Annotated in this window: 111 protein-coding genes and 2 tRNA genes (2 of these 113 only partly in view); 42 read left to right on the top strand and 71 right to left on the bottom strand. The window is 69.4% G+C overall.

The genetic code is table 11. The features are described from left to right. The 3 genes in view from LH076_RS05645 to LH076_RS05635 are tightly spaced (at most 39 nt apart) and all read right to left on the bottom strand, a layout consistent with a single transcriptional unit that may run on beyond the window. Positions 1-1862, bottom strand: partial view of a catalase gene (locus tag LH076_RS05645; RefSeq protein WP_227783017.1) — the 5' portion only. The gene continues 277 nt to the left of window position 1, outside the view; only the first 1862 of its 2139 coding nucleotides appear in the window; it begins with the start codon at positions 1860-1862; its stop codon lies off the left edge, out of view. A 39-nt stretch (positions 1863-1901) separates the two neighbouring features. Beyond that, positions 1902-3050 carry a hypothetical protein gene (locus LH076_RS05640; protein ID WP_227783016.1) on the bottom strand — a complete coding sequence of 383 codons (1149 nt, stop codon included), beginning with the start codon at positions 3048-3050 and terminating at the stop codon, positions 1902-1904. Positions 3051-3059: 9 nt separating this feature from the next. Then, positions 3060-3908, bottom strand: a complete 849-nt coding sequence (locus tag LH076_RS05635; RefSeq protein WP_227783015.1) for a glycosyltransferase family 2 protein — start codon at positions 3906-3908, stop codon at positions 3060-3062. Positions 3909-3982: 74 nt separating this feature from the next. On the opposite strand from LH076_RS05635, the gene LH076_RS05630 reads away from it, so the two are divergent. Then, positions 3983-5164 (top strand): alcohol dehydrogenase catalytic domain-containing protein, encoded by a 1182-nt coding sequence (locus LH076_RS05630; protein WP_227783014.1) that lies wholly within the window; start codon positions 3983-3985, stop codon positions 5162-5164. Positions 5165-5194: 30 nt separating this feature from the next. Here the strand turns inward: LH076_RS05630 and LH076_RS05625 are convergent, their stop codons facing one another. Together LH076_RS05625 and LH076_RS05620 are read right to left on the bottom strand one after the other, a co-directional pair. Continuing rightward, positions 5195-6043, bottom strand: a complete 849-nt coding sequence (locus LH076_RS05625; RefSeq protein WP_227783013.1) for an SDR family oxidoreductase — start codon at positions 6041-6043, stop codon at positions 5195-5197. Between the two features lie 28 nt (positions 6044-6071). Continuing rightward, positions 6072-6671, bottom strand: coding sequence for a TetR/AcrR family transcriptional regulator (locus LH076_RS05620; RefSeq protein WP_227783583.1), 600 nt, complete (start codon positions 6669-6671; stop codon positions 6072-6074). A gap of 151 nt (positions 6672-6822) precedes the next feature. Between LH076_RS05620 and LH076_RS05615 the strand changes: the two genes are divergently transcribed. From LH076_RS05615 to LH076_RS05600, 4 genes are read left to right on the top strand one after another with little or no spacing between them, the layout of a single operon-like run. Then, on the top strand, positions 6823-9666 hold the full coding sequence (locus LH076_RS05615) for an amino acid permease (RefSeq protein WP_227783012.1): 2844 nt from the start codon (positions 6823-6825) through the stop codon (positions 9664-9666). Further along, positions 9666-10661 (top strand): NAD-dependent epimerase/dehydratase family protein, encoded by a 996-nt coding sequence (locus tag LH076_RS05610; RefSeq protein WP_227783011.1) that lies wholly within the window; start codon positions 9666-9668, stop codon positions 10659-10661. Before LH076_RS05615 ends, LH076_RS05610 begins: the two co-directional genes overlap by 1 nt. Continuing rightward, positions 10658-13954, top strand: a complete 3297-nt coding sequence (locus tag LH076_RS05605) for a penicillin acylase family protein (RefSeq protein ID WP_227783010.1) — start codon at positions 10658-10660, stop codon at positions 13952-13954. Before LH076_RS05610 ends, LH076_RS05605 begins: the two co-directional genes overlap by 4 nt. Next, positions 13951-14763 (top strand): oxygenase MpaB family protein, encoded by an 813-nt coding sequence (locus LH076_RS05600; RefSeq protein ID WP_227783009.1) that lies wholly within the window; start codon positions 13951-13953, stop codon positions 14761-14763. Before LH076_RS05605 ends, LH076_RS05600 begins: the two co-directional genes overlap by 4 nt. A 15-nt stretch (positions 14764-14778) precedes the next feature. On the opposite strand, the gene LH076_RS05595 is transcribed toward LH076_RS05600, so the two are convergent. Continuing rightward, positions 14779-16179, bottom strand: a complete 1401-nt coding sequence (locus tag LH076_RS05595) for an amidase (protein WP_227783008.1) — start codon at positions 16177-16179, stop codon at positions 14779-14781. 48 nt (positions 16180-16227) lie between these two features. On the opposite strand from LH076_RS05595, the gene LH076_RS05590 reads away from it, so the two are divergent. Both LH076_RS05590 and LH076_RS05585 read left to right on the top strand, forming a co-directional pair. Continuing rightward, the gene (locus tag LH076_RS05590; protein ID WP_227783007.1) at positions 16228-17973 is read left to right on the top strand and encodes a putative bifunctional diguanylate cyclase/phosphodiesterase; all 1746 of its coding nucleotides are present in this window, start codon (positions 16228-16230) and stop codon (positions 17971-17973) included. Positions 17974-18021: 48 nt separating this feature from the next. Next, a complete protein-coding gene (locus LH076_RS05585) occupies positions 18022-18492 on the top strand; it encodes a PPOX class F420-dependent oxidoreductase (RefSeq protein ID WP_227783006.1) in 471 nt (156 codons plus the stop codon). Positions 18493-18499: 7 nt separating this feature from the next. Here LH076_RS05585 and LH076_RS05580 read toward each other — a convergent pair whose 3' ends face one another. The 12 genes from LH076_RS05580 to LH076_RS05525 all read right to left on the bottom strand — a co-directional run bounded on the left by LH076_RS05580 (position 18500) and on the right by LH076_RS05525 (position 26681). Continuing rightward, a complete protein-coding gene (locus LH076_RS05580) occupies positions 18500-19150 on the bottom strand; it encodes a GntR family transcriptional regulator (protein WP_227783005.1) in 651 nt (216 codons plus the stop codon). Continuing rightward, entirely contained in the window at positions 19147-19632 is a 486-nt protein-coding gene (locus LH076_RS05575; protein WP_227783582.1) for a 2OG-Fe(II) oxygenase family protein, read from the bottom strand. The genes LH076_RS05580 and LH076_RS05575 overlap by 4 nt, the downstream gene beginning before the upstream one ends. Further along, positions 19596-19668, bottom strand: a tRNA-Ala gene (locus tag LH076_RS05570). Before LH076_RS05570 ends, LH076_RS05575 begins: the two co-directional genes overlap by 37 nt. Before the next feature lie 67 nt (positions 19669-19735). Continuing rightward, positions 19736-20341 (bottom strand): histidine phosphatase family protein, encoded by a 606-nt coding sequence (locus tag LH076_RS05565; RefSeq protein WP_227783004.1) that lies wholly within the window; start codon positions 20339-20341, stop codon positions 19736-19738. Beyond that, complete coding sequence (rsfS, locus tag LH076_RS05560) at positions 20338-20697, bottom strand: ribosome silencing factor (RefSeq protein WP_227783003.1); 360 nt, start codon at positions 20695-20697, stop codon at positions 20338-20340. Before rsfS ends, LH076_RS05565 begins: the two co-directional genes overlap by 4 nt. Positions 20698-20771: 74 nt before the next feature. Beyond that, positions 20772-21383: a nicotinate-nucleotide adenylyltransferase gene (gene nadD, locus LH076_RS05555; RefSeq protein ID WP_227783002.1), complete on the bottom strand. Its 612-nt coding sequence runs from the start codon at positions 21381-21383 to the stop codon at positions 20772-20774. A gap of 8 nt (positions 21384-21391) precedes the next feature. Then, on the bottom strand, positions 21392-21541 hold the full coding sequence (locus tag LH076_RS05550) for a hypothetical protein (RefSeq protein WP_227783001.1): 150 nt from the start codon (positions 21539-21541) through the stop codon (positions 21392-21394). A 28-nt stretch (positions 21542-21569) separates the two neighbouring features. After that, positions 21570-22835, bottom strand: a complete 1266-nt coding sequence (locus LH076_RS05545) for a glutamate-5-semialdehyde dehydrogenase (RefSeq protein WP_227783000.1) — start codon at positions 22833-22835, stop codon at positions 21570-21572. A gap of 9 nt (positions 22836-22844) precedes the next feature. Next, complete coding sequence (locus tag LH076_RS05540; RefSeq protein WP_227782999.1) at positions 22845-24350, bottom strand: phospholipase D-like domain-containing protein; 1506 nt, start codon at positions 24348-24350, stop codon at positions 22845-22847. 182 nt (positions 24351-24532) lie between these two features. Beyond that, positions 24533-25510, bottom strand: coding sequence for an electron transfer flavoprotein subunit alpha/FixB family protein (locus tag LH076_RS05535; RefSeq protein ID WP_227782998.1), 978 nt, complete (start codon positions 25508-25510; stop codon positions 24533-24535). Between the two features lie 22 nt (positions 25511-25532). Further along, positions 25533-26333, bottom strand: coding sequence for an electron transfer flavoprotein subunit beta/FixA family protein (locus LH076_RS05530; RefSeq protein ID WP_227782997.1), 801 nt, complete (start codon positions 26331-26333; stop codon positions 25533-25535). A 21-nt stretch (positions 26334-26354) separates the two neighbouring features. Further along, positions 26355-26681 (bottom strand): hypothetical protein, encoded by a 327-nt coding sequence (locus LH076_RS05525; protein ID WP_227782996.1) that lies wholly within the window; start codon positions 26679-26681, stop codon positions 26355-26357. A 31-nt stretch (positions 26682-26712) separates the two neighbouring features. Between LH076_RS05525 and glgX the strand changes: the two genes are divergently transcribed. From glgX to LH076_RS05505, 4 genes are read left to right on the top strand one after another with little or no spacing between them, the layout of a single operon-like run. Continuing rightward, positions 26713-28869 (top strand): glycogen debranching protein GlgX, encoded by a 2157-nt coding sequence (gene glgX, locus LH076_RS05520; protein WP_227782995.1) that lies wholly within the window; start codon positions 26713-26715, stop codon positions 28867-28869. Positions 28870-28896: 27 nt separating this feature from the next. Further along, on the top strand, positions 28897-30771 hold the full coding sequence (locus tag LH076_RS05515) for a maltotransferase domain-containing protein (RefSeq protein WP_227782994.1): 1875 nt from the start codon (positions 28897-28899) through the stop codon (positions 30769-30771). After that, the gene (gene glgB / locus LH076_RS05510; RefSeq protein WP_227782993.1) at positions 30768-32582 is read left to right on the top strand and encodes a 1,4-alpha-glucan branching protein GlgB; all 1815 of its coding nucleotides are present in this window, start codon (positions 30768-30770) and stop codon (positions 32580-32582) included. Before LH076_RS05515 ends, glgB begins: the two co-directional genes overlap by 4 nt. Next, positions 32579-33091 (top strand): NUDIX domain-containing protein, encoded by a 513-nt coding sequence (locus LH076_RS05505; RefSeq protein WP_227782992.1) that lies wholly within the window; start codon positions 32579-32581, stop codon positions 33089-33091. The genes glgB and LH076_RS05505 overlap by 4 nt, the downstream gene beginning before the upstream one ends. Positions 33092-33109: 18 nt before the next feature. Here LH076_RS05505 and LH076_RS05500 read toward each other — a convergent pair whose 3' ends face one another. Genes LH076_RS05500 through LH076_RS05490 form a run of 3 tightly spaced genes read right to left on the bottom strand, consistent with a single transcriptional unit; the run spans position 33110 to position 36184 of the window. After that, on the bottom strand, positions 33110-34027 hold the full coding sequence (locus LH076_RS05500) for a co-chaperone YbbN (protein ID WP_227782991.1): 918 nt from the start codon (positions 34025-34027) through the stop codon (positions 33110-33112). A 9-nt stretch (positions 34028-34036) separates the two neighbouring features. Beyond that, entirely contained in the window at positions 34037-34978 is a 942-nt protein-coding gene (gene meaB, locus LH076_RS05495) for a methylmalonyl Co-A mutase-associated GTPase MeaB (RefSeq protein WP_227782990.1), read from the bottom strand. A gap of 12 nt (positions 34979-34990) precedes the next feature. Continuing rightward, positions 34991-36184, bottom strand: coding sequence for an acetyl-CoA C-acetyltransferase (locus LH076_RS05490; RefSeq protein ID WP_227782989.1), 1194 nt, complete (start codon positions 36182-36184; stop codon positions 34991-34993). A 48-nt stretch (positions 36185-36232) separates the two neighbouring features. Here LH076_RS05490 and mce point away from each other — a divergent pair, with 48 nt between their 5' ends. The 4 genes from mce to LH076_RS05470 all read left to right on the top strand — a co-directional run bounded on the left by mce (position 36233) and on the right by LH076_RS05470 (position 40516). Continuing rightward, entirely contained in the window at positions 36233-36694 is a 462-nt protein-coding gene (gene mce, locus LH076_RS05485; protein WP_227782988.1) for a methylmalonyl-CoA epimerase, read from the top strand. A 108-nt stretch (positions 36695-36802) separates the two neighbouring features. After that, on the top strand, positions 36803-38143 hold the full coding sequence (gene ccrA / locus LH076_RS05480; RefSeq protein ID WP_227782987.1) for a crotonyl-CoA carboxylase/reductase: 1341 nt from the start codon (positions 36803-36805) through the stop codon (positions 38141-38143). A 97-nt stretch (positions 38144-38240) separates the two neighbouring features. Then, on the top strand, positions 38241-39392 hold the full coding sequence (locus LH076_RS05475; protein ID WP_227782986.1) for a hypothetical protein: 1152 nt from the start codon (positions 38241-38243) through the stop codon (positions 39390-39392). Then, the gene (locus LH076_RS05470) at positions 39389-40516 is read left to right on the top strand and encodes an AI-2E family transporter (RefSeq protein ID WP_227782985.1); all 1128 of its coding nucleotides are present in this window, start codon (positions 39389-39391) and stop codon (positions 40514-40516) included. The genes LH076_RS05475 and LH076_RS05470 overlap by 4 nt, the downstream gene beginning before the upstream one ends. 4 nt (positions 40517-40520) lie before the next feature. Here LH076_RS05470 and LH076_RS05465 read toward each other — a convergent pair whose 3' ends face one another. Next, positions 40521-41492: an EamA family transporter gene (locus tag LH076_RS05465; protein WP_227782984.1), complete on the bottom strand. Its 972-nt coding sequence runs from the start codon at positions 41490-41492 to the stop codon at positions 40521-40523. 39 nt (positions 41493-41531) lie between these two features. On the opposite strand from LH076_RS05465, the gene LH076_RS05460 reads away from it, so the two are divergent. Further along, complete coding sequence (locus LH076_RS05460) at positions 41532-42062, top strand: CGNR zinc finger domain-containing protein (RefSeq protein WP_227782983.1); 531 nt, start codon at positions 41532-41534, stop codon at positions 42060-42062. On the opposite strand, the gene LH076_RS05455 is transcribed toward LH076_RS05460, so the two are convergent. The 3 genes from LH076_RS05455 to LH076_RS05445 are packed head-to-tail and all read right to left on the bottom strand — an operon-like array spanning position 42041 to position 45532. Continuing rightward, positions 42041-42853, bottom strand: coding sequence for an alpha/beta fold hydrolase (locus LH076_RS05455; RefSeq protein ID WP_227782982.1), 813 nt, complete (start codon positions 42851-42853; stop codon positions 42041-42043). The two genes, LH076_RS05460 and LH076_RS05455, sit on opposite strands and share 22 nt — an antisense overlap. A gap of 4 nt (positions 42854-42857) precedes the next feature. After that, positions 42858-44315 carry an MFS transporter gene (locus tag LH076_RS05450; RefSeq protein WP_227782981.1) on the bottom strand — a complete coding sequence of 486 codons (1458 nt, stop codon included), beginning with the start codon at positions 44313-44315 and terminating at the stop codon, positions 42858-42860. Between the two features lie 47 nt (positions 44316-44362). Beyond that, the gene (locus tag LH076_RS05445) at positions 44363-45532 is read right to left on the bottom strand and encodes a 3-hydroxyacyl-CoA dehydrogenase family protein (RefSeq protein ID WP_227782980.1); all 1170 of its coding nucleotides are present in this window, start codon (positions 45530-45532) and stop codon (positions 44363-44365) included. A 96-nt stretch (positions 45533-45628) separates the two neighbouring features. On the opposite strand from LH076_RS05445, the gene nucS reads away from it, so the two are divergent. Continuing rightward, complete coding sequence (gene nucS / locus LH076_RS05440) at positions 45629-46327, top strand: endonuclease NucS (RefSeq protein WP_227782979.1); 699 nt, start codon at positions 45629-45631, stop codon at positions 46325-46327. Beyond that, entirely contained in the window at positions 46327-46644 is a 318-nt protein-coding gene (locus LH076_RS05435; RefSeq protein WP_227782978.1) for a DUF952 domain-containing protein, read from the top strand. The genes nucS and LH076_RS05435 overlap by 1 nt, the downstream gene beginning before the upstream one ends. A gap of 15 nt (positions 46645-46659) precedes the next feature. Here LH076_RS05435 and LH076_RS05430 read toward each other — a convergent pair whose 3' ends face one another. The 5 genes from LH076_RS05430 to LH076_RS05410 form a co-directional block, all read right to left on the bottom strand. Continuing rightward, on the bottom strand, positions 46660-47886 hold the full coding sequence (locus LH076_RS05430) for an MFS transporter (RefSeq protein WP_227783581.1): 1227 nt from the start codon (positions 47884-47886) through the stop codon (positions 46660-46662). Between the two features lie 93 nt (positions 47887-47979). Continuing rightward, a complete protein-coding gene (locus LH076_RS05425; protein WP_227782977.1) occupies positions 47980-48504 on the bottom strand; it encodes a ferritin in 525 nt (174 codons plus the stop codon). A gap of 10 nt (positions 48505-48514) precedes the next feature. Then, on the bottom strand, positions 48515-48700 hold the full coding sequence (locus tag LH076_RS05420) for a hypothetical protein (protein WP_227782976.1): 186 nt from the start codon (positions 48698-48700) through the stop codon (positions 48515-48517). A gap of 29 nt (positions 48701-48729) precedes the next feature. Continuing rightward, a complete protein-coding gene (locus LH076_RS05415; RefSeq protein ID WP_227782975.1) occupies positions 48730-50727 on the bottom strand; it encodes a protein meaA in 1998 nt (665 codons plus the stop codon). Between the two features lie 40 nt (positions 50728-50767). Beyond that, positions 50768-52081 carry an FUSC family protein gene (locus tag LH076_RS05410; protein ID WP_227782974.1) on the bottom strand — a complete coding sequence of 438 codons (1314 nt, stop codon included), beginning with the start codon at positions 52079-52081 and terminating at the stop codon, positions 50768-50770. Positions 52082-52193: 112 nt separating this feature from the next. On the opposite strand from LH076_RS05410, the gene LH076_RS05405 reads away from it, so the two are divergent. From LH076_RS05405 to LH076_RS05390, 4 genes are all read left to right on the top strand, one after another. Next, the gene (locus tag LH076_RS05405; protein ID WP_227782973.1) at positions 52194-52724 is read left to right on the top strand and encodes a PadR family transcriptional regulator; all 531 of its coding nucleotides are present in this window, start codon (positions 52194-52196) and stop codon (positions 52722-52724) included. Then, positions 52721-53413, top strand: coding sequence for an ABC transporter ATP-binding protein (locus LH076_RS05400; protein ID WP_227782972.1), 693 nt, complete (start codon positions 52721-52723; stop codon positions 53411-53413). The genes LH076_RS05405 and LH076_RS05400 overlap by 4 nt, the downstream gene beginning before the upstream one ends. Further along, positions 53410-55896, top strand: a complete 2487-nt coding sequence (locus LH076_RS05395; protein ID WP_227782971.1) for an ABC transporter permease — start codon at positions 53410-53412, stop codon at positions 55894-55896. The genes LH076_RS05400 and LH076_RS05395 overlap by 4 nt, the downstream gene beginning before the upstream one ends. Positions 55897-56163: 267 nt before the next feature. Then, positions 56164-56736: a cob(I)yrinic acid a,c-diamide adenosyltransferase gene (locus tag LH076_RS05390; protein ID WP_227782970.1), complete on the top strand. Its 573-nt coding sequence runs from the start codon at positions 56164-56166 to the stop codon at positions 56734-56736. Positions 56737-56921: 185 nt separating this feature from the next. Here the strand turns inward: LH076_RS05390 and LH076_RS05385 are convergent, their stop codons facing one another. The 18 genes from LH076_RS05385 to LH076_RS05300 all read right to left on the bottom strand — a co-directional run bounded on the left by LH076_RS05385 (position 56922) and on the right by LH076_RS05300 (position 71909). After that, a complete protein-coding gene (locus LH076_RS05385; RefSeq protein ID WP_227782969.1) occupies positions 56922-58091 on the bottom strand; it encodes an MFS transporter in 1170 nt (389 codons plus the stop codon). Continuing rightward, entirely contained in the window at positions 58088-58537 is a 450-nt protein-coding gene (locus LH076_RS05380) for a DUF2550 domain-containing protein (protein WP_227782968.1), read from the bottom strand. Before LH076_RS05380 ends, LH076_RS05385 begins: the two co-directional genes overlap by 4 nt. Before the next feature lie 19 nt (positions 58538-58556). Then, the gene (locus LH076_RS05375; protein ID WP_227782967.1) at positions 58557-58817 is read right to left on the bottom strand and encodes a F0F1 ATP synthase subunit epsilon; all 261 of its coding nucleotides are present in this window, start codon (positions 58815-58817) and stop codon (positions 58557-58559) included. 2 nt (positions 58818-58819) lie between these two features. Beyond that, complete coding sequence (gene atpD, locus LH076_RS05370) at positions 58820-60274, bottom strand: F0F1 ATP synthase subunit beta (RefSeq protein ID WP_227782966.1); 1455 nt, start codon at positions 60272-60274, stop codon at positions 58820-58822. Positions 60275-60298: 24 nt separating this feature from the next. Next, positions 60299-61228, bottom strand: coding sequence for a F0F1 ATP synthase subunit gamma (locus tag LH076_RS05365; RefSeq protein WP_227782965.1), 930 nt, complete (start codon positions 61226-61228; stop codon positions 60299-60301). Between the two features lie 3 nt (positions 61229-61231). Next, on the bottom strand, positions 61232-62872 hold the full coding sequence (gene atpA, locus LH076_RS05360; protein WP_227782964.1) for a F0F1 ATP synthase subunit alpha: 1641 nt from the start codon (positions 62870-62872) through the stop codon (positions 61232-61234). Between the two features lie 65 nt (positions 62873-62937). Further along, positions 62938-63744 carry a F0F1 ATP synthase subunit delta gene (locus LH076_RS05355; protein ID WP_227782963.1) on the bottom strand — a complete coding sequence of 269 codons (807 nt, stop codon included), beginning with the start codon at positions 63742-63744 and terminating at the stop codon, positions 62938-62940. Beyond that, entirely contained in the window at positions 63744-64289 is a 546-nt protein-coding gene (locus LH076_RS05350; RefSeq protein ID WP_227782962.1) for a F0F1 ATP synthase subunit B, read from the bottom strand. The genes LH076_RS05355 and LH076_RS05350 overlap by 1 nt, the downstream gene beginning before the upstream one ends. Positions 64290-64314: 25 nt before the next feature. Next, on the bottom strand, positions 64315-64524 hold the full coding sequence (locus LH076_RS05345) for an ATP synthase F0 subunit C (protein ID WP_227782961.1): 210 nt from the start codon (positions 64522-64524) through the stop codon (positions 64315-64317). 28 nt (positions 64525-64552) lie between these two features. Continuing rightward, positions 64553-65341, bottom strand: a complete 789-nt coding sequence (gene atpB / locus LH076_RS05340) for a F0F1 ATP synthase subunit A (RefSeq protein ID WP_227782960.1) — start codon at positions 65339-65341, stop codon at positions 64553-64555. A 58-nt stretch (positions 65342-65399) separates the two neighbouring features. After that, on the bottom strand, positions 65400-65816 hold the full coding sequence (locus LH076_RS05335; RefSeq protein ID WP_227782959.1) for a hypothetical protein: 417 nt from the start codon (positions 65814-65816) through the stop codon (positions 65400-65402). 88 nt (positions 65817-65904) lie between these two features. After that, complete coding sequence (locus tag LH076_RS05330) at positions 65905-67041, bottom strand: glycosyltransferase family 4 protein (protein ID WP_227782958.1); 1137 nt, start codon at positions 67039-67041, stop codon at positions 65905-65907. Then, positions 67038-67724 (bottom strand): L-threonylcarbamoyladenylate synthase, encoded by a 687-nt coding sequence (locus LH076_RS05325; protein WP_227782957.1) that lies wholly within the window; start codon positions 67722-67724, stop codon positions 67038-67040. Before LH076_RS05325 ends, LH076_RS05330 begins: the two co-directional genes overlap by 4 nt. Continuing rightward, entirely contained in the window at positions 67721-68593 is an 873-nt protein-coding gene (gene prmC / locus LH076_RS05320) for a peptide chain release factor N(5)-glutamine methyltransferase (RefSeq protein WP_227782956.1), read from the bottom strand. The genes LH076_RS05325 and prmC overlap by 4 nt, the downstream gene beginning before the upstream one ends. Beyond that, on the bottom strand, positions 68590-69663 hold the full coding sequence (gene prfA / locus LH076_RS05315) for a peptide chain release factor 1 (RefSeq protein WP_227783580.1): 1074 nt from the start codon (positions 69661-69663) through the stop codon (positions 68590-68592). Before prfA ends, prmC begins: the two co-directional genes overlap by 4 nt. Positions 69664-69672: 9 nt before the next feature. Then, a complete protein-coding gene (gene rpmE / locus LH076_RS05310; protein ID WP_227782955.1) occupies positions 69673-69879 on the bottom strand; it encodes a 50S ribosomal protein L31 in 207 nt (68 codons plus the stop codon). A gap of 120 nt (positions 69880-69999) precedes the next feature. After that, on the bottom strand, positions 70000-71400 hold the full coding sequence (locus LH076_RS05305; protein ID WP_415753141.1) for a GntP family permease: 1401 nt from the start codon (positions 71398-71400) through the stop codon (positions 70000-70002). Continuing rightward, positions 71397-71909, bottom strand: coding sequence for a gluconokinase (locus LH076_RS05300; RefSeq protein WP_227782954.1), 513 nt, complete (start codon positions 71907-71909; stop codon positions 71397-71399). Before LH076_RS05300 ends, LH076_RS05305 begins: the two co-directional genes overlap by 4 nt. A 104-nt stretch (positions 71910-72013) precedes the next feature. On the opposite strand from LH076_RS05300, the gene LH076_RS05295 reads away from it, so the two are divergent. After that, positions 72014-72727 (top strand): FadR/GntR family transcriptional regulator, encoded by a 714-nt coding sequence (locus tag LH076_RS05295; protein WP_227782953.1) that lies wholly within the window; start codon positions 72014-72016, stop codon positions 72725-72727. Here the strand turns inward: LH076_RS05295 and rho are convergent. The 7 genes from rho to argS all read right to left on the bottom strand — a co-directional run bounded on the left by rho (position 72724) and on the right by argS (position 82276). Next, the gene (gene rho, locus LH076_RS05290; protein WP_415753320.1) at positions 72724-74427 is read right to left on the bottom strand and encodes a transcription termination factor Rho; all 1704 of its coding nucleotides are present in this window, start codon (positions 74425-74427) and stop codon (positions 72724-72726) included. The genes LH076_RS05295 and rho overlap by 4 nt on opposite strands. A 202-nt stretch (positions 74428-74629) precedes the next feature. Further along, the gene (gene thrB, locus LH076_RS05285; RefSeq protein WP_227782952.1) at positions 74630-75535 is read right to left on the bottom strand and encodes a homoserine kinase; all 906 of its coding nucleotides are present in this window, start codon (positions 75533-75535) and stop codon (positions 74630-74632) included. After that, positions 75528-76595, bottom strand: a complete 1068-nt coding sequence (thrC, locus tag LH076_RS05280) for a threonine synthase (protein WP_227782951.1) — start codon at positions 76593-76595, stop codon at positions 75528-75530. The genes thrB and thrC overlap by 8 nt, the downstream gene beginning before the upstream one ends. Beyond that, positions 76592-77887: a homoserine dehydrogenase gene (locus LH076_RS05275; RefSeq protein ID WP_227782950.1), complete on the bottom strand. Its 1296-nt coding sequence runs from the start codon at positions 77885-77887 to the stop codon at positions 76592-76594. Before LH076_RS05275 ends, thrC begins: the two co-directional genes overlap by 4 nt. A gap of 2 nt (positions 77888-77889) precedes the next feature. Then, complete coding sequence (locus LH076_RS05270) at positions 77890-79224, bottom strand: MFS transporter (RefSeq protein WP_227782949.1); 1335 nt, start codon at positions 79222-79224, stop codon at positions 77890-77892. After that, a complete protein-coding gene (gene lysA, locus LH076_RS05265; protein ID WP_227782948.1) occupies positions 79221-80609 on the bottom strand; it encodes a diaminopimelate decarboxylase in 1389 nt (462 codons plus the stop codon). Before lysA ends, LH076_RS05270 begins: the two co-directional genes overlap by 4 nt. After that, positions 80606-82276: an arginine--tRNA ligase gene (gene argS / locus LH076_RS05260; protein ID WP_227782947.1), complete on the bottom strand. Its 1671-nt coding sequence runs from the start codon at positions 82274-82276 to the stop codon at positions 80606-80608. Before argS ends, lysA begins: the two co-directional genes overlap by 4 nt. Before the next feature lie 113 nt (positions 82277-82389). Between argS and LH076_RS05255 the strand changes: the two genes are divergently transcribed. The 12 genes from LH076_RS05255 to LH076_RS05200 all read left to right on the top strand — a co-directional run bounded on the left by LH076_RS05255 (position 82390) and on the right by LH076_RS05200 (position 92097). Next, a tRNA-Arg gene (locus LH076_RS05255) sits at positions 82390-82462 on the top strand. Between the two features lie 31 nt (positions 82463-82493). Beyond that, the gene (locus tag LH076_RS05250; protein ID WP_227782946.1) at positions 82494-83087 is read left to right on the top strand and encodes an acetoacetate decarboxylase family protein; all 594 of its coding nucleotides are present in this window, start codon (positions 82494-82496) and stop codon (positions 83085-83087) included. Positions 83088-83114: 27 nt separating this feature from the next. Next, complete coding sequence (locus LH076_RS05245; protein ID WP_227782945.1) at positions 83115-83519, top strand: YjbQ family protein; 405 nt, start codon at positions 83115-83117, stop codon at positions 83517-83519. A gap of 9 nt (positions 83520-83528) precedes the next feature. Next, positions 83529-84866: an HNH endonuclease signature motif containing protein gene (locus tag LH076_RS05240; protein WP_227782944.1), complete on the top strand. Its 1338-nt coding sequence runs from the start codon at positions 83529-83531 to the stop codon at positions 84864-84866. Continuing rightward, positions 84854-85381, top strand: a complete 528-nt coding sequence (locus tag LH076_RS05235) for a DUF1990 family protein (RefSeq protein ID WP_227782943.1) — start codon at positions 84854-84856, stop codon at positions 85379-85381. Before LH076_RS05240 ends, LH076_RS05235 begins: the two co-directional genes overlap by 13 nt. Positions 85382-85411: 30 nt before the next feature. Continuing rightward, positions 85412-87007: a bifunctional NAD(P)/FAD-dependent oxidoreductase/class I SAM-dependent methyltransferase gene (locus tag LH076_RS05230; protein WP_227782942.1), complete on the top strand. Its 1596-nt coding sequence runs from the start codon at positions 85412-85414 to the stop codon at positions 87005-87007. An 18-nt stretch (positions 87008-87025) separates the two neighbouring features. After that, complete coding sequence (locus tag LH076_RS05225; protein WP_227782941.1) at positions 87026-87199, top strand: hypothetical protein; 174 nt, start codon at positions 87026-87028, stop codon at positions 87197-87199. Beyond that, the gene (locus LH076_RS05220) at positions 87196-87696 is read left to right on the top strand and encodes a mycothiol transferase (RefSeq protein ID WP_227782940.1); all 501 of its coding nucleotides are present in this window, start codon (positions 87196-87198) and stop codon (positions 87694-87696) included. The genes LH076_RS05225 and LH076_RS05220 overlap by 4 nt, the downstream gene beginning before the upstream one ends. A 26-nt stretch (positions 87697-87722) precedes the next feature. Beyond that, the gene (locus LH076_RS05215) at positions 87723-89096 is read left to right on the top strand and encodes a cystathionine beta-synthase (protein WP_227782939.1); all 1374 of its coding nucleotides are present in this window, start codon (positions 87723-87725) and stop codon (positions 89094-89096) included. After that, entirely contained in the window at positions 89093-90190 is a 1098-nt protein-coding gene (locus LH076_RS05210) for a cystathionine gamma-synthase (protein ID WP_227782938.1), read from the top strand. The genes LH076_RS05215 and LH076_RS05210 overlap by 4 nt, the downstream gene beginning before the upstream one ends. A gap of 57 nt (positions 90191-90247) precedes the next feature. After that, a complete protein-coding gene (locus LH076_RS05205) occupies positions 90248-91294 on the top strand; it encodes a diacylglycerol kinase (protein WP_227782937.1) in 1047 nt (348 codons plus the stop codon). Next, the gene (locus LH076_RS05200) at positions 91291-92097 is read left to right on the top strand and encodes an SDR family oxidoreductase (protein WP_227782936.1); all 807 of its coding nucleotides are present in this window, start codon (positions 91291-91293) and stop codon (positions 92095-92097) included. Before LH076_RS05205 ends, LH076_RS05200 begins: the two co-directional genes overlap by 4 nt. Before the next feature lie 20 nt (positions 92098-92117). Here LH076_RS05200 and LH076_RS05195 read toward each other — a convergent pair whose 3' ends face one another. The 6 genes from LH076_RS05195 to LH076_RS05170 all read right to left on the bottom strand — a co-directional run bounded on the left by LH076_RS05195 (position 92118) and on the right by LH076_RS05170 (position 99467). After that, positions 92118-93821 (bottom strand): ABC transporter family substrate-binding protein, encoded by a 1704-nt coding sequence (locus tag LH076_RS05195; protein WP_227782935.1) that lies wholly within the window; start codon positions 93819-93821, stop codon positions 92118-92120. 16 nt (positions 93822-93837) lie between these two features. Continuing rightward, on the bottom strand, positions 93838-95907 hold the full coding sequence (locus LH076_RS05190; protein ID WP_227782934.1) for an ABC transporter ATP-binding protein: 2070 nt from the start codon (positions 95905-95907) through the stop codon (positions 93838-93840). Continuing rightward, complete coding sequence (locus LH076_RS05185; RefSeq protein WP_227782933.1) at positions 95900-96817, bottom strand: ABC transporter permease; 918 nt, start codon at positions 96815-96817, stop codon at positions 95900-95902. The genes LH076_RS05190 and LH076_RS05185 overlap by 8 nt, the downstream gene beginning before the upstream one ends. Further along, positions 96817-97797 carry an ABC transporter permease gene (locus LH076_RS05180; protein ID WP_227782932.1) on the bottom strand — a complete coding sequence of 327 codons (981 nt, stop codon included), beginning with the start codon at positions 97795-97797 and terminating at the stop codon, positions 96817-96819. Before LH076_RS05180 ends, LH076_RS05185 begins: the two co-directional genes overlap by 1 nt. An 84-nt stretch (positions 97798-97881) precedes the next feature. After that, positions 97882-98832: an LCP family protein gene (locus LH076_RS05175; RefSeq protein WP_227782931.1), complete on the bottom strand. Its 951-nt coding sequence runs from the start codon at positions 98830-98832 to the stop codon at positions 97882-97884. Between the two features lie 5 nt (positions 98833-98837). Then, positions 98838-99467 carry a hypothetical protein gene (locus tag LH076_RS05170; protein ID WP_227782930.1) on the bottom strand — a complete coding sequence of 210 codons (630 nt, stop codon included), beginning with the start codon at positions 99465-99467 and terminating at the stop codon, positions 98838-98840. Between the two features lie 100 nt (positions 99468-99567). Here LH076_RS05170 and LH076_RS05165 point away from each other — a divergent pair, with 100 nt between their 5' ends. Further along, the gene (locus LH076_RS05165; RefSeq protein ID WP_227782929.1) at positions 99568-103308 is read left to right on the top strand and encodes a multifunctional oxoglutarate decarboxylase/oxoglutarate dehydrogenase thiamine pyrophosphate-binding subunit/dihydrolipoyllysine-residue succinyltransferase subunit; all 3741 of its coding nucleotides are present in this window, start codon (positions 99568-99570) and stop codon (positions 103306-103308) included. Between the two features lie 52 nt (positions 103309-103360). Here the strand turns inward: LH076_RS05165 and LH076_RS05160 are convergent, their stop codons facing one another. Both LH076_RS05160 and LH076_RS05155 read right to left on the bottom strand, forming a co-directional pair. Continuing rightward, positions 103361-103987 carry a class F sortase gene (locus LH076_RS05160; RefSeq protein ID WP_227782928.1) on the bottom strand — a complete coding sequence of 209 codons (627 nt, stop codon included), beginning with the start codon at positions 103985-103987 and terminating at the stop codon, positions 103361-103363. Next, positions 103980-105074, bottom strand: a complete 1095-nt coding sequence (locus LH076_RS05155) for a hypothetical protein (protein WP_227782927.1) — start codon at positions 105072-105074, stop codon at positions 103980-103982. Before LH076_RS05155 ends, LH076_RS05160 begins: the two co-directional genes overlap by 8 nt. 99 nt (positions 105075-105173) lie before the next feature. Between LH076_RS05155 and LH076_RS05150 the strand changes: the two genes are divergently transcribed. Beyond that, entirely contained in the window at positions 105174-105350 is a 177-nt protein-coding gene (locus tag LH076_RS05150; RefSeq protein WP_227782926.1) for a DUF6104 family protein, read from the top strand. Between the two features lie 90 nt (positions 105351-105440). Here LH076_RS05150 and LH076_RS05145 read toward each other — a convergent pair whose 3' ends face one another. Genes LH076_RS05145 through LH076_RS05135 form a run of 3 tightly spaced genes read right to left on the bottom strand, consistent with a single transcriptional unit; the run spans position 105441 to position 107879 of the window. Beyond that, the gene (locus tag LH076_RS05145) at positions 105441-106409 is read right to left on the bottom strand and encodes a zinc-binding dehydrogenase (RefSeq protein WP_227783577.1); all 969 of its coding nucleotides are present in this window, start codon (positions 106407-106409) and stop codon (positions 105441-105443) included. Positions 106410-106420: 11 nt separating this feature from the next. After that, positions 106421-107599: an NADP-dependent malic enzyme gene (locus tag LH076_RS05140; protein WP_227782925.1), complete on the bottom strand. Its 1179-nt coding sequence runs from the start codon at positions 107597-107599 to the stop codon at positions 106421-106423. Beyond that, positions 107592-107879, bottom strand: coding sequence for a S24 family peptidase (locus tag LH076_RS05135; RefSeq protein WP_415753318.1), 288 nt, complete (start codon positions 107877-107879; stop codon positions 107592-107594). Before LH076_RS05135 ends, LH076_RS05140 begins: the two co-directional genes overlap by 8 nt. A 36-nt stretch (positions 107880-107915) precedes the next feature. On the opposite strand from LH076_RS05135, the gene sodN reads away from it, so the two are divergent. From sodN to LH076_RS05120, 3 genes are read left to right on the top strand one after another with little or no spacing between them, the layout of a single operon-like run. Then, positions 107916-108323, top strand: a complete 408-nt coding sequence (gene sodN / locus LH076_RS05130; RefSeq protein ID WP_227782923.1) for a superoxide dismutase, Ni — start codon at positions 107916-107918, stop codon at positions 108321-108323. Positions 108324-108337: 14 nt separating this feature from the next. Beyond that, the gene (locus LH076_RS05125; protein ID WP_227782922.1) at positions 108338-108724 is read left to right on the top strand and encodes an anti-sigma factor; all 387 of its coding nucleotides are present in this window, start codon (positions 108338-108340) and stop codon (positions 108722-108724) included. Next, positions 108721-109497, top strand: a complete 777-nt coding sequence (locus LH076_RS05120) for an RNA polymerase sigma factor SigF (protein ID WP_227782921.1) — start codon at positions 108721-108723, stop codon at positions 109495-109497. The genes LH076_RS05125 and LH076_RS05120 overlap by 4 nt, the downstream gene beginning before the upstream one ends. Here the strand turns inward: LH076_RS05120 and LH076_RS05115 are convergent. Then, positions 109471-109842 (bottom strand): hypothetical protein, encoded by a 372-nt coding sequence (locus LH076_RS05115; protein WP_227782920.1) that lies wholly within the window; start codon positions 109840-109842, stop codon positions 109471-109473. The two genes, LH076_RS05120 and LH076_RS05115, sit on opposite strands and share 27 nt — an antisense overlap. A gap of 218 nt (positions 109843-110060) precedes the next feature. Between LH076_RS05115 and LH076_RS05110 the strand changes: the two genes are divergently transcribed. After that, positions 110061-110312: a WhiB family transcriptional regulator gene (locus LH076_RS05110; protein ID WP_227782919.1), complete on the top strand. Its 252-nt coding sequence runs from the start codon at positions 110061-110063 to the stop codon at positions 110310-110312. 3 nt (positions 110313-110315) lie between these two features. On the opposite strand, the gene LH076_RS05105 is transcribed toward LH076_RS05110, so the two are convergent. Then, entirely contained in the window at positions 110316-111791 is a 1476-nt protein-coding gene (locus tag LH076_RS05105) for a sensor histidine kinase (RefSeq protein ID WP_227782918.1), read from the bottom strand. A gap of 45 nt (positions 111792-111836) precedes the next feature. On the opposite strand from LH076_RS05105, the gene LH076_RS05100 reads away from it, so the two are divergent. Then, on the top strand, positions 111837-112625 hold the full coding sequence (locus LH076_RS05100) for a DUF2785 domain-containing protein (protein ID WP_227782917.1): 789 nt from the start codon (positions 111837-111839) through the stop codon (positions 112623-112625). Positions 112626-112755: 130 nt separating this feature from the next. Here the strand turns inward: LH076_RS05100 and LH076_RS17000 are convergent, their stop codons facing one another. The 3 genes in view from LH076_RS17000 to LH076_RS05090 are tightly spaced (at most 32 nt apart) and all read right to left on the bottom strand, a layout consistent with a single transcriptional unit that may run on beyond the window. Then, complete coding sequence (locus LH076_RS17000) at positions 112756-112830, bottom strand: 50S ribosomal protein bL37 (RefSeq protein WP_370249596.1); 75 nt, start codon at positions 112828-112830, stop codon at positions 112756-112758. A gap of 32 nt (positions 112831-112862) precedes the next feature. Next, positions 112863-113117, bottom strand: coding sequence for a mycothiol system anti-sigma-R factor (rsrA, locus tag LH076_RS05095; protein ID WP_227782916.1), 255 nt, complete (start codon positions 113115-113117; stop codon positions 112863-112865). After that, on the bottom strand, positions 113114-113138 hold the 3' end of the coding sequence (locus LH076_RS05090) for a sigma-70 family RNA polymerase sigma factor (protein WP_227783576.1). It continues 563 nt past the right edge of the window; 25 of the gene's 588 nt are visible here — the last part of the coding sequence; its start codon lies beyond the right edge, outside the window; the stop codon is at positions 113114-113116. Before LH076_RS05090 ends, rsrA begins: the two co-directional genes overlap by 4 nt.

Genomic DNA, 113138 nt, shown 5'->3' with positions numbered 1-113138 from the left:
GCGAGCGACCGCTGGAGCGGCGTCCCGTCAGGCAGCATCCCGCCGGTCGGTCCGATGAGGAGCGGCACCATGCCGGCGGCGTCGATCGCGGTCCGGAGTTCGTCCAGGCCGGTCGTGTCCGCGTCGACCAGGATGCCGATCATGCGACCGTCCGCGGGCCACTCCTCGCCGATCTGTGCCAGCGCGGGGCTCGCCTCCACGTCACCGACCTCGAGCGTCGGGGCGGGTGCGGGCAGCCCGAGCTGGGCGGCCACCCCGGCACACAGCGTCGTGTCGATCTCGGCGAGGCACTGGAGCTGCCTCTCCTTGATTGCCTGCTCGTAGACCTTGCCGAGCTCGAACGCGTAGGCGTCGATGATGTGCTGCTGCTCGGGCGGTGTGAGGCTCCGGAAGAAGAGTCGCGGCTGGGTGAAGTGGTCGTCGAACGAGGCCGCCTGTGCCCTCGTCTTCGGCGCCGAGGGAAGCACGACCGGCAGGTCCGTGAAGGCTCCCTCCGGGTCACCGGCGAGGAAGGGGCAGCCGCCGTCGAGCGAGTTGGGCCGGTACGGCGCCACACCCTCCTGCACGGCGTGTTGGTGGAAGCCGTCGCGGAGCATGTCGTTGACCGGGGCGTGCGGACGGTTGATCGGGATCTGGTTGAAGTTGGGCCCACCCAACCGCGACAGCTGCGTGTCGAGGTAGGAGAAGAGCCGGGTCTGCAGGAGCGGGTCGTCGGTGACGTCGATCCCGGACACGAGGTTGCCGACGTGGAAGGCGACCTGCTCGGTCTCGGCGAAGTAGTTGGTCGGGTTCGCGGTCAGGCGCATCCGGCCGATCGGCTGGAGCGGTGCCCGCTCCTCGGGAACGATCTTGGTGGGATCGAGGAGGTCGATCCCCTCGAAGGTCTGCTCCGGGGTGTCGGGGAAGACCTGCACCGAGAACTCCCACTCCGGGAAGGCACCGGACTCGATCGAATCGGCCAGATCGCGACGGTGGAAGTCGGGGTCGAAGCCACCCAGCAGCTGCGCCTCCTCCCACAGCAGCGAATGCGTGCCGAGCTTGGGCCGCCAGTGGAACTTCGCGAGGCTCGTCTCCCCCTCGGCGTTGACCAGCCGGAAGGTGTGCACACCGAAGCCCTGCATGTGGCGGTAGGAGCGCGGGATGCCACGGTCGGACATGTTCCAGATGGTGTGGTGCTGTGCCTCGGTGTGGAGCGAGACGAAGTCCCAGAACGTGTCGTGCGCCGACTGCGCCTGCGGGATCTCGCGGTCGGGGTGCGGCTTGCCGGCGTGGATCACGTCGGGGAACTTGATGCCGTCCTGGATGAAGAAGACCGGGATGTTGTTGCCGACGAGGTCGAAGTTGCCCTCGGCGGTGTAGAACTTCGTGGCGAAGCCGCGGGTGTCACGGGCGGTGTCCATCGAGCCGCGCGAGCCGAGCACCGTGGAGAAGCGGACGAAGACCGGCGTCTCGACGCCCTTGGCCAGGAAGGCCGCCGACGTCACGCTGTCGGCCGTGCCGTAGGCCTCGAAGACGCCGTGCGCGGCGTAACCGCGGGCGTGTACGACGCGCTCGGGGATGCGCTCGTGGTCGAAGTGGGTGATCTTCTCGCGCAGGTGGTGGTCCTGCAGCAGGGTCGGACCGCGGTCGCCGGCCTTGAGTGAATGGTCGGTCTCGCGCAGTCGCGCTCCCACCGACGTGGTCAGATAGGCGCCCTGCTGGGCGCGCGCCCTCTCGGCGTCGAGATCGGTGCCGGTCGCGGTGCGCACCTGGGGCGCCTGCTGGTCCGGCTTGGGCGGGTTCGGGTCGTGCGGCTCCGTCGGCTCCTCGAGCGTCGGGGGAACGGCCGCAGGAGCACCGGGGATGGTCAGGTCATCGGGCATGGAAGGCTCCTCATCGAGTACGACGGCGTCGTGCTGTCCTCAGCGGCCGTACCCGTGGTCCTTTACCTGATGCACTCGGATACGAAAACCGTCGACAGGAATTGCCGGCGCGCGGTGCGCATCGACCCGGGGAGGGCTGAGCACGTCGTGGTCCAGCGTCAGCAGGAGGTCCAGCGCCACCGCCATCACTGCCCTCGTGATCGGCTCGCCTGGGCACCGATGGCCCTGCCAGACGTCGCCTCCGCCCTGGGGAATCCCGCTGCCGACCAGGTTGAGCAGCACCCGGGTGCCGCGCCGCATCGGGCAGCCGCCGTACGTCGTCTCCTCACTCGTCCGCGCCACGACGGCCGGGAAGAAGGGGTGGAGTCGGCGTACCTCCTCGATGAAGCGCATCCGCTCGTCGGTGTCCGCCGCGGCCAGGCGCTCCGCGACGCCCGGACGCTCCGCAAGCGTCTGGCCGAGCTTGGCGATGAAGACCGAGACGGCGACCGTGGGTCGCAGGATGTTGAGCAGCTCGACCGCGGCCGTGTGCACCGGCAGGAGCACGCCCGCCTCGTCGCGGTGCCGTGCGACCCTCTCGGCCAGCGTCGGTCGCAGCGGCGTCGGTCGACGACGCAGGTCGCGGATCACCCGCGTGGCCCACCGGTCACATCGGACCCGGTTCAGGAGGGCGCGCACGTGGCGGGGCCCGGGGCCGGCGGCATCGTCGAAGAGCGAGACGACGGACGGCGTCCGGCGCTCGGCCTCCCCCGGCCCCAGGGGGACGCCCGCCCAGCGGCAGACCGCCCTGAAGAGCGGCGGCTGCACCGCCCGGTAGAGCGACACCTCCCGGCCGGCCCACGAGGCAGCGGCCGCATGCAGCTCCGCGGCGACCTCGGCTGCCAGCCGGGTCACCTCCTGCTCGTCGTGCAGCGGGGCGAAGAGCTGCTTGCGATGGTGGTGCGCCCGACCGTCAAGCGACTGGACGCCGCCGCGGCCGAAGAGGGTCAGCTGTACCGGCAGCGGCGCCGCGCCGGCCCGGTGGAGCTGGGGGCCGTAGAACCAGTCGGCCGCCTCGGGACCGCTCAGACAGACCGCCGGCTGCCCCAGCAGCCCGGTCCGCGCCACATCGCCGCCGCCGGAGCGCCGCAGCTCGGTCAGGATGAAGCCGTAGGGGTCGCGCAGGAGTCGAAGGGTGTGGTCACGCATGGCCGCTCCTCACGCCGCCGCGTCGAGCTCGCGGCGGGCGCGCTCGAGCGCGACCGGCAGCCGTCGCCGCTGGCCCAGCGCAGCGGGGAGCCGCGGCACCGCGTCCAGGACACCCCGGCGGGCCGCCGGGGTCTCGGTCATCGCGTGCCCGATCGTCGCCGCCACCACGGACCACGGGCGACGCATCACCGCGGTGAGCACACGGTTGCGCGACTCGAGTGCGAGGCGGTGCGCCGACGGTGGGCGCACCGTCGAGGGGTGGTGGTGGCAGACCACGTCGTCGACGTACGCCATCCGCCAGCCGGCGGCGGCCAGGTCGAGCGCGACCCGCTCCTCCTCGCCGGGGAAGTGCACGACCGGATCGAAGCCGCCGACGGCGAGGAAGGCCTCCCGCCGGACGATCGAACCGCACGCGATGAAGCCCAGGATGGCCGGCCAGGTGGTGTCATCGACGTTCCCCAGCTGGGCGTGAGCCATCTGCTCGCAGACCGGGTCGGTGCGCTCGTCGGGCCCGACCAGGATCCGTGCCTGGATGAGGGCCAGGTCCGGATGGGCGTCGAAGAGCTCGGCGGCACGCTCGAGCGCCCCGTCGTCCCACCACGAGTCGTCGTCGGAGAAGGCGACGTACGGCGTGGTCGCCGCGGACACCCCGACGTTGCGGGCGACGGCCCCCTGGTTCTCGGACAGCGCGATGACGTCGTACGTCGGGAACCGCTCCTGCACCAACGCCACCGTCTCGTCGTCGGAGCCGTTGTCCACCACGATCACCGGCTCCTGCTGGAGCGGCAGCGACCACGCGAGGTCGGCTGCGCGGTTGCGGGTGGCGACGACGGTGGTGACGCGCGCGCTGGGGCTCATGGCCGGTGGTTACCCGTGTGACCCACCTCCACACGGGTAACCACACCGCACACCATCAACCGGAGGAGACAGCAATGCGCGCCGTGACCTGGCAGGGCAATCGGAAGATGACCGTCGAGGACGTCCCCGACCCCGTCATCAAGGAGCCGGATGACCTGATCATCCGGGTGACGAGCACCGGCCTCTGCGGCTCCGACCTGCACCTCTTCGACCCGCTCGGGCCGTTCATGACGCCCGGCGACGTCGTCGGCCACGAGCCGATGGGCATCGTCGAGGAGGTCGGCCCGGAGGTCGCCGGGCTCAAGCCGGGCGACCGCGTCGTCGTCCCGTTCAACGTCAGCTGCGGGCACTGCTGGATGTGCAGCCGCGGGCTGCAGAGCCAGTGCGAGACGACGCAGAACCGCGAGCATGGCACCGGCGCGAGCCTGCTGGGCTACAGCAAGCTCTACGGTCAGGTCCCGGGCGGTCAGGCCGAGTACCTGCATGTGCCGTTCGGCAACTACGGCCCGATCCTCGTGCCGGAGGGCCCGCCCGACGACCGCTTCCTCTTCCTCTCCGACGTCCTCCCGACCGCCTGGCAGGCGGTGGAGTACGCCGGCGTCGGCCCCGACGACACGCTGCTGGTCATCGGCGCCGGGCCCATCGGCGACATGACCGCCCGCATCGCCCTGCACCGCGGCGTGCGGGTCATCGTGGCCGACCTCCTGCCCGAGCGGCTCGCCCGGGTCGAGGCACGCGGCGCGACGACGATCAACGTCAGCGACGGCGGCGATCTCACGGAGCAGGTCCGCTCGCTGACCGACGGGCGCGGAGCCGACGCGGTCGTCGACGCGGTCGGCATGGAGGCGCACGGCTCCCCCATCGCCGAGACCGCACAGAAGGCGGCGGGGCTGCTGCCGGACGCGATCGCACGTCCGTTCATGCTCAAGGCCGGCGTCGACCGGCTCGCGGCGCTGACGGGCGCCTTCGACGCGGTGCGTCGTGGCGGCACGGTCTCGATCTCCGGCGTCTACGGCGGCGCCAAGGACCCGTTCCCGATGATGCAGCTCTTCGACAAGCAGGTGCAGATCCGGATGGGCCAGGCCAACGTCCGCCACTGGAGCCCGGAGATCCTCGGCCTGCTGATGCAGGACGAGGACGTCCTCGGCGTGGAGTCGTTCGCGACGCACCACCTCTCACTCGAGGACGCCCCGAAGGCCTACAGCGACTTCCGCGAGAAGGCCGACGGCATGGTCAAGGTCGTCTTCACGCCCTGACGTTCCCGGATATGCGGGCGGGGCGGCCGATCAGAGGATCGGCCGCCCGCCCGTCACCGGGATCCGTGAGCCCGAGATGTAGCTGCCCTCGTCCGAGGCCAGCAGGACATAGACGGGTGCCAGCTCCGCCGGCTGCCCGGCCCGCCCGAGTGGGGTGTCGCCGCCGAACTGCGCGACCTTCTCCTCCGGCATCGTCGACGGGATCAGCGGCGTCCAGATCGGCCCCGGCGCGACGCTGTTGACCCGGATGCCGCGCTCCCCCAGCATCTGCGCCAAGCTCGCGGCGAAGTTGGCGATCGCCCCCTTCGTCATGGCGTACGGCGCCAGCTCGGCCTTGGGTGAGTCGGAGTTGATCGACGTCGTGGCGATGATCGACGCTCCGCTCTTCAGGTGCGGCAGCGCCCGCTTCACGAGGTGGAACATCGCCGAGATGTTCGTGGCAACGGTGAAGTCCCACTCCTCGTCCGGCACGTCCTCCAGCGACTCGTGCGTCATCTGGAAGGCCGCGTTCGACACCAGGACGTCGAGCCTGCCGAACTCCTCGAAGGCCTTGTCGATCACGTCGCGGCACTGCTGCGGCTGGGACAGGTCGCCCGGCACGAGGACCGCGCGCCGGCCCGCCTTCTCGACGTACGACGCCGTGTCCTGCGCATCCTCGTGCTCGTCCAGGTAGGAGATCACGACGTCGGCACCCTCACGGGCGAAGGCGATCGCGACGGCACGGCCGATGCCCGAGTCGCCGCCCGTGATGACCGCGACCTTCCCCTCGAGCCGGCCGTGCCCGACATAGCTCTCCTCGCCGCAGTCGGGACGCGGCTCCATCGCTGCGCTGCTGCCCGGCGGCTCCTGCTGCTGTGGTGGTTGCTGTTGCTCGCTCATGCCGTCGGCGTACCCCGACGCACGCGGCTCATGTGCGTGCGCGGTCCAGCAGGAAGCTCAACAGCTCGAAGATCTCGTGGGGCCGCGTGCCCTCGGGGTCGGCGAGCCAGGCCAGTGCCGCGCCGTCGATCGTGACGGCGATGAGGCGGGCCAGCGCCTCGAGCCCGCCCGGCAGCTCGCCGCCGTACGCCTCGAACCAGGGTTGCGCGGTGGCGGTGGCGACTCCGCGATAGGACGCGTACTGCTTGGCCGCGAGCTTCTCCATGCCCTGCGTCCGCAGGGCCACGATGGTGAGCTCGTAGAGGGAGAGCTGGCGACCGGGCTCGTCGTTGACGATGAACTCCCACGCAGCGCGGAAGGCATCGCGCAGGTCGAGGTCGCCCGTCCCACGGAAGAACGGCGTCTCGTGACTCGCCGCCTCGAGGTCGGCGACGGCCTTCTCGACCACCGCAGCGAGCAGGTCGTCCTTGCCGCCGAACCAGTAGTGGACCATCCCGAGCGGCAGCCCGGCCTCCGCAGCGATCTTGCGAGTCGTCGCGGCGCCGACACCGTCGCGGGCGATCACCCGCCCCGCGGCGGCGACGAGCGCGTCCCGCCGACCGTCCTCGTCGCGCCGACGGATCTGCATCTCTGCCACGTCCACATCCTGTCAGAGTGTCCAGTTCACTTGCCTTGGTCGCTTGACCAGTACGCATGACCAGACTAACGTCCCGCATCAACGCAGCGCATCAACGGCGATGTCCGCCCCCGGTTCCACGGTTGTTCATGGAGGTAGTGAGATGTCCACCACCGAGCACGGTCCCACCGACAAGCGCATGTTGACCACGAGCAGGGTGGTGTTCCTCGTCATCGCCGCGGCCGCTCCCATGGCGGCGCTGATCGGCACCGTCCCCCTCGCCCTCATCCGTGGCGACGGCATCGCGATGCCGTCGGCCTACGTGCTGACCGGCCTCACGCTGCTCTGCTTCTCGGCGGCCTACGCCGCGATGACGAAGCGCGTCACCAACGAAGGCGCCCTCTACCTACTCGTGGCACGAGGACTGGGCAAGCCGCTCGGCGCAGCGGCCGCGTACATGGCGACAGTCGGGTACGCCGCCACCGCGATCGGTCTTCCTGCGTCGTTCGGCTACTTCACGCACCTGGTCCTCGCGGACTCCGGCGTCAACGCGCCCTGGTGGCTGTGCACCGCCTTCGCCATCGCCTTCGTGGCCTTCCTCGGCTATCGGAACGTCGACCTCTCAGCCAAGATCCTCGGTTACCTGATGGTCCTGGAGTTCGCCGTCCTGATCGCACTCGACCTGCTCATCGTCGGGAAGCAGGGCGGAGCCGCGTTCCCCTTGCAGGCCTTCACCCCACACGAGATCTTCGGCGGCTCACTCGGCATCGCCGCGATCTTCACCTTCACCAGCTTCGTCGGCTTCGAGTCGGCCGCGATGTACGGCGAGGAGACCAAGAACCCCGAGCGCAGCATCCCCAAGGCCGTCTTCACGTCGGTCAGCATCATCGCCGGCTTCTACGTCCTCACCTCGCTGATCCTGATCGGCGGAGCCGGCGGGACCGACGCCCCCGCGATGGCCCGCACCGAGGTGGGCAACTTCGTCTTCACCCTCGCCCAGCAGTACGGCGGCACCGCGCTCTACGACGCCACGGCGGTCCTGCTGTGCACCAGCCTCCTGGCGTCGTACCTCGCACTGCACAACGCCGGCGCCCGCTACGTCTTCGCCCTCGGCCGCGAAGGCTTCATGCCGCGGGCACTGGGGACCTACCACCCGCGCCACCTCTCGCCACATCTCGCCAGCATCGCCGTCTCGGTGCTGACGATCGTCGTGATCGGCGGGCTCAGCCTTGCCGGGGCGGACCCCTATCTGGTGATCGGCGCCGGCCTGATCGGCCTCGGCACCCTCGGCGTCGTCTCGATGCAGGCGATCACAGCGCTCGCGACGATCGTCTTCTTCTGGCGTCGCAGCGACCGGCACTGGTTCTCCGGCCTGGTGGCTCCTGTACTCGGCTTCGTCGGCCTTGCCACCGGCATCGTCCTGGCGGTCACCAACTACGCACTGCTGACCGGCTCGGACGACACCGCGGTCAACCTGATCCCCGTGCTGCTGATCGCAGTGGGCGCCGCCGGCATCGCCCTGGCCCTGTGGCTCCGGAAGAACCGGCCGGCGGTCTACGCGTCCTTCGCCGTCAGCCACCTGCGCAAGCGCACCGACGCCGCCGTCGCACTGCCCAAGGTCGAATACACCCGGACGTACGTCATCGTGGGAGGCGGCCCCAGTTCGATGATCATGGCCCGTGCCCTGATCAAGGAGGGCGTCCCGTTCGACTGGTTCGAGCGCCACGGCGACTTCGGCGGCATCTGGGACATGGAGAACCCCGGGACCCCGATGTACGAGTCGGCCCACTTCATCAGCTCGCGCTACACGAGCGGCTTCTACGGCGAGCCGATGCCGTCGACCTTCCCCGACTACCCGACCTGGAAGCAGATCCGCGACTACATCCGGAAGTTCGGCCGCGACTGGGGCCTCTACGACCGGGTCACCTTCAACACCGAGGTGGTCCACGCGGAGGAGCTGCCGGGCGACCGGTGGCGCGTCACGCTCTCGACCGGTGAGGTGCGGGAGTACGACGGTCTCATCGCCGCGCCGGGTGTGACCTGGCACCCGAACGCCCCGAGCTTTCCCGGCATGGAGCGCTACCGCGGCGAGATCCGCCACTCGGTCACGTTCCGCTCCGGCCAGGAGTTCCTCGGCAAGCGCGTGCTCATCGTCGGCGCCGGCAATTCGGGTGTCGACATCGCCAGCGACGCCGCCCGCCACGCCGACGCCGCGTTCTTCTCGGTGCGCCGGGGCTACCGCTACGTGCCGAAGCACATCGGCGGTATCCCGACCGATGCGGTCATCAACGGCTACCTCGAGCCGCCGAAGGGACTGGCGCTCTCGTCCAACGTGAACGAGCTGATCGACTCCCTCGTCGGTGACCTCACCCGGCTGGGCCTGCCGGCGCCGGACCACGATGCCCTGTCGAGCCACCCGATCATGAACACCCAGGTGCTCCACCACCTCGCCCACGGCGACCTCACCGCCAAACCCGACATCAACCACTTCACCGAGACCGGGGTGAGGTTCAAGGACGGCACCGAGGAGGAGCTCGACCTGGTGCTCACCTGCACGGGGTACGAGTACCAGCTGCCCTTCCTCGACAAGGACCTCTTCACCTGGAAGGCCGGCCACCCGCAGCTCTACCTCAACGTCTTCAACCGCCAGCACGACAGCCTGTACGTCCTTGGTTTCATCGAGTTCGCCGACGCCGCCTATCGGCGCTTCGACGAGATGGCTCAGCTGATCGTGATGGATATCCGTGCCCGCGAGACGGGCCTCCACCGTGACGAACTCCTCGCACTCAAGGCGACCGACTTCCCCGACCTGCGGGGAGGGATCGCCTACATCGACAGCCCCCGGCACGCGAACTACGTGGAGTCACACACCTACCAGGCCTACCTGGCCGAGCTCCGCGACCGCTTCGGTTGGCCCGACCCCGACCACTCGTTCTACGACGACCTCCGGCCGGTCTCGACGCCTGCGAGCCGCCGACCCGAAACCACGCTGGAAGGGGTGCACTGATGCGCTGCCTGGTCACCGGAGCCACCGGCTTCGTCGGGAGCAACCTCGTCCGGAGCCTCCTCGACGGCGACCACGAGGTGGTCGCCACCGGGGCCCCTGGCTCGACCACCCGCTTCCTCGACGACCTCCCCCTCGAGGTCCGTCTCGCCGACCTGCTCGACCCGGCACAGCTCCCCGGGCTGGTCAAGGGCGTCGACTGGGTCTTCCACGTCGCCGGCGACACGTCGACCTGGGCGAGGCTCGCGCCGCGGCGCAGACGGGTGAACGTCGACGCCGCGGCACTGCTCGCCGACGCGGCGCTCCGTGCCGACGTACAGCGCTTCGTGCACACCAGCACCGTCGACGTGCACGGGTACAACCGCGACGGCTCCCCCCTGCCCGAGCGCGCCGGCGACACCAGCCTCTTCAACATCGGCTATGACTACGCCGACACCAAGGCTGCGGGAGAGGCCGCGGTGCTCGACCGCGTCGCCTCGGGACTGGACGTGGTCGTGGTCTACCCCGGCTTCATGATCGGGCCGTACGACCACACCCTCCAGCTCGGCCGGATCATCCGCGACCTCCAAGCCGGGAGGACGACGTTCTCCCCTCCCGGCACCGCCTCGTTCTGCGACGTGCGCGCCGTCTCCGCCGGCATGGTCGCGGCAGTCGAGAAGGGCCGCACCGGCGAGGGTTACAACCTGACCGGGCACAACCGCGCCTATCACGACGTCTTCACCCGGATCGCCGAGCTGGTCGGTAGCGAGACGAAGCCGCGGCGCGTCCCGTCGGCCGTCCTGCGGGGGTACGGCACCGTGGCCCAGTTCGCGTCGGGGCTCAGCGGCAAGCCCCCGGAGATGGACCCCGGCATGGCGAAGTACCTCTGCGTCCCGCAGGCCTCGGACTGGTCCAAGGCCCAGCGGGAGCTGGGTTACGACCCCGGCGATGTGGACACCGCCATCCGCGACGCAGCGGCCTGGTACGACGAGCACATGCCGGTCGGAGGCGGCCGATGAGGTGCCTGGCCGCTCTGGCGGCAGGCCTGCTGACGGTGCCGCTCCTCGCCGCGCTGCCCGTCGGAACGGCCCGAGCCGCCGACGCCCCGTACCCGCAGACGTACGCCGACGCCGGCGACTACTGCCTCGGCCAGTGCAGCTCGATCCTGCCGCCCGGCAATGACGGCACCGCGACCGTCGCGGAGATCCTCGCCAACCAGTTGCTCGGCACCCAGCCTGCGCACGCCGACGACGCCCTGCAGAAGTACGCCGGCCTCGCCTCCGCCTACACCGGGCTCACCGACGACCAGCTGTCGGACTACTTCAACGACGCCTCCTTCGTGCTCAGTCCGGACAACATCGAGAGCACCCAGAGGCCGGGTGGTCGCAGCGACGTGACGGTCGTCTACGACAAGAAGACCGGCACGCCCCACATCTACGGCACGACGCGCGAGGGCACCGAGTTCGGCGCCGGCTACGTCGCCGGCCAGGAGCGACTGTGGCTGATGGACGTGCTGCGCCATCTCGGCCGGGGCGAGCTCACCAGCTTCGCGGGCGGCGCGGCCTCCAACCGCAACCTGGAGTCGCAGTTCTACCAGCTCGGCGCCTACACCGAGGCCGACCGCCAGGCCGAGGTCGACAGCCTCGCCCACAGCGGTCCGCGCGGCGCCCTGGCAGTGGCCGACGTGACCAGCTACGTCGCCGGGATCAACCAGTACATCACCGACTCCAAGGCCAGCCTGAGCTTCCCCGGCGAGTACGTCCTCACCGGCAACGCCGACGTCACGGGAAACGGCATCCAGCCGTTCAAACCCACCGACCTGGTCGCGATCTCGGGCATCATCGCGGCCCTCTTCGGCACCGGGGGCGGCAACCAGCTCCAGGCCGCGCTGGTCAAGCTGGCCGCGGAGCAGCAGTTCGGCACCACCACCGGCGACAAGGTCTGGGCGGGCCTCCGCGAAGAGGACGACCCCGAGGCCACCCTCACCGTGCACGGCAGGACCTTCCCGTACGCCGCCAGCCCGGCCGACCCCGTGGGCCCCGCCCTGCCGGACGCCGGCTCGGTCGTAGCCCAGCCCGTCGTCTACGACGCCACGGGCTCCGCGGCCGACACCGCCGAGGACGCCGCGGCGGCACGCTCCGCCCGATCCAGCGCCTCGGCCGCCACGATCCCGGGCCTGTCGAAGCTGACCGGCATGTCCAACGAGGGTGTGCTCCCCGGCGGGCTGCTCGACACCAAGCACAGCATGTCGAATGCCCTCGTCGTGAGCGGGAGGCACACCGACGACGGCCACCCGATCGCGGTCTTCGGCCCGCAGACCGGCTACTTCGCCCCACAACTGCTCCTGCTGGAGGACATCCACGGCCCCGGCATCCAGGCACAGGGCGCCGCCTTCGCCGGGTTGAGCATGTACGTGCTGCTCGGGCGCGGACAGGACTACTCCTGGAGCGCGACCTCGGCGAACCAGAACATCATCGACACGTTCGCGGTGCCGCTGTGCAACACCGACGGCAGCCCTGCGACGCTCGACTCGTCGGCGTACGTCTTCCACGGCGTCTGCACGCCGATGGACGTGCTCTCCTCGACCGAGGCATGGAGTCCGACGATCGCCGACAGCACGCCGGCGGGGTCCTACACACTCAGGGCTTACCGCACGAAGTACGGCATGGTCGGCCATCGCGCCACCATCGGCGGGAAGCCCGTCGCCTACACGACGCTGCGCTCCACCTACCTGCACGACGCCGACACCCTCCTGGGCTTCCAGATGCTCAACGACCCGGATCTCGTGAAGGGGCCGAAGGGCTTCCAGGAGGCGGCGTCCCACATCGGCTACACGTTCAACTGGTTCTACATCGACGATGAGCACACGGCATACTTCAACTCCGGCCTCGACCCACAGCGCGCAACGAACGTCGACCCGAACCTGCCGGTCTGGGGCACCGCCGCCTACGAGTGGCGCAACTGGGCTCCGGCGACGAACACGGCCACCGACATCGGCGTCGCCGCACACCCCCAGGTCATCGACCAGGATTACATGATCTCGTGGAACAACCGGATCGCCGACGGCTACACCCAGAGCTTCTTCGGCATGGGCAGCGTCTACCGCGGCGACCTCCTCGACGACCGCGTGAGAGCGCTGATCGGCAGCGGGCTGAAGATCACGCGCGCCTCGCTGGCGGGCGCGATGGAGGACGCGGCCGTCACGGACCTCAAGGGTGAGGACGTGCTGCCGACGATCCTGCGGGTGATCGACTCCGCTCCCGTCACCGATCCCACCCAGAAGGCGACGGTGAGCGCACTCAAGTCGTGGCTCGCCGCGGGCGCGAAGCGCACCGAGACGACAGCCGGCAGCAAGAAGCTCAGCTTCGCCGACACGATCAAGACGATGGACGCGTGGTGGCCGCTGCTCACCCAGGCCGAGTTCGGCCCGACGATGGGCACGCAGCTGTACGACGCGCTTGCGGACGTCCAGACCGTCGACGAGTCACCGGCTGCCGCGCACTCCGGGGTCAAGCATCAGGGTGCCGCCTATGAGCACGGCTGGTGGTCGTACGTCGACAAGGACCTGCGCACCGTCCTCGGTGACCCGGTCCAGGGCGGCCTGGGCACGACCTTCTGCGGCAACGGCAGCCTGAGCGCCTGTCGGGCCGCGCTGCTGCAGAGCCTCAGCCAGGCCACCGCGGCGACGTACGCCGACACCTACCCCGCCGACACCGTCTGCTCCGCGGGTGACCAGTGGTGTGCCGGGGCGATCCAGCAGAACCCCCTCGGCGGTGTCACCCACGCCCTCACCACCTGGCAGAACCGCCCCACCTTCCAGCAGCTCGTGCAGTTTCCCAGCCACCGGGCGGTCCGCGACCCCGCTGATCCGACCAGTCCCGGCGGCGATGGCGGCACGGGCGGCACAGGCGGCACCGTCACGAATGGCACGCCGCTGACCTTCCGCTCGGTGGAGGCGGTCTGCCGCGCCGGCGCCGCGATCCGGCTCACGGGCCACTGGACCGGCCGGTCCAGTCGCACAGCACACCTGCGCCGCTACTGCTCCGCGCGGGCGACCGCGCGGCGGCGGCCCACGGCGAGCTACGCGTTCGTCGGACAGCAACTGCGCCTCGTGCTCGGGACGGCGAAGAAGGGCGGCACAGCCAAGCTCCTCATCGACGGGAAGGTGGTCAGGACGCTCCCCTTCAAGGGTCGCTCCAAGGCGCCTCGCTGGCGGACTGTCACCGTGTCACTTGCCCCGGGCAGGCACACGATGATCATCCGGCAGACCCGTGGGTCGGCGTACCTCGACCGGGTCATGATTGGACGATGACCACGGACACTCCGCAACCGGTGCCGGCCGGCTCGATCCTCCACCGTTATTACGGCGACTGGAGGGGCCTGCTGGTCGGCTCCGGCACCGGCATCCTGCAGTTGATGCACCCGGCGATCGGTGCGGGCGTCGTCCAGCACTCGAAGTTCTTCGACGAGCCCTATGCGCGGATCCTCCGGTCGCTGCCACCGATCATCGAGTCGAAGATCGGCGGAGAACGTGCACCGGCGGCTGCGGCCCGGGTGCGGGACTTCCACCTCGACATCAAGGGCGTCGACGAGCACGGCAACCGCTACCACGCGCTCGATCCAGAGGTCTGGTTCTGGGCGCACGCGACCTTCGTGATGGCCGACATGACGTGGATGGATCTCTACCACCACCGGCTCACCCGCGACGAGCGTGAGGAGATCTGGGAGGCAGGCAAGACCTGGTACCGGCTCTACGGGATCAGCGAGCGCCCGATGCCGGACACGCTCGACGAGTTCGAGGCCTACTGGGACCACATGTGCCGCGAGGCGCTCGAGGCCACGGAGGCGGCACGCTGGGCGGTCGCTGCATTCGACGATCCCGCCCGTGCACAACCGCCGGGTGTGCCGGACGCGGTGTGGCGGTTCGCCGGAGCCCGCGTCATGGAGGAGCAGCGGCTGATCACCGCAGCGATGCTGCCCGAGGTCGTCCGCGAGAAGCTCGGCCTGGAGTTCACCCGACGCGATCGCGCCCGGTTCGCGCGGCGCGTCGTGCTCCATCGGCTCACCCGGCCGGTCGTGAGCCCGGTGGCGATGCGGCTGCTGAGTCAGGTCTCCCGCTGAGTCGACCGGCGCCCATCAGTCGGTGATCGAGGGCCAGCCCACCTGCTCCTCGAGCGCGAAGGCGATCTCGAGGAGCGTCCGCTCGTCGCCGTACGCCGCCGACAACTGCACCCCGACAGGCAGCCCCGAGGCGCTGAGCCCGAGGGGCAGCGAGATGGCCGGTGCGCCGGCGACGTTGTGCAGCGGCGTGAAGGCGACGTGGTTGCGCAGTCTGTCGATGAGCTGGTCGAAGGGGACGTGCGGGCTGAGCCAGCCGAGCTCGGGCGTCACGTTCGCCACCACCGGTGAGAGCACCAGGTCGACCTGCTCGAACGCGGCCGCGTACCGGGCACCGGCCCTCCGGAGCCGCCACAGCGCGGCCGGCAGGTGGCGCGCGTGGCGCCGCAGGTGCCTGCGCAGCCCGAGTGTGAGGCCGTCGAGTCGCGAGGAGTCGAAGCTGCGGTCGTAGGTGACCTTGCCGAGGCTGCTCACCATCGTCGCGAGCATGCCCCAGTAGAGGACGAAGTCGTCGCCGAGCGTGGCGTCCGCAGGGACCCCGATCGGCTCGACGCTGTGACCCTGCTCCTCGAGCAGGGAGGCGGTGCGCTCGACCGCGGCGCGGGTCTCGGCGTCCACGACGGCGTCGGTGACGGACTCGAGCAGCAGGCCCACGCGCAGGCGGCGGTTCGCCGGCCCCTCGACGAGACCGATCGGCGCCAGCCGCGGATTGCGCCAGTGCCTCTCCATCGCCGCGTGGAAGACGGCGGTGTCGCGCACCGAGCGGGTGAGCACGCCCTCGCTGATGATCCTGATCGGCAGGACGCGCGCCTCCTCGCCGTCGATGTGCCTGCCCCTGCTGGGCTTGAGCCCGATCAGGCCGGCGGCCGCGGCCGGGATTCGGATCGAGCCGCCACCGTCGTTGGCGTGCGCGATCGGCACCGCGCCGGCGGCGGCGAGCGCGGCGGAGCCTCCCGAGGACGCGCCGACCGACCGCGTGGTGTTCCACGGGTTGAGGACCGGGGGCGCGACCCGGAACTCCGTGGTCGCGTTGAACCCGAACTCCGGCAGTCGGCTCTTGCCGAGCACCGTCATCCCGGAGCTCAGGTACTGCGTCGTGTAGCGGCCGTCCTTCTCCGACCGTCCGGAGACGAACGCGTCGGTCCCGTGGTTGGTCGGCATGCCCGCGACGGGGGTGTTGTCCTTGACCACCGTGGGGACACCGGCGAAGGCAGCAGTCGGATCCGGGGAGCGGCGGGGGTCGTCGTACGCCGTGTGCGCGAGTGCATTGAGCCGCGGTGCGACCGCCTGGAGCCGGGCGATCGCCGCCCGCTCGATCTCCTCGGCGCTGAGCTCGCGCCTGCGGACAAGGTCGGCCAGCGCGACCGCGTCGTGGTCGGCGAGAGCATCATCGGTGAACCCATGGATCCGGTCAGCCATGTGCCGACAGTAGAGGGTGTGAGCGGAGCATTCCCGTACCCTTCACGAGTGGCTGCATCTCTCGGAGGCACCTCTGCCGGATCGTATCGGCACGCCCCTGCCGTCGCTCCGCGGAAGATCCTCAGCCGGGCAGCGGGTGTCTTCTACCTGCTCGGCGGCATCGCGTGCCAGCTCCCGCCGGGCGACATCCGGCTCAGCGCGGGCCGGAACCTCACCATCCATGCCATCGGCTATTTCGAGCTCGTCATCGGTCTGGCCCTGCTGCTCACCGGACATCGCTGGCCCCGGTGGACCTACCACCCCCTGGTCGCCGGCGGCTCCATCCTGATCGCCGCGACGATCATGCTCGCCAGGGGATCGGCGACGGCCGAGGACCCGCTGATCACCTTCGCCCTGCCCATGATCGCCGGTACGGCGTTCTTCTCGTGGCGCGGAGCCGTGGTCCATGGGCTGATCGTCGACATCGCCGCATTCGTCGCCATGACCTACATCGACCTCTACGCGAGCCGGATCATCATCGTCCTCGGCGGACTCGCCTGCATCGGCGCCTCGGTCGGATGGCTGGCCCGCGTCGGCGATCGGATCGAGGAGGACCCGCTCACGGGGCTCGGCAACCGGCGGGCGCTGGCACGGCGGTTGGAGTTCGCCGTCGAGAGCGCGGCGCGGGGCAATGACGGTCTGGCGGTCGTGATGCTCGACCTGGACCACTTCAAGGCAGCGAACGACCGCGGTGGCCATGCCGCCGGCGATGAGCTCCTGGTCTCCTGCACGCGGCGCTGGCGAGAGGTCGTGCCCCACGAGCGTCTCCTCTTCCGGTACGGCGGCGACGAGTTCGTCCTGCTCCTGCCCGGCTGCTCCCTCGGCGAGGCCACCGAGCTCGCCGACGAGCTGCGTGCGGGCCTCCCGCAGGAGGCGACCGCGTCGATCGGCGTGGCCATGTGGGAGCGCGGCGACTCCAGCTCGCTCCTGATGGGCCGTGCGGACGTGGCGCTCTACGATGCGAAGGCCAACGGCCGCAACCAGACCGTCGCCTACGGTGATCCCAGCCAGGCCGCGCGTGAGATCGAGATGGCTCTGAAGGCGGGCGAGTTCGTCCTCCACTACCAGCCGATCGTGGCGCTGGAGGACGGGACAGTCCGGGGTGCCGAGGCGCTGGTGCGGTGGCAGCATCCCAAGCGCGGCCTGCTCGGCCCCTCGGAGTTCATCAGCCATGCCGAGCGCACCGGCAGCATCCATGCCCTCGGCGCCTGGACGCTCGACCGCGCAGTCGCCGCGGCCGCGGCCGCCGGGACGACCATGGTCGCGTCGGTCAACGTCTCCATCACCGAGCTGCGCAACCCCGCCTTCTCGAAGCTCGTCAGCGCGACCATCGAGCGACACCACCTCACGCCCCGCCGGCTCATCGTCGAGGTGACCGAGGGCGTCTACGACGAGCACGACCAGCAGGTCATCACCTCGCTCACCGAGATCCGGGCCCTGGGCGTCCGGGTGGCGCTCGACGACTTCGGCTCGGGGTGGTCGTCGCTGCGCTGGTTGACCTCGTTCCCGATCGACGTCATCAAGATCGACGGGTCGTTCGTGCACGGCATCGACAGCGGCGCCACCAGCTTCGAGGTGCTGAACGCGATCATCCGCCTCGGCAAGGCGCTCGGTCTCAGCATCGTCGGTGAGCAGGTCGAGACCGAGCGACAGGCCGCCGTACTCTGTGAGCTCGGCTGCGACCGGGCTCAGGGCTACTACTTCGGCCGGCCCGCGCCCGACCTTCCGGCCTCCGGCCTTCCCAGGCCCGCCTGATTCGACGTGCATCTGGTGCGGCATCTGCGGGTGGCTAGCCTGAAAGGCATGGCCCGAACGATCGCCACCACCACCGCCGTCGAGCTGGCTGAGCTGCTCGACTTCGTCCGCCCCCGCCACCAGATGGTGCTCCTCACCCGCCGCGCCGACGGCGGGCCGCAGGCCTCACCCGTCACCGGCGGCGTCGACGACTCCGGCCGCCTCGTCATCGCCACCTATCCCGAGCGGGCGAAGACCCGCAACGCCCGCCGCGATCCCGAGGTGAGCGTGCTCGTCCTCTCCGACGAGTGGAACGGCGCCTGGGTGCAGGTCGACGGCACCGCCGAGGTCGTCGACGCCACCCACGGGGACGAGGCGCTCGACGCGTTCGTCGAGTACTTCCGCAACATCTCCGGCGAGCACTCCGACTGGGCCGAGTACCGCCGGGCGATGGTCGATCAGGGCAAGTCGCTGCTCCGGATCACACCCACGCGTTGGAGTCCGATCGCCACCGGCGGCTTCCCCGCCCGCCTCGCCTGACCACGACTCACCGATTCCTGGCCTGGCGCCGCATCCGCACCAGGACCGCGGCGACATGGGCCATCGCCGCGGCCTCCGCGGCCTCGGCGTCGCCGATCTCGATCGCGTCGATGATGCGACGGTGCTCGTCGAGCGCGATCGACCGACTGGACTCGTCAGCCCACAGCCCGGAGTTGTGCAGGTGGGCCTTGGCGTCGAGCCGGTGCAGGGCATCACTGAGCGTCGGGTTCGCGGCGAGGTCCCGTACGGCGGTGTGGAACTCCAGGTCCAGGCGGGCATCGGCGAGCGGATCGGCTCCTGCCTCGATCTCCGTCGCCTGCTTCTCGACGAGCCTCCGGAGTTCGGCGGCCTGGGCCGCCGTCGCCCGCTCCGTGGCCTCCCGCGCGGCGAGACCGTCGAGCAGGCGACGTACGGTCATGACCTGGGCGATGACCGTGTCGTCGACCTCGATCACCCGCGCTCCCGCATGCGGGACGCTGACGGCCAGCCCCTCGGCGACGAGCCTCTGCACCGAGTCGCGCACAGGACTCCGACTCACGTCGAGCTCGGCCGCGAGCGCCGGCACGCTCAACGGCGCCCCGGGGGCAAGGGCGCCGGTGAAGATCCGGTCGACGAGCTGTGCGTAGACGGCGTCGCCGAGGAGCTGGGCCTCGGTCATGCTCCCGCAGCCCGCTTCGCTGCGCCCTCGCCGTAGTTGGCGGCGATCCGCTCCAGGAGATAGTCGTACGCCGTGATCGGCTCGTACTTCCCCTGCGGCGTCGTGATGACGACGTCGCGGTTGGCCTGGGCGAAGAACGGGATCGAATAGCGCGCTCCGGTGTACTCCCCGGGCAGCGGCGAGCGCACCCGGTGGAAGTTGGAGAGGAGCTGGTCGTCGCTCCAGCGCATCAGCATGTCCCCAATATTGCAGGTGATGGCGTCGTCACTGGGCGGAACGGGCGTCCACTCCGGAGCCTCGAGGTCACGACCCGGGCAGACCTGGAGCCCGTGCTGACCCTCGCGCTGGAAGAGCAGGGTGAGGCAGTCGAAGTGCCTAAATGAGACCAGGGCACTGTTCTCTCCTCTTTCGAGACTCAGAACAGTGCCCTGACCTGCCAATTCGGTGGAGGTGAGGGGACTCGAACCCCTGACCCCCTGCATGCCATGCAGGTGCGCTACCAGCTGCGCCACACCCCCGTTGGCGTTGTCCCGGAATGATCAGGCCCCGGGCAACGACGGAAAGATTAGCGGAAGCCCCGGCGGATCATGAAATCGGGGCCACCCGGTTGTAGCCGATGAGCCTCCAGCGGCCGGTCGGTTCGTGTCGTTCGAGCTCCACCCATCCACAGTTCGCCATCGGACCGAGGTCGTGGACGGCGTCGATCGGCCAGCCGAGGAGGTGCAGGGTCGCGAGGCGGATGGTGTGTCCGTGGGAGACGAGGAGGCCGGTGGCGCGCTCACCCACGGCCTCCAGCGCGGCGACGATCTCAGCGAGTGCCGGTGCGAGGCGTTCGGTGACCTGGACGTCCGACTCGCCGCCGTACTGGCTGTAGTCCCACGGCCCATGGCCGTGCTCGGCGAAGACGGACGGGCGGTCGCGGCCGGCGAAGGAGCCGACGTGGATCTCGCGGAGGCGCTCGTCGATGACGGCCGTGAGGCCCGTCAACGCCTCAACAGGAGCGGCGGTCTGGCGAGCGCGCCCGAGGTCGGAGGACCAGATCACGTCCGGCGGCAGTGCCGCCATCGACGCGGCCACACGCGCGGCCTGGGAGAGACCCTCCTGGGCCAGCGGGACGTCGGTGTGGCCCTGCCAGCGGCCCTCGGCGTTCCAGGTCGTGACGCCGTGACGCAGCAGGACCAGACGGGTCACAGCTCGCCGAGGTTGATCGACGGGCAATCGCGCCAGAGCCGCTCGAGGGCGTAGAACTGACGCTCCTCCTCGTGCTGCACGTGGATGACGACGTCACCGAAGTCGAGGAGCACCCAGCGGCCATCGCGGTCGCCCTCGCGACGCAGCGGCTTGGCCCCGAATTCGCGGACCTTGTCCTCGATCTCGTCCACGATCGAGCGCACCTGGCGGTCGTTGGGCGCGGAGCAGAGCAGGAAGGCGTCGGTGATCGCGAGCTGCTCGCTCACGTCGAACGCGATGATGTTCTGGGCGAGCTTGTCGGAGGCGGCGCGAGCCGCGACGACGCAGAGGTCGCGGGCGTAGTCGGTGGCCGTCACGAAGCCACCGCCTGTGGAAACGAGGGCAGCGAGGCCCGGAGGGTGGTGTGCGAGGGACGCATCGAGAGGGTCATTCAGTTCTCATTCGTATAGAGGGCGTGCTTGCCGATGTACTGCACGACGCCGTCGGGCACGAGGTACCAGATCGGCTGGCCGCTGCGGTGGCGATCACGGCAGTCGGTGGACGAGATGGCGAGGGCGGGGATCTCGAGGATGGTGACGCGCTCGGCGGGGATCCTCCCCATCACGTGCTCATCGATCGTGTAGCCGGGCCGCGTGCACCCGACGAACTGCGCGAGCTCGAAGAGCTGGTCGGCATTGCGCCACGTGAAGATCTCCGCCAGCGCGTCGATGCCTGTGATGAACGTCAGATCCGCATCCGGCATCATGGTCTTGAGGTCGCGCAGCGTGTCGATCGTGTACGTCGGCCCCTGCCGCTCCAGGTCGACGCGACTCACCGTGAACCGGGGGTTGGCGGCCGTCGCCACGACCGTCATCAGATATCGATGCTCGGCCGGCGAGACCTCCCGGTGCGACTTCTGCCACGGATCACCGGTCGGCACGAAGACGACCTCGTCCAGGTCGAAGACGCCCTGGACCTCGCTCGCCGCGACGAGGTGACCGTTGTGGATGGGATCGAAGGTCCCACCCATCACGCCAACTCTGCGCCGCGACGTCGCTGTCACGAAGTGGCTCAGGAGTGCTCGCGGCCGCCGGCGAACGCCAGCAGGATGAGCATGAGGCTGAGCAGGATCACGATGGCGACACCGCCGACGATCCAGTGGTTGACCTTCTCGGAGTGCTCAGCGGCCTCGGCGGCGTGCAGGACAACGGCGTTCAGCATGGGCTCACCCTACCGCGGGGCATCCCGGTCACCGCACGTGGCCGTCGCCGGTGACGACGTACTTCGTCGAGGTCATCTCCGGGAGACCCATCGGGCCGCGGGCGTGGAGCTTCTGCGTGCTGATCCCGATCTCGGCGCCGAAACCGAACTCGCCCCCGTCGGTGAAGCGGGTCGAGGCGTTGACCATGACCGCGGCGGAGTCCACCGCCGCGGTGAAGCGCCGCGCGGCCGCGAGGTCCTCGGTGACGATCGCCTCGGTGTGCCCGCTGGACCAGCGCCGGATATGCGCGATCGCGGCTTCGAGGTCGGGGACGACCGCGGCGGCGATGTCGAGGGAGAGGTACTCCGACTCCCAGTCCTCGTCGGTCGCAGGCCGCACTCCCTCGAAGGCGGCGAAGGCAGCGTCGCCGTGGATCGTGACGTCGGAGGCCTGCAGCGCCTTGACCACCCGCGGCAGGAACTCGTCGGCGATGTCGGCGTGGATGAGCAGGGACTCGGCGCTGTTGCAGACGCTGGTGCGGTGCGTCTTCGAGTTCAGGACGATGTCGATCGCCTTGTCGAGGTCGGCCGCCCGGTCGACGTACACGTGCACGTTCCCGACGCCCGTCTCGATCACGGGCACCAGCGAGCCCTCGACCACGGTGCGGATCAGCCCCGCCCCACCCCGCGGGATCAGTACGTCGACCAGCCCGCGCGCCTGCATGAGCGCGCCGACCGAGTCGTGGGTGTCCGACGGAAGCAGCTGGATCGCGTCGGCCGGCAGACCGCTCTCCACCGCGGCGTCGCGAAGCACCGCGACGATGGCGGCGTTGGAGGAGGCGGCGCTGCCGGAGCCGCGCAGCAGCACGGCGTTCCCGGACTTGAGACAGATCCCTGCCGCATCGGCGGTGACGTTGGGCCGTGCCTCGTAGATCATGCCCACGACGCCGAACGGCACCCGCACCTGGCGGAGCTCGAGACCGTTGGCCAGCGTCGAGCCACGGACGACCTCGCCCACGGGGTCGGGCAGAGCTGCGACGTCGCGTAGTCCCTGGGCCATGCCGGCGAGGCGCTCGGGAGTCAGCCGCAACCGGTCGATGATGTTCGGCGGCGTGCCGCCCGTCTCGCCCCGCTCCACGTCATCGGCGTTGGCCGCGAGGATCTCGTCGGCGCGTGCCAGCAGCGCGGTGGCCATCGTCTCGAGAGCGACGTCCTTGCTGGCGCGTGGGGCGAGGGCCAGGTCGTAGCTGGCCGTCCGGGCCGCGACTGCGGCGGCCCGGACGCCTGCGACGACATCGGGGGCGAGGGTGCTCATGCACCCAGCCTAGGAGCCCTTCGGGCCACCCGTCGGCTTGATTCCCATCTTGTGGGTGGCACGGCCGTTGAACATTCCGTTGAAGTGATTGACGTAGGCGGTGTAGACGGCCTTGTCGTTGATCTGCAACGTCATCTCCTCGTTGGCCTTGGAGATGTTCGACCAGTTCTCCGAGCCGGTGATGACGAGGTTGGCGTTGGCACCGTTGTAGGTGCCGCTGATCGCCATGAACTTCAGGTGGGAGTAGAAGCGGGGGCCGTAGCCACCGATGCCGTCCTCCTTGGCCGGGTCACGCCAGGCGAACATCCAGTCGCCGCTGCGCACCGGGATACCGGCCTTGACGAGCTGGGGCCACTGCTTGCCCGGCACGCTCATGATCATCTTGACGTCACAGCCCTGCCGCTTCTTGTTGATCAGCATCTTCGTGAGCGCACGACCGCGGCTTCCGAACATGGCGTACATCGCCACCCGGATGACCGTGCGGCCGCCCGACCCGTATCCGCGGTTCGCCCGGCAGGAGACCTTGTTGATCTGCTGAGCCGGCAGGTCGGCCTTGGCGTTGTACCGGTGCAGGCTCGTCGTCGCGTACGTCGAGGGGGTGTCGCCCATCTCAGCCGCCTGTCGCTGGAAGGAGTACGTGTAGGCCGACGGTGTGGTCGTACTCGTGTAGGTGAGCACTCGTCCGCCCGTCTGCTTCTGGGCAGCCATCTGGGCGAACATCTTCACCCACGTGTCGTAGAGGCCCTTGTCGTTGGCCACTGCATAGGAGTCGTTCCACTGGCGATACACACCCTTGGAGGTCAGGTTTCCCGAGTCGGTGATGACGAGGTACTGGGCACCCCCGGAGCGGCTGAAGGCGAAGACCTTGTCGTGCTCGTTGCCACCCTTGCCTGCCTTGCGACAGCGGCCCGCGCACGCAATGAGGAAACTGTTGCGCTTGGCCTTCTTGCCGAGGACCTTCTGCAGCCGCTTGGCGGTGCTGGACATGACGGACTTGTTGACAACGACCTGGACGCTGACGCCGCGCTTGTAGGCCTTCTTCAGAGCCGAGGCGATCTCAGCGCGGTCGAAGGAGTAGACCGCAATCCGGATCTGCCCGCCCCGCGGCGTGTGCACGATGGCCTGGCGGATGCGCCGCACGATGGCGGTCGCCTTCTTCTTGCCCCCGAGCGGGTCGTTGAAGATCGGACCGAGCTGTGGCCGCCAGCCGGGGAGCCACGGGACGCAGTTGGCCGGCAGCTGAGTCGCCGTCGTGGTCGTCGTCGCGGTCCCGTACGCCGTCACCGTCGCCGTCGGGTTGCCCGTCAGGGGATCGGACTCGACCGTGGTGGCCGTTGGCGTCGGCACGGTCTTGGTCGTCGTGACCTTCTTCCCCGAACTGGTGCAGTCGGCAGCAGTCGCTGCGACCGCCTGCGCAAGGGGCGCGGGCCCCGCCGTCTCGATCACGTTGATACCGACTCCACCGAGGGACGCAAGCGCAACCCCCGTGGCCAGAAGGACCTTCCAGCGTCGCACCCGCATTACCCCCAAAGAATCCTGTTCGGCCGAGCCCCGATTGTGGCATCTACGGTCACACACGTCCCATGAACGAGTCAAAGTAAAAGCGCTGTGAATGGCTGTGAATGACCGTGTCCATCTGGTGAACGAGGATGCCCCCGGCCGGGACACGGCCGGGGGCATCCTCGTGGATCACGACGTCAGCCCTTGCGGGTCTTGATCTCCTCGGTCAGGGCGGGGAGGACGTTGTGCAGGTCGCCCACGACGCCGAAGTCGACGAGCTCGAAGATCGGGGCCTCCTCGTCCTTGTTGACCGCCACAATCGTCTTCGAGGTCTGCATGCCGGCGCGGTGCTGGATCGCACCGGAGATGCCGTTGGCCATGTAGAGCTGCGGGGAGACGGTCTTGCCGGTCTGGCCGACCTGGAACGAGTGCGGCTTCCAGCCCGAGTCGACCGCGGCACGCGAGGCACCGACCGCGGCACCCAGCACGTCGGCGAGGTTCTCGACCGGCTCGAAGTTGCCGCCCGTACCGCGACCACCGGACACGATGATCGCGGCCTCGGTGAGCTCGGGACGACCGGTCGCCTGACGCGGCTGCGTCGCGACGATCTGCGCGGTCTTGGCGGCGTCGGAGATGGTGACCTCGAACGGCGTCACGGCACCAGCACCGGCGACCTCCTCGGGGGCGGCCGAGTTCGGCTTGACCGTGATGATCGGCGTGCCCTTGGTGACCTTGCCCTCGAGGGTGAAGTTGCCGGCGAACACGGACTGGGTTGCGACTGCGGTGCCCTCAGCGGCCTGTACGTCGACGGCGTCGAGGATCAGGCCGGAGTCGATCTTGATCGCGAGCCGGGCCGCGATCTCCTTCGTCTCGGCGTTGGAGGGCAGCAGGATCGCGGCAGGAGAGACCGACGCGGCGAGCTGCGCGAGGGCCTCGGCCTTGGGCGCGACGAGATAGCCCTTGATCTGCGCGTCGTCGACGACGTACACCTTCTCGGCGCCGTAGCCCTTGACGACACCGGCGACGGCGTCGGCCTCACCGGGGGCACCGATGAAGACGGCAGACGGCTCACCCAGGCGCTTGGCGAGGGTGAGGAGCTCCAGGGTCGGCTTCTTCACGGAGACGGCTCCGGAGGAGTCCGGCTGGGCGTCGACGAGAACGAGAACTTCAGACATGGCGATATCTCCTACGGCCGACTCAGATGAACTTCTTGGAGGCGAGGAATCCGGCGAGCGCCTTGGCGCCCGAGCCGTCCTCGTCCTTGACGATCTCGCCGGCGGTCCGCGGCGGGCGGGCCGTCACGGTCTCGACGGCGGTGTAGGCCGCACCCAGGCCGACCGAGCCGGCCTCGACACCGAGGTCACCCAGACCCCAGGTCTCCAGCGGCTTCTTCTTCGCGGCCATGATGCCCTTGAAGGACGGGTAACGCGCCTCGCCCGACTGGTCGGTGACCGAGAGGACGAGCGGGAGCTGACCACCGATGACCTCGGTGGCGTTGTCGGTGTCGCGCTTGATCCGGACCTGGTCGCCCTGCGTCTCCACGACGGAGGCGAGCGTGACCTGCGGCAGGCCCAGACGCTCGGCGAGCATCGCCGGGATGACCGACAGGCTGGCGTCGGTCGAGGCCAGGCCGGTGACGACGAGGTCGACCTTCTTCTCGGCGCCCAGCTTCTCGATCGCCTTGGCGAGCACGAGGGAGGTGGCGATCGCGTCCGAGCCGGCGATGGCGTCGTCCACGACGTGCACACCCTTGTCGGCGCCCATCTGGAGAGCCTTGCGGACAGCGGCCTCGGCTTCGGCGGGACCGACGGTCAGCGCGGTGACCTCGATCTCCTCGCCGTCACGCTTCTCCTTGATCTGGAGGGCCTGCTCGACGGCGTACTCGTCGAGCTCGGACAGAAGACCATCGACGCCAACGCGGTCGACAGTGTTGTCCGACTCGAACCGGCGGTCCGCCGTCGCGTCGGGCACGTACTTCACGAGCACCACAATGTTCATGGAGCCGATGTTACTCGCGAGTCACTTACGTGCAACCGCGGGTCGGACGAAACGGTCCGCAAGCCACCCGAGGGCAAGCCACACCAGGGATCCTAGCCCCCAGTTGAAGAGCGCGTTCTTGGTGTGGGCGTTCTCCGACGTCCATGTCTTCAGGCCGTGGGCACGGTCGAAGATGCCGAGGTCGAGGACGTCCGCCACATGCAGGACCGCGGAGATGAAGGGGTTGTCCTCGTTCGCCTGGAGCGCGATGCAGATCGCACCCAGCGCGAGGACGAGCGCGGCGAGGGAGCAGAGGACCCAGAGAACCTGCGCGGCGATCACGCGCGCCTGAGTGGTCGTCATCTGCATGCGGTGACCTTATCGACGGCACAATGTCCGCGTGGAACTCTGGACACGACTCGGCGAGACACGTTCCGTCTGGCGCGGACGCAACTGGCCGCTCGGCGCGACGTGGGAGCCGGAGTCGACCAACTTCGCCGTCTACGCCCCGCGTGCTCGAGCCATGTGGGTCTGCCTCTTCGAGGAGGGGCCGGACGGAACCGACGTCGAGACGCGCTACCAATTGGTCGAGCAGTCCCTCGGCATCTGGCACGGCGCGCTCCCCGATCTCCGGCCCGGTCAGCGCTATGGCTTCCGGGCCGACGGCGAGTGGGCACCCGAGAAGGGCCTGCGTTTCAACATCAACAAGCTCCTCCTCGACCCCTACGGTCTCGCGACCAGCGGCACCATCCAGAACGAGCAGGCCCTCTACGGGTACCGCTGGGATGACCCGGACGAACCCGACCTCGAGGACTCCGCGCCGACCACCGCCCGCAGCGTCGTCGTCGATCCGACCTTCGACTGGGAGGGTGAGACCCCCATCCAGCGCCGCTGGCGCGACACCGTCATCTACGAGATGCACGTGAAGGGCTTCACCAAGCTCCACCCCCAGGTCCCCGAGGAGCTGCGTGGCACGTACGCCGGGCTCGCCTCCCCCGCTGTTGTGGACTACCTCAAGGAGCTGGGCGTCACCGCCGTCGAGCTGCTGCCAGTGCACCAGTTCTTCTCCGAGCCCTCCCTGCTCGACCGCGGCCTCGTCAACTACTGGGGCTACAACACCGTCTCCTACTTCGCCCCCGATGCGTCCTACAGCTCCTCGGGCGATCGCGGGCAGCAGGTCACCGAGTTCAAGTCGATGGTCAAGGAGCTGCACCGCGCAGGCATCGAGGTGATCCTCGACGTCGTCTACAACCACACGGCGGAGGCCGGCCCCAAGGGCCCGACGCTCTCCTTCCGCGGCCTCGACGACTGCGGTTTCTACAAGCGCGTCCCGCCCGGCCCCCAGGGCGAGTACGACGACACCTACTGGGACGTCACCGGCTGCGGCAACACCGTCAACACGTGGGACGACCTCGCGCTCCGTCTCATCCTCGACTCGCTGCGCTACTGGGTCACCGAGATGCACGTCGACGGCTTCCGCTTCGACCTGATGAGCGCGCTCACCCGCACCGGCACCGACATCGACTTCCACTGTGCACTGCTGATCGCGATCGGTCAGGACCCGATCCTGCGCCACGTGAAGCTCATCGCCGAGCCGTGGGACACCAGCCAGGACGGTTACCTCGTCGGCCGGATGCCGCCGCCGTGGGTGGAGTGGAACGACCAGTTCCGCGACACCATCCGCGACTTCTGGCGCGGCCACGCCCACGGCGTGCGGGACGTGGCGACCCGCCTCGCGGGCTCCAGCGACCTCTACGCGGACGACGGGCGGTCGGCGTACAACTCCGTCAACTTCATCACCGCGCACGACGGCTTCACGCTGCGCGACCTCGTCTCCTACGACGGCAAGCACAACGAGGCCAACGGCGAGGACAACACGGACGGCACGGACAACAACCGGTCCTGGAACCACGGCGCCGAAGGCGAGACCGACGATCCCGGGATCGATGCGATGCGCCGCAAGGACGCAGCGAACATGATGCTGATGCTGCTGCTCTCCAACGGCGTCCCCATGATCACCGCCGGCGACGAGCGGGGCCGCACGCAGCAGGGCAACAACAACGCCTACTGCCAGGACAATGCGATCAGCTGGGTGGACTGGACGGTCGAGGCCGCCTGGCTCGACCTCTTCGAGATCACCAAGGCAGCGATCAAGCTGCGCCGTGACCACCCCGCGCTGCGGCAGCGGCACTGGTTCGCGGGCTCGCCCACGATCGTGGGGGGCCCGAAGGACCTCGCCTGGCTGCACCCGGCCGGGCGCGAGATGAACGACAGCGACTGGGCGGACCCGTCGCTGCTCACGGTCGGCACGTTCGTCTCGGGCGGGCCGCTGCGCTCGTCGGACCGGCACGGTCACCAGATCCTCGACGACTCCTTCGTGCTGTGGTTCAACGGCGCCGACACGCCCGTCGAGGTCACACTGCCGGTCCAGCAGTGGGTGCTCTCCGGCGACGTCGCCCTCTCCACCTGCGACACCGTTCGCCTCGGCATGCCGGTGAAGGCCGGTGACACGCTCACCCTCGGCCCGCGCACGCTGGTCGTCATCCGAGGATCGTGATCGGCGCAACTGGGTAGGTTGAGTCGTATGGCGACTCTTGGCCGGATCCCGATCGTGGACGTCCACCCCGTGCTCGAGTACGGCTCGCCGAAGGCGGCGGTCGGTGAGCCGTTCCCGGTGCGCGCGACCGTCTTCCGCGAGGGACACGACCTGTTCGGCGCCGAGGTCGTCCTGATCTCCCCCACCGGAGTGCGACAGCCTCCGGTGCGGATGGTCGAGATCGTGCCCGGCACGGATCGTCATGAGGCGTGGGTCACCGCCGGTGAGCCCGGTGCCTGGAGTTTCGAGATCCAGGCGTGGTCCGACCCGATCGGAACGTGGTTGCACGACGCGCCGATCAAGATCGCCGCCGGGGTCGACGTCGACCTCATGCACCTCGAGGGCGAGCGACTGTTGGAGCGCGTGCGCGCCGAGGGCTTCGTCCCCGACGTCGGTGACACGTTGATGGATTCACTCGCCGTCGCAGCCTGCACCCATCCCCTGAGGGACCTGCTCACCGTGGTCGGCCCGCTCCCGACGTACGTCGACAGGCGCCGGGCACTCACGGGGAGCTGGTACGAGTTCTTCCCGCGGTCCGAGGGCGGCTTCGTCGGTGCCACGAAGCGACTCGACGCGATCGCCGCGATGGGATTCGACGTGGTCTACCTGCCGCCGATCCACCCGATCGGCGAGGTCAACCGGAAGGGGCCGAACAACATGGTCCTGCCCGTCGGCGAACCGGCGCCGGCGGACTGGGTCGGCAGCCCGTGGGCGATCGGCTCCAAGCACGGTGGGCACGACGCGATCGAGCCGTCGCTCGGCACACTCGACGACTTCGACGCGTTCGTCGCGCGTGCCTCCGAGCTGGGCCTGGAGATCGCGCTGGACCTCGCACTGCAGGCCGCGCCGGACCACCCGTGGGTGACGTCCAACCCGGAGTGGTTCACCACGCGTGCCGACGGCACGATCGCGTATGCGGAGAACCCGCCGAAGAAGTACCAGGACATCTACCCGATCAACTTCGACAACGATCCCGACGGCATCCGCGCCGAGGTGCTGCGCATCGTGCGGTTCTGGATGGACCGCGGCGTGCGGATCTTCCGCGTCGACAACCCGCACACCAAGCCGGTCGACTTCTGGCAGTGGCTCCTGGCGCAGGTCCGCGAAACGGACCCCGACGTGATCTTCCTGGCCGAAGCGTTCACGCGCCCGGCGATGATGCGCACGCTGGGAGAGGTGGGATTCCACCAGTCCTACACCTACTTCACGTGGCGCACGGGTCGCGCCGAGATCGAGGACTACCTCACCGAGGTGAGCAGTCGGACCGACCACATGATGCGGCCTGCCTTCTGGACGAACACGCCGGACATCCTCCACGCCTACCTCCAGGAGGGAGGCCATGCGGCGTTCCGGATCCGCGCGGCACTCGCCGCCCTGTCCAGCCCGACCTGGGGCGTCTACAGCGGTTACGAGCTCTGCGAGCACGTGCCGCGTCCCGGTGCCGAGGAGTACATCGACTCCGAGAAGTACCAGCTCGTGAAGCGCGACTGGGCGCGGGCGGAGGCCAAGGGCAGGTCGCTCGCCCCCTGGCTGACCCGCCTCAACGAACTGCGTCGCGCCCATCCCGCGCTGCAGCTGCTGCGCAACCTGCGCATCGTCCCTGTGGAGGGTGACGAGATCGTCGCCTTCACCAAGACGACGCCGGGCGAGGACGGCGAGATCCTCATCGTCGTCGTGGCCCTCAACCCGACAGGCCCGGTCGAGAGCATGGTCCACCTCGACCTCGCCGCCCTCGGCCTGCCCCCGCGCTTCACCGTCCGCGACGAACTCAGCGGCGCGACATGGGAGTGGGGTGCCGACAACTACGTCCGGCTCGACCCGGTGGCGGGCCAGGTCGCCCACGTTCTCGTGGCGACGCGATGAACTCCACCCACACCGACCTCTGGCGCCGGCAGGGCGCCCACGTGCTGCGCGACGCTGCCGGCCACCTCGTCGGCACCCGCTTCACCGTCTGGGCTCCGCATGCGCGCGACGTGCAGGTGAAGGGCGACTTCAACGACTGGGACGGCGGTCGCAACCCACTCACCCGCGGCGACGACGGCGTGTGGACCACCGTCATCGACGGAGTCGCGGCCGGCGCGCGCTACAAGTTCGCGATCCACGGCTCGAACGGACACTGGAGCGATCGGGCGGACCCGCTCGCCCGGCGCGCCGAGGTCGCCCCCGCCTCGGCGTCGATCGTGGAGGAGTCCCACTACACGTGGGACGACGGCCCGTGGTTGGCCCGACGGAGCACCTGGCAGGCGCATGCTCAGCCGTTCTCGACGTACGAGGTCCATCTGGCCTCCTGGCGTCGCGGCCGCTGCTACCGCGACCTCGCCGACGACCTCACCGCGTACGTCGTGGAGATGGGCTTCACCCACGTCGAGCTGATGCCCGTCATGCAGCATCCGTTCGGCGGCTCGTGGGGCTATCACGTCACGGGCTACTACGCGCCGGACTCACGGCTCGGCTCACCCGACGACTTCCGCTATCTCGTGGACAAGCTGCACCAGGCCGGCATCGGCATCATCCTCGACTGGGTGCCCGGCCACTTCGCGACCGATGACTGGGCGTTGGGTCGCTTCGACGGACAGGCGCTCTACGAGCACCCGGATCCCCAGCGCGGATTCCATCCCGAATGGGGCTCGTGGATCTTCGACTTCGGCCGGCCGGAGGTGCGTGACTTCCTCATCTCGAACGCACTCTACTGGGCCGAGGAGTTCCACGTCGACGGGCTCCGCGTCGACGGTGTCGCGTCGATGCTCTACCTCGACTACTCCCGCAATGACGGCGAGTGGAAACCCAACATCCATGGGGGTCATGAGCATCTCGAGGCGGTGCAGTTCCTGCAGGAGCTCAACGAGATCGCCTACGGACGCGTGCCCGGCATCGTCCTGATCGCCGAGGAGTCGACCGCCTGGCCGGGCGTCACGCGGGCGACCGAGCACGGCGGTCTGGGCTTCGGCTTCAAGTGGAACATGGGCTGGATGCACGACACGCTCGAGTACATGCAACGGGAGCCCGTCCACCGGCCCTGGCACCAACACGACCTCGCCCTTCCCCTGACCTACGCGTGGTCCGAGAACTTCGTGCTGCCCCTCAGTCACGACGAGGTCGTGCACGGCAAGGGCTCGTTGTTGACCAAGATGCCCGGCTCACGCGAGCAGCAGTTCGCCGGTCTGCGCGCCTATCTGGCCTTCCAGTGGGCCCATCCCGGCAAGCAGCTCCTCTTCATGGGTTGTGAGATCGGCCAGGTGGCCGAGTGGGCCGAGTCCGGGGAGATCAACTGGTGGCTGCTCGATCCGGCGTCGTCCGGCGACGCCGCCGGGCATTCCGGCGTCCAGGCCCTCGTGCGTGACCTCAACCGGGTCTACCGCGACTGCCCCGCACTGTGGTCGCTCGACAACCAACCCGACGGCTTCCGCTGGATCGACGCCGACGACAGGGACCACTCCACCTTCTGCTTCCTACGCCAGGGCGGCGGCGCGGAGCTGGTCGCCATCCTCAACCTCTCCGACCAGCAGGTGCGGCGCTCCTTCGACCTGCCGGAGGGCAGTTGGCGGGCCGTGCTGAACACCGACGGGTCGGCGTACGGCGGCCACGACCGCGGCCCGAGCCTGCCGGTCACCGCGGCCGACACCTTCGACCTGCCCCCGCTGACGATGCTCTGGCTGCGTAGGGTGAGTGCGTGACCGATCGGCCCGACCCGCGCGACGACGAGGGTGTCCGCTCCTATCTCAACTCGGTGCTGCCGCGGAAGCGTGCCATCGGACAGATGCTCATCCGCGCCGAGGGCGACGAGCCGCGCGTGCTGCTCTGCCAGCTCACCTACAAGCGCGACTGGGACCTTCCCGGTGGCGTCGTCGAGGTCAACGAGTCCCCCGCCCTCGCCGTGATGCGTGAGGTCGAGGAGGAGCTCGCCCTCACGATCCCGACGAGCGAACTGCTGCTCACCGACTGGCTGCCTCCGTGGAGCGGTTGGGACGACGCGGTCTGCCTCGTCTTCGACGGCGGCGTGCACGAGGCGGCGCTGGTCGACCGGGTGGTGCGGCAGGCGCGCGAGATCAAGTCGGTGGCCTTCTGCACGCTCGACGAGATCGACGAGCGGGCCAAGGACTTCACCGCTCGCCGGATCCGCGCGGCCCTCGCCCGGGTCGACGGCGAGGGAGCGGTCTACACCGAGTCCGGCCGCCCCCTCTGACCACGAGATCCGGGGAGGTCAGAAGAGCGCGGAGGCGAGGTTGCGGCGGGCGGTGAGAACCCGCTGGTCGTCGTTGCCCACGGCCTCGAAGAGCGAGATCAGGTGCTCACGTGCCTTGGTGCGCTCATCCCCCGCGGTCCGTGCGACCGTGTCGACGAGCCGGGCGAAGGCCTCCTCGACCCGCCCGTCGAGCAGGTCGAGGTCGGCGGCCATGATCTGGGCGTGGAGATCGTCGGCGTTCTCCGCAGCAGCGCGGGCGGCAGCAGCGTCGACGCCCTGGGTGCGCTGCAGCACCTTCGCCATGGCCAGGCCACGGGCGGCCTCGGTGTCGGCGGGGTTGCCGTCGACGAGCTTCTGGTACTCCGCCACGGCAGAGTCGATGTCGCCGGACACGAGTGCCTCCTCGGCGGCGGCATAACGCGGGTCGGCGCCCTCCTCGCCGTCCTCGGCCGCGGCATGGCGGGGCTGGTGGCGCGCGGTGATGCCCTGCATGGTCAGCTGCTGACCCAACTGCTGGAAGAGCGCCTGCAGCTCCTCGGTGCTGACCACCCCGGGAATCGGCTGCATCGCCGGGCGCCCGTCGAGCAGGACGTACGTCGTCGGCACCTGCTGCACCTGCAGGGCACTCGCGAGCGCCGGCGCCTGATCGGCATCGACGAGCGCCGCGAGGAAACGGCCGTCATAGCCTTCGACGACCGAGGCCACGTCGCGGCCGTAGTCGGCGCTCGCCGGCATCCGCGACGGAGAGGTGAAGACCATCACGACCGGCGCCGTCATCGACGCCTCGACGACAGCCTGGAATCCCGCCTCGTCGGAGACGGGGACGGTGTAGGCGCCGGTGGTCGGCGTACCGCCTGCCGCTCCGCCCGCGGGAGGCGCTGCCGGGGCGGGAGTGGGTCGCTTGAGTCCGGAGAGGTCGAAGGCGCCGTGCGTCATGCGGTCATTCTATTGAGGCCCGATGAGGCGGTCGGCCGCGGTGTAGGGGTCGGACTCCCCCGCCGCCACGGCCCGCGCGAGCGTCTCGAGCTCGCCGGCACCGCCGACGTCACCCCACCGCGCACGCATCATCTCCAGCGCGATCGCCTGGACCTCTTCACGCGCCCGTCGCGCCCGTCGCTCCCCCAGCTCGCCCGTCTCGGCGAGCCACGCGTGATGGCGGTCGATCGCGGCAGCGACCTCGTCGAGGCCGGTCCCGTCCTGGGAGACGGTCTTGAGGATCTCGGGCTGCCACGCGCCTTCGCGCCTCTCGGCGAGGGAGAGCATGCCGCGCAGGTCCCGGCTGACGTTCGAGGCGCCCTCACGGTCGGCCTTGTTGACCACGAAGAGGTCGCCGATCTCGAGGATGCCGGCCTTCGCCGCCTGGATGCCGTCGCCCATGCCGGGGGCCAGGAGGACGAGGGTGGTGTCGGCGAGGGCGGCGATCTCGACCTCGGACTGGCCGACGCCCACGGTCTCGATGATCACGGTGTCGAAGCCCGCGGCGTCGAGGACCCGGACGGCCTGAGGCGTGGTCCACGCCAGCCCGCCCAGATGTCCACGCGAGGCCATCGAGCGGATGAAGACACCGGCATCCGTGGCATGGTCGCCCATCCGGATCCGGTCACCGAGCAGCGCTCCCCCGCTGAACGGCGAGGAGGGATCCACCGCCAGTACGCCGACCCGCTGGTCCCGCTTGCGCAACTCGGTGACCAGCGCGCTGGTGGTCGTCGACTTCCCGACGCCCGGCGACCCGGTGATTCCCACGATGCGGGCATGCCCGGTGTGTGGCGCGAGCTCGGCCATCACGTCGCGGAGCAGCGGTGAATCTCCCTCGACGAGGGAGATAAGGCGAGCGACCGCCCGGGGAGAACCTCCCCGGGCGGCCGCTACGAGTTCGTCAGGCCGCACAGTCGGACTGTGTCACGCCTTCGCAGGCACGCGCAGCACGAGGGCGTCACCCTGGCCGCCACCGCCGCAGAGGGCCGCGACGCCCACGCCGCCACCACGACGAGCGAGCTCGAGCGCGAGGTGGAGCGTGATGCGCGCACCGGAGGCACCGAGCGGGTGGCCGATGGCGATGGCGCCACCGTTGACGTTGACCTTCTCCGCGTCGATGCCGAGCTTGGCGGCCGACTCGAGGCCGACTGCGGCGAACGCCTCGTTGAACTCGACGAGGTCGAGGTCCTCAGCGGCGAGGCCGGCCTTCTCGAGCGCCTTGGCCGTGGCGTTGGCCGGCTGCAGCTGCAGGGAGGAGTCCGGGCCGGCGACCTGGCCGTGCGAGACGATCTCGGCGAGCCAGGTGAGGCCGAGCGACTCCGCCTTCTCCTTGCTCATCACGACGACGAACGCGGCGCCGTCGGAGATCTGGGAGGCCGAACCGGCCGTGATGCTGCCGGTCTTGGAGAAGGCCGGGGGCAGCTTGGCGAGGCTCTCGGCCGTCGTGTCGGCGCGGACGCCCTCGTCGGTGGTCACGACGACGTCGTCGCCGCGGCGCTGCGGGATGGTCACCGGGACGATCTCGTCGTCGAAGACGCCGTTCTTCTGCGCAGCAGCGGCGAGCTGGTGTGAGCGGGCCGCGAACTCGTCCTGCTCCTCACGGGTGAGGGGGATGTCGCGGTCGGCGTTGATCGCCTCGGTGAGGGCGCCCATCGCCTGCGTGGTGGCCTGGTCGTAGAGCGCGTCGTAGGCCATGTGGTCGACCAGCGTGGTGTCGCCGTACTTGAAGCCCTCGCGGGACTTCGGGAGGAGGTGGGGAGCCTGCGTCATCGACTCCATGCCACCGGCGACGACGATCTCCGCCTCGCCGGCACGGATGAGCTGATCGGCCTGCGCGATGGCGTTGATGCCCGAGAGGCAGACCTTGTTGATCGTGATGGACGGCACCGACTGCGGCAGGCCCGCCTTGAGGCCCGCGGTGCGCGCCGGGTTCTGGCCGGCACCGGCCTGGAGTACCTGGCCCGCGATGAGGTAGTCGACCTGGTCGGGTGAGACGCCCGCCTTCTCGAGGGCGCCCTTGATGGCGACGGCGCCGAGGTCGGAGGCGGCGAGCCCCTTGAAGCTTCCGAGCAGACGGCCGATCGGGGTACGCGCCCCAGCAACGATCACAGTGGTCATGACTCCACGTTACCCGTCGGTAACAACGATGGCTAGGGCTGTGCCACGATGGGTTTCATGACGTCCTCACTGGAGATTCCCGCGCACCTGTTCACGGCCATCGACCACGTCGGCATCGCGGTTCCCGACCTCGATGAGGCCATCGCGTTCTACGAGACGACCTTCGGCCTCAAGGAGATCCACCGCGAGGTCAACGAGGAGCAGGGGGTCGCCGAGGCGATGCTCGCCGTCGGCGACACCGACTCCAAGATCCAGCTGCTCGCTCCGCTGAGTGCCGAGTCGACGATCGCGAAGTTCCTCGACAAGAACGGCCAGGGCATCCAGCAGCTCGCCTACCGCGTCGTCGACGTCGACGAGGTCAGCGCGATCCTCCGCGAACGCGGCGTCCGTCTCCTGTACGACGCCCCCCGCCGGGGTACGTCGGACTCCCGGATCAACTTCGTCCACCCCAAGGACGCAGGTGGCGTCCTCGTCGAGCTCGTCGAGCCCGCCAAGGACGCCACCCACTGAGGATCGGCGCAACCGTCGAGGCGGCTCAACCGATCACCCGCGTGGGATCGAAGTGAACTGGACCACAGGGCTAGCAAAGTTTGTTACCCGCCAGTAACGTCCCGTCCCATGCACAAGATCCTTGACGCCATCCAGTCTGGTGAGGCCACCAGTGCGGACTTCGCCAACCTCGAGCTGCCCGAGTCCTACCGTGCCGTGACCGTCCACAAGGACGAGGTCGAGATGTTCGAGGGCGTGCCCTCGAAGGAGAAGGACCCGCGCAAGTCGCTCCACGTGGACGAGGTCGCCCTTCCCGAGCTCGGCCCGGGCGAGGCCTTCGTCGCCGTGATGGCGTCGGCGATCAACTACAACACGGTGTGGACGTCGATCTTCGAGCCGGTCTCGACGTTCGGCTTCCTCGAGCGTTACGGCCGCGAGTCCGACCTCGGCGCGCGGCACAACCTGCCGTACCACATCGTCGGGTCCGACCTCTCCGGCGTGGTGCTCAAGACCGGTCCCGGTGTCACCAAGTGGAAGCCGGGCGACCGCGTCGTCGCGCACTGCCTCTCCGTCGAGCTCGAGGCCCCGGACGGCCACAACGACACGATGCTCGACCCGTCGCAGCGCATCTGGGGCTTCGAGACCAACTTCGGCGGTCTCGCCGATGTCGCGATGGTCAAGGCCAACCAGCTCATGCCGAAGCCCGAGCACCTCACGTGGGAAGAGGCTGCGTCGCCGGGTCTGGTCAACTGCACGGCGTACCGCCAGCTCGTCTCCGCCAACGGCGGCAACATGAAGCAGGGCGACAACGTCCTCATCTGGGGCGCCTCGGGCGGCCTCGGCGGCTTCGCCACGCAGTACGCCCTCAACGGCGGCGCCAACCCGATCTGCGTCGTCTCCAACGAGGAGAAGGCCCAGATCGTGCGCTCCATGGGCGCGGACAAGATCATCAACCGCTCCGAGATGGACTTCAAGTTCTGGAACGAGGAGGGCACCAAGCAGAACCCGAAGGAGTGGCAGCGCCTCGGCAAGGCCATCCGTGAGCTCACGGGCGGCGAGGACATCGACATCGTCTTCGAGCACCCCGGCCGCGAGACCTTCGGCGCCTCGGTCTACGTCACCCGCAAGGGCGGCACGATCACGACCTGTGCCTCGACCTCGGGCTTCATGCACGAGTACGACAACCGCTACCTGTGGATGAACCTCAAGAAGATCATCTCGAGCCACTTCGCGAACTACCGTGAGTCGTGGGAGGCCAACCGCCTCATCGCGCAGGGCAAGATCCACCCGACCCTGTCCCGCACCTACACGCTCGAGGAGACCGGCCAGGCCGCCCTCGACGTGCACCACAACAAGCACCAGGGCAAGGTCGGCGTCCTCTGTCTGGCGCCCGAGGAGGGCCTCGGCGTCACGAACGAGGAGTTCCGCGCGCAGCATCTTGAGGCGATCAACAGGTTCCGAGGCGTCTAGTCGAGGAGCCCGTTGACTCGTCGGGGCATCTGACAAGATGGGGAGGCGCGCGAACCCCCAGGCGCGCGTCTCCCCTATCTGAGTTGAGAGTTGACCCATGAGCGATCAGGGCCTGTCGATCTTCGACGCCGGCAAGTCGGCCGCCCCCACCTCCGGACCGCCGAACGGCCTCGCCGCCGCCAGCGGCACTCTTCCCCTCGCCCGTCGTGGCGGCTATGAGAAGGATCCGGTCGACGCGCTGCTCGCCACGTGGGGAAAGCAGATCGAGGCCCTGAAGGCCGAGGCGGACGCGGCGAAGAAGAAGGCGGCCGAGCTCGAGGAGCGCCTCACCGCCGCCACCGAGCAGCTCACCGAGACCCAGGCGCCGTCGTACGCCGGTCTCGGCGGTCGCGCCAGCGCGATGCTCCGCCTCGCCGAGGAGGAGGCAGCGGAGATCCGGGCCAACGCCGAGCGCGACGCCGCGGAGATCCGGGACCAGGCCCAGCGCGACGCCCGGGCCCTGCGCCTGGCGGCGACGCAGGAGCTCGACGGGATCAAGGCCGAACAGCTCAAGGAGCTCGAGGACCATCGCTCCCGGCTCCTCAGCGACGCCGAGCACGAGCGCAGCCTCGCGCGCGCCCACGCCGACGACCTGCTCGCCGCGGCCAAGCGTGACGCCGACCAGCTCCGGCTGGCTGCCGAGCAGGAGACCACCGAGATGCGGACCCAGGCGCAGCGCGAGGTCGAGCAGGCCCGTGCCGGTGCTGACCGGGAGGTCCAGGAGGCACGCCGCATGCTGGCCGTGGAGAAGGAGCGCCTGGCCCGCGAGGCCACCGACTTCCACGCCTCCAAGCTGGCCGAGACGCGCTCGCTCGTCCAGGACGCCGAGGCGCGAGCCGCAGCGGCCGAGGACCGGGCGCGTGCGGCCAACAACCAGATCGCCCAGTCGCGCCAGCAGGCCCAGTCCGACACCGAGTCACTCCTGGCCAAGGCCAAGCGCGAGGCCGACCAGATCATCAACGCGGCACGCAACCAGGCCGAGTCGATCGAGCTGGCCGGCACCGCCGACGCCGAGCGCGCCCTGGCCGCCGTCAAGGCGGAGGTCGCGCGCATGACCAAGCGCCGCGACGCCATCTCGGCACAGCTCTCCTCGCTCGGTGACATCGTCGCCGGCTTCAGCCGGGATGACACCGAGGAGACCGAGGAGCCGGCGGAGCAGACCCAGGCCACGCCGGCTGCTGAGACGACGCAGACGGACCAGAGCGAGTGACCGACTCCCCGGTCGTCGACGACGGCACCAACGGCACCGAGGATGAGGGCATCCCGCAGCCGGCGGGAGTCGATCTCGGCACGCCCGGCAAGCGGTTCGACCGCAGGGCGCCGTACCTCTTCGGCGTGCTGTTCGGCATCGGTCTCCTGACGGCGGCCGCCATCGGGATGATCATGTGGACCATCTCGGGGGTGCTGGTCCAGATCGTCGTCGCGTTCTTCATCGCGGCCGGGCTGAACCCGTCGGTGGCGTTCTTCGAGCGTCGCGGCTTCAAGCGGGTGTGGGCGGTGACCGTGGTCATCGCCCTGGTGCTCGCGGCCCTCGTGCTCTTCTTCGTCGCCTTCGTCCCGGTCATCACCGACCAGGTCACCCGGATCACGACCAACGCGCCGACCTGGCTCGACTCGCTCCAGAGCAACCGGCACATCCAGAAGCTCGACGACGATTACCACGTCATCGAGAAGATCAAGGAGTACGTCACCAGCGGCGACGTCGCCTCCAACCTCTTCGGTGGAGCGCTCGGGGTCGGCCTGGCCGTCGTCGGCGCACTGCTCAACGCCTTCGTCGTCTTCGTGCTGACGCTCTACTTCCTCGCCGGCCTGGACACCACCACGAACGCGGTCTACAGCCTCGCGCCGGCCTCGCGCCGCGACCGGGTCAGCAAGCTCGGCGACCAGGTGATCCGCGGCATCGGCGGCTACGTCTCAGGTGCCTTCATCGTCGCCCTGTGCGCCGGCCTCTCGTCGGCGATCTTCCTCTTCGTCGTCGGCCTGAGCCAGTACGCCGTCGCGCTGGCCTTCGTCGTCTTCCTGCTCGACGTCATCCCGATGATCGGTGCCACGATCGGGGCGCTCATCGTCTGCGCGATCGGGTTCGCCACGGATCCGAAGATCGGCATCGCCTGCGTGATCTTCTACCTGATCTACCAGCAGCTGGAGAACTACGTGATCTACCCACGGGTGATGTCGCGCTCCGTCGACATCCCGGGCTCACTCACGGTCATTGCAGCCCTCATCGGCGCCTCGCTCCTCGGGGTCGTCGGCGCCCTTCTCGCCATCCCGACCGCCGCAGCTCTGCTCCTGATCACCCGTGAGGTCTTCGTGCGACAGCAGGACCTCAGCTAGCGGCTCAGCTCGGCGGCAGCACGGGATCGTCGGCAGTACCTTCGCCGGCCTTGACCGCGATCACACCGGCGAGGATCAGCAGTCCCCCGACGAGCTGGATCGCGCTGGGCAGCTCGGCGACGAAGAGCCAGGCGAAGAAGACGCCGGAGACGACCTCGAAGAGGGCGATGAAGGCACCGAGCCGCGCCCCCAGCAGGCGGCCTGCGGCCACGCCGGTCAGGTAGGCGAGGCCCGACGTGATCACGCCGAGCGCGAGCACGGGCACCCACCACGGGAACTCGTGGCCGCGCAGGACGACCTGGTCGGTGCTCGCCGCCATCGGCAGGACACCCACGACGGCGAGGACCACCATCGAGAGGGTGCCCAGGACCAGGCCTCCGGCGGCGAGCGTCACCGGTGGAAGCCCACTCGCCTCGTCGGCGTTGACGACGAAGTACGTCGCCGCGCCGATCATCGCGAGCAGGGACCAGGCCACGCCTGAGAGATTGAGCGTGGTCCCACCGGTGAGGTTGAGGACGAGTACCAGCCCCGCGGCGGCCAGGGCCGCCCCCACGAGGGTGATGACGCCGGGACGCTGGCCGTGGCGCAGCCACAGCCAGAGCACGACGGTCGCCGGGGCGGTGTACTCGATGAGGAGCGCTGGGCCGACCTCCATGCGCTCGACAGCCATGAAGTAGCAGAACTGGGCACCCGTGACGGCAAGGATGCCGTAGGCGACGAGCAGGCCGAGGTTGGCGCGGAGCAGGTGCCACCGACCGTCGAGCGCCCTGAGCCCGAAGGGCAGGGCCACGACCGCACCGATCGCCGAGCGCACGAGCGCGGTCGCACCGGGACTCCAGCCGGTCTCGAAGAGCGACGACGCGAAGCCGCCGGACATGCCGAAGGTCAGCGCCGAGATCGCCGCGAGCAGGACACCACTGGCGAGTCGCGAGGCAGGCGCACCGGCGATCGTCTCGTCATGGGCCACAGTGCTCATGACTCATGACACTAGGTGGCGATCCTGTAATCTGTCAACGTGGTATTCGCCCATGACACCGAGTTGACCCTGCAGGCCGTCGTGGAGCTCGTCAACACCGCCGACGATCCCGACGGGCTCACGTCGGTCGACCAGTTGCAGGCCTTCCGCGCGCGGTGGGAGTGGACCGGCCGCTACGACGGCACGAAGGCGGAGCTGGAAGCGGTCCGGGCTCTGCGCGGCCCCCTGCGTGCACTGTTGCTCGCAGGGCGTGATGAGGCGGCCGAGATGGTGAACGCGATCCTGGACGAGGCCGGCGCCGTTCCCCGCCTCGTGCGACACGAGACGCTCGACTGGCACATCCACGCCGAGCCGCCGAATGCTCCGTTCGTGACCCAGCTCGCGGTGGAGACGGCGATGGCGATGGTGGACGTCATCCGCGACAACGAGTCCTCGCGCATCGCGGTCTGCGCGGCCGACGACTGCGACTCGGTCGCCCTCGACCTCTCCCGCAACCGGTCCAAGCGGTTCTGCTCGACCACGTGCGGCAACCGGGCGGCCGTGCAGGCCTACCGCGCGAGGAACGCCTGAAGGATCTGCAGGAAGAGCTCCGGCTTCTCCGAGTGCACCCAGTGGCCGACGCCCTTCATCGTCACCTTGCGCGCCTGGGGGAACCAGCGATGCATCGCCTCGTCGAACTCCGGACGGACGTAGCTGGACTCTCCCCCGGCGATCCACAGCACCGGGCCGGCGTACGGCTGCGCCTCGGCCAGCGCCTTGGCGGGCCAGCTGGCGAGCGCCGCCCCGTCCCGCGCGAGTACGTCGACATTGGCCGCCCAACGCCAGCCACCGCCGTCCGCGGGGTCGACCCGATGCAGGTTCTGCATGAGGAAGGCGCGAATCGTGTCGTTGGGGACCTGCGGCAGCAGCGCCGCCTCGACCTCGGCTCGTGAGCCGAAGGAGGCGAGGTCGACGTCCCGCAGGATGCGCGCGTAGCGCAGCACTCCCCCGGTCGTCTCGTCCTCCTCGACCGGGTAGTCGACGGGTGACATGTCGGCCACGACGAGTCGGGCGACGAGCTGCGGGTGGAGCAGGGCCGTCAGCATCGCGACCTTCCCACCCATCGAGTGCCCGACGAGCGTCACCGGGTCGTCGGCGTCGAGCAGCCCTGCGACCGCCTCAGCCATCTCGACGTAGTCGACGTGGTCGGTCCACGGCGAGCGGCCGTGGTTGGGCAGGTCCACGAGCGTCACCCGGTGCCCGTCAGGCCCAGCGGCAAGGGTGCGCCCGAGCGTGTGCCAATTGCGCCCCTGGCCGAAGAGACCGTGCAGGAAGACGATCCGACTCCCCGTCTCACCGAGGGTCGTGGTGTGGAGCTGCACCTGGTCAGGCTAGCGCCGGCTCCGCGTCGTCGGCCGTCAGGGGCTGCGCGATGCTCTCCAGTGAGCGGCCCTCGGCGCGCACGCCGAGGAACGCCTCCACGACGCCGCCGGCGACCATCAGCGCGGCGCCGATGAAGTAGCCGATCGCGATCGCGGTGATGTCCTTGTCGGCCGAGGCTCGGTCGATCAGCCAGCCGAAGAGCAGCGGGCCGCTGATCCCGCCGACGGCCGTGCCGATCGCGTAGAAGAAGGCGATGCAGAGGGCACGGGTCTCCATCGGGAACACCTCACTCGCCGTCAGGTAGGCCGCGGACGCCCCGGCCGACGCGAAGAAGAAGATCACCGCGCCCATGATCGTCAGCGTCGTGGCGTTGAAGTCGCCGAGGAAGAAGCCGGCGCCGGCGAGCAGCAGGCCCGACAGGACATAGGTCGCAGTGATCATCCGCACGCGCCCCAGTCGGTCGAAGAGTGGACTGAGCAGGAGCGCGCCGAGGAAGTTGCTGACCGCGAAGGCAGCGAGGTACCAGCCGGTCTGGCCGACGCCGAGGAAGGTGGTGAGGGTGTCGCCGTACGTGAAGAAGAAGGCGTTGTAGAGGAACGCCTGCCCGACGAAGAGGGAGAAGCAGAGGATCGTGCGCTTGGGGTAGAGGGTGATGACCGTCTTCGCGATCAGGCCGACACCGATGGACCTGCGTTGGCGCACGGTGATGGTGTCGTCCGGGGTGGAGAGCTGCTCGCCCGTCTCGTCGGCGACCGTCCTCTCGATGTCGGAGACGATCCGCTCGGCCTCGTCCTCGCGGCCGTGGATGAAGAGCCAGCGCGGGCTCTCGGGCACGTGTCGGCGTACGACCAGGATGCCGACGGCGAGCACGGCGCCGAGGGCGAACGCGAGCCGCCAGCCCCACGAGGCGTCGATGACGTGCGGGTCCAGCAGCGGGATCGTGAGCAGCGATCCACCTGCGGCGCCGACCCAGAAGGAGCCGTTGATCGCCACGTCGACACGTCCGCGGTACGGCGCCGGGATGAGCTCATCGATGGCGGAGTTGATCGCGGCGTACTCACCGCCGATGCCCGTGCCGGTGAGGAAACGCGCGCCGAAGTACCACCACGGCGCAGGCGCGAAGGCGGTGAGCACGGTCGCGATCGTGTAGACGCCGAGGGTCGCGAGGAAGAGCTTCTTGCGCCCGAAGCGGTCGGTCAGCTGGCCGAAGAAGAGTGCGCCGAGGCAGGCACCCGCGACGTACGCCGCCCCGGCGAAGCCGACGTCGAAGTTGCTCATGCCGAGCCCGGTGTCGTGCGGCTTGAGGGCGTCCGACATCGAGCCGACGATCGTGACCTCGAGACCGTCGAGGATCCAAACGGTCCCGAGGCCGATGACGATCATCCAGTGCCAGCGGGCCCAGGGAAGCCGGTCCAGGCGAGCAGGGATGTTGGTGGTGATACGGCCCGTCTCGACGCTCATGGTGCGGGAATTACCCGGCTGTGATCAGCGCCATACTCAGCTGCGGGTCAGCTGTAGTCGTGGAAGCCCTTCTTGGTCTTGCGACCCAGCTCGCCGGCGGCGACCTTCTCCTTGAGCGTGGCGGCCGGCTCGAGGCCGGGCTCCTTGAACTCCGCGAGGAGCTCCTCCTGGATCGCCAGCGAGACGTCGTTGCCGACCACGTCGAGGAGCTCGAACGGGCCCATCGGGAAACCGGCGGTCTCCTTGATCGCCGCGTCGATCGTGCCGAGCTCCACGCCGTCCTCGCTCAGCTTGATCGCGTCGTTGAGATAGGGGAAGAGCAGCGCGTTGACGATGAAGCCAGCACGGTCGGAGCAGGAGACGCCGACCTTGCCGACCTTGGCGGTCAGCGCCTTGACCGTTTCGTTGACCTGGGCGCTGGTGGCGTCGGTGGTGACGATCTCGACAAGCTTCATGACCGGCGCCGGGTTGAAGAAGTGCATGCCGATGACATCGGCGGGGCGGCTGGTCGCTGCGCCGAGCTGGGTGATCGGGAGGCTGGAGGTGGTGGTCGCAAGGATCGCGCCCTGCTTGGCGATGCGGTCGAGGTCGCGGAAGAGCTCGAGCTTGATGTCGAGGTCCTCGGCGATGGCCTCGACCACGAGGTCGACGTCGGCGAGGTCCTCGCGACTGGTCGCGCCGGTCAGGCGGCCGAGGACCGCGGCCTTGTCGTCCTCGGTCGACTTCCCCTTGGCGATCGCGCGATCGAGGTTCTTGCCGACGTACGCCGTCACGCCGGCCAGCTTCTCCTCGGAGCGTCCGACGACGACGACGTCGTAGCCGGCCTGGGCGAAGACCTGTGCGATGCCGCTGGCCATCGTCCCGGTGCCGACAACGCCGACCTTGCTGATCTCGTGCTTGAGCTCAGGAGCGGCCTCACCCTCGGCGGAGCCCTGAGTGAAGGAGCCACCCTCGCCGGCGATCTTGACGAGCAGGTCGGCGGGCTGGTGCAGGTGATCGCCCGTCTCGGTGAAGCGCTTGGCGAGCGCGTCCAGCACGACGGCGGGGCCGATCTCGTCGAGGACGGTCAGCGGGCCCTTCGGGTAGCCGCAGCCGAAGCGCATGCCGTGGTCGATGTCCGTGGCGGTCGCGTAGCCGACCTCGAACATGCGCACCGCGTGGTTGAGGTAGGGGTAGACGAGGGTCTCGAAGATCTGCTCAGGAGTCTCAGCGCTCATGAGGCTCGATTCTGGCAGGCGGAACCGCCCTTGGCTACCGGTGAGTAACATTGGAACGAGACAACTTCCGTGCGCTCTGTCATAGGCTTGCGCGCCGTGCGACTTGTGGTGGCGACCTGCCAGGTGGACTACGCCGGGCGGCTGACCGCCCACCTCCCGAAGGCGACCCGGGTGCTCATGCTCAAGGCCGACGGGTCGGTGCTGATCCACTCCGACGGCGGCTCCTACAAGCCGCTCAACTGGATGTCCCCGCCCTGCAGCTTCCGCGAGGGCCTGAGCGAGGACGGTGACATCGAGTGGACCGTCTCGGCCAAGGCGCCCAAGGGCGCGATCCCGGACCAGCTCCGGATCCTGATCCACGAGGTCCACCACGACACCTCCCACGAGCTCGGCGTCGATCCCGGGTTGCAGAAGGATGGTGTCGAGAAGCACCTGCAGGAGCTCCTCGCCGAGCACCCGTCCACTCTGGCCGAGGGCCTGACGCTCGTACGTCGCGAATTCATGACCGCCATCGGCCCGGTCGACCTGATGTGCCGCGACGCGGCCGGTGTCTCCGTCGCGGTCGAGATCAAGCGCCGCGGCGAGATCGACGGCGTCGAACAGCTCACCCGCTACCTCGAGCTGCTCAACCGCGATCCCCTCCTCACCGGTAAGGGCCCGGTCCGAGGCATCTTCGCCGCCCAGGAGATCAAGCCCCAGGCCCGCGTCCTCGCTGAGGACCGCGGCATCGCGTGCGCGCTCGTCGACTACGACGCGCTCCGTGGCCTCGACAACGCCGAGGAGCGCCTCTTCTGATGCAGGTCTTCCACATCGCGACCGTCGCCGACTGGGCCGCTGCCCAGGCGTCGGGCGTCTACACGACGTCGACCATCGGGCGGACCCTCGAGGACGAAGGCTTCCTGCACGCGTCACGAGGGGACCAGTGGGAGGCGGTGCGCGAGCGCTACTACCGCGGTGTCACCACTCCCCTGGTGCTGTTGGTCATCGACACCGATCTGCTCACGTCGCCGTGGCGGGAGGATCCCGTCGGCGACGACACCTACCCGCACATCTATGGCCCGCTCAACACCCAGGCCGTCGTCACCACAGTGCCGCTCCGACCGCTCCCATAGAACGGCTGACTCGGGCTAGGCGACGCGGACGAACTCGCGGCGCCGGGCGCGACTGCGCGCCGCGATCCGCAGGCTGAGCACGACGACGGCGATCACGGCACCCCCGAGCGCCAGTCCGTTCCGCGGGCCGAGGCTGCCGAGCATCCACCCGAAGAGCGGCGGCCCGACCAACGTCCATCCGGCAGCCGCCGTCTGCCAGGCACCGAGCACCCGACCCCGCAGGTGGGCGGGTGGCCCGGTCTGAAGTACGGTGCCGGCGATGGTGTCCTGCATCGCCTCGACGAGCGCGAGCGGGAGGGCGATCGCCACCAGCATCGGGAGGCCCACGGCCATGGCGGCGATGACCTGCAGGAGAGCGCCGACGAGCGCGAGGCTTGCGACCTGGCCGGTACCCGCCTCGCGCAACCGGCCAGCTGCCACGGCACCGGCGACCGCACCGACAGCCAGGACGGTCGAGACCAGGCCGAAGTCCGCTGCGTCGCCGCGGAACGGCCCGGTCACGAGCGTCGCGAAGCTGAGCGTGTAGTTGCGGCCGAGCACGGACGTGAGGCCGCCGATCACCAGCAGGCCGAGCAGGGCCGGCGAGCGCCAGAGCCAGGTGAAGCCCTCCCGCAGACCGGTGCCTCGACTGCGGCTCAGCGAGGTGGGCACGTCGCGGCAGCTGCGCACGAACGGGACGACGGCGACCACGGCGAGGAACGAGAGCCCGTTGAACGCGTACGCCGCGGGAATGCCGAGAACGGCGATCACGACGGCCGCGGCCGACGTACCGATGACGCGACCGGCGGAGACGGAGACCGAGCCGAGCGCGATCGCACTCGGGACATCGCGCTCAGGCACCAGCTCGCAGCCGAGCAGCGCGGTGGCCGGACCGTCGACCGTGGCGATCGCACCGGTGAGGAACGCGAGGCCGAGCAGCACCGGAACCGAGAGGTGGTCGGAGGCTGCCAGGACGGCGGTGACCAGGGCGACCGCCGCCAGCAGGGCGTGACTCGCCGCCACGGTCGCGCGGCGGGGAAGGCGGTCGACCAGGGCACCGCCCACGACGCCGAGGAGCAGGCCCGGCGCCGCCTGGAGCGACAGCGTCAGACCGGTCAGCGAGGGCGAGCCGGTGAGATGGAGGACGAGCAGGCTCTGGGCGACCAGCTGCATCCACGTCCCGATGCCGGAGACGAGGTGGGCGGTCGACCAGAGCGCGAAGTCGCGACGGCGCAGGCAGCGCCAGGGGCTTGAAACGGTGATGACGGGCTCCGGGACAGACGAATGTTCGCCCGGAGGATCGGCGGGCGGCCGCCTAGGTTAAGACACCCGGTGCCGCCAATCCGCATTACCGCCTCAGGCGCCGGCGATCTTCGGCGCGGTGGGGTCGGTGCCCTCATCGCCGGCCTCGCGGGCGACGTACTCCTCGATCTGCTCGACATCGCCCTGGTTGCGGGTGACGACGGCGAGCAGGTCGGACATGGTCGCGACCTCCTCGACCTGCTCCTTGATGAACCAACCCATGAACTGCTCGGAGGCGAAGTCGATCTCCTCGCGCGCGATCCGGTAGAGGTCATTGATCTCGGCGGTGACCCTCTTCTCCGCGTCCAGCGCCAGCGCGACCGGCTCGACGACGTCGTTGAACGTCGAGACGACGGCCGGAAGCGCACCGATCTCGACGGGAGAGTCGGTGTCGATGAGGTACTGCACCATCATCAGCGCATGGTCGCGTTCCTCGGCGGCCTGCGCGTAGAAGAACGCGGCCATCTGCGGCATCGTCAGCGCGTCGTAGTAGACGGCACAGGCGAGGTACTGGTTGTGCGAGAAGAGCTCGTTCGCGATCTGGACGTTGAGCTGCTGGACGAAGCGTTCGGCGACCACGAGGAGGACCCTACGCGACCTTCTTGAGCTGCTTCTTGGTGACCGGCGAGCCGTCCTTGGCGTTGACGAGCTTGCGCCGCTTCACCGTCAGGCCCTTGGGAAGGTCGCCGTCCTTGAGCATGCGCAGCGGGCAGCGCCCGCACTTGCTCTTGGACACGCAGCACTCCGTCTTCGGGAGCTTGGCCTTCTTCCCCATGAGAGGAAGTTAGCACAGCCTTACCTGCCTCAGGCGAGGTTGTTCGCCTGTCGGATCACGTCGACGAAGCCGTCCATGATCTCGGTGAGGCCGAAGTCCTTGGGCGTGTAGACCGCCGCGACGCCGAGCTCCTTGAGCTTGGCCGCGTCGGACTCGGGGATGATCCCGCCGACGATGACGGGGATGTCGTCGATGCCGGCGGCCTTCATCTGATCCAGGACGTCCGGCACCAGCTCCATGTGGGAGCCGGACAGGATCGAGAGGCCGACCAGGTGGACGTCCTCCGCGACGGCAGCGGAGACGATCTGCTCCGGAGTCAGTCGAATCCCTTGGTAGATCACCTCGAAACCGGCATCGCGCGCCCGTACGGCGACCTGCTCCGCCCCGTTCGAGTGGCCGTCGAGTCCGGGCTTGCCGACGAGCACCCGCAGGCGACCGCCCAGCTCCTCGCCGGTCGCCCTGACCCGCTCCCGAACCTTCGTCAGGTCCTCGCCCGCCTCGGCGACGCCGACCGCGCCGGAGACACCGGTCGGAGCGCGGAACTCCCCGAAGACCTCACGCAGGGTGCCGGCCCACTCCCCCGTCGTGGCGCCCGCACGGGCAGCAGCGAGGGTGAAGGGCATGAGGTTCTCGTCCGTCTTGGCGGCCGCGGCCAGCGCCGCGAGGGCCTCGTCGACCTCGGCCTGGTTGCGCTGGTCCTTCCAGGCGTTGAGCGAGTCGATCGCAGCCTGCTCGGCGCGCGGGTCGGCCGTCATGATGGCCTCGTCGAGGTTGGCGGTCAGTGGCGACGGCTCGGTCGTCGTGAACTTGTTGATGCCGACGACGATCTCCTCACCCGACTCGATCCGGGCGCGGCGCTGGGCGTGGGAGGAGACGAGCTCGGACTTCATGTAGCCCGAGTCGACAGCGGCGATCGCGCCACCCATAGCCTGGACGCGGTCGATCTCGGCCTTCGCGCCCTCGATCAGCTCCTGCACCTTCGCCTCGACGACGGTCGAACCGTCGAAGATGTCGCCGTACTCCAGCAGGTCCGACTCGAAGGCGAGCACCTGCTGTAGGCGCAGCGACCACTGCTGGTCCCACGGTCGCGGGAGACCGAGGGCCTCGTTCCACGCGGGCAGTTGGACCGCCCGGGCGCGGGCCTTCTTGGAGAGCGTGACGGCGAGCATCTCGAGCACGATCCGCTGGACGTTGTTCTCCGGCTGCGGCTCGGTCAGGCCGAGGCTGTTCACCTGGACGCCGTAGCGGAAGCGGCGCATCTTCTCGTCCTGGACGCCGTAGCGCTCACGGGTGATCTCGTCCCAGAGCTCGACGAAGGCGCGCATCTTGCACATCTCCTCGACGAAGCGGACACCGGCGTTGACGAAGAAGGAGATCCGGCCGACGGTCTTCTCGAAGTCCGCGTCGGACACCTGGCCCGACGCCTTGACGGCGTCCAGGACGGCGATCGCGGTGCACATCGCGTAGGCGATCTCCTGAACCGGCGTCGCGCCGGCCTCCTGCAGGTGGTAGCTGCAGATGTTGATCGGGTTCCACTTCGGGATGTGGTTGACCGTGTAGGCGATCATGTCGCTGATCAGGCGCAGCGAGTGCTCCGGCGGGAAGACGTAGGTCCCGCGGGAGAGGTACTCCTTGATGATGTCGTTCTGGGTCGTGCCTGCAAGCTTCCCGGCGACCTCTTCGGGGTCGAGGTCGGGGTTCTGCTCCTCCGCAACGACCTGGTACATCGCCAGCAGCCACATGGCGGTGGCGTTGATCGTCATCGAGGTGTTCATCTCGGTGAGCGGGATCTGGTCGAAGAGCTTCCGCATCTCGCCGAGGTGCTGCACCGGCACGCCGACCTTGCCGACCTCGCCCTTCGACAGCGGGCTGTCGGGGTCGTAGCCCGTCTGGGTGGGCAGGTCGAAGGCGACCGAGAGACCGGTCTGACCCTTCGCGAGGTTGGTGCGATACAACGCGTTGGACGCCTCAGCCGTCGAGTGGCCGGCGTACGTACGCATCACCCAGGGACGATCCTTCTCAGCCATAGGGGCCACCTTAACGCGGCTTGTTACCGACCGGTAACCCCTAGGGGTTGTGACGTTCCAGCCGCCGCTGGGAGGCGGCCAGGAGGCGTGCGTGTACGGCGTGGAGCGCGGCGATCTGCTCGACGGGATGCTCCATCCCGTCGGGCAACGGCCGCCCCCGATGGACCCACCTGTGGTGCGAGCGCCAGGTGGGCTCGACGAGGCCGACCTCGGTCAGGGCACGCTCGAAAGTGCGACGAGCCTCGGTGACGTCAGCGTCGGTCGCCTGCGGGTCGTGCAACGTGTCGCGCCAGGCCGCTGCGGCGAGCCGCGCGTCCCCGTGTCGGCGACGCCAGACATCACGGGTGCGGATCGGCAGCACGAACCACGCGGCGGCCACCGCGACCGCGGAGCCGAGCACGATCTCCACGATGCGCTCGCCGAGCAGATCGATGCCGCCCTGGCCGTAATAGCCGTGCAGGAGGGCGGTCATCGCGGTGACGCCGGCGGCCCAGATCGGATAACCGCGCTCGCGGAAGGCCAGCGAGAAGGCCAGCACCACGAAGAGCAGTCCGATCGCCCAGCGCTCCCCCGGCCCGACCACCTCGGTGATCCCTGTCGCGACCACCGTCCCGACGAGAGCCCCGCCGAGACGCTGGACACCCTTGAGCAGGACATCGCCCCGCCCGCGGTTGCCCGCGCCGACGACGTACGCCGACAGGACGGCCCAGACCCAGTGCTCGGGGAACCACCACCGGCCGAGAACGACCGCGACACCGACGGCGACGCCCATCTGGATCGCGAGCTTGGTCGACGGGCGCAACCCCGTCGCCGGACGCGGCGCCGGGCCCGTCACGGGAACGGCGGGCGGAAGCGGCGCGAAGCCCACACGGTCGGCGACCCACTGGACCAGCGTCACCCAAGCGAGCGCGACGGCGGCGATCGCTGCCGGCCAGAGCGTGTGGGCATGGCCGGACATGGGCATGACCGGCGCGACGAGGACGGTGATGAACGGCAGGCTGATGAAGGAGCCGAGCGTGCGGGCGACCGAGCCGAACCGTCGCATCCAGATGGTCAACGCGAGCGCGGCGGTCAGGGCGACACCGGCCCACCACGGATGGTCGAGGAACAGGTGACCGACCTCGGTCGCCACGACAGCGACCACGGCGATCGTGGCCAGCCGGATCGCCCGTCCTCGCGGCGTCGTGCGGGTGCGCGCGTTGACCCGCGCCGAGGTCGCCGCGACCACCGTGCCGAGGATGATCACGTCGCTGCGCAGCCCGGCGGCGTTCGCGATGGCCCACGCCGACAGCCACGAGGCCAGCACGGCGGCCATGGTCACCGTCGCGGTGCGCCAGTCGAAGAGAGTTCTCATCGCTTCCCAGTCTGCCGGGCCACGGGGAGGGCGCCGACGATCGCGGCCGGACCGACGCGCCCGGAGACTAACCTTGGTTGCACCGTACATACTCAGTATGCATACTGAGTATGTGAGCGTGCGTAACGGGCTGCTGGCCCTCCTCTCGGAGCAGCCGATGTACGGCGCCCAGCTCCGCACCGAGTTCGAGTCGCGAACCGGGGACACGTGGCCGCTCAACATCGGGCAGGTCTACTCGACCCTGCAACGCCTCGAGCGCGACGGCCTGGTCAGGCACGGCGTGGACGGCGCGGGTGACCCCAAGACGATCCCCTACTCCCTGACCGACGCGGGACAGGCCGAGGTTGCCCAATGGTGGGACACCGCGCTGCCGACCACGCCCGACCCCCGCGACGAGCTGACCATCAAGCTCGCCCTCGCCGTCACGGTGCCGGGGGTCGACGTCCGGGATCTCGTGCAGCGGCAGCGCGCGGCGGCCATGGCGCACCTGCAGGAGCTGACCCGCGCCAAGCGTGCCGGGAACGACTCGACGCTGGCTGCTGAGCTCGTGCTTGAGCGGCGAATCTTCGACGCCGAGGCGCTGGTGCGCTGGCTCGACCACATCGAGGGCCGACTGGCCATGAACAAGGAGTCTGCCCGATGACCGTGATCCTCTCCCTCCAGCACGTCTCGCGCTCCTATCGGGACGGCGACTCCACCGTGGTGGCCCTCGACGACATCTCGCTCGACGTCGCCGCGGGCGAGCTGGTCGCGATCATGGGCCCCTCGGGCGCCGGCAAGTCGACGCTCCTCCAGATCGCGGGCGGCCTGGAGCCCTTCGACGCCGGCGACGTCCGGATCGAGGGCCGTTCGCTGCGAGGTGCCACGGCGACCGAGCTGGCGCGCACCCGACGGACGTCGGTCGGCTACGTCTTCCAGGAGCTCAACCTCATCCCCACGCTCACCGCGCTGGAGAACGTCACCCTCCCCCTGGAGCTCGACGGGGTCGCCTCCCGTGAGGCGGACAGGATCGGACGCGACGCCCTCGCCGATGTGGGACTCCCCGACTCCGAGCGCCGCTTCCCCGACCAGCTCTCCGGCGGCCAGCGGCAGCGCGTCGCCATCGCCCGCGCGCTCGCCGGTCCGCGGCGGCTGCTGCTGGCCGACGAGCCGACCGGCGCCCTCGACTCGCGGACCGGCGAAGAGGTGCTCAAGGTACTGCGCGAGCGGATCGACGCCGGCGCCGCCGGCGTCCTCGTCACGCACGACTCGCGCCACGCCGCCTGGGCCGACCGGATCGTCTTCCTGCGCGACGGCCGGATCGTCGACAGCACCGAGGGAAGCCGGGTATGAGTCCCGCACTGCGGCTCGGCCGCCGCGAGATCCTCGTCCACCCCTGGCGCTCCCTCCTGGTCCTCCTGCTCATCGGGCTGCCGATCCTGGTCAGTGTCAGCGCCGCGACGCTGTTGGAGACCTCGTCGGTCGACGCGCGAGAGGCGCTGCCGGCCCAGATGGGCATGGCCGCGGTCGAGGCACGGTGGGTCGATGCACCGGACCAGCCCGCGTCCAGCGTGGGCGAAGCCGCGGCGAAGCTCCGGGGAGCCACCGACCAGCCGGTCGTCGAGGTCACCCGCAGCCGCGGATGGTTGGCCTATGACGCCACCGGCCGCGGCGTCAGCATTCTCGGCACCGACTGGAGCTCACCCTTGGCGGCCGGCCTCTCCGACCTGACCGACGGACGCACGCCGACGCGGCGGGGCGAGGTCGGTGTCACCCCGGACCTCGCGCGCCGCGGCCTGGGGATCGGCGCACACGCCACGCTCGGTGACGAGCGGGTCACCGTCGTCGGCATCGTCCATCTCCTGCAGGCGGGCGGGGACGTCACCAGCGACGGCGTGATCCTCCCGCCCAACGCCACAGCGCAGGGGGCGGACACCTCGACGTTCCTCGTGGGCCGCGCCGGGAGGCCGTTCGACCGGTCCGCGTTGGAGAAGGCCGGATTCGAGGTCACCACCCGGGCCCAGGTGCTGAGCGCGGAGTCGTCCAGCATGAGCAGCGAGGACACCCAGCTGATCGCGCTCCTCGTGGTCTGCCTGCTCATCGAGATCACACTGCTGGCCGGGCCCGCCTTCGCCGTCGGCGTACGCCGTCAGCGACGCACCCTCGCCCTCGTCGCCGTCGCCGGCGGCTCCCCACGAGACATCCGCCGGGCCATCCTCTCCCAGGCCGTGATCCTGGGCCTGGGTGCCTCCGTCCTGGGCGCGCTGCTCTCCGTCCCGTTCATGTGGCTGAGCCTGCGCGTCTACGAGGTGGGGTGGGGCACATGGCTCGGCCCGTTCGACATCGGCTGGGTCGCCGTCGTGCCCGCGATCCTCCTCGGAACGCTGTCGGCGGTGATGGCCGTCGCCCTTCCCGCGTGGCACGCCTCGAAGGCAGACGTCGTCACCGCGCTGGCGGGACGCCAGCCGACGCCGAGGGTGTGGCTCGGCTGGCCGCTGGCCGGCCTCCTCGTCCTGGCCCTCGGAACGGTCGGGAGTCTCTGGAACCTCGGGCACGCCGGAGGGGACTTCACGAATGCGTGGTGGGCGATCGTCTCCGTGTGCGGTGCCGTACTCATGACCCCGTGGCTCATCGCGACCATCGCGAAGCTCGCACCGCGCCTGCCGCTCCCCCTCCGGCTCGCGCTCCGGGACGCCGACCGCCACCGGACCCGCAGCGCCCCGGCGATCGCGGCCGTCATGGCCTCGGTGTCGGCTGTGGTCGCGCTCGGCCTCGGCTCCAGCAGCGACGCCAAGCAGACCGACAGGGACTGGCAGTACGCCTACCCGCTGGGGACGGTGACGCTCTCGGCGGAGGCCGACGCGATGCCAGCTATCGTCTCGGCGGTCAAGGAGCGCACGGGGATCACCCTCACGCCTCTCGACACGCTGGCGAACTGGCAGGTCGAACCGCCCGAGGTGGCACCCGACGACTGGTCGTCGTGGTCGGCCCCCACGAGCGTCGCCATCGCCGACTCCGCGACGCTGGCCGGATGGGGGATCACCCTCGACGATGCCGCGCGCACGGCACTGGATTCGGGCAAGGGCCTGGTGGACTCCAGCGCCCACGAGAGCGGTGCTGTCGCTGTCCGGGACTGGTCCACGACCACGGGCGACACCGAGCCCACGCCGGTCGAGGTGCCGGCCGTCGCCACGGACCTCCGACTCCGCGGCCGGCTGCCCGAGGGCGCGGTGCAGCCGACTCTCGCGGGCCTCGTCGTCTCCCCCGCCACGGCCGCCAAGCTTCGCCTGGTGGACACCGACGACGTTGAGCCGTGGATCACGGCCATCGCCGACCGTTCCGCCGACGCGCTCGGGTCTCGGGGGGAGGACGCCGTGCGCGGAGCGGTGGCGACCGTCGACCAGGGCGAATGGAACCTCTCCGTCACGACGCGGCACCGGTCGACGTACTGGCTGGTGCTGCTGCTCCTGACGGTCCTGGGGGCGTTCACCGTTCTCCTGGGCACCTTCTCCGCGACGGGCCTCGCCCTGGACGACGCACGACTGGACATGGCGACGCTCAGCGCGGTCGGTGCGCGGCCACGGACCCGTCGCATCGCGGCGGGCGCCCATGCGGCCGTGATCGCCTTCGTCGGCGCGGTGCTCGGGATCGCGGTCGGCTTCACCCCCGGCATGGCGGCGGCCTACCTGCTCACGTCCGTGGGGTCCGACGGCTGGATCCTCGTCGTGCCTTGGCCACTGCTGGGCGTGCTGCTGGTCGGTCTCCCGCTGCTCGCCGGCGCCACGACGGCCGCCGTCCACCGCACCCGCGTCCAGGCTCCCGGGCGGGCGGCATGAGCAGCGAGGCATGGAACGACCGGCAGCGGGTAAGCAATGGTCCATGGCGCACGATGTCGTTCCCTCCGGTGGTGCTTCCCCTCATCGCCGGGGCGGCCACAGCCCTCGTCCGAAGCACTCGGTTCCAGACCCTGAGGAGGGCCGCATGACACTCGTCGCTCCCACGCCACGCATCCAGCGGCGGCGCCAGCTCCGTGAGCTGATCGTCGTACGACGCCTCCAGCTCGGACGCCTCGTGACCCAGCCGAGTGGCCTAGTCTCTGAGCCATGGTCAACCTCACGCGGATCTACACCCGCACCGGAGATGCCGGCTCCACGCGACTCGGAGACATGAGCGAGACGACCAAGACCGATCTGAGACTTGCCGCGTACGCCGATGTGGACGAGACCAACGCCCACATCGGCGTCGTGCTTGCCGGGGCAGAGCTCGATCCGGCCCTCGCCACGATCCTGACCCGCATCCAGAACGACCTCTTCGACGTCGGCGCTGACTTCGCCACCCCCGTCGTCGAGAACCCTGAGTACCCGCAGCTCCGCGTCGAGCAGTCGTACGTCGACCAGCTGGAGTCCTGGTGCGACGAGTTCAACGACCAGCTGCCGAACCTGCGCAGCTTCATCCTCAACGGCGGCACCCTGGCCTCCGCCCACCTACATGTCGCGCGCACCACCGCCCGGCGTGCCGAGCGCTCCGCGTGGGCCGCGTGGGAGAAGCACTCGGACACGATGAACCTGCTCGCGATCACGTACCTCAACCGCCTCAGCGACCTGCTCTTCATCCTCGCGCGGTTCGAGAACCGGGAGAACGGGGATGTGCTCTGGGTGCCTGGAGGGGAGCGCTGAGAGCGAGCGCAGCGAGCGGGTCAGCGTGAGCCGACCAACAACTCAGAGGGGAGCGCTGAGAGCGAGCGCAGCGAGCGGGTCAGCGTGAGCCGACCAACAACTCAGAGGGGAGCGCTGAGAGCGAGCGCAGCGAGCGGGTCAGCGTGAGCCGACCAACAACTCAGAGGGGAGCGCTGAGCGCTGAGCTAGGAGCGCTCGCGGGCGGCGAAGACTGTCAGGGCCGCCGGCACCATCAGCGCCGCGACCACGAGGAGTGAGCGCAGCGTGCCGGTGTGGTCCCCGATCCAGCCGAGCAGCGGCGGGCCGATCAGGAAAGCGCCGTAGCCGATCGTCGAGACGACGCTGACCCGCTTGGCGGCACCGATCGGATCGTCGGCGGCGGCACTCATCCCGACCGGGAAGCCGAGTGAGGCGCCGAGCCCCCAGATCACGATGCCGACGAACGCGAGGGCGAGGTGGCCGGCGAAGACCGTGATGAGAATCCCGACGGCCGCGAGGCCCGAGCAGCCCCAGAGCACCGGCGCCCGGCCGAAACGGTCGAGGGTCGTCGTACCGAGGAAACGGCTGACCGTCATCGAGACCACGAAGACGGAGAAGGCGGTGACGCCGACCCAGTGCTCCTGGTGATAGCCGTCGATCACGCCGAGGCTGAGCCAGTCGTTGGCCGAGCCCTCGGCCAGCGCGAAGGCCAGCACCATCACGCCGATGAAGAGCGTGCGCGGCTCGGTCCACGGCGACCTGCGCGCACCAGAGGAGTCGACGCTGTCGTGGCTGTGCGCGTCCACCGGGAGGAAGTAGCCGGTGGCGAGGAAGGCGGCCACGAGGGCCGGCAGGCCCACGACGCAGAGGTGCAGCAGCACGGGCACGCCGAGCGCTGCCATGGGAATGCCCACCGCGCTGCCCGCGAGCGACCCGACGCTCCAGACCGCGTGGAAGCGCGGCATGATCGTGCGTCCGAGCCGGCGCTCGACCTCGGCGCCCTCGACGTTCATCGCGACATCCCAGATGCTGACGCCGAGACCCATCACGAAGAGCCCGAGCGCCGCCACGAGCTCGCGACCCGCCACCGTGGCGCCGAAGCCGGCGATCACGAGCCCGCCGACGACGGAGACCGCACCCGCCCGGACGATGCCGGGGGCACTGAACCGCTCGATCATCCGACCGGCCAGCGGCATCGAGACCAGGCAGCCGGTCGACGTGGCGAGCAGCAGCAGGCCGAGCTCGCCGTTGCTCAGGTGCAGCGTCTGACGGATGTCCGGCAGCCGGGAGACGAGCGAGGCGAAGGTGATGCCCGCGAGTGCGAAGGCGGCGAAGACGGCGTTGCGGCTCTGCGGGAGGGTAGGGCTGGAGGTCAACGCGACCAATCCGTGCCCGGGTTGCGCGACTCGATCCAGGCCTGGAAGCCGATCAGGGAGTCCGGCGCCATCGCCAGCTCGACCTGGCCGTCACCCGCGCCCAGGTAGTCGCATACGACGATGACGTGGCCCGGATAGAGCGCGATCTCCTCGTCCCCGTCAGGCTGGCGACTGGAGTTGTAGGCCAGCGAGAGCCGCGACCAGCGCCGCTTCGGCGCCGGCGCGAGGGAGAAGACCCGGAACCACTCCAGCGTCTCGCCGGAGTAGCGGCCGATGCCGAGAAGCCAACCGCGCCCGGGCGACGAGGCCCGGACGCGGTAGGCAAGCTCGAAGGTGCCACCGTCGCGCGCGATGATGCGACGGCGGACCATCAGGCAGAGGAAGTAGGCGACAACGAGGAGGAGCAGGACACCGACGGCGTCAAGCAGCCACTCCCAGAGCGCCATCCCTCCCCTGCCCGGACCCTCAGAGCGTGACGTGCTCGGCGAGGATGGAGACGTGGTCCTGGGCGACGGAGATGAATCCCCCGTCGACCTCGGCGCTCACGACCGCACCCTCGGTCGGGTGGATCTCCACCGCCGACGGAGCCAGCAGCGAGAGCAGCGGCGCGTGACCCGGCAGGACACCGAGGTCGCCGTCCACCGTGCGGGCGGAGACCGTCGAGGCCTCGCCGCTCCAGACCACGCGGTCTGCAGCGACGAGATCGACGGTGATGGTTCCCGCCATGATCAGAGGTTCTTCTGGATGTCGGCCCAGTTGGCCTCGACGTCGTCGAGACCGCCACACATGAAGAACGCCTGCTCGGCGACGTGGTCGTACTCGCCGTCGCAGATCTTGTTGAACGCCTCGATGGTGTCGACCAGCGGAACGGTCGAGCCCTCGATGCCGGTGAACTGCTTGGCGACGTACGTGTTCTGCGAGAGGAAGCGCTGGATGCGACGGGCGCGGTGCACGATCGTCTTGTCCTCTTCGGAGAGCTCGTCCACACCGAGGATCGCGATGATGTCCTGGAGCTCCTTGTTGCGCTGCAGGATCTGCTTCACCCGGATGGCCGCGTCGTAGTGCGCCTGACCGACGTACTGCGGGTCGAGGATGCGCGACGTCGACGTCAGCGGGTCGACGGCCGGGTAGATACCGAGCGAGGCGATCTCACGCGAGAGCTCGGTGGTGGCGTCGAGGTGGGCGAACGTCGCCGCCGGAGCCGGGTCGGTGTAGTCGTCGGCCGGCACGTAGATCGCCTGCATCGAGGTGATCGAGTGACCCCGCGTCGAGGTGATGCGCTCCTGGAGCGCGCCCATCTCGTCGGCGAGGTTGGGCTGGTAACCCACCGCGGACGGCATCCGGCCGAGCAGCGTGGAGACCTCGGAACCGGCCTGCGTGAAGCGGAAGATGTTGTCGATGAAGAGGAGCACGTCCTGCTTCTGCACGTCGCGGAAGTACTCCGCCATGGTGAGAGCAGACAGCGCCACGCGAAGTCGCGTGCCCGGCGGCTCGTCCATCTGGCCGAAGACGAGGGCGACCTTGTCGAAGACGCCGGCCTCCTGCATCTCGACGATGAGGTCGTTGCCCTCACGGGTGCGCTCACCGACACCGGCGAACGTCGAGACGCCCGCGTGGTTCTTCGCGACTCGCGCGATCATCTCCTGGATGAGGACGGTCTTGCCGACACCGGCACCACCGAAGAGGCCGATCTTTCCGCCGGTGACGTACGGCGCCAGCAGGTCGATGACCTTGATGCCGGTCTCGAACATCTGGGTCTTCGGCTCGAGCTGGTCGAAGGCCGGGGCCTTGCGGTGGATGCCCCAGCGCTCGTTGACCTCGACGGTCTCACCGGGCTCGAGGTTGAGCATGTCGCCGGTGGCGTTGAAGACCTTGCCGAGGGTGACGTCGCCGACCGGGACGGTGATCATGTCGCCGGTGTCGGTCACCGCCTGGCCGCGCACGAGGCCATCAGTGGGTTTGAGTGAAATGGCGCGGATGACGCCGTCACCGATGTGCTGGGCGACCTCGAAGGGGAGCACCGAGGTCTCGTCACCGATGGTCACGGTGGCCTCGAGCTTGTTGTTGATCTCCGGCATCGCGTCGACGGGGAACTCCACGTCGACGACCGGACCGATGACGCGGACGATGCGGCCGGTGGCCGCAGCACCCGTGGTGGCCTGCTCTTCAGCGGTTGCAGTCATGTTCTCAATATCCTTGCGTAGGTATCAGTCGTTCGCGGCGTTGGCGTCGGCGAGGGCGTTGACGCCACCGACGATCTCGCTGATTTCCTGGGTGATGCCGGCCTGACGAGCCTGGTTGGCGATCCGGGTGTACTTCTTGATGAGCTCGTTGGCGTTGTCCGTCGCGGACTTCATCGCCTTCTGGCGCGCGGCCAGCTCCGAGGCGGCAGCCTGGAGCAGCGCGAACCAGATCCGGCTCTGGACGTACTGCGGCAGCAGCCCGTCCAGGACGGCCTCGGCGTTGGGCTCGAACTCGTAGAGCGGCAGCACCTCGCCCTCGGCCGGGGGCTCGATGCCCTCCACGACCTCGAGCGGGAGCAGACGCAGTGCGGTCGGCTTCTGGGTCAGCATGGAGACGAACCGCGTGTAGACGAGGTGGACCTCGTCGACGCCCGGAAAGACATCCTCGCCGCCCTCGGCCGCACCGGCCAGGAAGGCGCCGATGAGCGTCTCGCCGATCTCCTTGGCGACCTCGAAGGTCGGCTGGTCGGAGTGACCCGTCCAGCTCCGGACGACCTTGCGGTTGCGGAACCGGTAGTAGGCCTCGGCCTTACGACCCGACACGTAGAGGTCGACCTGCTTGCCCTCGCCACGGAGGCGCTCGATGAGGCTCTCGGCCTCCTTGAGCACGTTCGAGGAGTAGGCGCCGGCCAGGCCACGGTCACTCGTGATCACGAGGACCGCAGCGCGGTCGGCATTCTCGGGCTCGGTGGTCAGCGCGTGGTCGACGTTGGAGTACGTCGCCACGGCGGACACCGCGCGGGTCAGCTCACGGGCGTAGGGAGCGGCCGCGCTGGCCCGCTGCTGCGCCTTGATGATGCGGGACGCAGCAATGAGCTCCATGGCGCGCGTGATCTTCTTCATCGACTCCGTCGATCTGATCCGCGCGCGGTACTCACGCAGCGATACGGCCATGGGTCAGGCCTTCTTCTGCTTGACGATCTGCTCCTGCTCGACCTCGTCGTCCTCGAGAGCCTCCGCCTTCTCCGAGCCGGGCTTGATGGCCTGGCCGTCGCTGGTCTGGAACTGCGGGAGGAAGGCGTCGTACGCGGCAACGAGCTCGGACGCGGTCGAGTCCTCGAACTTCAGCGTCTCGGCGATGCCGGCGAGGACGCCGGACCTGCCCGACTTGAGGTACTCGAGGAACTCCCGCTCGAACTTGAGGACGTCCGCGACCGGGATCGCGTCGAGGCGACCCGAGGTGCCGAGCCACAGCGAGACAGTCATGTCCTCGACCGAGTACGGCGAGTAGGCAGGCTGCTTCATCAGGGCCATGAGGCGCTGACCACGGGCGAGCTGCTGCTTGGACGCGGCGTCGAGGTCGGACGCGAACATCGCGAAGGCCTCCATGGCGCGGTACTGCGCGAGGTCGACCTTCAGCGAGCCGGTGACACCCTTCAGCGCCTTGGTCATCGCGGCACCGCCGACGCGGGAGACGGAGATGCCGACGTCGATCGCCGGGCGCTGGTTGGCCGCGAACAGGTCGGACTGCAGGAAGATCTGGCCGTCCGTGATCGAGATGACGTTGGTCGGGATGAACGCCGAGACGTCGTTGGCCTTCGTCTCGATGATCGGCAGACCCGTCATGGAACCGGCGCCGAGCTCGTCGGAGAGCTTCGCGCAGCGCTCCAGCAGACGCGAGTGCAGGTAGAAGACGTCACCCGGGTAGGCCTCACGGCCCGGCGGACGACGGAGCAGCAGGGACACCGAGCGGTAGGCCTCGGCCTGCTTCGTGAGGTCATCGAAGACGATGAGGACGTGCTTGCCCTCGTACATCCAGTGCTGACCGATGGCCGAGCCGGTGTAGGGGGCGAGGTACTTGAAGCCGGCGGAGTCGGAAGCCGGAGCGGCGACGATCGTCGTGTACTCCAGGGCGCCGGACTCCTCGAGGGCGCCACGCACGGAGGCGATGGTCGAGCCCTTCTGGCCGATGGCGACGTAGATGCAGCGGACCTGCTTCTTCGGGTCGCCGGACTCCCAGTTGGCCTTCTGGTTGATGATCGTGTCGATCGCGACCGTGGTCTTGCCGGTGGCGCGGTCGCCGATGATCAGCTGGCGCTGGCCACGGCCGATCGGGGTCATCGCGTCGATGGCCTTGATGCCGGTGGCGAGGGGCTCGTGGACCGACTTGCGGGCCATGACACCGGGCGCCTGGAGCTCGAGGGCGCGACGGCCGGTGGTGGCGATGTCGCCGAGCCCGTCGATCGCGTTGCCGAGCGGGTCGACGACACGGCCGAGGTAGCCGTCACCGACGGGGACGGAGAGGACCTCACCGGTACGGCGGACCGTCTGGCCCTCCTCGATCTTGTCGAAGTCACCGAGGACGACGACACCGATCTCGCGGGTGTCGAGGTTCAGCGCCAGGCCGAGCGTGCCGTCCTCGAACTCGAGGAGCTCGTTGGCCATGGCCGAGGGCAGGCCGGAGACGCGGGCGATGCCGTCAGCGGTCTGGGCGACCGTGCCGACCTCTTCGGTCGCCGCGGCCTCAGGCTGGTAGTCGGCGACGTACTTCGCCAGCGCGTCCCGGATCTCGTCGGGACGGATGGACAGCTCCGTCATGTCGATGCCTTCTCTCTCGTTACTTTGAGTCTTAGGGGTCAGCCCGCTGTGCACAATGGCCGGCGTCAGCCGGCCAGCGCGCGCTGGGCGTCGTCGAGCTTGCTCGCGATCGAGCCGTCGATGACATCGTCACCGATCTCGACCTTGATGCCGCCGATGACCGTGGGGTCGACCAGCGTGTTGAGGTGGATCTCGCGGCCGTACTGCTTGGCCAGTGCCGCGGCGAGGCGGGTCTCCTGCTCCGGGCTGAGCGGAGCAGCCACACGGACGGTGGCGACTCCCTCGTTGCGGACGGAGGTCGCGACCTTCTGATACTCCTCGAGCGCGGCCGTGACCGTCCGGTAGGTTCCCGCGAGCGCCTGCTTCACCAGGGTGACGGTCGCCGGAAGGGCCGTCGCACCGAGCAGCGAGTCGATGAGCGACTCCTTGTCAGCGGTGCTGCGGGCCGGGTCGGCGAGCGCGTCGCGAAGCTCAGGCGTCGTCTGGATCGCCTGCTCGACGCTGAACAGTTCGTCGACCAGTCGGTCGGCGTCGTCGGCCGAACGGACGACGGCGATCTCGCTGAGGTGCTCGAGCGCGTCGACCAGGTCGTGCCCCTGCGTCCAGCGGCGGGAGACCGCGGAGAGCAGGAGGGTGAGCGCGTCGTCGGCGATCTTTCCGCCGAACACGTCCTTCACCACGGCGTGCTTGGACTCCGCGGCGACCGAGGCGTCGGCGGCGAACCGGCGCAGCGCCGGCTCGGTGCGCAATGTCTGCGACACGTTGAAGAGTCCTGTGGCGACCGAGGCGGCCGTCTCACCCGAACCCGCCGCAGCGGCGAGCTCGTCGGTGAGGGCGGCGAGCGCTTCGGCCGAGGCTCCACGCACGTCCATCAGGCCTCGCTCGACTCGAGCTCGGCGAGGAAGCGCTCGACGATCCGGCTCTGGCGAGCCTCGTCGTCCAGGCTCTCGCCGACGATCTTGCCGGCCAGGCCGGTCGCGAGGGTGCCGACCTCGGCACGCAGGGACGTGACTGCCTGAAGGCGCTCGGCCTCGATCTGCGTCTTGCCGTGCTCGACGATCCGAGTCGCCTCGGCCTGGGCCTGCTCCCGCATCTCAGCGACGATCTCGGCGCCCTGGGCGCGAGCCTCCTCGCGGATCCGGGCCGCCTCCTGGCGGGCGTCAGCAAGCTGCGCCTCCAGCTCGGCGAGCTTGGCGTCGGCCGCGGCCTGCTTGGTCTCGGCGGCGGCGAGGCCGCCCTCGATCGCCTCGGTGCGCTCGGCGTACGCCTTCTCGAAGTTCGGGATGACCAGAACCTTGAGCAGGTACACGACGATCGCGAGGACGATCAGGCCGAGGATGATCTCTGCGAGGTGCGGAACCAGCGGATTCGGCTCATCCGCCGTCTCCGCAGCCGCAAGGACAAGCGTCGTCAACATGGGAATCTCTCAGACTGCCCGAAGATCAGGGCTTGAGAACGAACGCGAGAGCAAGCGAGATGATGAAGAACTGCTCGGCGAGCACGAAGCCGAAGATGGCGATGCTCTGCAGACGGCCCTGGGCCTCCGGCTGACGAGCGACGCCGGCGACGTACGCGGCGAAGATGAGGCCGACGCCGATGGCGGGGCCGATCGCAGCGAGGCCGAGGCCGATCATGTTCAGGGTGCCACCCATGAGGGTTTCCTTTCGGTTGGAGACGAGCTCAGTGCTCGTCAGCGATTGCGCTGCCGATGTACATCGCCGACAGCAGAGTGATGACGTAGGCCTGCAGGAACATGACCAGCATGTCCAGGAAGCTGACCCCGATGCCGATGACATAGGAGAGGACACCGGCGGTCACGCCGAGGGCCTTGGGGTCGTGGTGCAGGATCAGGAACTCGCCGCCGATGGAGAACAGCGAGAGCAGCAGGTGACCGGCGAACATCGTCGCGAAGAGACGCAGGGCGAGCGTGAACGGCCGGACGATGATGTTGGAGAAGAACTCCAGCGGGATCAGCATGATCAGGATCGGGCCGCTGATGCCCGCGGGCACCGTCTGGTGCTTCAGGTAGCCGAAGAACCCGTGCTTGATGATGCCGGCGATGTTGTACGTCGCCCAGATGACGAGCGCGATGGCGGCGGTGTAGCCGATGTGCGACATCGTCGGGAACTGGATGAACGGGATGACACCGAAGAAGTTGTTGATCAGGACGACCGTGAAGATGCCGAACAGCAGCGGCACGTACTTCATGTAGTCGTGGCCACCGATGGTGTCGCGAGCGATCGTGTTGCGCACGAAGCCGTAGACGTACTCGCCGGCGAACTGCAGGCGGCCCGGGACGATCGCGGCCTTGCGCGACATGGCCCAGAAGAGGCCGACGGCGATGATGGCGGAGAGCACCACGAGCAGCATCGGCTTCGTGACGTCCCCGAAGACCGCCGGAAGGTCGAAGTCCGACGGGCCGGGAGCGGTGAAGTCCTCGGCGGGGATCATCGTGGCGAGCAGGCTCACGCGTTCTCCTGGTTCAGGTCGTGGGATCGGGGCGAAAGATAGCAGGACGTGACGTCCATCAGGCACCGGCCCCGGAGAGGTCGAAGAGCGGGATCCGCTCCTTGCGGACGAAGTACCCGAAGGCGCTCGTCCATACGAGGGTGACCGCGATGACGGCGACCGCACACCAGTTCAGCTGGGCGCCGTCGGTGACCGCCGAGACGATCGCGAGAGTGCCGAGAAGCAGGCCACCCTGCGCAGTGAAGACGCAGAGCGCGGCGAGCAGGGAGGCCGCGGGCGAGGCACTGGCCACGCGTACGACGAGCCAGGTGCCGGCGCCCAGGACGACCAACGTCGCCAGGCCGCCGACCGCCGCGCCGATCGCTCCGGCGCTGCCGGAGACGAGTGCGCCGATGACGATCGCCAGGACCACGGGGGCCGCGGACCACGAGAGCGCGCCGCGCAGCACATAGGTGCGGCGGGTTTCGGTCGTCATGAGGGCGGCCGTTTCTTCTCGCGGATCAGGGGCTCGACACACCCTACTCGGCGTGCTTGTGAAAGTTAGCACAAGCACTTCGGGTCACCTAACTTGAACGATCCAGAGCGACCCGGGCGTGGACCTTGGGAAGGACGAACGTCAACGCCAGGGTTCCGAGGAGGGACACGGCCAGGATCACCCACACCACCGCGCCGGTGTAGAGGCTCGCGAAGACCGAGCCGAAGGCGATCAGGGCCGCCCACAGCCACATGATCAGGACGGCCCGTCGCTGACTGTGGCCAATCTCGAGCAGGCGGTGGTGCAGGTGCTGCTTGTCCGGAGCGAAGGGCGAGCGGCCGGCCCGGGTGCGGCGTACGACGGCGAGGACGAGGTCGGCCAGCGGCACGATCAGGATCAGCAGCGGCAGGGCGATCGGCAGGAACGTCGGGAGCAGACTCGACTGGGCTCCACCGGCGCCCTGGCTGAGCTGGCCCGAGGTGAACGTGCCCGAGAGGCTGACGGCGCTTGCGGAGAGCACCAGACCGATCAGCATCGAGCCCGAGTCGCCCATGAAGAGTCGCGCGGGGTTCCAGTTGTGCACCAGGAAGCCGGCACACGCTCCGGCGAGCGCGACGGCCAGGAGCGCTGGAGTGGTGGCCCGATCGACCTCGTTGACCCGGCTGAGCGTGTAGGAGAAGGCGAAGAACGCCAGGGCGCCGATGCCCACGACTCCGGCGGCGAGGCCGTCGAGGCCGTCGATGAAGTTCACCGCGTTGACGGTCGCGATCACCACGAGTGCGGTCACCAGGGCGCCTTGGGCTGGGTCGAGAACGAACACGTGCTCGTTTCCTGTGGAGACCCAGTAGTACTGGATGTGGAAGCCGATCAGGACCGCGGTCGCGATCACCTGCCCGCCCAGCTTGGTGAGGGCGTCGAGCTCGACGATGTCGTCGAGGACGCCGACCAGGCAGATCACTCCCCCGGCGATGAGCACGGCGCCGGCATCGCGGGTGATGAAGGGCGAGCCGCCGCTGATGAACGGCACCTCCCGCGCGACGAGATAGGCGGCGACGAGACCGCCGAACATCGCCACACCGCCCATGTACGGGATCGGCTCGTCGTGCACGTCGCGGTCGCGCACCTTCGCCACCGCCCCCGTGCGCAGGGCGATCTCGCGCGAGACCACGGTGAGGAGGTAGGTCACCGAGCCCGCGACGAGGAAGAGGAGGAGGAACGCCCTCACTGGATGGGCGCCTCGGGGGCCACGATGGCCTCGCCGTGCTCGGCCAGCACGCGATTGAGGTCGTCGACGGAGAGCGCACCGAGGCGGAGCAGCCGGGGCGTCGCGGAGGTGGCGTCGACGATCGTCGACGGCGAGTCGGAGTCACCGGGCGTGGCGCCGTCGTCGAGGATCACGGCGACCTTCTCCCCCAGCATCTCCTCGGCCGCGTCGGCGTCGGTCGCCGCGGGCTGACCGGTGAGGTTCGCCGAGCTGACGGCCAGGGGGCCGGTCCGCTCGAGCAGGGCGAGCGCGACCGGGTGGTCGGGGACGCGGATGGCGACGGTGCTGTGGGTCTCGCCGAGGTCCCACTGCAGCGAGGACTGCTCCCGGCAGACCAGCGTCAGCGGTCCGGGCCAGAAGACGTCGGCCAGGGCTCGCGCCCATGCCGGCACGGCGGTGGCGAGCGCGTCGAGGGTCGCCACCTCGCTGACCAGGACGGGAGGCGGCATCTGGCGGCCACGGCCCTTGGCGTCGAGGAGCGCCTGGACGGCCTTCGGGTTGAAGGCGTCGGCGCCGATGCCGTAGACGGTGTCGGTCGGCAGGACGACGAGCTCGCCGCGGACGAGGGCGTCGGCGGCGATCGAGATCGCGCCGGCGCGGGCCTGCTCGAAGGTCGTGGGGAGTCGCTGCGCCATGGCGCTCATCGTGCCAGTCTCGCGGTCACGAAGCGCGGACGGCCCGCCAGGTCGTCGTGATCGCGGATTTCCGTCCAGCGACCGGTGGCCGCGAAGACCGCCGCGGCTCCCCCGTTGCTCGCGCCGGGCCCCTGCTCGTCGGCATGCTCGGCGCCGACGACGCCGCCGGGCCTGAGCAGCAACGCCGCGCGGTCGGCGAGGCGCCGCATCGCGTCGAGGCCGTCGTCACCGGAGAAGAGCGCGAGATGGGGATCATGATCCCGGGCTTCCTGCGCCACGCTCTCCCACGCCTCGAGGGGGATGTACGGCGGGTTGCAGACGACCACGTCCACCTGGCCGAGGAGGTCGTCGAAGGCGTCGAACGCATCTCCCTGTCGGAGGTCCACACCGGTGCCCTCGAGGTTGCGCTCGGCCCAGCGGTGGGCCTCTTCGCTCAGTTCGACGGCGTGGACCTCGGCTTCGGGAACCTCGTCCTTGATGGCCTTGGCGATGGCGCCGGAGCCGGTGCAGAGGTCGAGGACGACCGGTGGTCTCGAGGCTCGCTCCGCTCGCACCGCGACCAGCGCATCGATCGCCCAGCCGGCGAGGAGCTCGGTCTCGGGGCGGGGCACGAAGACGCCGGGGCCGACACCTAAGTCGACGTACCGGAAATGGGCGACGCCGGTGAGGTGCTGCAGGGGCTCCCTCCGAGCCCGCCGCTCGACGAGGGAGGCGAAGTCGGCGGCCGCCTCCGGCGAAACGGTGTCAACCAGCAGAAGGTTGCCACGCGGGACGTCGAGGACGTGCGCGAGCAGCAGGTCGGCGTCCACGGCGGGTGAGGCGACGCCGCCGGCCTCGAGTTCAGCGATCGCCGCCGCGAGGAGCTCGCGGCGCTTCACGACTCGAGGGCGGCGAGCCGGGCCGCGAGGTCGGCCTCGACGGCCGACTCGAGCACCGGGCCGAGCTCACCGTCGAGGACGGTGTCGAGGTTGTAGGCCTTGTAGCCGGTCCGGTGGTCGGAGATGCGGTTCTCCGGGAAGTTGTAGGTGCGGATCCGCTCGGAGCGGTCGACGGTGCGGATCTGCGACTTGCGTGCGTCGGAAGCGGCTGCCGCAGCCTCCTCCTCGGCGGCCGCGAGGAGGCGTGAGCGCAGGATGCGGAGCGCGGACTCCTTGTTCTGCAGCTGTGACTTCTCGTTCTGGCAGCTCACCACGATCCCGGTGGGAAGGTGCGTGATGCGCACGGCCGAGTCGGTCGTGTTGACGCTCTGTCCGCCGGGGCCCGAGGACCGGAAGACGTCGATGCGCAGGTCGTTCTCGTTGACCTCGACGTCGACCTGCTCGGCCTCGGGCATGACGAGCACGCCGGCGGCCGAGGTGTGGATCCGGCCCTGGCTCTCGGTGACGGGCACCCGCTGGACGCGGTGGACTCCGCCTTCGAACTTCAGCAGCGCGTACGGCGCCCGGCCGGGCTCCGGCGTCCCCTTGGCCTTCACCGCGAGGGTCACCGACTTGTAGCCACCGAGGTCGGACTCGGCGGCGTCGATGATCTCGGTCTTCCAGCCGAGGCGCTCCGCGAAGCGGGAGTACATCCGGAGCAGGTCGCCCGCGAAGAGCGCCGACTCCTCGCCGCCCTCGCCGGACTTCACCTCGAGGATCGCGTCCTTGTCGTCGGACGGGTCGCGTGGGATGAGCAGGCGCTGGAGGCGCTCGGCCGCAACTTCGCGCTGGGTGCGCAGAGCAGCAGCCTCGTCGGCGAAGGACGGGTCCTCGGCGACGAGCATCTCGGCCGCCTCGATGTCGTCGGCCAACCCCAGCCACTCGCGGTAGGTGGCGATGATCGCCGACAGTTGCGCGTAGCGGGTGTTGAGCTGCTTGGAGAGTCGGGCGTCGGAATGAACTTCGGGGAGACCGAGCTTCTGCTCGATCTCCCCGTGTTCAGCGATCAGCCCTTCGACTGCGTCGAACAGGGCCTTAGCTCACTTCTTGCCGTAGCGAGCCTCGAACTTCGCGACGCGACCGCCGGTGTCGAGGATCTTCTGCTTGCCGGTGTAGAACGGGTGGCACTCGCTGCACACGTCGGCGCGGATGGCGCCCGAGGTGATGGTGCTGCGGGTGGTGAAGGACGCGCCACAGGTGCAGGTGACCTGCGTGTCGACGTACTCGGGGTGGATGTCAGTCTTCACAAGGATTCCTTTTGGTGAGTGGCTCCGGGTCCCGCCGCGGCTGCGTCGGGTGAACCGGGTCCGGAATGTGACAAGTCTAGGAACAGCCGGGCGGCGCTCCTAATTCCCGCCTCGGCAGCGTCAGACGACGATGCTGAGCAGGAGGGTGAAGACCAGGCCCGAGACCGACAGCACGGTCTCCATCAGCGACCAGCTCTTGAGCGTCTGCGGGACGGTGAGGCCGAAGAACTCCTTCACCAGCCAGAAGCCGGCGTCGTTGACGTGGCTGAAGAAGACCGAACCGGAGCCGACGGCGAGGACGACGAGCGAGACCTCGGCGCTGGACTGGCCGGCCATGAGGCTGGCCATCAGGCCGCTCGCGGTGATCGTGGCGATCGTGGCCGAGCCCGTCGCGAGGCGGATCAGCACGGCGAGCACCCACGCCATGAGGATGACGGAGATGTTCCGCTCGGTCGCCCAGTCGGCCAGCACCGTACCGATGCCGGTGTCGATGAGGACCTGCTTGAAGCCACCACCGGCGGACACGATCAGGATGATGCCGGCGATGGGAGGGAGCGAGCTCTCCAGCGACGCCTTGACCTGGTCGCGGGTGAAGCGGGCGCCGCCACCGAGCGTGAAGATGCCGACGACGACCGCGAGGAGCAGGGCGATCGGCGGGTTGCCGAGGATGTCCCAGACCTTCTGCAGGCCGTTGTCCGGGTCGTCGATGAGGATGTCCACGAGCGCCTTGCCGACCATGAGGGCGACAGGCAGCAGCACGCTGCACAGCGTCACGACGAAGTTGGGGCGCCTACCCGTCGAGCGGTCATCGGCGTCGAAGGTCGTCGGGGCCTCGACCTGCACCCAGGTGCCGGCGAGCCGCCCGAAGAGCGGGCCGGCGATGATCACGGTCGGGATCGCCACGAGGACGCCGAGGCCGAGGGTCGTGCCGAGATCGGCACCGAGGTTGTCGATCGCGAGCAGCGGGCCCGGGTGCGGCGGGACGAGGCCGTGCATCGCCGAAAGGCCCGCGAGGGCGGGGATGCCGACCACGACGAGCGACAGCCGTGCGCGCCGGGCCACGAGGTAGATCACGGGCATCAGGAGGACGACACCGATCTCGAAGAACATCGGCAGGCCGATGATCGCACCGATCAGGGCCATCGCCCACGGCAGCATCCGGGGCGAGGCGTGCCCGACGATCGTGTCGACGATCTGGTCGGCACCGCCGGAGTCGGCGAGGAGCTTGGCGAACATCGCACCGAGCGCGATCAGGAGGCCGACACTTGCGGCGGTCGAGCCGAACGTCGTGGTGAACGAGGTGAGGACGTCGTTGACGTTCTCCCACGCGACCAGGCCGACGGTGAAGGACCCGAGGATCAGCGCGAGGAAGGGGTGCAGCTTCAGCACCATGATGAGGACGACGATGACCGCGATGCCTGCGAGGGCGGCCAGCATGAGCTGCCAGCCGGGGGCCACGGGGTCGACCAGATCGGTCCCGGCGGCCGCCAGGCCTGTCGGGACGAGGGCGGACAGGGTCATGACTTCTCCTCGTTGAGATCGACCGAGCGGTCGACGTACTCCTGGACGATGGCGTCGACCGACTGGTCGACGTCGATGACGAGACCGCGCTCCTCCGGGGCGAGCGGCTCGAGGGTGGCGAACTGCGAGCTCAGCAGCGAGGCAGGCATGAAGTGCCCGGGTCGGCTGGCCTGGCGGGCGGCGATGATCTCGCGGGTGCCGTGGAGGTGCAGGAAGACGACGTGCCCGGCGTGGTGCCGGAGCTGGTCGCGGTACTTCCGCTTGAGCGCCGAGCAGCTGATCACGCCGCCGCGCTCCTGATGGGCCGCGAGCCATGTCCCGATCGCCTCGAGCCATGGATGGCGGTCGTGGTCGTCGAGCGGCACGCCGGCCGCCATCTTGTCGATGTTGGCCTGCGGGTGGAGGTCGTCGGCATCGGCGAACGGGACGCGGAGCCGCTGGGCGAGCGCCGCCCCGACTGAGGACTTGCCCGAGCCCGAGACGCCCATCACGACGACCAGAGGACTCACTGACGAGCCCGACTGCCGAGATGTGTTCACCGTCACAGTGAAACGCAAACGTATGCCTTTTTCAAGTAGATCGATCCAATGATCTGCCCATTAAGATCAGCGCTGTGAACGCGCTGCACGGCTCGGTGCTCTCCTCCCTCGGAGTGGCCATCGTCTCCGGAGAGCACCCCGAAGGGTCGGTACTGAACCTCGAGGGTCTCTGCCAGACGTACGGCGTCTCGCGGAGCGTGGCGCGCGAGGCGGTCCGGGTGCTCGAGTCCATGGGCCTGCTCGCGTCCCGGCGGCGGGTCGGCATCACGGTGCAGCCCCGGGCGCAGTGGAACGTCTTCGATCCGCGGGTGATCCGCTGGCGGCTCGACGGGACCGATCGCGTCGCCCAGCTGCTCTCCCTGTCCGAGCTGCGAGTCGGGATCGAGCCGGCCGCCGCGTCGCTCGCCGCCGTACGCGCGACGCCCGAGCAGTGTCGCCAGCTTGCCGCGGCCGTCTCGGACATGGAGGTGCACGGTCGGGCGGGCGACCTCGAGGCCTACCTCGCGGCCGACCAGGCCTTCCACCGCGTGCTGCTGGCCGCCAGCGGCAACGAGATGATCGCCTCACTCGGCGACGTGGTCAGCGAGGTGCTGGGCGGGCGCACCCACCACGGGCTGATGCCGCACCACCCGAATCCGGCGGCGATCGCGCTCCACGAGGAGGTCGCGCGTGCCGTCCGTGCGCAGGACGCGGCGGCGGCCGAGCGTGCGATGCGGAAGATCATCGACGAGGCCGCCGCCGCCCTGTCCGAGCAGCTGGCTCCCCAGGGCGAAACGCCAGGAAGCTAGGAGTCCTCGCCCGGCGTCGTCTTCTGGATCTGCGTCAGGAACTCGATGTTGGTCGAGGTCTTCTTCAGCCGCTCCAGGAGCAGCTCGAGGGCCTGCTGGCCGTCGAGGCCGGAGAGCACGCGCCGGAGCTTCCAGATGATCTGCAGCTCCTCGTTGCTCATCAGGAGCTCCTCACGGCGGGTGCCGGAGGCGACGGCGTCGATCGCCGGGAAGAGCCGCTTCTCCGCGAAGTCGCGGCGCAGGCGGATCTCCATGTTCCCGGTGCCCTTGAACTCCTCGAAGATCACCTCGTCCATCTTCGAGCCGGACTCGACCAGAGCCGTGGCGAGGATGGTGAGCGAACCGCCGTTCTCGATGTTGCGGGCGGCACCGAAGAACTTCTTGGGCGGGTAGAGAGCTGCCGAGTCGACACCGCCCGACAGGATCCGGCCGCTGGCCGGGGCGGCCAGGTTGTAGGCGCGGCCCAAGCGGGTGATGCCGTCGAGGAGTACGACGACGTCGTGGCCGAGCTCGACGAGCCGCTTCGCGCGCTCGATCGCGAGCTCCGCGACGATCGTGTGGTCGGTGGCCGGTCGGTCGAAGGTCGAGGAGATGACCTCACCCTTGACGCTGCGCTCGAAGTCCGTGACCTCCTCGGGACGCTCGTCGACGAGCACGACCATGAGGTGGACCTCGGGGTTGTTGACGGTGATCGAGTTGGCGATCGACTGCATGATCATCGTCTTGCCGGCCTTCGCCGGGGAGACGATCAGGCCGCGCTGGCCCTTGCCGATCGGCGAGGCCAGGTCGATGACGCGGCCGATCATGTTGTCCGGCGTGGTCTCCATCCGGAGGCGGTCGCTGGCGTAGAGCGGAGTCAGCTTGGAGAACTCCACCCGATTGGCGGCGAGCTCGGGAGCAGCGCCGTTGACCGAGTCGATCTTCACCATCGGGTTGAACTTCTGCTTGCTCTCGCCCTCCCGCGGCTGACGCACCTGGCCGGTGATCGCGTCGCCGCGGCGCAGGCCCATCTTGCGGACCATCGGCAGGGAGACGTAGACGTCGTCGGGACCGGGCAGGTAGCCGCTGGTGCGGACGAACGCGTACTGGTCGAGCACGTCGAGGATGCCCGCGGCCGGGACGAGGATGTCGTCCTCACGGATCTCGGTGTCGATGCCACGCGGGTTGCCGGCCGGACGGTCGGCGCGGTCACGTCCGCGGCGGCGGCGGTTGCGACGGGAGCCACCCTCCTCGCCGTCGGTCGACTGACCGGACTGTTGACCGCCCTGCTGGCCGGTCTGGTTCGGCTGGCCGCCCTGCTCGCGGTCCTCACGCTGTTCGCGCTGTTCGCGCTGTTCGCGCTGGGCGGGGGCATTGCCCTGTTGCCTGCTCTGGGCGGGCTGGTTGTTCTGGGCGGGCTGGTTGTTCTGGTTGTTCTGGCCGGTGTTGCGTTGGCGGTCGCGAGGCGCGCGTGGCTCGCGCTGCTCACCCGCGTCGCTGTCGTTCGTCTGCTCGGCAGACTTCTCGGCGGGCTTCTCGGCCTTGTCGACCTTGTCGACCGGCTTCTCCGCGGGCTTCTCGGCCGGCTTCTCCGCCTGCTTCTCGGCCGGTCGTTCGGCCTTGGCGGCCGGACGCGCGGCGCCCTGGGCGCCCTTGATCGCGGCGACCAGGTCGGCCTTCTTCATGGAGCCGGCGCCGGCGATCCCCATGCCGTTGGCCATCGACTTGAGGTCGGCCAGGAGCATGGCGTTGAGCCCGCCGGACTTCTTCTTCGCCGTGGAGGCAGCGTTGTCCGAGGGGGCTTCGATGGTTTCTGTCACGTGAGTCCTTACGTGCTTGTGCAGAGCTCCCGGTCGGCAGTGGCCGAGACATGGCCGTTCGCTGCGTTCGTGCTCGGGAGTGGGCGCCGTACTGTGCGGCGCGTCACGGCGACAGTAGCACGCCCGCGGAGGCCACCTGCAGGGAACGGGCAACCCACCCCGACGGGCAACGCGCAAGCAGGACGTCGGCGTCCTCCGGGGACGTCACGAACGCCAGCACGGTCGGGCCGGCGCCCGAGACGACCGCCGGGACTCCGTCCGCCCGGAGTTCGTCGACGAATGCCAGTGACGTCGGCATCGCGGGGCGGCGGTACTCCTGGTGCAGGAAGTCCTTCGTCGCGCGGTGCAGGTGCTGGGGCTGTCCGGCCAGCGCGGTGACGAGCAGCGCCGCGTTGCCCGAGTTCTGCGCCGCCTCCGCATGCGGTACGTCGACGGGCAGCAGTCCCCGCGCCACCTTGGTCTCCACGCCCGTCGGCGGAATGAAGACCACGACGCCGACGGCCTCGGCAACGGGGGCGTTGACGCTGTGGAAGGTCTCACCCTCGTGGCCCGAGATCGTCAGACCACCGAAGACGGCAGGAGCCACGTTGTCCGGATGTCCCTCGATCGACGCGGCCAGCTCGAAGAGCGCGACGTCGTCCAGCCGCGCCGATCCGTCGACGACGAGCGCACGGGCCAGAGCGAGGCCGCCGACGATGGCCGCCGAAGAGGAACCGAGCCCGCGGGCGTGCGGGATGACGTTGACGCACGACAGCCGCAGGCCGTGCGGCCGGCCACCGAGGGCGTCGAAGGCGGCGTACATCGACTGGATGACGAGGTGGGTCTCGTCGAGCGGGACGGTGTCCGAGCCGGAGCCTTCGACCGAGACCTCGAGGCCTGAGGCGATGACCGAGGCGGTGAGGGTGTCACGCCACTCGAGCGCCAGCCCGAGGGTGTCGTATCCGGGACCGAGGTTCGCCGACGTGGCCGGGACGGTGACGGTGACCGGTCCTGCGACGAAGTCAGACAAGACCGGCGGCCGCAGCAGCAGCGTCGATGTCCGCGTCCACGACGATCTCGCGGACCTCACCGAAGAACTCCAGCGCGGTGGCCGGGTCCTTGAGGCCGTGACCGGTGACGGTGATGACGACCGTGGCCCCGGAGTAGGAGTCACCGGAGGCGAGGTCGTCGAAGAGGCCGGCGACGCCGATGGCCGACGCGGGCTCGACGAAGACGCCCTCGTTGCGGGCCAGGGCGGCCTGCGCCTCGAGGATCTTCTGGTCCGACAGCGCCTTGAACCGGCCACCGGACTCGTCGCGCGCGGCCTCGGCGAGCGCCCACGAGGCGGGGTTGCCGATCCGGATCGCGGTGGCGCGGGTCTCGGGCTCCTCGACCGGGTGGCCGAGCACGAGCGGAGCGGCACCCTCGGCCTGGAAGGCCCGCATGACCGGTCGCTTGGTGGCGTTGCCGGCGGCGGCGTACTGCTTGTAGCCGAGCCAGTAGGCGCTCATGTTGCCGGCGTTGCCGATCGGCATGAGGTGGAAGTCGGGCGCGTCGCCGAGGCGGTCGACGACCTCGAAGGCCGCGGTCTTCTGGCCCTCGAGCCGGACCGGGTTGACCGAGTTGACCAGGGCGACCGGGTACGCCTCGGCGAGACCGCGGGAGAGCTTGAGGCAGTCGTCGAAGTTACCGCGGACACGGATCACCTGGGCGCCGTGGACAAGAGCCTGGGCCATCTTGGACGCACTGATCTTGCCGTCGGGGACGAGCACGATCGGCGTGATGCCGGCCTTGGCGGCGTACGCGGCCATCGCGGCCGACGTGTTGCCGGTCGAGGCGCAGACGCAGGCCATCGCGCCCTCGTGGACGGCGACCGAGACCGCGGCGGTCATGCCGCGGTCCTTGAACGAGCCGGTCGGGTTCTGGCCCTCGACCTTGAGCCAGACCTCCCCGCCGGTGAGGTCGGACAGCCAGCCGGAGTGGACGAGCGGCGTGCCGCCCTCCCCCAGCGTGATCGCAGGGGTGCCGGCGGGGATGTCGAGCAGATCGCGGTACTCCTCGATCACTCCCCTCCACTGGTGCGTACTCATGACTCGAAACCTTCCACACGGAGGACGGAGGCGACGTTGCGGACCTCGGGCATGCCCCGGAGGTCCTCGACGGTCGCGGAGAGATCGGCGTCGAGCGCCGGGTGTGAGACGACGACGAGGAGCGCGTCGTCTCCCTCCCCCTCCTGCCGCACGAGGCGGATGGAGACGCTGTGCTTCGCGAAGACGGTCGCCACCGCGGCCAGCACGCCGGGGACGTCGGCGACGTCGAGGGCGACGTAGTAGGACGTGCGCACGTGTCCCATCGGCAGGATCTCCGCCTGGACGTACGTCGACTCACCGACGCCGCGCACACCGACACGTCGGTTCCGGGCGACCGTGACGAGGTCACCGAGGACCGCACTCGCCGTCGGGGCTCCCCCGGCGCCACGGCCGTAGAACATCAGCTGGCCCGCAGACTCGGTCTCGACGTACACGGCGTTGAAGGCCTCGCGCACGGCGGCCAGCGGGTGGCTGGAGGGCAGCAGGACGGGGTGGACCCGTGTACTGACCGTCGGGCCGTCGGCGGTGTCGGAGAGCTCGCAGATCGCGAGCAGCTTGATCACGGAGTCGATCTGGTGGGCGCCCCAGACGTCGTCGGCGGTGACGGAGCTGATGCCCTCGCGGTAGACGTCGTCGATCGTGACGCGGGTGTGGAAGGCGAGGGTCGAGAGGATCGCGGCCTTGGCGGCGGCGTCGAAGCCTTCGACGTCGAGCGTCGGGTCGGCCTCCAGGAAGCCGAGCTCCTTGGCCTCGGCGGCGACGACGTCGAAGTCGCTGCCCTCGCGGTCCATCTTGTCGAGGATGTAGTTGGTCGAGCCGTTGACGATGCCGAGCACGCGGCGGACGCGGTCGCCGGCGAGCGACTCACGCAGCGGGCGCAGCAGCGGGATCGCGCCGGCGACGGAGGCCTCGAAGAAGATGTCGCGGTCGGCCTTCTCGGCGGCGGCGAAGAGCGTCGAGGCGTCCTCGGCCAGGAGCGCCTTGTTGGCAGTGACGACGCTTGCGCCGGACTCGAGGGCGGCGAGGATGAGCGAGCGGGCGGGCTCGATGCCGCCGATCAGCTCGATGACGACGTCGACACCGCTGGTCACGAGGGCGCGGGCGTCGGTCGTGAGCAGCTCGCGTGGGATGTCGAAGTCACGCTTCGCGTCGAGGTCGCGCACGGCCACGCCGGTCAGCTCGAGTGGAGCACCGACGCGCGCCTCGAGGTCGGTCGCCTGCTCGGTGAGCAGCCTCACCACCTGGGAACCGACAGAACCGCCGCCCAGGAGGGCGACCTTGAGGGGAGGCATGGTCACAGGCTATCGGCGGTAGGGCCCGGTTGCCGAAGTCGCAGGGCAGGCCACGAGGCCGCGGCGGCCAGGGCGCCCGCCGCTACCACGAGGACCACCGCCCCGTGGACGGGGTGGGAGGCGGCGTACGCGGCGAAGACGGCACTGCCGAGGGCGAGCACGAGCGCCTGCACCAGTGCGTCGTTGAGCTGCAGCGCCGACGATGCCCGACCGTGCTCAGACTCCGGCGCCGCCTCGAGCGTCAGGACGCCGAGAGTGGAGAAGGCCATGCCGATGCCCAGACCTGCGACGCCCCATGAGCCGATCGGGATCGCCAGCGGCACCGCGTCGACGGCCACGAGCGCGAAGCCGAGGACGCCGACGGCGAGGGCCGCCACCCCCAGGCGCACGCCGACGACGGGATCACCCAGGATGCCGAGTCGTCGGCCGGCGAGCCACGAGCCGAGGAACCAGGTGACGGCACCAGCGGTGAGTGCCCAGCCTGCGTGACTGAGGCTGAGGCCGCGGTCGAGGTGCAACAGCAAAGGGATGTAGGCCTCCGCACCGGCGAAAGCAGCACCGATCAGGCCGCGGGTGCCGATGATGCTGGGCAGTCCGCGGCCGCCGCTCCAGGTCCGTGCGGGCAACAGGGAGCGTCCGGCCAGTACCGCACAGGCGACACCGACCGTGAGCAGCGGCACCCGGATCACGACGTCGACCTGGCCGGCAACGCTGACCAGCAGTACGCCGAGCGCCGCCCCGGCCGCGCTGTGGAAGGTGTCGAGCGAGAACGGCGCGTGCCCGCTGCCGCCGCCGGTTGCCGCGGCACGGACGAGCAGCCACGCGACCAGGGCCAGCACGGGAATGCCGAGGAAGACCCATCGCCAGCCTGCGACGTCGGCGACGGTCGCTGCGAGCACCGGACCGACGAGTGCGGGGAGGATCCAGGCTGCGGAGAGGACGGTGAAGGCCCGTGGGCGCAGCTCTTCCGGGTAGGCCTGTGCGACGACGACGTACAGGCCGACGGAGTAGGCGCCGGCGCCGAGGCCCTGCAGGAGGCGGCCGCCCAGAAAGATCATCATCGTCGGGGCCGCGCCACACAGCAGGCAGCCGGTGGCGAAGACGGCGACGCCGAGCGCGATCGCGGGGCCGGGGCCACGACGGTCGATCCACGGGCCGGCGACCGTCAGTGCGAGCACCTGTCCGGCCATCGGTGCCGCGAAGGCCACGGCATAGAGCGACAGCCCATCGAGGTCGGCGGCGACGTCGGGCATGACGGTCGCGACCGCGAGCGCCTCGAAGGCGAAAAGGAACGCGAGGCAGAAGACCCCGACCGTCGTGCGGGCGTACGCCCTCACCCGAGGTCGGTGGTGAGCAGGTCCTCGACGGTCTCCCGGCGCACGAGCGTGCGGGCGACGCCGTCCTTGACGGCGACGACGGGCGGGCGCAGGGCGTGGTTGTAGTTCGACGCCATCGAGCGGCCGTAGGCGCCGGTTGCCGGGACGGCGACGAGGTCACCGGGGCGGATGTCGGAGGGCAGGAACTCGTCCTTGACCACGATGTCGCCCGACTCGCAGTGCTTGCCGACGATGCGCGCCACCACGGGCGCCGCGTCGCTCGTGCGGGACGCGAGGGTCGCCGAATAGTCCGCGTCGTAGAGCGCGGTACGGATGTTGTCGCTCATGCCGCCGTCGACGCTGACGTAGGTACGGGTGTGGCCGCCGTCGAGCGCGACCTGCTTGACCGTGCCGACGGTGTAGACGGTGCACATGCTCGGCCCGACGATGGCACGGCCCGGCTCGATCGAGAGATGCGGCTCCTCGATGCCCAGCCCACGGCACTCCTGCGTGACGATCTCGCGCATGCCGGCGGCCAGCTCGACCGGGGGCTTGGGGTCGTCCTGGCTGGTGTAGGCGATGCCGAAGCCGCCGCCGAGGTCGGTCTCGGGCATGACGTGGCCGAGCTCGTGGGCGATCTTCGCGTGCAGGGCGAGCACGCGGCGGGCCGCGACCTCGAAGCCGGCGGTGTCGAAGATCTGCGAGCCGATGTGGCTGTGCAGCCCGCGCAGGTCGATGCCGGGGTGCTCCAGGATCCGCCGGGCGGCCCCGAAGGCATCGCCGCTGCTGATCGAGAAGCCGAACTTCTGGTCCTCGTGCGCGGTGGCGATGAACTCGTGGGTGTGGGCCTCGACGCCCGCGGTCACACGGATCATGACGCGTGCCGGCGTACCGGTTTCGGCGGTGATGGCGCCGATCCGCTCGATCTCGTCGAAGGAGTCGACAATGATCCTCCCGACGCCGGCGATGATCGCGCGGCGAAGCTCCATCGCCGTCTTGTTGTTGCCGTGGTAGCCGATCCGCTCGGGATCGAAGCCGGCGCGCAGGGCGACCGTGAGCTCGCCGTCGGAGCAGACGTCGAGGCAGAGGCCCTCCTGATCGATCCAGCGGGCGACCTCGGTGCAGAGGAAGGACTTGCCGGCGTAGTAGACGTCGGCAGGAGCGAACGCCTCCTTGAAGGCACGGGCCCTGCTGCGGAAGTCGTCCTCGTCGAGGATGAAGGCGGGCGTGTTGACGTTGGCGACCAGCTCCGGGATGGAGAGGCCGCCGACGTACAGGTCGCCGTCACGCTTCTCTGCCGTCTGCGACCACAGGTGGGGCATCAGGTCGTTGACGTCGTCGGGCTCCTTGAGCCAGACCGGACTCGTGCCGGTGAAGGACCCCGGGCTGACGTGGCTGTTGTTCACATCCGCTCCGGAGCGCTCACGCCGAGGAGGCCCAGGCCGTTGGCCAGGACGGTACGGGTCGCCTCGACCAGCGCGAGGCGGGCCCGGTGCAGGTCGCCGGCCTCCTCGTCGCCCTGCGGCAGTACGCGGCACTGGTCGTAGAACCGGTGGTAGAGCGCCGCAGTGTCCTCGAGATAGCGGGCGACGCGGTGCGGCTCGCGCAGGTTCGCGGAGCTCGCGACGACGCGCGGGAACTCCGCCAGGGCGCGCAGGAGCACGCCCTCCGTGTCGTGGGTGAGCAGCTCGAGGTGCTCGGTGGAGAGCGTGACGCCGAGGTCGACGGCATTGCGGATGATCGAGCTCATCCGGGCGTGGGCGTACTGCACGTAGTAGACCGGGTTGTCACTCGAGGCCTTGGTGATCTCGGCGATGTCGAGGGTCAGCGGGCTGTCGGCGGGATAGCGCGCGAGGCTGTAGCGCAGGGCGTCGACGCCGATCTCCTGGGCGAGCTCGTCGAGGGTCACGATGTTGCCGGCGCGCTTGGAGAGCTTGACCTCCTCGCCGTTCTTCATGATCTTCACGAGCTGCCCGATGAGCACCTCGATGTTCCGCTGCGGGTCGTCGCCGGCGCAGGCGGCCATGGCCTTGAGACGGCCGACGTAGCCGTGATGGTCGGCGCCCAGCAGGTAGATGCAGCGGTCGAAGCCACGGCTGCGCTTGTTGAGGTAGTACGCCGTGTCGGAGGCGAAGTAGGTGAGCTCACCGTCGGACTTGATCAGGACGCGGTCCTTGTCGTCACCGAAGTCGGTGGTGCGCATCCACAGCGCGCCGCCGTCCTCGTAGACGTGGCCGAGCTCCTCGAGCTTCTTCAGCGTGTGGGGAACGCCGCCGTTCTCCTGATCGGCCTCGTGGAGGCTGAGCTCGGAGAACCAGACGTCGAAGTGGGTGTTGAAGCCCTCGAGCTGCTCCTGCTGCTCCTTGAGCTGGAGCTCGTAGCCCTTGGCCCGCACCGCGACGAGTCGCTCCTCCTCGGGCAGCTCGAAGATGCCGGGCTGCGCCTCGCCGACCGCCTTGGCGAGGTCGTCGATGTAGGCGCCGGCATAACCGCCCTCCGGCGTCGGCCGGCCCGTCGCCGCGGCGATGATCGAGCTGGCGAAGTGGTTCATCTGGACACCGCGGTCATTGATGTAGAACTCGCGGGTCACCTCCGCGCCGGCGGCGCTGAGGACGCGGCCGATCGCGTCACCCAGGACGGCCCAGCGGGTGTGACCGAGGTGGAGCGGGCCGGTCGGGTTGGCCGAGATGAATTCGACGTTGATCTTCTCCCCCGCGAGGGCGTCGTTGTCGCCGTACGACGAGCCGGAGGCGAGCACCTGCGCGGCGATCTCGCCCTGCGCACCCGCCTCGACCGTGATGTTGAGGAAGCCCGGGCCGGCGATCTCGACGTCCGCCACACCCTCGGCGTCCTTGAGCCGCACGGCGACGAGCTCGGCCAGTGCGCGCGGGTTGGTGCCCGCCTTCTTGGCGAGCTGCATCGCGATGTTCGTCGCATAGTCGCCGTGCCCCTTCTGACGCGGGCGCTCGACCGTGACCGTGGTCGGAACGCCGTCAGGAAGGGTGAGGTCGCCACTCGTCGCGAGGTCGCGGAGGACATCGACGATGGCTGAGGAGAGCTGCTCGGGGGTCACCGGGCAAGCCTATCGGCGCGCTCTGCGTGCCAACGACCCGGTTTCGCCGCCCTCCCACGATGCCCTGTAGTGTCGTCCCGCACCGGCCCGGCGAAATGCCGCGCCCGTGCGTTGCCTCCGTAGCTCAGGGGATAGAGCACTGGTTTCCGGTACCAGGTGCCGCAGGTTCGAATCCTGCCGGGGGCACAAAATGTGGAACACGTTCTAGTGTGTGCGCATGGTCGAGTCCTATCCCGCACCGCCGTGGAACATGGTCGGACAGCTCTGGCTGTCCCTCTTCCGCGTCTCCGAGCCCGTCGACGAGCAGCGACCGAAGGGCATGTACGGCGTCGCCCTGGTCTCCTACGAGCCCGGCAGCCCGCTGACCTATTCCGAGCTGCTCGTGGCCCGGGTCGCCGACAAGCCGCACAAGGGCGTCACGGTCACGGACATCTGGGTGGACTCCCCCGCCTCCATGGCCGGCGGGCGAGAGCTCTGGGCGATTCCCAAGGAGCTCGCCGACTTCACGCTGAAGCGGAATGAGGGCCGGCTCGTCGACCGGGCGCAGTGGTCGGTGAGCGCCGAGGCCCGGCAACTCGCGGCAGCTCGGTTCCGTGACACCTCGCGCGTCGCCGTACGCCTTCCGTTCTCGGGGGACACGGTGCAGCCACGTGATGGAGACTGGGTGACCGCGTCTCTGACAGGAAGCTCGCGCGCGCTGCCCTGCCTGGGGTCCTGGGAGTTCGCCGCTGACGGCCCACTCTCCTGGCTCGCCGGCCGCCGCCCGCTGCTGTCGGTGCGGATGCGCGACTTCCGGATGTCCTTCGGCTGAGGTGGATCCGGCGGGCACACTGCACGTATGGACAGCGAGACCCGGACCTACCGCACCGGAGACCGCGAGGTCGTCCTCGACCTCACGCGGGACTGTGCCTCCTTCGCCTCCGGTCGCGGCGACGGGCTGCTCAACCTCTTCGTGCCTCACGCCACGGCGGGCCTGGCGATCATCGAAACCGGTGCCGGCAGCGACGACGACCTCCTCGCCGCGGTGGGCGAGCTTCTACCGGCCGACGACCGCTGGCAGCACCGGCACGGCTCCCGCGGCCACGGCCGCTCCCACGTGATGCCCGCGCTGATTCCGCCCTACGCCACCGTGCCGGTGGTCGGTGGCGAGCTGATGCTCGGCGCCTGGCAGAGCATCTGCCTCGTCGACCTCAACGTCGACAACTCGGACCGTGAGGTCCGCTTCAGCTTCCTCGCCGGCTGACGCGAGTCCATGACCTCGGGCTCCGCAGCAGCCGTCGCATCCGGTGATGCCGACGACAGCGCCGCTGTCTTCGCCGAGTTCCGGGCCTCCCAGAAACGCGCCCAGCGTGAGGAGGCGACCCAGATCAAACTCGCCGCCCAGTACGCCTCCTTCCACGAAGTCACCGACTGGCAGCACGCCGCCCCCCTCTTGGAGAAGGACGAGGAGATCCCCGGCTCCGAAGGCGAGTTGTTGTTGGGTGGCGACGGAGGCACCTGGGTCACCGAGTTCGCCGTCGCCGAGTTCGCTGCCTCCACCGGCCGCACCCTCCGCTCGGGGCGGCTCTTCTTGGCCCAGGCCATCGAGCTCGTCCACCGCCTACCGCGCGTGTGGGCCGGCGTACAGGCAGGTCGCGTCGATGGGTGGCGGGCCCGACGGATCGCCGACGCCACCATGACCCTGCCGCGGGAAGCCGCCGCGTGGGTCGACGGCCAGGTCGCGTCCCGCGCCCAGAAGGTCGGTCTCGCCACCCTGGACCGGCTCGTCGAGGAAGCCATCGCCCGGTTCGACCCCGAGCAACTCGTCGAGGACGAAGCCCACGAGCTCGCCGCCCGCCACGTCACCTCTCACCTACCCCGTCACGGATCCGCCACGACCATGGAGATGACCAGCCGGCTCGATATCGACGACGGACTCGCGTTCGACGCCGTCCTGGACGACATTGCCGACCAGATCGACCCCAGCCTCCCCAAAGCCGTCCGACGCTCGATGGCGGTCGGGATGCTCGCCCGTGGCGAAGTAGCTTTCAACCACCAGACCACCGACGGCCAAGGCAGCAAGGCGACGGTCACTGTGGAGCCCCCGACGTTGAACTTGGTCGTCCGCGTCGCCGAGGGCGACACCATCGCCTCGGTCCACACGCTGACCGGGCAGCGCCTCGGGATGGTGTCCGTGGCCCAACTGCAGCGCTGGGCCAGTCACTCCAAGATCGTCGTGAAACCTGTGCTCGACCTCAACGTCGAAGCCGTCTCAACCGGTCGGTTCGCTGCCGGCCGGCTCCGCGACCAGGTCATCGAACTGCACCGGACCTGCGCCTTCCCGCACTGCAACCGCCCCGCCGAGGCCTGCGACCTCGACCACACCGACGCATGGACCGAGGACGGACCACCCGACCAGACCCGGACCGGCAACCTCGCCTGCCTGTGCCGACATCACCACCGCGTGAAGACCCACACCGCCTGGCGCTACCGACAACTCGAACCCGGCGTCCATGAATGGACCAGCCCCCACGGCCTGACCTTCATCGTCGACCGCAACGGCACCACCGACCTCGGCGGGCCTGACACGATGCCCGGGTGCGCCTCCTGAGCGAAACCGAGCAACGTCGCCTACGACAGCTGCCGCTGACGTACGACGAGATCGGCATGAGCCTCGCCGCCGACCTGCCCCTCGGTTATCGGCATGTCCGACGATCGGTGCCCCTCCCTCCGACGACGGAGTGGTCCCAGGCCACGAAGGCGCTGTTCGCCTGGCAGGTTCAGGAGGGCGCGGGACTCACCGTGCGCGCCTCGGGCCAGGTCGAGCAGGGTGCGGTCGTCGAGATGCGGCTCGGAGTCGGGCCTGTCGCCGCACGGCCTCGATGTCTCGTCGTCGCCGTCATCGATGAGCCCGATCGAGTCGGGTTCGCCTACGGCACCTTGGAGGGCCACCCTGAATCAGGCGAGGAGGCGTTCCTCATCACCCGCACCTCTGAGGGCATCCAGTTCCGGGTCACGGCCTTCTCCCGACCGGCAACCGCACTGGGTCGACTGGCCAAGCCTGTCGCTGAACGCGTTCAGGACGCCATCACCGAACGCTACCTACGGGCTCTGTCACAGCCCTAGCTCTCGGGCCCGAGCCGTAGCCTCGTGCGCATGAGCCATGCGCACGACCACAGCACCGCGCCGCAGCAGCACCGCTCGGCCGAACGCCACGTCGACGTGTGCGTGATCGGCGGCTCAGCCGCTGGTCTAGGCGCGGCGCTGCAGCTCAGCCGCCAGCGGCGTTCCGTGATCGTCGTCGACTCCGGCGAGCCCCGCAATGCCCCGGCGTCCCACATGCACGGTTATCTCGGCCACGAGGGCCTCCCGCCGGAGGAGCTCACTGCGCTCGGCCGCGAGGAGGTCCGCAGCTACGGCGGCGAGATCCTGTCCGGCGTCGTGACCCGCGTGACGCAGGTGGACGACGGCCCCTTCCGGGTCGAGCTGGAGGGCGACGTCTCGGTCGTGGCCCGCCGCGTGCTGGCCGCGACCGGACTGGCCGACGAACTGCCGGACATCGAGGGCATCGCCTCGCACTGGGGACGGGACGTGATCCAGTGCCCGTTCTGCCACGGCCACGAGGTCCGTGATCAGCGCATCGTCCAGGTCATCAACCACCCCATGGGCCTGCATGCGGCCCAGATCTTCGCACATCTCACCGACCGGCTCACCGTGGTGGTCCCGGCGTCGGTCGACGTCGACCCGGAGAAGGTCGACCACTTCGAGGGCGCCGGCGTCTCCGTCGTACGGGCTGAGGCGCGGCGCATCGTCGACGGACCGACAGGAGAGCTGCAGGCCCTCGAACTCGACAACGGCGAGTCGGTCGCCGCCGACGTCCTCGTGGTCGGGTCGCGGTTCCGTGCGCGGGTGGAGCCGCTGAAGCCGCTCGGCCTCACCGCCGAGCCGGATCCCAGTGGCCTCGGCGATGCTCTCGCCGTCGACGAGCTGGGCCAGACGACGGTGCAGGGCGTCTTCGCCGCCGGCAACATCACCGACCCGAGCCACCAGGTGCTGCACGCGGCCGGTCACGGCACCAAGGTCGGCGCGATGATTGCGTCCGACCTCGCCGCCGAGGACCTCAGGACCGCGGCACGCCCCTCTCCTGGCGAGGCCGACTGGGACCACCGCTACAGCGGCGACCAGATCTGGAGCGGCCACCCGAACGGCTCACTCGTCGACGAGATGTCCGACGTCACGCCCGGACGCGCCCTCGACGTCGGTGCCGGTGAGGGCGGCGACGCCCTCTGGCTGGCCCGACAGGGCTGGACCGTGACCGCCGCGGACGTCTCGGCGAACGCGCTGGAGCGGACCGCAGCGGCCGCCGAGCAGCACGGTCTCGACGTCGCCTGTCTGCATGCTGACGCCAACGGCCGGCAGCCCTTCCCCGCCGACGAGTTCGACCTGGTGACCGCCCACTACGCATCGATCCCTCGCACGCCGGACCGTCGTGCGATCCGCAACATCCTTGCGGCCGTCACTCCCGGAGGAACCCTGCTGATCGTCAACCACGACCTCACGGATCTCGAGCAGGACGCGCCCCGTCCACAGGCGTTCGACCCCGACGCGTACGTCCGGATCGAGGACTTCCTCGACGAGATGGCCGAGGGCTGGCAGGTCGAGGTCAACGAGATGCGGCCCCGCGACCACGGCACGGCCGCCTCGCACCACGTCAACGACCTCGTCCTCCGTGCGCGGCGCGCGCTTGCCTGATCGTGTGAGACTCAGGGCATGGCACTGTCATTGCGCTGCCCCTGCGGCGAGCGGATCGTGGACTTCAACGACACCTTCGTCGAGACGGTCCAGAAGCACCTGAGCGAGGCCCACGAGGGCCGCAGCTATGACGCGGACCAGATCATGGCGTTCGCGATGCCGACCGACGACAAGAACGTCCCGGCCCGATGACACCGATCGAGCTGCTGAAGGAGGCCTTCGGACGGCTCGAGGAGGCCGTCCCTGAGGTCGTCGACGGGCTCACCGACGAGCAGTTGACCCACCGTGTCGGACCCCAGGCCAACACGATCGCGTGGCTGGTCTGGCACCTGACCCGCGTCCAGGACGACCACATCGCCGACGTGGCCGGCACCGAGCAGGTCTGGACCTCCCAGGGCTTCGCCCGCGACTTCGACCTGCCGTTCGACGACGCCGCCCATGGATACGGCCAGACGACCGAGGAGGTCGGGCAGGTACGCGCCACGGCTGAGCAGTTGTCGGCGTACTTCCGGGCGACGTACGCCGCCACCGTGGCCTATCTCGACACCCTCACCCCCGAGGATCTCGACCGTGTCGTCGACACGCGATGGGATCCTCCGGTGACGCTCGGCGTGCGGCTCGTCAGCGTCGTCAACGACGACACCCAGCACCTCGGCCAGGCGGCGTTCGTACGGGGACTGCTGGCCTGACCACAGATCAGGCAAGAATGGTGCCCATGCGCATCGCAGACAACGTCGTCGAGCTCGTGGGCAACACCCCGCTCGTCCGACTCTCCAAGGTGGTCCCACAAGGACCCGTCGTCGCCGCCAAGGTCGAGTACCTCAACCCCGGCGGCAGCAGCAAGGACCGCATCGCCGCCGCGATGGTCGACGACGCCGAGAAGGCCGGCCTGCTCCAGCCCGGCGGCACGATCGTCGAGCCGACGTCCGGCAACACCGGCGTGGGTCTGGCACTGGTCGCGCAGCAGCGGGGTTACAAGTGCATCTTCGTCTGCCCCGACAAGGTGAGCGAGGACAAGCGCAACGTTCTGAAGGCGTACGGCGCCGAGGTGGTCGTCTGCCCGACCGCGGTCCCTCCCGAGCACCCCAGCAGCTACTACAACGTCTCCGACCGCCTCGCCGCCGAGCCCGGCGCGTGGAAGCCGGACCAGTACTCCAACCCGGCCGGACCGCGCTCGCACTACGAGACCACCGGCCCGGAGATCTGGCACGACACCGACGGTAGGGTCACGCACTTCGTGGCGGGCGTCGGCACCGGCGGCACGATCACCGGCACGGGCCGCTACCTCAAGGAGGTGAGCGGCGGGAAGGTCAAGGTCATCGGTGCCGACCCCGAGGGCTCGGTCTACTCCGGCGGCACCGGCCGTCCCTACCTCGTCGAGGGCGTCGGCGAGGACTTCTGGCCGAGCGCCTACGACCCCGAGATCGCGGACGAGATCATCGCCGTGAGCGATGCCGATGCGTTCGAGATGACCCGTCGCCTCGCCCGCGAGGAGGGCCTCCTCGTCGGTGGTTCCTGCGGCATGGCCGTCGTGGCGGCTGCGAAGGTCGCCGAGACCGCGGGCCCGGACGCCGTCATCGTCGTCCTGCTTCCCGATGGTGGTCGTGGCTACCTCTCCAAGGTCTTCAACGACGAGTGGATGCGCTCCTACGGCTTCCTGCGCACGACTCTGGACGGCCACGAGCCGGAGACGCCGACCGTGGGCCAGGTGCTGCGCGCCAAGTCCGGCGAGATGCCGGCGCTCGTCCACACCCACCCGTCGGAGACGATCCGCGACGCGATCGAGATCCTCCGCGAGTACAACGTGAGCCAGATGCCGGTCGTCGGCGCCGAGCCGCCCGTCGTCATGGGCGAGGTCGCCGGCTCCGTCAGCGAGCGCGCGCTGCTCGACCTCGTCTTCACCGGCAAGGCGCACCTGACCGACGCCGTCGGCCAGCACATGGAGCCGCCGCTCCCGCTCATCGGATCCGGCCAGCTCGCCAGCGAGGCCGTCGACCTCCTGATCGAGAGTGACGCCCTGATGGTCGTCGACGACGGCAAGCCCCTCGGCGTGATCACGCGCCACGACCTGTTGGGAGTGCACAAGTGACCGAGACCCCAGGCTTCTCCACCCGCGCCATCCACGCCGGCCAGGAGCCGGACCCCCGCACCGGTGCCGTCAACGTGCCGATCTACGCCTCGTCGACCTTCGCCCAGGACGGCGTCGGCGGACTGCGCGAGGGCTTCGAGTACGCCCGCACCGGCAACCCCACCCGACGCGCGCTCGAGACAGCGATCGCGGCCCTCGAGGGCGGCACCCACGGCCGGGCCTTCTCCTCCGGCATGGCGGCGACCGACGCCGCCCTGCGATCCATGCTGCGGCCGGGTGACCACCTGGTCATCCCCAACGACGCGTACGGCGGCACCTTCAGGCTGATCGACAAGGTGCTCACCCACTGGGGGATCACCTACTCCGTCGCACCCGTCGACGACCCGCACGCGATCGCCGAGGCGATCACGCCGGAGACCAAGGTCGTGTGGATCGAGTCTCCGACCAACCCCCTGCTCAACGTCGCCGACATCGCCGCCGTCGCCGAGGTCGCCCACAACGCCGGCGCGAAGCTCGTCGTGGACAACACCTTCGCGACGCCGTACTACCAGCAGCCGCTCGCGCTCGGCGCCGATGTGGTTCTCCACTCGACGACGAAGTACCTCGGCGGCCACTCCGACGTCGTCGGCGGCGCACTGGTCACCGACGACCCCGAGCTGGACGCGGCCTTCGGCTTCCTGCAGAACGGCGCCGGCGGTGTGCCGAGTCCGTTCGACGTCTTCCTCACGCTCCGCGGGCTCAAGACGCTCTCGGTGCGGATGGACCGACACACGGCGAACGCCGCCGCGATCGTCGAGCTCCTCCAGGGCCACGAGAGCATCTCCGAGGTCCGCTGGCCGGGGTACGCCGGGATGGTCTCGATCCGGCTCTCGGGGGGCCGCGAGGCGGCTCTCGACATGTGCAAGAAGCTCGAGCTCTTCACCCTCGCCGAGAGCCTCGGCGGCGTCGAGTCGCTCGTCGAGCTGCCCGCGGCCATGACGCACGCCTCCACTGCCGGCTCACTGCTCGAGGTGCCCGACGACCTCGTCCGGCTCAGCGTCGGCATCGAGGACGTCGAGGACCTGCTCGAGGATCTGCGCCGGTCACTTCGCTGACCTCCTGGGCACGACAGGCCTTGTGAGCTAGAACACGTTCTAGCTACTGTCGGCGGCATGTTGCGTGTCGCTGTATGGTCCACGGGCACCGTCGCCCGCCATGCCATCGCCGGGGTGCTCGCGCACCCGGAGATGGAGCTGGTCGGGGTCTGGACCTCGACCCCGGAGAAGGAGGGGACGCCGTACGGCGACGTACGGGCGACCACCGACCGGGACGCGATCCTGGCCCTGAAGCCGGACTGCATCGTGCACGCCGCGATGACGGACGACCGGATCTTCGAGGCGATCGACGACCTGCGCTCCTTCCTGGATGCAGGCGTCAACGTGGTCTCATCCGGGCCGGTCGTCCTGGTGTGGCCGTGGGGCACGTTTCCCGACACGGTGATCGACCCGCTGGTGAAGGCGGGCGTCGCCAACGACGCCACGCTCCACGTCAACGGCATCGACCCCGGCTTCGCCAATGACCTGCTGCCACTCGCGCTCTCGTCCCTCTCCCAGCGGATCGACCACCTCCGCGTCAGCGAGATCGCCGACTACTCGACCTACTACCAACCGGTCGTCATGCGCGACCTCTTCGGCTTCGGCCAGCCGCTCGACGCCCGGCCGATGCTGTGGGAGCCCGGCATCCTCTCCACGGCATGGGGCCCCGTCGTGCGCCTCCTGGCCGCCGGCCTCGGGGTGACGCTGGACGAGCCCTTGGTCGAGTACGTCGAGCGCCGACCCGCTCCGCGCGACATCTCGACCCTCAGCGTGGAGATCTCCGAGGGCACGATGGCCTCGGTCCTCTTCCGTGTCGTCGGCACCGTCGACGGCGTCCCGCGGATCACCCTGCAGCACGTGACCCGCTGCTCCCCCGAGCTCGAACCCGACTGGCCCACGCCCACCAAGGGAGACGGCTGCTACCGGGTCGAGTTCGAGGGCGAGCCCACGATGTCACTCGAGTTCAGCCACCACGGCGAACACGGCGACCACAACGTCAGCGGCATGATCATCACCGCCCAACGACTCGTGAACGCGATCCCGGCCGTCGTCGCCGCGGCACCCGGCCTGGCCACCCCGCTCGACCTGCCACTGGTCACCGGTCGCGGGCTCGTGGCCCGGTGAGCATCCTCGACCGATTCCGGCTCGATGGGTACGTCGCGATCGTCACCGGCGCGGGCCGCGGCATCGGCGCGGCGACCGCCGTGGCCCTCGCCGAAGCGGGGGCGGATCTGCTGATCGCGGCCCGCACGCCATCGCAGCTCGAGGAGGTCGCGGAGCGGATCCGCGGTGTGGGGCGCCGGGCTGTCGTCGTACCGGCCGACCTTGCCGATCTCGAGACGGTCGCGTCGCTGCCACGGCGGGCCGTCGACGAGCTCGGCCGCCTCGACGTGGTGGTCAACAATGTCGGCGGCACGATCCCCAACGCCTTCCTGGACACCGGCGCCGCCTACCTGGAGGAGGCGTTCCGGTTCAACGTCTCGACGGCGCACGCGCTCACGCACGCGGCGGTGCCGCTGATGCTCGAGTCCGTCGACGGACAGCACCAGAAGTCCGTGACGAGCATCAGCTCGATGATGGGGCGTACGGCGGCCCGCGGCTATCTCGCCTACGGGACGGCGAAGGCGGCATTGGCCCACTGGAGTCGCCTGGCCGCGACCGATCTGGCGCCACGGATCCGCGTCAACGGGATCTACGTGGGCTCGGTGATGACGAGCGCTCTCGAGTTCGTGGCCGGCGTCCCGGAGACGCGGGCCGAGATGGAGCAGAAGACTCCTCTGGGGCGGATCGGCGAGGCGGAGGACATCGCCGCGGCGGTCCTCTACCTCGCCTCACCAGCTGGTCAGTATGTGACCGGGAAGCTGCTCGAGGTCGACGGTGGGATCCAGGAGCCCAACCTCGACCTGCGGCTGCCCGACCTGCACTAGCAGGCCGAGCAGCCGGCGGATCACTTCGTGTACCCGACCTCGGTCCAGTCGACCGCCTGGAACTCGGCCGGGCCGTAGTTGGCCAGGTTGCCGTCGACGATGAAGACCTGCGGCGCCGGGGCGAACGGCACCATGGGAACGAACTTGGAGATCACGTCGTCGATCTGGCCGGCGATCTCTGCGCGCTTGTCCTCGTCGAGCTCGGTGTTGGCCTGCTTCCACAGGCCCTCGAGCTGCGGGTCGGTGATGAACGAGAAGTTCTGACCATCGCCACCCGGCTTGCCGGCGGGCGTGAACAGCGACTCAGCAGTGGAGATCGGGAACTGCGTGCCCACCCAGGAGAAGGTCGCCAGGTCGTAGTCGCCGTCAGTGATCTTCTGGAAGTAGTCGTCGGACGGGACGGTCTGGATCTCGATCGGGATGTCGATCGCCTTGAGCGACTGCTGGATCTGCAGCGCACGGGCCTTGTTGGTGTCGACACCCGACGGGACGATCACACTGAACTTGAGCGTCTTTCCATCCTTCGTCCAGGTGCCGTTGGCGTCGGTGTAGCCGGCGTCGGTGAGGATCTTCTTGGCACCATCCACGTCGAACTTGAGGTTCTTGCCGACCACGTCCGTGTAGCCCGCCTGACCCGGCATGAAGATGTAGGAGCCCTGCGTCTCGGCGGCGGCACCCACTGGCTCGTTGGCCGTCTTCGCCATCAGCTCACGGTCGATCGACTTGGCAATCGCGGTACGGACCGCGACGTCGTCCAGGCCCGGCTTGAGGCCGTTGATCGTCACCTGCGTCCAGGTCAGGCCACCCGACCGCTCGACGACGGAGTCGGCCTTGCCCTTGGCCATGGTGTAGCCATCGGCGTCGGAGTCGACCTCGACCGCGTTGAGCTCCGAGTTGGTGAAGGCTTGGGCCTGGGTCGCCTGGTCCATTGCCTTGAAGGTGATGGTGTCGAGCTTGGGTGCCTGGCCCCACCACTTCGGGTTCTTGGCGTAGGTCACGATGTGGTTGGTGGCGTCGACCTTCGAGGCGACGAATGGACCGCAGGAGGGCAGCGGCTTGTCGACGTACCCCTTGCTCCACGCGTTCGGGTCGGAGGCGATCTTCGCCGGGACGATGGCGCCGTTGAGCAGGTTCGGCCAGTCCGCATAGGCGTCGGTGAAGGTGAACTTGAAGTCGGTCGGGCTGACCACCTCGAAGGAGGAGACGTCCTCGAAGCCGGCCGACGAGGCGATGTCGAACTTCTCATCCTTGCCGGAGAGCGCGGCGAAGGTGGCCTTGTAGTCATCAGCGGTGATCGGCGTGCCGTCCTCCCAGACCGCCTTGTCGTTGAGCTTGACCTCGACGGTCTCGGGGCTCTCGCTGACCAGCTTGATCGACTCGGCGTAGTCCTCGTCGGCCTCCCACGTGCCGTCACTCTTGAACTTGATCAGGCCGCAGGCCGCGGGCGCCAGGACCTGGTTGGTCTCGTCGTTGGCGCCGAGCGAGGTGTTCGGGTTCCAGTTGCCGTTTCCGGTTGGGTCCGACGAGACCGCGAGGTTGACCGTGCCGCCGTCCGTCAGCTTGTCGTAGTCGACCGGCTTCCAGCCGACGAGCGGGATCTCGGTCCTCGACTTGGTGTTCTCGGACTTGGTGTCGGCCGTGTTGGCCTTCGAGCAGCCCGCAAGCGCCATTGCCGCCAGGCCGAGTGCGGCCAGCGGTGCGCCGACCTTCCTCATCGTGTTCATCGTGATCCTCTCGGTCCTACTTCTTGGTGTGGTGACACGCCACTGAGACGGCGCCGGCGCCGATCAGTGGTGGCTCAAGGGTGTCGCACATCGCGACCTTCTCGGTCTCGCCCTCGGCCGCCAGCTGCTTGCGCAGCGGGCAACGGGTCTTGAACTTGCAGCCGTCGATCTGCTGCGCGGGGCTCGGCAGGTCGCCTTCCAGCAGGACCCGCTCGCGAGTCCGCTCGAAGGCCGGGTCCGGAATCGGCGCGGCCGAGATCAGGGCACGGCTGTAGGGATGCCGCGGGTCGGCGAAGACGTCGGCGATCGGGCCTGCCTCGACGACCTTGCCGAGGTACATCACGCAGACGTCGTCCGCGATCTGCCGTACGACGCCGAGGTCGTGGGCCACGAAGAGCAGCGAGATCCCCAGCCGCTCCTTGAGGTCCTGGAGCAGATTGACGATGCCCGCCTGGATCGAGACGTCGAGGGCCGAGACCGGCTCGTCGAGGACGAGCAGCTTCGGGCTGGTCACCAGCGCCCGCGCGATGCCGATGCGCTGGCGCTGGCCGCCGGAGAGCTCGTGCGGGAAACGCGCTGCCATGGCACGGTCAAGACCGACGAGCTCGAGCATCTCGTCCACCCGCGCCTCGCGCGCGGCCCGGCTCTTCTCGGTGAGGAGCAGAGGCTCCGCGATCGACTCTCCGATGGGCAACCGCGGGTCGAGCGCGGCCCCGGAGTCTTGGAAGACGATCTGCACGTCGGAGCGCAGGCGCCGCCGGCTCCTGGCGGTCAGGGTCGACACGTCCGTGCCGAGGAACGTGATCGAGCCACCCATCGGTGCGGTCAGCTCGAGGATCTCCAGCGCGGTCGTCGTCTTGCCACAGCCGGACTCCCCCACCAGCGCCATCGTGCGGCCGGCCTTGACGTCGAAGCTGACGCCGTCGACGGCGCGGACCGTGCCGACCTGGCGCCGCATCACGCCGCGCAACAGCGGGAAGTGCTTGGTGAGGTCGTGCACCTCGAGCACATTGGGTCGGCCCTCGTCCAGCGGCGCCGGGATCGCGAGCGCCTCCGGTGCCGGGAAGATCGCGTCCGCCGGCAGGGTGCCCGCCTCGATCTCGGGCGTGCGGATGCAGGCGGCGCCCGAGCCGTCTGCCTCCACGACGATGGCGGGCTCCGCGCCACGGCAGGCGTCGAGCGCGGCCGGGCAGCGCGGCGCGAACGGGCAGCCGGGCGGAAGGTCGTCCAGCGCCGGAGGCCGTCCCTCGAGCGGGACCAGCCGCTGCGTGCCTGCCGTCAGGATGTTCGGCACAGAGCGGAGCAGCCCGATCGTGTAGGGCATCTTCGGCCGGGCGAAGACCTGATCCACGCCGCCCACCTCGACCTGCTTGCCGGCGTACATCACCGACACGCGGTCGGTGTGGCCGGCGACGACACCGAGGTCGTGCGTGATGAGGGCGACGGCGGCACCGGTGATCCTGCGGGCCTTCTCGAGGACGTCGAGGATCTGCGCCTGGATCGTCACGTCGAGGGCGGTGGTCGGCTCGTCGGCGACGATCAGCCGCGGGTTGTTGGCGATCGCCATCGCGATCATCGCCCGCTGGCGCATGCCGCCGGAGAACTCGTGGGGGAAGGCCATCGCCCGTGCCTCGGGATCCGGGATGCCGACGGTGCGGAGGAGCTCGATCGCGCGGCTCGCCGCAGCCTTCTTGGAGAGTGAGCGGTCGTGGACCAGCAGCGCCTCACCGATCTGGTCGCCGATCCGGTGCACCGGCGTCAGAGCCGAGAGCGGGTCCTGGAAGACCATCGCCACCTCGCGGCCACGGATCCGCGACATCTCCCTGTCGGAGAGCTCGAGCAGGTTCTGTCCGTCGAACATGATCCGGCCACTCACCACAGCCGTCGGAGGTAGCAGCCCCATGATCGCCAGCGACGTGACCGACTTTCCGGAACCGGACTCCCCGACGATGCCGAGCGACTCCCCCTGGGCGATGTCGAAGCTCATTCCACGGACGGCGTGCACGTCGCCACGCTGCTGCTTCGGCTGCGGGAACGTGACGTGCAGGTCCTGGACGCGCAGCAGCGGCTCAGCGGACTCAGCCACGGCCGCCTCCTCGCGGGTCGAGGGCGTCACGCAGCGCGTCACCGACGAGGTTGATCGCGAGAAGGAGAATCACAAGCACACCTGAGGGGAAGAGGAAGAGCCACGGCCGCGTCGTCGCGGCGGTCCACCCGCCGTCGAGGAGGGTGCCGAGCGAGACGTCGGGCGGCTGGACACCGAAGCCGATGAAGGAGAGACCGGTCTCGGACAGGATCACGTCACCGATGCTGATCGTGGCGTCGATCAGGAGGATCGACATGACGTTGGGCAACACGTGGGTACGGATGACGTGCCAGCTGCCGAAGCCCATGTAACGGGACGCCTTGACGAACTCCCGCTCGCGCAGAGCCCTGGTCTGCATCCTGACCGTCTGCGCCATCACCATCCAGCTGGTGATCGCGAGGAAGCAGGTCAGGACGATCCAGCTGCCCTTCGTCACGGGGTACAGGATGATGAGCACGAAGAGGGTCGGAAGCACGAGCATCAGATTGATGAACCAGGCGATGACCTTGTCGCTCCTGCCACCGATGTACCCGGCGAAGGAGCCGATCGTCGCCGAGAGGAACGTGCTGACCAGGCCGCCGACGAACCCGATGATCAACGACTTCCGCAGACCCTGCATGGTCTGGGAGAAGATGTCCTGACCCAGGTCGTTGGTGCCGAACCAGTGCAGCGTCGTGGGTGGCCAGTTGAGGTTGTAGGCGTCCTGCTCGACCGGGTCCCACTGGTAGAAGAGGGGACCGACCGCCGCCCAGAGCACCAGCAGCAGGATGACGATCGCGCCGATCCAGAATCGCTTGGCTCGTCGCAGACGCGCCCACACGATCGCCCCGCGACTGCGCGCGACTTTGGTGGTCACGACCTCGTTGAGCTCGTTGGCCTCGGCCAACTCCATGCCTGACATGCCGGTCATCAGAGCCTCGCTCGGGGGTCCAGCGCCACGAAGAGGATCTCCGAGAGCGTCGAGCTGATCAGGGTGAGCACGGCGATGTAGCACGTGGTGCCCGCGATGCCGTTGATGTCGGACTGCTGCAGCGTGCGGATGGCGTACTGGCCCATGCCGTCCCAGCCGAAGATCACCTCGAGGAAGAGCGAGCCGGTGACCAGCAGGCCGATGCTGTACGCGAAGAAGACCGCCATCGGGATGAGCGCGACCCGGACACCGTGGCGCAGCGTGGCAGCTCCCTGGCGCAGGCCCTTGGCCCTGGCCGTGCGGATGTAGTCCGCGTCGAGCACGTCGAGCATCGAGGCACGCTGGTAGCGGCTGAAGCTCGCTGCCGTCATGAGGATCAGCACGATGCTCGGCAGGAGCAGGTGGGAGATCCGGTCCCAGACGTGCGGCCAGAAGCCGCCGTCGACGATCGCGGACTTGGGGCCCGAGAACGTGATCACGGTGTGCCCGATCGCGTGGTTGAGCTTCGTGGTGATGATCATCGCCAGGATGCCGAGCACGAAGGTGGGCGCCGCGAAGATGACGTACGACGCCGTCGTCACGACGTTGTCCGAGAGCTTGTACTGGCGCATCGCGCCCCAGACCCCGAGGGCGATGCCGAGCAGCGTGCCGAGGATCGAGCCGACGAGCAGCATCTCCAGGGAGATGCCCATCCGGACCCACATCTGGTGCGCGACCGACTGGTTGTTGACCCCGATGCCGAAGTCACCGTGGATCACCCCCGCGAACCAGTGCAGCGTCCGCTGCCACAACGGGTCGTGGGGGTTCACCCCCATGCCGTCGAGGAAGAGGTCGATGGTGTGCTGCGGCGGGCGGGGGTGGCGTCCCTCCATCTGTGCCGCTGGGTTCAGCGTGAGGCTGGCGAGGACATAGGCAAGGCAGCTCGCGACGGCTGTGAGCACGACGTAGTTGGCGATCCGCCGCCCGAGGTAGGCGATCATGATGCCGGGACCGTAGTACGACTACGCGCCCTCCCGTCCCCGATACGGGGACTCGAAATGGTCACGATTTGTGCCCGGAGTGCCTCAGTTGGCCGCCCCGGAGGCCGGGTCGGGCACCTTCCACGGCGACTCGCACTTGCTCAGCACGCCGTCCTTCTTGGCGTCCGCCCCCATGGAGCGCGCCTGGTCGACGTACGGCTCGACGATGCTGGCACCGCCGGAGCTCACGCCGATGCCGCCCTGCACCACGCAGTTCGTCACCTTCGCGGGGTCGAGGGTGGCGAGCAGGGTGCCGAGCTTGAAGAGCTCGACCGGCGAGAGGTCGGTGTGCAGGCTCTTCATCACCGAGGCGACACCCTTCGCGAGGAAGCCCGGGCTCGCCGCCTTGCGGAAGACCTTCTTCTGGATCGCCCGCATCACGACCTCCTGGTGGCGCGAGCGGTCGAAGTCGCCGCGGAGCAGGGCGTGCCGGATGCGCGAGTAGGCGAGCGCCTCGTACCCGGTCAGGTGGATCTTGCCCGCCTGGAAGCCCTTCTTCTTGAGGTTCTCGTCGGAGAAGAAGAACGGGTTGTCGATGTCGACGCCGCCGATGGTGCCGACCATCGCCTGCAGGCCCTCGAAGCGGGTGAGGAAGACGTAGTCGGGCTGAATGCCGACGAGGTCGCCCACCGTCTGGGCGAAGAGCTTGGGGCCACCGAAGTAGAGCGCGGCGTTGATCTTCTCGAAACCGTGACCGGGGATGTCGACCCACGAGTCGCGCGGGACGCCGATGATGGCCGAGGCGCCCGTCTTCGTGTTGATCGACACCATCTGGATGGCGTCACCACGGGCGTGCAGCATGTCCTCGCCCGGACGCGCATCGGTGCCGACGGCGAGGACGTAGAGCATGTCCTTCCCGATGTCGACCTTGCGGGCACGGTTCGTGGCGACCAGCACGGCGGAGTCCGGCTGTGCGGTGGAGTCGGGCAGCACGAAGAGCGTCGTCCCGAGTACGCCGGCGAGGCCGGTCGTGACGAGCAGACGACGGAGACTCATGAGCTTCACTGGGTGACCTCCGAGCTCGGGCTGGCCGGCGTGCCGGTCGCAAGCGGAACGGCCGGGCCGTGCTCGACGGTGTAGCCGAAGACCTTCCAGCTGCCTGAGTCGTCGGGGGTGAGGGCGAGAGAGCCCCTCACCTGCTGGGTGGACGTCAGGGAGCCGGTCGTCTCGAAGGTGAGCGACCATCTCGCGGTGACACCCGAGGGCACGTTCTTCGGCGACAGCACGTCGAGCGACACCCGGCGTGCGGTCGCCTCGGCGTGATCGATCTGGTCGGAGAGCGCGCTGCTCGTGAGCAGGTCGAGATCGCCCTGGGCCTTGGCCTTCGCCCCGTCGGTGAAGGCGGCGAAGGCGCCACCGAAGTCCGCCCGCGGGAAGTCGCCGAGGTAGGCGGCGTCGAGGTAGGTGTCGACCACCGTGGTCACCGCCGCGGAGAGCTTGTCGCGGCCGGCCTGGTCCAGCTTGCCCGTCACGGCGGCGACCGTGACCTGCGTCGCAGTGCTCGCCTGTGCGCTCGGGCTCTCACCTCCGTCGTCCTTCTTGAGCGGGTTGGGCGTGCTGCACGCGCTGATGGCAAGGCTCCCGGCGAGGGCGATTCCGCCTGCCAGAAGAGTCTTTCTGCCAATGTTCATGGGTCTGGGGTCCCGTCTTGGTGTGGGTTACATGACACCCTGCCCGAAAGGTGACCCCTCGCCGGGTATTTCCACCTCGGTGGGTCTAGCCTTGAGGCTCGTGGAGACGAGTGCCCAGACCAGCGACATCCCGGAAGAGTTCGGAGCCAACGAATGGCTCGTCGAGGAGATGTACGACCAGTACAGGAAGGACCCCTCGAGCGTTGACCCGGTCTGGGTGAAGTTCTTCGAGGCGAACGGCGACCCGGGCAGCCCCTCGAACGGCACGCCGAGCAGTAACGGGAACGGCACCGCTCAGAAGGCGGCCACGACTCCGGGCCCGGCCCCCACTCCCACGTCCACGGCGCCGGAGCACCTCCCGACTCCGAGCGCCACTCCCGCGGCCCCTGCCCCCGTGGCGACTCCGCGTCCCGCCAACACCAAGGCGGCCGAGCCGGCGAAGGGCACCACCAACCCGGTGCCGAAGGACGCTCCGGCGCCCGCCCCCGTCGCGACCAACGACGAGCCCGTCTACACGACGCTGCGCGGCATCCCGGCGGCCACCGCGAAGAACATGGACATCTCGCTCGCGGTCCCGACCGCGACCTCGGTCCGCAACATCCCGGTGAAGCTGCTCTGGGACAACCGCACCGTCATCAACAACCACCTCGCACGCGCCCGCGGCGGCAAGGTCTCCTTCACGCACCTCATCGGCTACGCCATCATCAAGGCGATCAAGGCCAACCCGGCGATGAACAACACCTACGCCGAGGTCAACGGCAAGCCCACCCAGGTGACGCCGGCCCACATCAACCTCGGTCTCGCGATCGACCAGTCGAAGCCCGACGGCACCCGCCAGCTGGTCGCCCCCTCGATCAAGGGCTGCGAGTCCATGGACTTCGCGCAGTTCTGGACGGCGTACGAGGACATCGTGCGCAAGGCCAAGGACAACAAGCTGACCATGGAGGACTACTCCGGCACGACGGTCAGCCTCACGAACGTCGGCGGCCTCGGCACCAACAACTCCGTGCCCCGCCTGATGCAGGGCCAGGCCGCCATCATCGGCGTCGGCTCGATGGACTACCCGCCGGAGCTGCAGGGCGCCTCCGAGGCGAACCTCGCCCGCGACGCGGTCAGCCGGATCATGACGATGACGTCGACGTACGACCACCGCGTGATCCAGGGAGCGCAGTCGGGCGAGTTCCTGGCCGCCGTCCACAAGATGCTGCTCGGCGAGAACGGCTTCTACGACGAGATCTTCCGCTCGCTGCGGATCCCCTACATCCCGATCCGCTGGAGCCGCGACGTCGCGACCACGCACGACGACCAGATCTCCAAGCAGGTCCGCGTCGGCGAGATGATCAACGCCTTCCGCGTCCGCGGTCACCTGATGGCCGACATCGACCCTCTCGAGTACAAGCAGCGCACCCATCCCGACCTCGAGATCGAGAACCACGGCCTGACGCTGTGGGACCTCGACCGCGAGTTCCCGACCGGCTCGTTCGGCCCGGCCAACAAGTCGTTCATGAAGCTGCGCGACATCCTCGGGGTGCTCCGCAACGCGTACGTCCGCACCACCGGCATCGAGTACATGCACATCCAGGACCCGGAGCAGCGCGCCTGGATCCAGGAGCGCGTGGAGACGCCGTTCGACCGTACGCCGCGTGAGGAACAGCTCCGCATCCTGCTCAAGCTCAACGAGGCCGAGGCGTTCGAGACCTTCCTGCAGACGAAGTTCGTCGGCCAGAAGCGCTTCTCCCTCGAGGGTGGCGAGACCGCCATCCCGGTGATCGACGAGATCGCCGAGGCTGCCGCCGAGACCGGCCTCGAGGAGGTCGCGATCGGCATGGCCCACCGTGGTCGCCTCAACGTGCTGGCCAACATCGTGGGCAAGTCCTACAACCAGATCTTCCGCGAGTTCGAGGGCAACATCGACCCGCGCACGGTCCAGGGCTCCGGCGACGTGAAGTACCACCTCGGTGCCGACGGTGAGTTCACGGCCGGCTCGGGCGACACGATCAAGGTCTCCGTGGCGGCGAACCCGTCGCACCTCGAAGTCGTCGACCCGGTGCTCGAGGGCATCGTCCGCGCCAAGCAGGACGTCCTCAACCAAGGCGAGGGCTTCCCCGTTCTGCCGCTGCTGATCCACGGCGACGCGGCCTTCGCGGGCCAGGGCGTCGTCGCCGAGACCTTCCAGCTCGGCCAGCTCCGCGGCTACCGCACCGGCGGCACCGTCCACCTCGTGATCAACAACCAGGTCGGTTTCACCACCTCGCCCGGCTCGTCACGCTCCTCGCTCTATGCGACCGACGTGGCCCGCATGGTCCAGGCGCCGATCTTCCACGTCAACGGTGACGACCCCGAGGCCTGCGTCCGCGCGGCCCGGCTCGCCTTCGACTTCCGCCAGCGGTTCCACAAGGACGTCGTCATCGACCTCGTCTGCTACCGCCGCCGTGGTCACAACGAGGGCGACGACCCGTCCTTCACGCAGCCGCTGATGTACGACCTCATCGAGCAGAAGCGCTCGGTCCGCAAGCTCTACACCGAGTCGCTCATCGGCCGTGGCGACATCACGGTCGAGGAGGCCGAGGAGGTCCTGCGCGACTATCAGGCCCAGCTCGAGCGGGTCTTCACCGAGGTCCGCGACGCCGACAAGAAGCCCGAGCAGTGGGAGACCGTCCCGGACTACCCGGAGAAGACGGTCAGCACCGAGGCGACGACGGCGATCAGTCCGGAGGTCCTCAAGCGGATCGCCGACGCCTACGTCACGCCGCCTGAGGGCTTCACCGTCCACCCGAAGGTGATGCCGCAGCTGCAGCGCCGCGCCGCGTCGATCTCCGACGGTGGCATCGACTGGGGCACCGGCGAGCTCATCGCCTTCGGCTCCCTGCTCATGGAGGGCCGCTCGGTCCGCCTCGCCGGCCAGGACTCCCGCCGCGGCACCTTCGCCTCGCGCTTCGCGACGATGATCGACCGGGTCAATGCGGACGAGTGGACGCCGCTGTCCAACCTGTCCGAGGACCAGGCGAAGTTCTACGTCTACGACTCCCTGCTGAGCGAGTACGCCGCCCTCGGCTTCGAGTACGGCTACTCGGTCGCCCGCCCCGACTCACTGGTCCTCTGGGAGGCCCAGTTCGGTGACTTCGTCAACGGCGCCCAGAGCGTCATCGACGAGTACATCTCCGCGGGCAAGACCAAGTGGGGCCAGGACTCCGGCGTCGTGCTCCTCCTCCCCCACGGCTACGAGGGCCAGGGTGCCGACCACAGCTCGGCGCGCATCGAGCGCTTCCTCGCGCTGTGTGCTGACGAGGCCATGGTCGTGGCGCAGCCGTCGACCCCGGCGTCCCACTTCCACCTGCTCCGTCGCCACGCCCTCGGTGAGCTGCACCGTCCGCTGATCGTGCTCACCCCGAAGTCGATGCTCCGCCGCAAGGAGGCCGCCTCCCAGCCGGCCGACTTCACCTCGGGCACGTTCCAGCCCGTCGTCGGTGACACCACGGTCGACGCCGCGAAGGTGAAGACCGTGCTCCTCGTCTCGGGTCGCCTCACGTGGGACCTGGTCGTTGACCGCAAGAAGCGTGACCGCGACGATGTCGCGATCGTGCGTGTCGAGCAGCTCTACCCGTGGCCGAACGACGAGATCGCCGCCGAGCTCGCGAAGTACCCGAACGCCACCGCGAAGTGGGTCCAGGACGAGCCCGCGAACCAGGGCCCGTGGCCGAGCTTCGCGCTCAACGTGTTCAAGCCGCTCGGTGTCGACGCCGAGCTGATCAGCCGCCCGGCCTCCTCGACCACCGCGGTCGGCACGGTGAAGCGTCACCTCGCCGAGCAGGCCGAGCTGCTCGACGCCGCCTTCGCCTGAGGAACTTCGCCCCCAGACACCGGCCGGCCGCGCAGTGCGCGGCCGGCCGGTGTCACGCAGTGGCAATGACGATGACGTTGCTGCGGAAGCGGGTGCCGTCCCAGTCGCCGCAGGTCACCAGGACCAGCCGTGGCGGCCCACCCTGCTCGAAGAGCGCCTCGGCGCGGCGCGCGACCAGCCCCTTGTCGTAGACGCCCACCCTCCGCACGGTGTAGACGACGCGCTGTCCACCGCCGGTGCTCACCGAGACCCGATCGCCCAGGTGGAGCCGCTCGAGGTGCTCGAGCGCACCTCCCCCGGTGTGCACCGTGTGTCCGCTGATGAGCACACTGCCGGCGGGCGATCCGGGAACCGCACCGCCTGCCCACCAGCCGAGTGTCGAGGCGTCGGCCGGGGGCAGGAGGGTCCCGCCCGCGACTTCGACCGACACGACGGGCGCGTTCACTCCCAGCGCGGGGATGACGACCCGCCGTGGGGCGCCGTGCGCCGCCGCGACCACCCGCGCGGCCGGGACGGGCGGGCCTGCCGCTCCCCTGGCCGCCACCACCGCGTCCGCGCCGCTGGCGACCGACTCCGTGGACCCGTGCTGCCACACCAGCCCGGCTGCGACGAGACCGAGTCCGGCGAGGACGCCCGCCGAGCGGCGCACGTCCAGGCCGGACCGACGCTTCTCAGGCACTGCGTCGCCGGCGCGCTGCCGTCAGCGCGATGAGGCCACCACCCAACGCGAGCAGCGCCCCGGCCAGCGAGAGGGTCGCTCGCTTGAGGAGGCCGCCCTCCCCGGCGTCGACCGCAGTGGGCACGCCCGGCGAGCTCGAGGGCGTCGCCGGCACGTACGGCGCGGAGACGTTCACGAAGGTGCCCGTCCCGGGGCCCGAGGCGTGTGCGAGCGTCAACCTGATGGGCGGCCCAGCCAAGGCGGCCGGCGGAGCGGGCGTCGAACTCGCGCCGGCCGGCGGGGCGGCCGATGAGGCGTGGAAGCTCTGCGCCGGCGTCGCGGCGTCGCAGGGTGCGACCCAGAAGACCTTGGTCTTCCGGTCGCTTCCGTTGGAGCGCGGCGTCGAGACGGTGAGCTTCACGTGGAAGCCCTGCTTCGGGTGCGGCGTGCCGGTGAAGCTGAGGGTGTAGGTCTCGCGAGCGTCCAGGCCGGTGGCGGTGCCGGCCCCGCTGGCCGCGTCGCCCCCGACAGGCACGCTCAGCGGCCCGCCGGCGACCGTCACCGTCGCGTCGGCCGTCGGTGCCTGCATCGCGAAGCTCACCGTGGACACCACGTCCGGACCCTCGTCGAAGCCGTACCACTCAACGCCCACGGTGCATCCCGGGTGGGGGGTGTTGTTCGGGATGCCGTCACCGGTGCCGGGGGTGATGATCTTGACCGTGCCGTTGTTACCGGGCGGGTCTCCCTCGGCAGCCGCGGACGGCGTACCGGTGTGTGAGGAGGACGCGGTTCGAGCTCCCGGGGCGGCAGCCGAGGCACCCCTCTGCGCGGCGCCGTGCGAGGCGCCGGCGTGTGTCCTGCCGACGGCGCGGCCTCGTCCCTGACCGTTCGCCTGCGGAGCCGAAGCCTGCTTGCCGTGCGTCGCATGTCCGTTCACTGCGCCATTCCCGGTGCCGTTCGCAGCGGCATTGGCTGCGTGACCGTTCGAGCTCGTACTGCCCTGCGACGACGGCGCTGCTTCGGCGGCCGAGGTGGCGACGGCGCCGAGGCAGGTAGCGAGGACGGCAGCGGCCAGCGCGTGCGCCGACCTGGTCCCAATGGTCCCCATTATCGAGTTTTCTCCTTGTGTCCAGCCTCCCCGCACGGCTAGTGACCCGAAGGAGCCACTCCTATACAAGCGGGCGACCGCGGCTGCAAGGATGTCGGCATGTACTTCACGGACCGCGGACTCGAAGAGTTGGAGAGACGACGAGGTGACGAGGAGGTCACCTTCGCCTGGCTGGCCGAGAACCTCCAGACCTTCGTCGACGTCCACCCGGAGTTCGAGACCGCGATCGAGCGGCTCGCCACCTGGCTCGCCCGCCTGGACGACCCCGAGGACTAGGAGCGAGGTCAAGCACCGAGCTTGCTCGTGTGCTTGTGCCGAGCGACGACGTCGCCCGACCGAAGGTCGGGCACGACGACTGAAGCCTCCTCAGAGGGTCAGGAGCACCTTGCCGAACACGTCGCCCGTCGCGAGCTTCTCGAAGCCGCGGCGGGCGTCGTGCATGTCGATGCTCTCGTCGATCAGCGGACGCACGCCGGTGGCGTGCATCATCGCGACGAGTGAGGCGAGCTCTGACCTCGTCCCCATGGTGGAGCCGATGATGCGCAGCTGCAGGAAGAAGATGTGCGTCAACATGGTGTCGTCGAGCTTGGGGCCCGACGTCGTACCGGAGATGACGACGGCGCCGCCCGGCCTGAGGGAGCGGATCGAGTGCTCCCAGGTGGCCCGACCGATGGTCTCCATCACGGCGTCGACCTTGACGGGGAGCCGCTCACCGCTCGGGAGGGCCTCGTGGGCGCCGATCTCGAGCGCCCTGGCGCGCTTGGTCTCGTCCCGGCTGGTGGCGTAGACCGTCAGTCCGGCGGCTCGGGCCAGGACGATGCAGGCCGTGGCGACGCCGCCGCCGGCTCCCTGCACGAGGACAGAGTCGCCGGGCTTCAGCTGGCCCTGCGTGAACAGCATCCGGTACGCCGTCAGCCACGCCGTCGGGAGGCAGGCGGCCTCCTCGAGCGAGAATCCCTGAGGCAGCGCGATGACGTTGCTCCGCGGCACGGCGACGCGTTCGGCGAAGGTGCCCTGGTGCAGCTCGGAAAGCAGCGTCCGCTTGGGGTCGAGCGTCTCGTCGCCCACCCATTCCGGCGTCGAGATCACCGAGTGGACCAGGACGGGGTTGCCGTCCTCGTCCAGGCCGGCTGCGTCGCAGCCGAGGATCATCGGCAGGCGGTCGGACTTGAGGCCCTGGCCCTTCAGCGACCAGAGGTCGTGGTGGTTGAGGCTGGCCGCCTTCACGGCGACGGTCGCCCAGCCCTCAGGAGCGACAGGCTCGGGGCGCTCACCCAGTGCCAGCCCGCTCAGCGGGTCGTCCCACGACTGTGACTCGGCGTAGACCGCGAACATCGTCACGCCCCTCAGACCCGGATCACGCCGTCGGCACGGGCGGCCTCGGCGACAGCCGTCGCCACGGCGTCGCGGATCCGCGGGTCGAAGGGGTTCGGGATCACCAGCTCAGGGGCGAGCTCCTCGCCGACCAGCTCGGCCAGCGCGTGGGCCGCAGCGAGCTTCATCCCCTCAGTGATCTTCGTGGCGCGCGCGTCGATCGCTCCACGGAAGATGCCGGGGAAGGCGAGCACGTTGTTGATCTGGTTGGGGTAGTCCGACCGGCCGGTCGCGACCACGGCGGCGTACCTGTGCGCGACGTCGGGGTGGACCTCGGGCGTCGGGTTGGCCATCGCGAAGATGATCGACTGCGGCGCCATGGTGGCGACGAGCTCCTCCGGAATGGTGCCGCCGGAGACACCGATGAAGACGTCGGCGCCGTCGAACGCCTCGGCCATCCCGCCCGAGCGGCCGGTCACATCGGCGGTCGACGCGGCCAGGGCCGCCTTGACCGGAGTGAGGTCGGTACGCGTCGAGGAGACGATGCCGTTGCGGTCGAGGACGACGAGGTCCTTGATGCCGTAACCCAGCAGGATCTTGGAGACCGCGACGCCGGCCGCACCGGCGCCGCTGATCACGACGCGGGTGGTCTCGGGCGTGCGGCCGGTGAGCTTGAGGGCGTTGACGAGGGCGGCCAGGGTGACGACGGCGGTGCCGTGCTGGTCGTCGTGGAAGACGGGGATGTCGAGGAGCGCCTTGAGCCTCTCCTCGATCTCGAAGCACCGCGGGGCCGAGATGTCCTCGAGGTTGATGCCACCGAAGCTTGGCGCGAGGCGGACGACGGTCTCGACGATCTCGTCGGGGTCTGTGGTGTCGAGGCAGATCGGGATGCCGTCGACGCCGCCGAACTCCTTGAAGAGGATCGCCTTGCCCTCCATCACGGGCATGGCTGCGGACGGGCCGATGTCGCCGAGGCCGAGCACCGCGGTGCCGTCGGTGACGACGGCGACGGTGTTGGGCACCCAGGTGTAGTGCTGGGTCATCGCTGGGTCCTCGTGGATCGCCATGCAGACGCGCGCGACACCCGGCGTGTAGGCCATCGACAAGTCCTCACGACCGTCCAGAGGTACGGTCGCGGCCACCTCGAGCTTGCCACCGAGGTGGAGGTCGAAGGTGGGGTCGCCGGCGTACGGGAGGGTCGTGTCAGTCACGAGATCGGAGTCTGACACAGCCGAGAGGGACCCGCCTGCGGACGACCGCGATGAGGGATGCGTCCGGCACAGGGCCGCGATGGCGTGAGTCGACGCCCTCGTCGGGGTTGTCCGACAGCAACCACCAGCCCCGCTCACGGCGCTCGACGGCACGCTTCACGGCGACCGTGCCGTCTGCGAAGCGGGCGACGACGAGGTCGCCTGGGCGTGGTGTGGCGTCGTACCGGATCCAGAGGAGATCGCCCGGACGCAGGGTCGGCAACATCGACCGACCCCTCACCCGAGCGAATCCCCACACGGGAGTAGTCTCGCAAACATGACCCTTCGCATCTTCGCCCCCACCATCACGGTCGCGGCTCACTGCGACCTGCCCTGCGGCGTCTACGACCCCGCCCAGGCCCGTATCGAGGCCGAGTCGATCAAGGCCATCATCGCCAAGGTCGCCGACAGCGACGACCCCGACTTCCGCACCCGCGCCGTCATCATCAAGGAGGAGCGCTCCCAGCTGGTGAAGCACCACCTCTGGGTGCTGTGGACCGACTACTTCAAGCCCCCGCACTTCGAGAAGTACCCGCAGCTCAACACGCTCTTCAACGAGGCCACCAAGCTGGCTGGCGGTGGCGGTGGCACCAAGGCTGTCTTCGACGCCGAGGTCGCGGACAAGCTCCTCGCCAAGATCGACGAGATCGCCGAGATCTTCTGGGAGACCAAGAAGGCCGCCTGAGCCTGCTCCCACAGATGAAGAAACCCGATGTCGAGCTGAGGCTGCCGGCCGATGGCGCCTATGTCGCGGTGCTGCGCACCGCGACGGCCGGGCTGGCAGCCCGGCTCGACTTCACCCTGGAGGAGATCGAGGACGCGCGCATGGCGGTCGGTGAAGCCGCGGCCCTCGCGCTCGAGGCCGCCGCCCCGGGTGCCGACCTCCACACCTACTTCTGGCTCGCCCCCGGGCAGCTGACCGTCGAGGTCTGTGTCGGTGCCGAGCACCCGGCCACTCCGGACGAGGACTCCTTCGCCTGGACCGTTCTGCGGACGCTCGCCGAGGTGAGCGCCCGCACCGACGATGACCGGCTGGCGATCACCCTCGTGGCCACCAGCTCGCTCGGCAGCCAGCCTCCGGCATGAGCACCGACTCCTCGTCCGGACTCGAGGAGACACGGCGTCGGAGCGCGGCGCTCTTCGCCGTGCTCAGTGATGTCTCCCTCCCCGAGCACGAGCGCCAGGCCGCCCGCAGCGAACTCGTCGCCCTCCACTCCCCGCTCGTGGAGCACCTCGCGCGTCGTTTCCAGCACCGCGGCGAGCCCTATGAGGACCTCGTCCAGGTCGGCATCGTCGGCCTCATCAAGGCGATCGACCGCTTCGAGCCCGAGCGCGGGCTCGAGTTCTCCACCTATGCCACGCCCACCGTCATGGGTGAGCTCAAGCGTCATCTACGTGACAAGGGCTGGGCCATCCGCGTGCCGCGTCGGCTCCAGGAGCTGCGCCTGCGGATCACCCAGGAGAGCGCCGAGCTGACCCAGAAGCTGGGTCGCTCCCCCACCGCACGCGAGCTCGCGGACAGGGTCGGCTGCAGCCTCGAGGAGATCGTCGAGGGACTCGAGTCCGGCAACGCCTGGTCGACGGTCAGCCTCGACGCGACCGACTCCGATGAGGCCGCCGGGATCCTCGACGTGGTCGGGGTCGACGACGCGGGACTCTCGCTGGTCGACGTACGCGAGTCGCTGAAGCCGTTGCTCGGGGAACTGGATGAGCGGGAGAAGCGGATCCTGCTGCTGCGCTACTTCCGCAATCTCACCCAGTCGCAGATCGCCGAGGAGATCGGCGTCTCCCAGATGCATGTCTCGCGCCTGTTGGCGCGGACGCTCGCCCGGCTACGCCAGGGGCTCGAGGGCTCGTAGGCTCGCCGGCGCGAAGATCCCCACGAGCGCGACCACCGAGGCGAGCGCCAGGACGGCGCAGACGGCCGGGGTGTCGCGGAAGCTCCAGGCGAGCCCGAGGTTCACCAGTTCGACGAGGACGACCGGGCTGCGCGCGATCGAGCTGAGCCGGAGCAGCCCCCATCCGCACGCCACCAGGGCGAGTGCGACGAGGACGAAGAACGCGGACGTCGTGAGTCCCATGGCCAACCGGCTACCGTGAAGGTTGATCAGCTGGAGAACCGCGAGGAAGACCAGCGCCACGGCCTGGAGGGCCACCACTCCGACGGTGACCTTCAAGGGGCGCGGCACAGCATCGAGATTCACCCGCACAGCGTACGGCGCCCGGTGGTCCAGACCACTGACGGCGTGCAGTGTTGGTAACAGTGAGGAAACACACGACGAATCACTCTTGTCTCAATGGCTCCGACCTGAAACGCTTGGCTGGCGCTCGTGAAGGCGTTCACATCGGCACGCCCGGACGCAGCAGGCAGTTGAGACCCGACAGCCGCACTCGAACTTTCGAAAGTAGGGATTTCCCACCCATGGATTGGCGTCATCGTTCAGCCTGCCTCGACGAGGATCCGGAGCTGTTCTTCCCCATCGGGAACACCGGCCCTGCGATCCTCCAGATCGAGGAGGCGAAGGCGGTCTGCCGCCGCTGCGAAGTGCGCGAGCAGTGTCTGCAGTGGGCGCTCGAGGCCGGTCAGGACCACGGGGTCTGGGGTGGCCTCTCCGAGGACGAGCGCCGCGCGCTCAAGCGTCGCAACGCCCGGGCACGCGTCCGGACCGCCTGAGATCTAGAGGGTCAGTGTCAGCACCGCCCGCGCACCGAGGTCGTCCTCCCGGTTCGCCAGCGTGATCTGACCACCCAGCTCACCTTCGACGAGGGTCTTCACGATCGAGAGTCCCAGGTTCGTCGACGTCGCGAGGTCGAAGTCCTCGGGCAGTCCCGTGCCCGAGTCGGTCACGGAGACGAGCAGGGTGCTGCCGTTGCGGGCCACGTCGACGGTGATCTCCCCGATCCCGTCGCCACCGGCGTCGGGATAACCATGCTCGACCGCGTTCTGGAGGAGCTCGGTGAGGACCATGGCGAGCGGCGTCGCCACCTCCGAGTTGAGCCCGCCGAACGAGCCGGTGCGGCGCACCCGCACGTGGGCTGCGCCGACGCCGCCCACCTCGCCGAGCGCCATGCTCAACCGGTCGGCGATGTCGTCGAACTCGACGATCTCCTCCACGGCCTGCGAGAGCGTCTCGTGGACGATGGCGATCGACCCGACCCGGCGTACCGCCTCCTCGAGGGCGACCTTCGCCTCCGGTGAGTCGATCCGGCGGGCCTGGAGGCGCAGCAGCGCCGCGACGGTCTGCAGGTTGTTCTTCACCCGGTGGTGGATCTCGCGGATGGTGGCGTCCTTGGTGACGAGCTCACGGTCGCGACGGCGCAGGTCTGAGACGTCGCGGACGAGCACCGCTCCCCCGATGTGCACGCCCTCAGGCCGCAGCGGGAGCGCACGGACGACCATCGAGACGGTGTCGCTCACGATCTCCGCGTCACGGAACGAGCGGCCGCCCAGGACGGCGCTGAGGGTCTCCTCATCGAGGCGTCGCTTGGCCGGGACGAGCTCGCGGGTCACGTCGGCGAGGGACTTGCCGGTGAGGTCGCCGTGGAGGCCGAGCTTGCGGAAGGCGGACTGCGCGTTGGGGCTGGCGTACTCGACCAGCCCTGCGGCATCGACCCGCACGAAGCCGTCGCCGACCCGCGGGGTGTCGGCGTCGTCGCTGCGCTGGGCAGGATTGGGGAACCAGCCGCCGGCGATCATCCGGGTGAGGTCCGAGGCCGTGCGGAGATAGGTGAGCTCGAGGTGCGAGGGCGTACGTACGCCGAGCAGGTTGGTGTTGCGGTCGACCACCGCGATCACGCGGTCCTCACGACGAACCGGGATCGACTCGATCCGCACCGGCACATCGTCGCGCCACTCGGGGTCGCCCTCCCGGACGAGGCGACCCTCGGTCCAGGCGGCATCCAGGAGCGGGCGCCGGCCGGCCGGCATGAAGGTGCCGAGCACGTCGTCGACGTACGCCGTCGGGCCCGTGGTCGGGCGCATCTGCCCTCCCGCCCAGAAGCCCTGTCGCTCCCGGTCGGGAAGCCAGAGGACGAGGTCGGCGAAGCTCAGATCGGCCACGATCTGCCAGTCCGCCATCAGCAGCTGGAGCCAGCCGACGTCGGCGTCGTCGAGGTCCGTGTGAGCACGGACGAGCTCGATCAGCGAGGGCACGCGGCGAGTCTAGGACTGCGGTCGATCGTGCTTAGGATGTGGGCCATGGCGATGTCGGGGTCGTACTGGCGGGGCGTGCGTGCCCAGGGCGGAGCGCTGCCCGCAGACCGCCCGCTGACCGACCTCACGGCCGAACTGACCCGCATGCTGGGCGATCCGGATCCGCAGCTGCGCGAGGAGATCGCGGTCCGGATGCTGGTCGACTGGCTCACCCAGGGCGTGTACGACGACCTCCTGGTCGGCCTGGGCGACGGCATGGCCACAGGTCTGACCGTCGGGATCGGCGAGCGCGGCACCGACTCGGCGCTCCGTCGTACGGCGTCGGCCACCGTGCTCACCGCCTGTCTCGCCCGCGACACCGCCCGCAGCCTCGTGCCGGCCGGGAAGGTCCTGGAGTGGGGCGACCGGGTCGTGGCGTGGCTGCTCACCGACCGCGACCTGCGGGCCGTCGTACCCGGTGCCGACGCGCTGGCCACGCTGTCGGCCTCACCGCACGTCGGCCGGCCGGAGCTGACCGTCGTGCTCGACGTGGTCGCAGACCGTGTCCTGGCGCCGACCGCCGACCGGTTCGGTCTCGCCGAGGCCGACACGCTCGCGCGGACCACGATCGCCGTGCTGCGACGCGACGTCGTCGGCCTCGACCTGCTCGAGCCGTGGGTCATGCGGCTCGGTGTGGGTGCGATGGAGGATGCGCGCAGGACCGGCAACGCGGAGGCCTTCCTGCGGGCGCTCTACACCCACGTGACCGTCGGGCGCCGGCCGCTCGGCGTCCGGGCGGACCTCGTGCTGCTGCTCGTCGACGTGCTGCGCGAGATCAACGCCGACCTGAGGTAGGCGGAGAAGCAGAAAACCCCGCCGGAGCGGGGTTTTCAGAAGTCTCAACAGCTCAGCTGGACGTCGCTGCGCGACGTCAGCGTCGTCGCTCGGCGCTCGCGGACGAGCAAGCTCGCCGCGGACCTCGCTCCTAGCTGTTGGGGCGCTTGCCGTGGTTCGCGCCCTTCTTGCGACGCGCGCGACGCTTGCGACCGGTCTTACCCATGCCGTCCTCCTCTAGTTGCAGACCGCGGGAGTCTAGCCCAGCTCGGACTGGATCCTGACTTCGGTGAGGCGGAGCATCACCTTGGCACGCAGCTCGCCGGGGGCCACCTCGCTGCACGAGCGGGCGACGACGGCCTTGATCGTGCGCTGCACGTCATAGCGCTCCAGGCACGGGTTGCAGGTGTCCAGGTGCTTCCGGACCGCGTCACAGTCGGCACCGTCCAGCTCGTTGTCGAGCAGGTAGACGATCTGCTCGATGAAGTCCTCGCACTCGTGCTCCGCGCTCATGCCACCGACTCCCGCACATAG

It is taken from the genome of Nocardioides sp. Kera G14 (assembly GCF_020715565.1).
Classification (GTDB): domain Bacteria; phylum Actinomycetota; class Actinomycetes; order Propionibacteriales; family Nocardioidaceae; genus Nocardioides.
Note: the sequence above shows the minus strand (reverse complement) of the source record. Positions and strands in the feature narration are given on the sequence as shown.

Excerpts from the sequence above, each read along its gene's own strand:
- LH076_RS05420 (WP_227782976.1), bottom strand. The coding sequence starts at position 48,700 with ATGGGGAAGAAGGCCAAGCTCCCGAAGACGGAGTGCTGCGTGTCCAAG.
- LH076_RS05150 (WP_227782926.1), top strand. The coding sequence starts at position 105,174 with ATGTACTTCACGGACCGCGGACTCGAAGAGTTGGAGAGACGACGAGGT.
- LH076_RS05415 (WP_227782975.1), bottom strand. The coding sequence starts at position 50,727 with ATGGCTGAGAAGGATCGTCCCTGGGTGATGCGTACGTACGCCGGCCAC.
- LH076_RS05435 (WP_227782978.1), top strand. The coding sequence starts at position 46,327 with ATGCAGGTCTTCCACATCGCGACCGTCGCCGACTGGGCCGCTGCCCAG.
- LH076_RS05145 (WP_227783577.1), bottom strand. The coding sequence starts at position 106,409 with ATGTTCGCGGTCTACGCCGAGTCACAGTCGTGGGACGACCCGCTGAGC.
- LH076_RS05445 (WP_227782980.1), bottom strand. The coding sequence starts at position 45,532 with ATGAGCGCTGAGACTCCTGAGCAGATCTTCGAGACCCTCGTCTACCCC.
- sodN (WP_227782923.1), top strand. The coding sequence starts at position 107,916 with ATGACCCTTCGCATCTTCGCCCCCACCATCACGGTCGCGGCTCACTGC.
- LH076_RS05390 (WP_227782970.1), top strand. The coding sequence starts at position 56,164 with ATGGTCAACCTCACGCGGATCTACACCCGCACCGGAGATGCCGGCTCC.
- LH076_RS05535 (WP_227782998.1), bottom strand. The coding sequence starts at position 25,510 with ATGTCTGAAGTTCTCGTTCTCGTCGACGCCCAGCCGGACTCCTCCGGA.
- LH076_RS05350 (WP_227782962.1), bottom strand. The coding sequence starts at position 64,289 with ATGTTGACGACGCTTGTCCTTGCGGCTGCGGAGACGGCGGATGAGCCG.
- LH076_RS05500 (WP_227782991.1), bottom strand. The coding sequence starts at position 34,027 with ATGACGCACGGCGCCTTCGACCTCTCCGGACTCAAGCGACCCACTCCC.
- LH076_RS05550 (WP_227783001.1), bottom strand. The coding sequence starts at position 21,541 with ATGCTGAACGCCGTTGTCCTGCACGCCGCCGAGGCCGCTGAGCACTCC.
- LH076_RS05400 (WP_227782972.1), top strand. The coding sequence starts at position 52,721 with ATGACCGTGATCCTCTCCCTCCAGCACGTCTCGCGCTCCTATCGGGAC.
- LH076_RS05215 (WP_227782939.1), top strand. The coding sequence starts at position 87,723 with ATGCGCATCGCAGACAACGTCGTCGAGCTCGTGGGCAACACCCCGCTC.
- LH076_RS05345 (WP_227782961.1), bottom strand. The coding sequence starts at position 64,524 with ATGGGTGGCACCCTGAACATGATCGGCCTCGGCCTCGCTGCGATCGGC.
- LH076_RS05100 (WP_227782917.1), top strand. The coding sequence starts at position 111,837 with ATGGCGATGTCGGGGTCGTACTGGCGGGGCGTGCGTGCCCAGGGCGGA.
- LH076_RS05110 (WP_227782919.1), top strand. The coding sequence starts at position 110,061 with ATGGATTGGCGTCATCGTTCAGCCTGCCTCGACGAGGATCCGGAGCTG.
- LH076_RS05490 (WP_227782989.1), bottom strand. The coding sequence starts at position 36,184 with ATGACCACTGTGATCGTTGCTGGGGCGCGTACCCCGATCGGCCGTCTG.
- LH076_RS05305 (WP_415753141.1), bottom strand. The coding sequence starts at position 71,400 with ATGACCCTGTCCGCCCTCGTCCCGACAGGCCTGGCGGCCGCCGGGACC.
- thrC (WP_227782951.1), bottom strand. The coding sequence starts at position 76,595 with ATGAGTACGCACCAGTGGAGGGGAGTGATCGAGGAGTACCGCGATCTG.
- LH076_RS05365 (WP_227782965.1), bottom strand. The coding sequence starts at position 61,228 with ATGGCCGTATCGCTGCGTGAGTACCGCGCGCGGATCAGATCGACGGAG.
- LH076_RS05195 (WP_227782935.1), bottom strand. The coding sequence starts at position 93,821 with ATGAACACGATGAGGAAGGTCGGCGCACCGCTGGCCGCACTCGGCCTG.
- LH076_RS05575 (WP_227783582.1), bottom strand. The coding sequence starts at position 19,632 with ATGCAGGGGGTCAGGGGTTCGAGTCCCCTCACCTCCACCGAATTGGCA.
- rsrA (WP_227782916.1), bottom strand. The coding sequence starts at position 113,117 with ATGAGCGCGGAGCACGAGTGCGAGGACTTCATCGAGCAGATCGTCTAC.
- mce (WP_227782988.1), top strand. The coding sequence starts at position 36,233 with ATGGGTTTCATGACGTCCTCACTGGAGATTCCCGCGCACCTGTTCACG.
- LH076_RS05120 (WP_227782921.1), top strand. The coding sequence starts at position 108,721 with ATGAGCACCGACTCCTCGTCCGGACTCGAGGAGACACGGCGTCGGAGC.
- LH076_RS05635 (WP_227783015.1), bottom strand. The coding sequence starts at position 3,908 with ATGAGCCCCAGCGCGCGCGTCACCACCGTCGTCGCCACCCGCAACCGC.
- LH076_RS05625 (WP_227783013.1), bottom strand. The coding sequence starts at position 6,043 with ATGAGCGAGCAACAGCAACCACCACAGCAGCAGGAGCCGCCGGGCAGC.
- LH076_RS05355 (WP_227782963.1), bottom strand. The coding sequence starts at position 63,744 with ATGGACGTGCGTGGAGCCTCGGCCGAAGCGCTCGCCGCCCTCACCGAC.
- LH076_RS05180 (WP_227782932.1), bottom strand. The coding sequence starts at position 97,797 with ATGATCGCCTACCTCGGGCGGCGGATCGCCAACTACGTCGTGCTCACA.
- LH076_RS05185 (WP_227782933.1), bottom strand. The coding sequence starts at position 96,817 with ATGACCGGCATGTCAGGCATGGAGTTGGCCGAGGCCAACGAGCTCAAC.
- LH076_RS05170 (WP_227782930.1), bottom strand. The coding sequence starts at position 99,467 with ATGAACATTGGCAGAAAGACTCTTCTGGCAGGCGGAATCGCCCTCGCC.
- LH076_RS05610 (WP_227783011.1), top strand. The coding sequence starts at position 9,666 with ATGCGCTGCCTGGTCACCGGAGCCACCGGCTTCGTCGGGAGCAACCTC.
- LH076_RS05125 (WP_227782922.1), top strand. The coding sequence starts at position 108,338 with ATGAAGAAACCCGATGTCGAGCTGAGGCTGCCGGCCGATGGCGCCTAT.
- LH076_RS05225 (WP_227782941.1), top strand. The coding sequence starts at position 87,026 with ATGGCACTGTCATTGCGCTGCCCCTGCGGCGAGCGGATCGTGGACTTC.
- rho (WP_415753320.1), bottom strand. The coding sequence starts at position 74,427 with ATGGCCAACGGCATGGGGATCGCCGGCGCCGGCTCCATGAAGAAGGCC.
- LH076_RS05230 (WP_227782942.1), top strand. The coding sequence starts at position 85,412 with ATGAGCCATGCGCACGACCACAGCACCGCGCCGCAGCAGCACCGCTCG.
- LH076_RS05605 (WP_227783010.1), top strand. The coding sequence starts at position 10,658 with ATGAGGTGCCTGGCCGCTCTGGCGGCAGGCCTGCTGACGGTGCCGCTC.
- glgB (WP_227782993.1), top strand. The coding sequence starts at position 30,768 with ATGAACTCCACCCACACCGACCTCTGGCGCCGGCAGGGCGCCCACGTG.
- LH076_RS05380 (WP_227782968.1), bottom strand. The coding sequence starts at position 58,537 with ATGGCGCTCTGGGAGTGGCTGCTTGACGCCGTCGGTGTCCTGCTCCTC.
- LH076_RS05595 (WP_227783008.1), bottom strand. The coding sequence starts at position 16,179 with ATGGCTGACCGGATCCATGGGTTCACCGATGATGCTCTCGCCGACCAC.
- LH076_RS05600 (WP_227783009.1), top strand. The coding sequence starts at position 13,951 with ATGACCACGGACACTCCGCAACCGGTGCCGGCCGGCTCGATCCTCCAC.
- LH076_RS05465 (WP_227782984.1), bottom strand. The coding sequence starts at position 41,492 with ATGAGCACTGTGGCCCATGACGAGACGATCGCCGGTGCGCCTGCCTCG.
- ccrA (WP_227782987.1), top strand. The coding sequence starts at position 36,803 with ATGCACAAGATCCTTGACGCCATCCAGTCTGGTGAGGCCACCAGTGCG.
- LH076_RS05580 (WP_227783005.1), bottom strand. The coding sequence starts at position 19,150 with ATGACCGAGGCCCAGCTCCTCGGCGACGCCGTCTACGCACAGCTCGTC.
- LH076_RS05375 (WP_227782967.1), bottom strand. The coding sequence starts at position 58,817 with ATGGCGGGAACCATCACCGTCGATCTCGTCGCTGCAGACCGCGTGGTC.
- LH076_RS05275 (WP_227782950.1), bottom strand. The coding sequence starts at position 77,887 with ATGCCTCCCCTCAAGGTCGCCCTCCTGGGCGGCGGTTCTGTCGGTTCC.
- LH076_RS05175 (WP_227782931.1), bottom strand. The coding sequence starts at position 98,832 with ATGAGTCTCCGTCGTCTGCTCGTCACGACCGGCCTCGCCGGCGTACTC.
- LH076_RS05620 (WP_227783583.1), bottom strand. The coding sequence starts at position 6,671 with ATGCAGATCCGTCGGCGCGACGAGGACGGTCGGCGGGACGCGCTCGTC.
- LH076_RS05630 (WP_227783014.1), top strand. The coding sequence starts at position 3,983 with ATGCGCGCCGTGACCTGGCAGGGCAATCGGAAGATGACCGTCGAGGAC.
- LH076_RS05325 (WP_227782957.1), bottom strand. The coding sequence starts at position 67,724 with ATGAGCGCCATGGCGCAGCGACTCCCCACGACCTTCGAGCAGGCCCGC.
- atpD (WP_227782966.1), bottom strand. The coding sequence starts at position 60,274 with ATGACTGCAACCGCTGAAGAGCAGGCCACCACGGGTGCTGCGGCCACC.
- atpA (WP_227782964.1), bottom strand. The coding sequence starts at position 62,872 with ATGACGGAGCTGTCCATCCGTCCCGACGAGATCCGGGACGCGCTGGCG.
- LH076_RS05410 (WP_227782974.1), bottom strand. The coding sequence starts at position 52,081 with ATGAGAACTCTCTTCGACTGGCGCACCGCGACGGTGACCATGGCCGCC.
- LH076_RS05475 (WP_227782986.1), top strand. The coding sequence starts at position 38,241 with ATGAGCGATCAGGGCCTGTCGATCTTCGACGCCGGCAAGTCGGCCGCC.
- LH076_RS05515 (WP_227782994.1), top strand. The coding sequence starts at position 28,897 with ATGGCGACTCTTGGCCGGATCCCGATCGTGGACGTCCACCCCGTGCTC.
- LH076_RS05525 (WP_227782996.1), bottom strand. The coding sequence starts at position 26,681 with ATGCAGATGACGACCACTCAGGCGCGCGTGATCGCCGCGCAGGTTCTC.
- LH076_RS05205 (WP_227782937.1), top strand. The coding sequence starts at position 90,248 with ATGTTGCGTGTCGCTGTATGGTCCACGGGCACCGTCGCCCGCCATGCC.
- LH076_RS05450 (WP_227782981.1), bottom strand. The coding sequence starts at position 44,315 with ATGAGCGTCGAGACGGGCCGTATCACCACCAACATCCCTGCTCGCCTG.
- LH076_RS05585 (WP_227783006.1), top strand. The coding sequence starts at position 18,022 with ATGGCCCGAACGATCGCCACCACCACCGCCGTCGAGCTGGCTGAGCTG.
- LH076_RS05240 (WP_227782944.1), top strand. The coding sequence starts at position 83,529 with ATGACCTCGGGCTCCGCAGCAGCCGTCGCATCCGGTGATGCCGACGAC.
- LH076_RS05245 (WP_227782945.1), top strand. The coding sequence starts at position 83,115 with ATGGACAGCGAGACCCGGACCTACCGCACCGGAGACCGCGAGGTCGTC.
- LH076_RS05615 (WP_227783012.1), top strand. The coding sequence starts at position 6,823 with ATGTCCACCACCGAGCACGGTCCCACCGACAAGCGCATGTTGACCACG.
- LH076_RS05335 (WP_227782959.1), bottom strand. The coding sequence starts at position 65,816 with ATGACGACCGAAACCCGCCGCACCTATGTGCTGCGCGGCGCGCTCTCG.
- LH076_RS05250 (WP_227782946.1), top strand. The coding sequence starts at position 82,494 with ATGGTCGAGTCCTATCCCGCACCGCCGTGGAACATGGTCGGACAGCTC.
- LH076_RS05640 (WP_227783016.1), bottom strand. The coding sequence starts at position 3,050 with ATGCGTGACCACACCCTTCGACTCCTGCGCGACCCCTACGGCTTCATC.
- LH076_RS05530 (WP_227782997.1), bottom strand. The coding sequence starts at position 26,333 with ATGAACATTGTGGTGCTCGTGAAGTACGTGCCCGACGCGACGGCGGAC.
- LH076_RS05155 (WP_227782927.1), bottom strand. The coding sequence starts at position 105,074 with ATGGGGACCATTGGGACCAGGTCGGCGCACGCGCTGGCCGCTGCCGTC.
- LH076_RS05545 (WP_227783000.1), bottom strand. The coding sequence starts at position 22,835 with ATGAGCACCCTCGCCCCCGATGTCGTCGCAGGCGTCCGGGCCGCCGCA.
- LH076_RS05220 (WP_227782940.1), top strand. The coding sequence starts at position 87,196 with ATGACACCGATCGAGCTGCTGAAGGAGGCCTTCGGACGGCTCGAGGAG.
- LH076_RS05395 (WP_227782971.1), top strand. The coding sequence starts at position 53,410 with ATGAGTCCCGCACTGCGGCTCGGCCGCCGCGAGATCCTCGTCCACCCC.